The following is an 88,330-nucleotide window of genomic DNA, read 5'->3' as shown; positions in this document are numbered from 1 at the left end:
ATTGGGCAAAAGCAGCTTCTGCCGGCGATCACAGCCCTCAATGAAACGTCCCACTTCGGCGCCTCCTGCAACGCCAGAATCATAGCATATCAGGGCGTTTTCACACAGCCTCCACCACTCATTGCCATTCTACCTGCCGCCGATCGATCGAATCGCTCGAAAGCCGCCGTCGACACCCGGGAAGGAGCGCGCTCGAAGATTACCGATCAGCCCGCCAATGCCCCGGCCGGATCGCCCTACTTCGCCAGTCCCGCCAGCTTACCCGTATCGATCGCCGCCACCGCCTGTTTCAGGACATCGATGCTCTGCGCATTACCCGACGCGTCGACCGCGAAGCGGCTGGCGACCATCGTCGAATAGCTGCCGCGATGGTCGGCATTGTCCCATTTCTCGCTGACCATCGATCCGTCGACCATCGCGGTCTTTTCATAGCCATTGGCGGTGGTCTTGCTCGATTGCAGGTTCATCGCCCCGCCCAGCGTCGCCACCGCGCCCATCGCGCCGACATCGGCGACCGACAGGCTGAAGCTCTGCTCGCCCATCGTATAGCGCGCCTCGGCCTTGCTGCCGCTGATGCCCGCAGCACCACCGGCCTGCGTCTCGACATCGCCGCGCGTGAAGCCGGCGATCGTCGCCGGCAGCATCGCCTGCAGCGTATCTGCCGGCACCGCGGAGCTGTGCCCGCTCGCCGCATCGGCCTGCATCCGTTCGCTCGCCGCCGTCATCCGCTCGCTGGCGGCCTTCACCTTGTCGAGATCGACCGAGCCGAGCCCGGGCACCGACACCGTGCCGCTGACCGTGCCGGCATCGGCGGTGATCCCCGGTCGCATCAACCCGCCGGTCACCGTCCCGGCGATCGCCATGGCTACGGCGTACACCACCACGCACGCGACCAGCGACACGGCGAAATACGGCACAGCCTTGTCCGCCGGCGGCTTCATCAGCAGCGGCAGGCCGATCCACATCAGATAGAGCGAATAGCAGCTGAGCAGCCCGAGAAAGAACAGGCTGGGCATGATCTGGACGATCCCGACGACCAGCGCCGCGGTCGACGAGTAAGCCGCGACCTTCATCGCCGCGACGGCGTTCTTGGTGCCGCCGAAGCTCGGGGCGAGCGCATCGATCACCAGCGCGAGGATGAAGATTCCGGCCAGCATCGAGACATAGCCGATCACCGCCGTCTCGATCGATCCGATCAGCGACGGCCGGTAATGCACGCCGAGAAAACCGAAGCCGAATAACTGCGCGCCGATCAGCCCGGCGATCGGCCCGATCGCGGCGAGCGGCACGACCCAGCTGGTGAAGATGCCCATTGCGGTCATCGGTTCGGCGTCGATCGCCTGCCATTCGGCGGTCGGGCTCAATATCAGGCGCTTGATGCGCTCGATCATGCCCTTCGAACGGCCGCCTGGAAACTGCGTTGCCATGGTCGTGCTCCCCTTTCTGCATCGGATCCAATTGCGCCCATGATACACCCGATCGGGCGCGGTCGATAGGATCGAGACGACACCGCGGCGCGGCGGCCGATGCGAACGGCTTGCCGCGCGCCGCCGCCATGCTATCCCGACGCATCCCTTCTCCCGGAGCCTGTTCATGCGTTTGCGTTTCGCCGCCCTGTTGCTCGCCGCCACCGCCACCCCGGCGCTCGCCGCGCCGATCCATCAATATGGCGGGCTCGCGCTCGCGCCGAAGGGCGATGTGCTGGCGACGATCGAGGACAATGCCGCCGATCACGGCGTCGTCACGCTGCGTTCGGTCAAGGGCGGCAAGGTGCTGCGTACGATCGATCCGTGCGCCAAATGCGGTTATGCCGGGCTGAGCTTCGGCCCCGATGGCAGCCTTGCCTATCTCGCGCGCGATCGCGCCGCTGGCACCGTTACGCTGATGGTCGATGGAGGCAGGGCGCAGCGCCCGGTAGCGACGGTTGCCGGCATCGCGCAGACGCCGCGCTGGTCGCCAGATGGCACGCGCATCGCGCTGCTCGTCACGATCGGCGCCGCCAAGGAAGCCGGCGCGACCCAGGCCGGCGTGCGCCAGGTCGGCGAGATCGGCGAGCATAGCGACGAACAGCGCCTTGCCGTGTTCAACGCCACGGGCGCGCCGGTCGCGGCGGCGGCGGTCAAGCCGCTGTCGCCGGCCGATCGCTACGTCTACGAATATGACTGGACACCCGACGGCAAGGGCTTCGTCGCCACCACAGCGCTCGGCAATGGCGACAATAATTGGTGGGTCGCGACGCTCGACGCGATCGACGCGGCGACTGGCGATCTGCGGAACATCGCCAGGCCGACGACGCAAATGAATTTCCCGCGGGTTTCGCCCGACGGCAGGAGCGTGGCCTATATCGGCGGGCTGATGAGCGATTTCGGCTCGGTCGGCGGCGATTTGTGGACCGTGCCACTCGCCGGTGGCGAGCCGGTAAACATGTCGCGGGACGCGAAGTTCACGGCCACTTCACTGATCGCCACAAACAAGGGGTTGTGGTTGACCGTCCTCAAAGGCGACCGAGCAGGGTACATGACCCCGGTTTCCTCGAACGCGGACGGCGCAGGTATCTGGAGCCGCCCGGCCAGCTTCGCCGCCGGCGACGGCCGCGCCGCGTTCAGCGCCGATGGCCGTACCGTCGCGATGGTCGTGCAGGACTTCACCCATGCCCCCGCGATCTTCGCCGGCCCGGTCGGCAAACCGGTGCAGATCACGCATGACAATGACGCCGCCCCCGCGCTTGCCATTGCGCGCAGCATTGAGTGGAAGAATGACGGCTTCGACGTGCAGGGCTGGCTGCTCGCGCCGCTTGGTGCCGATCCGGCGGCCAGGCATCCGATGGTCACCATCGTCCATGGCGGCCCCTCCGCCGCCAACGTGCCCAGTTACGTCCAGCGCGGCGCGACCGCCGATCTGCTCGCTGCCGGATACTACGTCTTCCTGCCCAATCCGCGCGGCAGCTACGGCCAGGGCGAGGCGTTCACCGCTGCCAACAAGCGCGACTTCGGTGGCGGCGATTTGCGCGACATCCTTAGCGGCATCGACGCGGTCGAAAGGCAAGCGCCGATCGACGACGCGCGGCTCGGCCTGACCGGTGGCAGCTATGGCGGCTTCATGGCGATGTGGGCCAACACCCAGACCAACCGCTTCAAGGCGATCGTCGCGGGGGCGGGGCTATCCAACTGGGTCAGCTATTACGGCACCAATGGCATCGACCAGTGGATGCTGCCGTTCTTCGGCAAGACGATGTACGACGACCCCAAAGCCTATGAGGACGTCTCGGCGATCTACCACATGAAGAAGGCGAAGACGCCGACCTTCATCTATGTCGGCGAACGCGACATCGAGGTGCCGCCGACCCAGTCGATCGAATATTGGCACGCGCTGAAGGACATGGGCGTCGAGACCAGCCTGGTGATCTATCCCGAGGAAGGCCATGGCATCCGCGGCCCCGCCAACACCGCCGACCTGCGCAAGCGCACGGTGGCGTGGTTCGACAAATATCTGGGAAGGTAGCGATGGGGGTTCCTCCCCGTCGCGGGGAGGAATGATTATCGCAGCGGCTTGCCCGAATCCTTCCACTTGTCGAGGATCTGCGAGTCGTCGCTCTGGTAGCCCGGCGGCACGGCTGAGGCGGTCGCGCGCGACGTGGCCACCACCGCCGCCCCGCCGGCCAGCGGCCTGCCGCTCTGCGCATAGGCCGGCTGGATCGCGGCCGGCGCGGTCACGCGCGGCGCGACGACCGGCGGGGCGGGAATTGCCGCCAGCACCGGAACAGGGACATCGGCGCGCGGATGCGGGGCGGGCAGGGGCTCGCCGCCGGCATAGCCCTGGCTGAACGCCGCCGGCGTGCCCCACCAGCCCTGCCAGCGATGGAAGAAGTGCGCACCGATCGCCGCGGTCATCACGAGGCTGCGGTTCCAGCGCGGCGTCACGGCATAGGTATGGTAATGCGTCGCGAGGCCGACGGGGGCGAACACACGGCCGCCCAATGCCGCCGCCGCGACCTTCGCCGCGCGGATCCAATAGTCGCGACTTGGCGTGCGCGCCGCCGCGCCGTCACAGGCAAAGCTGAACTGGCAGCCGCTATGTTCGGATCCCTGATAGACCACGCCGCACACCGTCGCCGGAAAGGCCGGGTGGCGCACGCGGTTGAGCACGACCTGCGCCACTGCCTGCTGCCCGGCATCGGGCTCGGTCGCGGCCTCATAATAGACCGCGGCGGTCAGGCATTGCAGCGCGCGGCCCTTGTCGACTGCGCTGGCATTCTTCATCGAAAAAGGCTGGGCCGGATGGATGCTGGCATTGGCGGCATAATCGCCTGCACCGGGCGGCAGCGGGAGATCGGGCAGCGCGATGCTACCCGTTGCGCCGGCGATCGCGGTCTCGGCGGCAGGCGCCGCGGCGGCGACTGGCTCTGGATCGTCGGCATAGAGCGCGGCCGCGCCCGGAAAATGCTCGAGTGCCTCATAGCCGGTCGGCACGGGCGGCGCCTCGGCGACAGTCTCGGTTCGCGCGGCGATCGCGCGCAACGCGGCATGCGCCGAGACGCCGGCACAGATGACGAACGCGACGGCGAGTGCGCCGACCCGGCTCAGCCGACGCATGCGAAACCACTCCCTGATCGCGAACAAACTCATCGGCGCAGTGCGCTCCCACTGCCGGAACCCACCGGCGCTTCGCGCCATAGCGTAGATTCGTTAGCGAATCCGTCGCGAAATTTGCCGTGTATCGCCGCGAAACACTTGATGGTTAACGTAATTCTTTCGGCAAATCGAGCTCCGCCGCTACCCGCGCACCTTGCCGAGCCCCGGCACCAGCATGCCGACGCGACGACGATAATCGGCATAGGCCGGGCCGATATGGCGCAGCAGGTCGCGCTCCTCGAAACCGACCGCGATCAGCACATAGAGCGTCATACCGCCGGCCAGCAGCGCATGCCCGACGGTCATCGTCGGAATCGCCCAGAAGGAGATCAGGAAGCCGGTATAGAGCGGGTGCCGCACCCATTTGTAGAACAGCGGTTCGCGCAGTTCGGGGGCGGGCGCTTCATGCCCGCGCAGATGGCGCCAATGCTGGGCGAGGCCGAACAGTTCGAAATGGTCAAGCAGCCAGGTGCTGACGAACACCACGCCCCAGCCGAGAAAGAACAACCCTCACAGCGCGCCCGCAAGCCACGGCGCGCGGGCCTCCCAGACGATCGGCGCGATCGGCCGCCACAGCACGATCATCGCGAGCAGCGCGATGCTGCTCATCAGCACATAGAGGGTGCGTTCGAGCACCGGCGGCACGCTGCGCGTCAGCACCGCCTTGAACCCGGGGCGCGCCATCACGCTGTGCTGCACGCCGAACAGCACGATGGCGAAGATGTCGCAGGCGATTGCGACGGACAGCGACGCGGCCGGCCCGCGATCGACGCTGACCGGCACGTACAGATCGCCGACAAAGCCGATCAGATAGAGAAAGACGCCGAAGAAAACGAAATACGCCAAGACCCCGAAGACGAAATGCAGATATTTCATGGTCGCTGCTCCCCAAGCCGCGCGGCCATCATTAACACCGATCGACCCAACACGCGAGTACGGCGTCTTGCCGGTAGCGTATCAGCCTAGATTTCGAGCCAGGGGTTTTCGCTGATCATCGCGTAAAAGCCTTGCCACCCCGGCGGTTCCGGATTTGCGAGCGCAAAGGAAGCCCGCGCTTCCGCGGACATGACCAAAAAAGCTTTGTAAAAGGTGTCATAGGTTTCTTCGCCGCTGCCCATTCGCCAGCTGATCGATCCGCGCGGCTCATCGGGGAAGACAGACCAAGGCGGCTCCATGATGCGCTTGTACCATGCGGCGCACCTTTCGTAACGGTGCGATCGTCGAGCTTCTGGAGCGTCGCGTCCTCTCGTTCGCGGTCGGCCAGCGGCGTAGCCTATTTGCCGATCTTCACGCGCAACCCCAGTACCACCGCGTCGCGACGTCGCGCGTCGCCGCCGGGATTGGCGACATATTGCAGGTCGGGCTGGAAGCTCAGCCAATCCGCGATGGTCGCGCGGTAGCTAGCCTCGACGATCAGCTCGCGACGATCGGTCGGATTGCCCGCCAGCAGCTGGAACTGCCGATACCGCCGGCTGAAATTGGCCGAGGCGAAAGCAATGCCGGCCTCGTCTTCCGTGCGCCCACGGAACGGCCCGGCATAGACCATGCCGCCGCCGAGATAGCTGGCGATCATATTGTAGCGCGGGTCGGCCACGCCGAAGCGCAGCCAGCCCGACAGCCCCTTGGGCGGGTCGTCGCGCGTGCCCAAGAAACGATGTTCGGCAATGACATAACCGCCCTTGTTGCCGCGGCCCGTCGCCGTGCCGGGCGGGGAGGCGACGTCGTCGAACCGCGCGGTATAACCCCAGCCGCCGAGCGCGAGCTTGGTGCCGCCGCGCAGATAGTCGAGTTCGCCGACGAGCAACGCGCCGTCGCGCCCCGACAGATTGATCGCGGTGCGCCCAGGATGTTCGGGGTCGCCCGGCACGCCGTCGAGCACCGCGGCCCGCGCCAGCCAGTTGCTGCCGAACTTCATCTCGCCGCGCAGCGCGAGCGAGGTGACCGGGAAGATCGACGGTCCGTTGCGCCCCGATTGCGAGAAATCCGGGCCGATGCCGTGCGACGAGAGCAGGAACAGCCCGCCGCTGCGCGTCGTGTCGAATTCCGCATTGAGATTGTAGAGCCCGAGTTTGAGCGACCCGCGTTGCCCGATATCCTGCTCGATCCACGCCTCGAACAGGCGCAGCGCGCGGATGTCGGTCTCGACATTGGAGACGCTCTGCACGTCGCCGACCAGGTCGGCCGAGAGCGGCGTGCCATTATTGTAGAGGCCGTAGACGAACAGCCTCGCACCCTTCCAGCCGAGGAGGCGGTCGGCATCGACCGACAGCTGGAGGTCGACATTGTCGAGATATCGCGTGCCGGTCGCGATCCCGCCGCGCACATTGCCGCGCAGGTCGGCCGTATACACCACCGACAGCGTGACGGGCCCCGCCGGCCGCTCGTTGGCCGACGCCGGCGCGCCGCTCGGCCGCTCGTCCTGGGCAAGGGCCGGCGCGGCGAACAGCAGCGCCGCGAGGCCGGCGACCCGCCAGGTCACACGGCGTCTTCCAGCGAGAAGCGATCATCGGCCTCGTCATAGGCGAAGACCTCGGCATAGCGGCCCCAATGCGTCACCGTGCGCAGCGTCTCGTCGGCGTATTCCGGCGACATATGGTCCTCCAGCTCATCGCGGAAGCGGCGTGCCGGGGCGACATGACCGGCGCGCTCATCGAGCACACGGCGGATATGCTGCGCAAGCGGGACATGCGCGAGCAGCGCCTGCGCGAACATCGCCTTGCGCGTGTCGACATCGGCCTCGGCATAGCGCCGCGCCGCCGGGGTGAGCTGGATGTCGGCGCCGTGCAGCTCGGCGAAGCGCATCAGTTGCAGCGTCTCGGCCATCGGGAACAGCTCGTCGATCTCGAGCTGCAGCTGGTCGGCAAGGTCGGCCATCGCGGCGCGACCGTCGAACGGGCTGGCATCGACCTCCTCGATCAACCCGGCCAGCGCGTTGGTCGAGACGCGCGGCAGCATCGTCTGGATCGTCGCGCCGGGCAGCGTGCCGTCGCGGCTCGGCTCGGCCGGCGCGCGTGCGGTCATCCGTGCATAGATGTCGTCGACCAGCGCGCGGAATGCCGGGTCGAGCCGGTCGCGCGGCTGCGGCAGGTCGACCCTGATCTCGGCCGCGACGCGCCCGGGGTTGGACGAGAAGACCAGGATGCGGTCGCACATCAGCACCGCTTCCTCGATATTGTGCGTGACGATCAGGATCGACTTGATCGGCATCCGCCCTTCCGCCCACAGGTCGAGCAGGTCGGTACGCAGCGTCTCGGCGGTCAGCACGTCGAGCGCCGAGAAGGGCTCGTCCATCAAAAGCAGCGACGGGTTGACGACGATCGCGCGCGCCAGCCCGACGCGCTGGCGCATCCCGCCCGAAAGTTCCTTGGGATAGGCATTCTCGAACCCGTCGAGGCCGATCAGGTCGATCGCGGCGAGCGCGCGCGTGCGGCGCTCGTCGGGCGGCACGCGCAGCGCCTCGAGCCCGAGTTCGACATTCTCCAGCACGGTCAGCCACGGGAACAGCGCGAAGGTCTGGAACACCATGCTGACGGTCGGCGTCGCGCCGCCCTCGCCGGGGACGAAGCGGATCGCGCCCTCGTCGGGCGCCATCAGCCCGGCGATCGAGCGCAGCAGCGTCGACTTGCCCGAGCCCGAGCGGCCGAGCAGCCCGACCACTTCGTCCTCGTTGAGCGTCAGTTCGACATCGTCGAGCACCAGCAGCCCGCCGCCGCCGGCCTTGCCATAGCGGTGCGAGACATGTTCGACCGTGACGAGCGGCACGGTCGCGATCGCGCGATTGAGCACGGTGGCCATCTACCTTCTCCTTGGTCAGCCGAGCCGCAGGCGGCGGTCGGCATAGGCATAGAGCGGCCGCCACAGCAGCCGGTTGAATCCGATGACGAAGATCGACATCACCGCGATGCCCAGCGTCACGCGCGGATAGTCGCCGGCGGCGGTGGCGCGCGCGATATAGCTGCCGAGACCCGTGGCCTCGAGATGCTCGTGACCCCATGACACCGCTTCGGCGACGATGCTGGCGTTCCACGATCCGCCCGAGGCGGTCAGCGCGCCGGTGACGTAATAGGGAAAGATGCCGGGGATGATCAGCCGCCGCCACCATTGCCAGCGCTTGACGCCGAACATGCCGGCCGCCTCGCGCAAATCGTTGGGGATCGCGCTCGCCCCGGCGATGACGTTGAACAAGATGTACCACTGCGTGCCGAGCACCATCAGCGGCGACAGCCAGATGTCGACATTGAGGTGCCAGCGCACGATCGCGATCACCGCGAAGGGGAACAGCACATTGGCGGGGAACGCGGCGAGGAACTGCGCCACCGGCTGGAGCCGCTCGGCCCAGCGCGGCCTGAGGCCAATCCATACGCCGATCGGCACCCAGATCAGGCTGGCGACCGCGATCAGCAGCAGCACGCGCAGCATCGTCACCATGCCGGAACCGAAGGCGAGCAGCGCATCGCGCCAGGCGAGGTGGTGCGCGACATAACCCACCACCAGCCACGCCGCGGCAAGCGATGTGGCGGCGACCAGCACCAGCCACAGCCCGCGCCCGATCCGCCCGCGCCGCGGGTCGTCGCGCAGCGCCGGGCGCCGCGCCGCGCGCGTGTCGATCGCCATCAGCAGCCGGCCAAGCCCGGTCAGCGGCGCGAACAGTAGCGGCAGCAACCGCGTGCGGCGGAACAGGTCATAGGCCCAGCTGCGCGGCGCATCCTGCGACGCGGTCTGTTCGAAGCGGAAGCGATCGGCCCAGGCGACGACCGGGCGGAACACCAGCTGGTCGTAAAGCAGGATGACCACCGCCATCGCGCCGACCGCCCAGCCGACCGCACGGAAATCCTGCCGCTCGATCGCCAACGCCAGCCATGATCCGATCCCCGGCAGCATGATCTGCGTGTTGCCGACGCTGATCGCCTCCGACGCGACGACGAAGAACCAGCCGCCCGACATCGACATCATCGCGTTCCACACCAGGGCCGGCGTGGCGAAGGGCAGCTCGAGCCGCAGGAAACGCCGCCACGGCGACAGCCCGAAGCCGCGCGTCACTTCCTCCAGATCGGCCGGTACCGAGCGCAGCGACTGGTAGAAGCTGAACGCCATGTTCCACGCCTGGCTGGTGAAGATCGCGAAGATCGCCGCCAGCTCGACGCCGAACTGCTCGCCCGGAAACAGCCCCATGAAGAACGTCACGGTAAAGGTCAGGAAGCCGAGGATCGGCACCGATTGCAGGATGTCGAGCGCCGGCACGATGACCATCTCGGCGCGGCGGCTGCGCGCGGCGAGCGTCGCGACGATGAAGGTGAACACCAGCGACGCGCCGAGTGCCGCAAACATGCGCAGCGTCGTGCGCAGCGCATAACCCGGCAGGTTCCACGGATCGAGCGCCACCGGCGCGATGCGCAGCCGGGCGAGCGGCTCGCTCATCCCTTCCGCGCCGCGAATGACCAGCACCGCCGCGCCGGCCAGCAGCATAAAGGCGATCGCATCGGCCCAGCTCGGTGCGGGGGCGACGCGCAGCAGGCGCGAAAAGCTGCGCATACCGGTGGTGGGCGGTATCTTGCTCATGTCTCACCTCGTTCGGGCGCCATCGGCGGCAGCCCGGGGCGAGACTGACGGATCAGGCTCGGACGGGCGCCTCCGACGGCGCGGACAATCGACTGCTACTGTCGCTTGGCATGGGTCTGGTTGTTCCTGATCGTCGGCGAGTCGCCGACCGGCGGGCGATTGCTCCCGCACCGCAGCATTGTCAATTGCTCCGGGCGAGCGCGATGGCGATGGTCAGGCGTCGTCGCGATACAGCGCCCACACGCTCGCCAGATCCTGCACGACGTGCCCCAGCGACTTGTAGACGGTGACCTCGTCCGCCGAGCCCCGCCCGGCGATCGTGCCTGCCAGTACTTCACCGATCTCGGCGACGATGTGGTCGTCGCCGATCAGCCCGGCGTCGCGCGCACGGCGGAATTCGCCGCCCTGCGCCAGCACGCCCTCGCGGCTGTCGACGAAGAAGCGCGACCGTGCCACCAGCGCATTGTCGACCTCGGCCGGCCCGGCATGGCTCGATCCGACCAGGTTGAGATGCGTGCCCGGCCGCACCCAGGCGCTTTCGAGGATCGGGTCGTGCGCCGCGCTCACCGTGCAGATGATGTCGGCATCGACCACAGCACCGTGGACCGTCTCGCTCGCCGCGATGGCGAAATCGAATTCGTCTTCCATCTTCGCGACGAACGCTGCCGCGCGCTCGGACGAGCGTCCCCATACGCGCACCATTTCGAGCGGGCGGACCTGTGCGATCGCGCGGATGTGCGTCGCGGCCTGTTCGCCATATCCCAGGACCGCCATCCGGCAGGATTCGGGCCGCGCCAGCGCATCGGTTGCCACCGCGCTGGCCGCGGCGGTGCGGATCGCGGTGATCTCGCCGGCATGCGCGACGCACACCGGTGCGCCGCTCGCGGGGTCGAACAGCACGACCACGCCCTGATGCGACTGCCGCCCCTGCGCGAAATTGTCGGCATAGACGCTGATCAGCTTGGCCCCGAACGGCCCGTCGGCCGCCAGCGCGCCGGGCATGATGCCGAACAGCCGCCCCTCGCCCAGCGGGATGATCGAGCGCAGCAACTGCCGCGTCTCGCCGGTCGAGAAGGCGATCATCGCCTCGCGCACGATCGGGATGCAGCGTTCATAGCTCAGTCGCCGGCGGACTTCGTCGCGATCGATCATGCGCATGGGAAAGGCTCCGGAAGGGGTAAAGGGCGATCGGCGTAAACCGGCGTGCCGGTGCCTTGCGCCATGCCCGACAGGCCATCAAACGCAAAACGGACAATGCGCCGTGCGTCATCCGGATTCGGCTGCCCTGGGTCCGGCGTGCCGGCACAAACGATTCCACTATGGCGCGAAAGGGGTCGCGCCACGCCCCGCCGAACGCAGGAACATGCCATGGATACCCGCCACCTCGTCGATTCCGAAGTCGCCCCGATGCTCGATCTCTGGCCGACCATGACGATTGCCGCCGACACGCTCGACGCGATGCGCAACCGCGAGATGCCGGTGATGCCGTTCGACGCCTCGGGCAGCACGCTGGCGGTGCGTTCGGTGCCCGGCCCGGCGGGCGCGCCCGACATCGGGTTACACATCTACCTCCCCGACGATGCGGCGCGGCCGCTGCCGTGCATCTACCATATCCATGGCGGCGGCTATGTCGCCGGCAAGGCCGCCATGGGCGAGCCGCGCCACCGCCCGCTGGTCAAGGCGCTGGGCTGTGCGCTCGTCTCGGTCGACTATCGCCTCGCACCCGAGACGCCGCACCCCGGCCCGGTCGAGGATTGTTATGCCGGGCTCGCCTGGCTCGTCGCCAACGCCGCTGCGCTCGGCATCGACCCAGCGCGGATCGGGGTGATGGGCGAGAGCGCCGGTGGCGGCCTCGCCGCGGCGCTGGCGCTGCTCGTCCGCGATCGTGGCGAACATGCGCTGGCCTTCCAGCACCTGATCTATCCGATGCTCGACGACCGCACCTGCGTCACCGCCGACCCGCACCCTCATACCGGCGAGTTCATCTGGAGCGCCGCCAGCAACCATTTCGGCTGGTCGTCGCTGCTCGGCCACGAACCCGGCCGCGACGACGTTTCGCCCTACGCCGCACCGGCGCGCGCAACGGATCTCGCCGGCCTGCCGCCGACCTTCATCTCGACCGGCGCGCTCGATCTCTTCGTCGAGGAGGATCTCGATTATGCCCGCCGCCTGATCCGCGCCGGCGTGCCGACCGAACTGCACGTCTTCCCCGGCGGCTTCCACGGTTACGACATGATGCCCGGCGCGCGCATCAGCGCGGCCGCCGCGATGGCGACCCGCGAGGCCTTGCGGCGCTTCCTGCACGGCTGATCGCGGGCGCGCCCGCTTCGTGCTATGGCGCCGGACTGCCATTGGAATGTGGAGGCGATCATGCACATCCCGCCCGGTTTCACCACGCTGTTCCCCTATATCTTCGTCAGCGATGCGCCGGTCTATCTCGACTTCCTCGCCGACGGGCTGGGTGGGGAGATCATCGGCGTGCATCGCTCGCCCGACGACATCGTGCGCAACGCCCATATCCGCTTCGGCGACATCACGATCATGGTCAGCGAAGCGGTGGACGGCCGCGAGCCCTCGCGCGGTACCCACTATCTCTACGTCCCCGACGCCGACGCCGCGATGGCCCGCGCCGTCGCGGCGGGTGGCGTGCAGACGATGGCCGTCGCCGACATGCCCTATGGCGAGCGCCAGGGCGGCGTTACCGATCCGTCGGGCAACATCTGGTGGCTGTCGCAGCGGCTTGCGGCGGGTGCTTATTGAAAGCGCCGCTATTTGATGCTCGCCGCCATTTCATGCGGAGAAAAGCCGCCGGGCGCGAGCCCCCCGATTGCGGACATTTGAAGTGGAGGGCATTCAGCACGGTATGAAAACGATCGAACTGGATGCCTCGACGTGGTCGTCGCCAGATGATTTTTTCTCTGCGCTCTTGCCAGCACTGGGCTCGCCCGGCTGGCACGGATACAATCTCAACGCTCTGTGGGACAGCATAACCAGCAACATAAACGATATTGAGCCGCCATTCAGCGTCGTCGTGCAACACGCGAACCTATCAAGTAAGGATATAATGGTGCTGCTACAGGGGGTGTCTGCGGTGTTTGCCGACGCGAGAAGCGAGCGAGGACTCGACGTCCAGTTCTCGATCCGCTGAACGACCTCATTACACCAAGAAAAGCCGTTCTGGTCGCCCCTTAAATCGGGCCCCGAACGATTGGCCAAGCGAACCGGCAAGACACGGTTCAGCCCGTCTTGCCCGCCGCCAACAGCGGTAGCGGGCGCGCCATCCGTTCTTTCAGATCGTCGAGACCGTAGAGGTGATAGCTGGCAGCGTTGCCGTTCCACACGACGAAGCCGATCGTACCGTCATCGACAAGGTTCGGCACGTCCAGCGCGGTAACGCCGCGTGCCGCCCAGAGCTGCTTTCCCGTAGCGACGGTGCCGATCAGAACATCATATTTGGACGATCCGGCGTTGCCGACCAGCGCGACATAGGCGCGCCCGACGCTCTTGCCGTCGGGGCCGGCGGAGGAAAGCACGTCCCATTGCACCAGAGGTCGATCATTATTGGGCAGAACGTAGCGAGTATCGCCGTTTCTCAAGTCAAGGAGAAGCACGTTACGCTCGGCCTGATCGCCGGATCGGGAGCTCCCAACCATGGCGAGGCTACCATCGGGATTTTTCGCGCCGATCGTCATTGCCAGGAACGGCGTCCCTTCGACCCGCTCCTGCTTGGTAAAGGTCGGGACGTCACCGGATACGGCCTCTGACCGGGGCCGATCTCCGCGAAAAACGCCATGGGGTGCGAAACGGCTCTGGACATCGATCAAGACAGCGACAAGCACGGCCACAGCGGCGAGAATGCCGACGATCCCGAAGGCGGCGATGACCAGGGCGTTGAAACGCCAGACGCGCCGATAGAATGCTCTTTGCATCATCGTTCTCCCGATTGACGGATAGGAGGGTGGGGAACCGGGTCTGTCAATGTCCCGGCCGATCGCGCCCGGCCAACCCCAGCCCCTTGATGTTTCGCTGCAAATGCTGAAACCCCGGTTGTCGGCATCCGTTACGTGCCGGCGGGGGCTGCCGGGAAACGAGCGATGACGTACGTCCACGACGACAGTGCCCCGTTTCCCGAACGACCGCCGGCCGAAATGCCGGCGCTCGCTGCGGCGTTCGACTGGGCGGCGACGCCGCTCGGGCCGCGCGCCGCGTGGTCGCCCGCGTTGGCGCTGTCGGTCGATATCGTCATGGCGTCGGGCTTCCCGATGGCGCTGCGCTGGGGCGCGGATTTCGTGCTGATCTACAATGACGGCTATCGCCCGATCCTCGGTGGCAAGCACCCCGCGGGGTTCGGCCGGCCGATCCGCGACGTATGGCCCGAGGTGTGGCCGCGGATCGAACCGACGCACCGTGCGATCCTCGACGGCGCGAGCGAGGCGGTGTTCGTCGAGGACGCGGTGCTGCGCATCCAGCGCCATGGCGACCGTTGGGAGGATGCCAGCTTCACGCTGAGCTACAGCCCCGTGCCGGACGCAACCGCCGCGAACGGCATCGGTGGCGTGTTCGTTACCGCGGTCGAGACGACGCTGCGTGTCCAGGCCGAGCGCGAGATGGAAGAGACCGTCGCGGCGCGGACGCGCGAGCGCGACCGGCTGTGGCTGACCTCGCAGGATCTCCAGCTCGTGCTCGATGACAACGGGATCGTCCGCGCCGCCAGCCCGGCCTGGACGCGCATCCTCGGTTGGTTGCCCGAGGAGATCGTCGGGCGAAGCTGCCTCGATCTGGTCGAGCCCGAGTTTCGCGCCGTCACGCAGGGTGCGCTGGAGCGGGCGGTCAGCGACGTGCTGCCACCCGTCGAGGTCCGTTGCCTGCACCGCGACGGCGGCGCTCGCTGGATCTCGTGGGTCGCCGCGCCCGATGAGGGGCTGGTCTACGCCAGCGGGCGCGACATCGACGCCGAGAAGACCGCCGCCGACGAGCTCGCCGCCGCGCAGGAGGCGTTGCGCCAGGCGCAGAAGATGGAGGCGATCGGCCAGCTCACCGGCGGTATCGCGCATGATTTCAACAACCTGCTCGCCGGCATTACCGGCAATCTCGAACTGCTTGGCCGGCGCGTCGCGCAGGGACGGCTCGACGCGCTGCCGCGCCATGTCGATGCCGCGCAGGAGGGCGCGCGCCGCGCCGCCGCGCTGACCCAGCGCCTGCTCGCCTTTTCGCGCCGCCAGACGCTCGATCCGCGCCCGCTCGATATCAACCGGCTGGTGCGCAACATGGCCGAGCTGATCGGTCGCACCGTTGGGCCCACCATCGCGATGGAGGTGGTCGGCGCGGCCGGACTGTGGCCGACTTTGGCCGACCAGAACCAGCTCGAAAACGCGCTGCTCAACCTGTGCATCAACGCGCGCGACGCGATGCCCGATGGCGGTCGCCTGACGATCGAGACCGCCAACAAATGGCTCGACGACCGTGCGGCGCGCGATCGCGATCTGCCGCGCGGGCAATATGTCTCGCTGTGCGTCAGCGACACCGGCACGGGCATGGCGCCCGACGTGATCGACCGCGCCTTCGATCCGTTCTTCACCACCAAGCCGCTCGGCCAGGGCACCGGGCTCGGCCTGTCGATGATCTACGGCTTCGCGCGCCAATCGGGCGGGCAGGTGCGGATTTATTCGGAGGTCGGCGACGGGACGACGATGTGCCTCTACCTGCCGCGCTTCGCCGGCGAGGTCGACGTCGAGCATGGCGCTGCCGCCGTCGCGCAAGCCGATTTCGGCGGCCATGGTGAAACCGTGCTGGTGGTCGATGACGAGGAGGCGATCCGCACGCTCGTCGCCGATGTGCTGGGCGAGGCCGGCTATCATGTCATCACCGCCGAAGACGGTCCATCGGGGTTGCGCCGGCTGGAGAGCGACGTGCGCGTCGACCTGCTGATCACCGATGTCGGCCTGCCCGGCGGGATGAACGGTCGCCAGGTCGCCGACGCGGCGCGCGTGTCGCGCCCCGGGCTGAAAGTGCTGTTCATCACCGGTTATGCCGAAAACGCCGTGGTCGGTAGCGGTCGGCTCGATCCGGGCATGCAGATCATCACCAAGCCCTTCTCAATCGAGGCGCTCGGCGCGCGGGTGCGCGAGATGATCGACGGCTGAGGCGCACGAGGGCGGGGAGGCGGAATGGCTGACGGCTGGGCGGAATCAGCGGCGGCATGGATCGCCAGCCTCGGTGAGCGCGGCGATTTCGGGCGTGCGTATGTGCTCGACCGGCCGATGCTGGAGCGCGTCGCGCGCGGTGGCTTCGCCACGGCGCTCGATGTCGGCTGCGGGGAGGGGCGGTTCTGCCGCATGCTCGCCGAACGCGGGATCAAGGCGACGGGCATTGACCCGACCGAACCCTTGCTCGCCGAAGCGCGTCGGCGCGATCCGGCGGGGGACTATCGCCTCGGTCGTGCCGAGCAACTCGATTTCACCGACGCCTCGTTCGATCTGGTCGTCAGCTACCTGTCGCTGATCGACATCCCCGATCCCGCCGCGGCGATCGCCGAGATGGGGCGGGTGCTGCGGCCGGGCGGGTCGCTGTTGATCGCCAATCTCGCCAGCTTCAGCACCGCCGGCAGCTGGTCGGTCGATCTGCTCGGCCGCGTCCGCTTCGCGATCGACCATTACCTTGTCGAGCGCGCCGCCTGGGCGAGCTGGCGCGGCATCCGCGTGCGCAACTGGCACCGGCCGCTCGGCAGCTACATGGCGCTGCTGCTCGACGCCGGGCTCGTACTGCGCCACTTCGCCGAGCCGGCGCCCTATGGCGGCGATCCGCGCCGCGCCGCGCGGTTCCGTCGCGCGCCTTGGTTCGTGATCATGGAGTGGCAAAAGCCGTCTTCATGATGGTGACGCATCTCCGCCAGCATTGCCGACGTTTCGTCGCGATCCGCGCTTCAAGCTGCGCAGCCCATGGCGCGAAATGACACGTAACGTGCCGCAATCGTTCCAGCATAACCTTAGTTAAAGCTGCCCAACTACCATATAAGATCCATGTCATATCGGTGCTATTCGATGTCGCATTTGTATGATGCATCAGGCATCCGCGATAGACGGGGATAAATGTACGACGAGTTTGCCGGCCATATTAAGATGAATGCCTTTTTATTCTTGCCGCCTTTCGGTGCAGGGAACAGCATGGCGGCACCACGCGGCGCGAGTCGCGCGGGTACGGCGCGGTCGTCACGAGGCGATCGTCGGTCCGGGGGTCGCAATCCGTTCTATTCCCGGGGGGATTGCGTGGCGCGGTGGAAGCTGATGGTATTGGGTGTTGCTGCTGCCGCACGGGTCGGCGGTGCGCCCATTGCTGTCCCGCCCAATTGCTGGCCGCTGTTCGGCTACCTGCTCGCCACGCCGCGCCGCGAGGCGCCACGCGATGCGCTCGCCATGGCGTTATGGCCCGATCATGAGAGTGATGCTGCGCGCCATTCGCTGGCCAGCGCACTTTATCGCATCAGGAGCGCGTTCGGCGATCTCGCCTGCCCGATCGAGGCCAGTGGCGAGCGCGTCCGCTTGCGGCTCGATGACGCCTTGTGGGTCGATATGCTCGCTTTCGAACGCCGCGCCGCGCCGCTCGCCGCGATTGCGCGCACGGTGGTGCTCGATCCGCCGGCCCGGCGCCGGCTGCATCGCTCGCTGCACGGCTATGGCGGCGATTTCATGCCGATGGTCGACGCCGAATGGGCGCTGATCGAGCGCGAGCGGCTGCGCTGCCTGCGGCTCGATGCGCTCTATGCGCTGGCCGGCATTCATGCCGGCGCCGACGACTGGCGTGCCGTCGTCGCCACGACCCGCGCGCTGACCGCTGCCGAGCCGTTGCGCGAAGATGCCCACCGGCTGTTGATGACGGGCTATGCCCGCACCGGCAACCGCGCGCTGGCCTTGCGGCAATATCGCCACTGCGCCGCCGTGCTTGCGGCCGAACTCGGCGTCGAGCCGATGGACGAGACCAGCGCACTGTACCGCAGCCTCTGTGCGCCGGCCGGCCCTGCCGCTGTGCCGCCATCGTCGCCACCGCTCGCGGTCCCGGCACCGGGAAGCACCGACCTGCGCGAGGTGCTCGCCGCCACGCGCGACCAGATGCGTACCGCGATCGGCCTGATCGACCACGCGCTCGCCGGGCCGTGATGCGGCGGTGACGATGCCGTGATCGCGGCGTGACGGGCGCCGTTCACAACGCCTTCCGACTCGGGACTTCAGGTCCCTCGGACGAGCGCGATGAACGGAGCCGACAATGACGATCAGGTCCCAGCCGCTTCGCATTTCACCATCGGTGGCCGCGCCGCCACGCTGGTCGTGCGCGCCTGGCTCGAGCCGGTCGCCGGCGGCGCGCCGGTCCTGCGCGGCACCGTTGCCGAGCTTGGCGGGCGGATGCTCGGCGCGTTCGACAGCCTCGAAAGCCTTGCCGCGCTGGTCGACCGCCACGTCGCCCCGCCCCCTGATCCGCCCGAATGAGGAACCCCGCCATGTATGAGGATTACCCCCTGCTGCGTGCCAGCCTCGCCCCGGCCTATGCCGAGGCCGACGTCCACCAGCTCGATGCCATCGTCCGCCAGATCTATGGCGAGGGGGCCAGTGCCGAGGATGTCGAGGGGCTGTTCGACGATATCGGGCGTGGCCTGTCGCATGCTGCCGGTGCGGTCGGTCATTTCGCGCAACAGGCCGCGCCCGTCATCGGCCGCGCCCTGCCGGCGATGGCGCAGGGCGCGATGGCCGGCTCGGCGCTCGGCCCATGGGGTGCTCTTGCCGGGGCCGTGGCCGGCGGGGCTGGCGGCATCCTGTCGCAATCGAGCAACCCGACCGCGCGCGCCGTTGGCGGCGGCATTGGCAGCGTCAGCAATCTCGTCTCGACGGTACGCGGCGGTGGCGCCGGTGGCCCGCTCGCCGCGCTCAGTGCGATCGGTGGCGGCGCGCGCGGTGGCGGCGGTAATCCACTGGCCATGCTCAGCGGTGGCGGTGGCGGCGCCGCCAATGGGTTGTTCGGCATGCTCGCCCGGCCCGAAACGCTGCAGGCCCTGTCCTCCGCCGCGATGGGCAGCTTCGGGCGCCAGGCGATCCCCGTCGGCGGCCAGCAGATCCCGGTGCACATGCTGCTCAGCGCGCTCGGCACGCTGGCCAATCGCTCGGCGCACGAGGCCGCGGAATATGATGAATGGGCGGAGCACGTCCCCGGCTTCGTCGCCGAGGCCGGCGAGGCGCTCGGGGTCGACATCGAGGATGCCGAGGGGCGCACCGACACCTTGCTCACGCTGCTGGCGCTGTCGCCGTCGATCTGGGGCCCCAACGCCCAGGCGCGCCCGGTGACGGTCAACGTCGCCCCGCCCGAACCCGCCCCGCCACCCGCGCCGCCGCTTGTCGTCGCCGGTGAAGCCTATGCGATCGAGGACTGGGAGAATGACGAGAACTGGTCGGTCGGCGAGGCCGAATGGTATGAGGAGGAACCGGCTTATGGTTGATCCGGCCCTCGCGGCGGCCGATCCGGCCGCGCTCGCCCAGCAGATGATCGCCGATCTCCAGCGCAGCAACCCGCAACTCGCGATGCTCGCCCAGATGATGCAGGCGCGCGCCATCGTGCCCGAGCCCGTCGCCGACGATCTCGGCGACGAGGTGCTCGCGCTGGCCGAACGCCTCGCCGAGGCGGAAGCGCGGATCGAGGCGATGAAGCGCCAGGCGCGCCGCCTGTTCGAGGCGCATCGCGGCGCCAGCGAACGCCTCGCCGAACTCGCCGCCGCGCTCGGCGCCTGCGGGCTGTGCTGGGGCGAGGACGATTACTGCCCGAGCTGCCGCGGACGCGGCCGGCCCGGGATGGTCAGACCCGATCTCGAATTGCGCGCGCGGCTGCTCGGCCCGCCGCGCCCGCGACCTACGGTGCCCGAGCAGAACACCACTCACTGACGGCGAAAGGACAGCATCATGTATAGCGCGTTTGAAGATTTCGGCGAACTGCTCGAAGATATCGAGAGCGATGAGTCCTACGAGGCATTCGAGTCCGACGAGGCCGTGCGCGGCCGCAGCCGCGGCCGCGCGATGCCGCGGGTACCGACCGCCAGGCGTGGCAATCCCGTGCCGCAACCAGTTGCCGGCGGCTATGCCACCAAGGCCGAGCTGAACGCCACGGCACAGCGGCTCGACGCGCGCATCGCCACCAACAGCAAGGCGATCACCACCGTCGATGCCCGCACGCGTACGATCGAGAGCGAGAACCAGAAGCTGCGCGCCAGCCTCAAACACGAGATCGCCGAGCGCACCAAGGCGACCGACGCGCTCAAGAAAGGGCTCGATGAATCGCGCCAGCTCGCGATGATGCTGCCCCTGCTCAGCACGACCGAGACCAGGGTGGTCGACGGTGTGCCCAACGTCGTGATCGACAATGGCGATCAGATGTCGAAGCTTCTGCCGATCATGCTGCTCAGCGGCGGCTTTGGCGGCTCGTCGGGTTCCGGCGGCGGCATGTTTGGTGGCGATGGCGGGATCGGTCCGCTCGTCATGATGATGGCGCTGACCAAGTGATCCCGCGCAACCCAGGAGACGGAACATGAGGTTCGATCCAAGCGCCTTCGCGGTTGGCACGTTGATCGCGCGCAGGGAGAAAGTGACGGGCGCGGCGGCGACGACTGCCGGTATGCTGATGGGCATCGCCGGGATGACGCCGACCGGCGTTGTGCTCCTGCAAAGCTCGGTCGGGAGCGCACGGCGCCGGCAACGGGCAAGCGAGACGGACGAGGCGGCCGGCACGCCCCAGCCGACGCCCGGCGCCTCGGGCACCCCACCGCCGACGCCGAGCGCGTCGGGCACCCCACCGCCGACGCCGAGCGCGTCGGGCACGCCGCCGCCGACGCCGAGCGCGTCGGGCACGCCGCCGCCGACACCGGAGCCGACACCAACGCCGACACCTGTGCCGGTAGGCATCACCGCGGACGATCTGAAAGCCGGGCTGACCGATGGGTTCGCGCAGTTCGGCAAGCAGATGGAAGCGCAGAACGCCAAGCTGCTGGCGGCGATCGGATCACTTGCCGCCAAAATCGAAGCGCAGAACGCGGCCAACCCCGGAACCAAGAAGTAGCCCCAGCTGGCGCCGGTGCGTCGTATCCCTGGAGAAAGGTGAAACGCGATGGATCCCGCACTCCAGGAACTAATCGCCGAGGGTGAGCCGGACGACGAGGTAGCCGTCGTCGTCCGGCTTCACCATGGCGCCCGCGCGCCTGCGGCGCTGCGCATCGTCGCCGAATTCGGTGTCGTCGCGACCGCGCGGGCGCGGCGCGGCCTGCTCCGCGCACTCCATGCCGATCCGGCGATCGCCAGCCTCAAGGCGCCGCGCGATTATGCCCGCGAGCTCGAGACGATTCACGGTGCCGGCGAGGCCGACGGCCCGCCCGATGCCGCGCCCGACGATGTCCGCCGACCGCCCGGCCTGTCCGAAACCGGGCGTGGCACGGCGGTGTGCGTGATCGACTGGTCGCTCGACTATGCCCATCCGGATTTCCGCAATGCCGATGGCTCGACCCGCCTGCTCGGCCTGTGGGACCAGCGCGGTCCGGCGGCGCCAGCCAATCGTTATGGCTATGGCCGCATCCACGCCCCCGCCACCATCGATCGCGCGCTCGGGCAGCCCGATCCGTTCACGGCGCTCGGCTACACCCCTGCCGCCAATGCGCACGGCACGCATGTGCTCGGCATCGCCGCCGGCAACGGCCGCGCCGGCGGACCGCAAGGTATCGCGCCCGAGGCGGGCCTGATCTTCGTCCATCTCGGCAATGGCGGCGGCGATCTCGGCAACTCGATCGAGCTGCTCGAGGGGATCGACTTCGCCGTGCGCACCGCCGGTGAGCGCCCGCTGGTCATCAACCTCAGCCTCGGTCGTCATGCCGGGCCGCATGACGGCACCTTGCTCGTCGAGCGCGCGATCGACTGGCTGCTGATCAACCGCCCGGGCACTGCCGTGGTGCAGAGTGCGGGCAATTACTATTCGCGTGATGTCCATATGGCCGGGCGGATCAGCGAGACGCGCGCCGCGCTGTTGCCGTTCCGCATGACCCAGCGCGACGCCGTCCCGGTGTCGGTCGAGATCTGGTACAATGGCGCCGACGAATTCACCGCGCGGATGCGCGGCCCCGGCGGCGCGTCGGCCGCCGCCGCGCTTGGCCGCAACGCGCCGGTGCGGCACGCCGACGGGCGCGAGATCGGCTTTCTCTATCACCGCATCGCCGACCCCAATAATGGCGACAATCTGATCAACCTGATCCTGCGCCGCGAGGCGGCGGCGGGCGTGTGGGAGATCGAGATCGAGGGCGTCGATGTGGTCGATGGCCGCTGGCACGCCTGGATCGAGCGCAATGCGGCGTGCCGGCCGTGCCAGGCGCAGTTCCGCCACGACCTTGCCGAACCGCAATCGACCACCGGCAGCATCTGCAACGCGCTGCGCACCATCGCGGTCGGCGCCTATGACGCCCACGACCCGGCGCACCCGCTGCCTGATTTTTCCAGCGTCGGGCCCACCCGCGACGGTCGCCGCAAGCCGCTGCTCGCCGCGCCCGGCGTGCGCGTGCTCTCGGTCAGGTCGCGCAGCGACCCGTCGGCGGCACCCGGCTATCTGCGCATGAGCGGCACCAGCATGGCCGCGCCGCACGTTACCGGCACGCTCGCGCTGATGCTGCAGGCCGCCGGCCTGCAGCGCGTCACCGCGCTGCGCCGGACGTTGTTCGCCACGCTCGCCAATGCTGGCACCGACGAACCGCGCTGGGGCTATGGGCAACTCAACATCGTCGAGGCGGTGACGCGTGCGCGCACGCTCCCCGCGCCGCCCGCCACGCCCGCCGCGCCGCCGCGGCTGATTCCTCCCGCCTCGCATGCCAGTGAAGGAGGCACGATGCCGCCCGATTTGATCGATACCGCGACGCGCTTGGCGCGGGATGGTGTGTCCCCGACCGATTTTCCCCATGCGCTGGTCGGTGAACCGGCAGCGGCGCTGCTGCGCCGCGCGCTCGATCCGGCCGATCGTTCGGTCGGCGTCGTGGCATGGCACGGGCAGCGGCTGGTCGATGATCTACGGGCAGGCGACATGCTGCTCCGCCATGGCCCGACCCGCACGGCGAGAATGGCGGTGATCGCCGACCCGGTGCCGCTCGGCGGCGGCGCGATGCGCCGCCGCGGCGTGGTGACCGAGGGGGCGATGCCCGGCCGCTATGTCAGCGTGATCGAGCCTGGTGGCGGAACGATGGGCTTTGCCCGGCGCATTACCGGGCCGGACGGGCTGATGCTGCCCGATACTGTCGTGCTGCGCCACGCCGGCGAGGGCGGCGATGAGGCGGTTCCCCCGCCATCGGGGCCGCACCCGATGATCCGCCGAGGCTCGTCCGGCCCGGCGGTCGCCGAGGCGCAGACCAAGCTCAACCGCGTCCATGCCAGCCGCAACGCGCTGGACCGCTGCCCGCTCACCGTCGATGGCATCTTCGGTCCCAACACCAGCGCCGCGACCGTGTCGTTCCAGCGCTTCGCCTTCCCGGGCCAGCCCAGCGAATGGGACGGCGTGATCGGTCCCAAGACCTGGGCGATGCTCGACGCCTATGGCGCGGACGATACCCCGCCCGTGATGCCGCACGTCCTGCCCTGGGTCGACCGTGGCCCACCCGGCATCGTGCCGATCGTCTTCCCGCTGGGCCTGACGTGGCGCACGGACAATCGCGGGGGCGTCGAGCCGGTGCCTTCTTTTAACGCGTTCGGCGCGCGGTCCGCGTCGCTCGATTCGTCCGGCCCTTCCTCCGAGCCGATCGATTTCGACGATTTCGAGGTGCCAGACCTGCGCACCTTTCTTCTCGACGCGGGGCTGGACGTCACCCCGCGTTGGTTCGGTGTCGCAGTGTCGAATGGCCTGGATCGCTTCGACAATTTCAATGTCTTTTTCCATCCCCAACCAGACGCCAAAGATGTGGCGGAAAGAAATGACACCTATGAAAGATTTGGTGGATCGTGGCGCAAGGTGTTCGGCTACGTCCGTGCGCTCGGACGGCAGCTGGTAGGGTCGGGCAAGAAACAGATTCTGGTCGTGCCGTTCGTGCCGCCGTCCGATTATACGGCCAAGAACAGCTTTCTGCACCAGCGTTGGCAGGAAATTCTCTCTTCCATCGGTGATCATGTCCAGACGACATTGCTCGCGGAGCGTGAGGTGGCGGGACCGCAGCAAGCGAGCCGGGTGGCCAATCTGATCTTGTCCAGCTTCAGCATCGGGATTGCCCCGCTCGACAATTTCCGCAGTTTGGCAGCCGGCTCGGCGAGCGTTACCAGGGAAATCTGGGATTTTGACGGTCACTACGCGCAGCAGTTCAAGCACATCTCGCTTCGCCTGCGTAACCAGTCGATTCCCTTGGTCCAGTTCGACCAAGTGCCGGCGCCGACCCGTCGGCAAGCGATCCGGGTACATCGCATCTATCATGTGCCCGGGGCGAGCTGGTCGAATTTCCCTGCTCATAAAACCGCTACCAAGAAGCCGGTGATCGATCCGCATGGTGACGCCTTCACGACGTCACAGGAAGTCCATCGCCAGATGACCGACACGATGGCGCTACACGCCTTTCGCACCAGCTCCGTGGGGTAACGATTGGCCCAACGCGCAAAGGAGACGTCATGACCCAAGACCTTCTCGACGCTGCCTCGCGGCTGCTCCGTGACGGGGTAGCGCCCGCCGACTTCCCACTGGCGCTCGCCGGTGAACCGCCGCTGGCCATGCTGCGCCGCGCGCTCGATCCCGACGATCGCTCGATCGGCGTTGTCGCGTGGCACGGTCAGCGCCTCGCCGGGGAGCTGCGGCCCGGCGACGTGCTGGTGCGCCACGGGCCGGCGCGCGCGCCGCGCGTCGCGGTGATCGCCGATCCCGTGCCGCTCGGCGCGGGCGCAATGCGGCGGCTCGGCGTCGTCACCGAGGGGCCTTTGCCCGGCCGTTATGTCCGCGTGATCGAACCCGGCGGTGGTCCGATGGGCTTCGCACGGCGCATTACCGGACCGGACGGGATGATGCTGCACGACACCGTCATCCTGCGCCGCGCCGGCGCGGAGGCGGACGAGACCGTCATGCCCCCGCCGGGGCCGCACCCGCAGATCCGTCGCGGCTCGTCCGGTCCCGCCGTCGCCGAAGCACAGACCAAGCTCAACCGCGTCCATGCCCGGCGCCATCCGCTCGATCGCTGCCCGTTGACGGTCGATGGGCTGTTCGGTCCCAACACCGCCGCTGCGACGCTGTCGTTCCAGCGCTTCGCCTTTCCCGGCCAGCCCAATGAATGGGACAGCGTGATCGGCCCGCATACATGGGCGATGCTCGATCTCCACGCGCGCGCCGATGTGCCGCCCGACATCCCGCCGATCATCCCGCCCATCGTCCCGCCGATCATCCCGATCTCGACCGTGGTGCTGCAGCCCGACCGCTGGGCATCGATCCTGCGCGGCTCGCCCAATGCGCCGACCACGACGCAGAATGCCGTCAAGGCGCTGGTCGATGGCGATGCGACCTACCGCGCGATGGCCAACGATATCGCCGCCACGCGCGGCGACCGCGCGTTCATCTACCTGCTCGGCTGGGACATGTACGACAACTTCCCGCTGCGGCGGGGCGATTGCACCGCCACGCTCAACGCGTTGCTCACCGATGCCGTCGCGCGCGGGGTGCAGGTCCGCGCGATGGTGTGGGACAATCTCAGCAAGCCGCTGGTGATCCGCGAGCATATCGGGCGGATCAACGCCCTGTCGAACGGCGGCGGCATCGTCGATGGGCGCAATGGCGGAGCGACCCCGATCACCGCGGCCCAGGTCGAGGCGGTGATGGCGCTGGCGGCGGGCGCGGTCGTGGTCGCCGCGCGGCTCGACCCGGCGATCGGACGCGAATGGCGGCGGATCCGTGACGAGATCACGCGCAAACTGCAGGGCATCAAGGCCGCGCATCACCAAAAGGTGTTGCTGGTGTTCGACGGCGAGCGGCTCGTCGCCTATTGCGGCGGGCTCGATCTCAACCCCAACCGCGTGATGCCCGACATCACCACGTGCGGCACCGGCGCGCATGGCCCGGTCGGCGCCAGCGACCCGCAGCACGACACGCATTGCCGCATCGTCGGCCCGGCGACGCGCGAGCTGCTGCGTACCTTTGTCGAGCGCTGGCTCGACCATCCCGACGGTCGCGCGATCGACACCGCCAAGGGCGCGCTGCGCGGCGACCCGATCACCGGCATTCCCGCGCCGGCCATCCCCAATCCGTCGCTTGCCGACGCGCCGTTCGGCGGCAGCACCTCGGTGATCATCGCGCGGACCTTTACCCCGGTTGCCGGCGCGACGCGTCCGCCGCCCCGTCAGCGCGACATCGGCCGGCTGCTGATCACCGCGATCGCCAACGCGCAGCGCTTCATTTATATCGAAGACCAGTATCTGATCGACCTCGCCACTGCCCGCGCCCTTAACAGGGTTATCGACCGGTTGAATCACGTCACGATCCTGATCCCCGGCAACGAGATCAGCGGCGGGTTGATCTTCCCGCAATTCTACCGCCAGCAGTTCATCGACACGGTGACCGCCGGCAAGGGCCCCGACGTGGCGGCCAAGCTCAACGTCTTCCAGCTCAACAAGCCGCGCGGTTCCGCGCCCAACAGCTTCGGGCGCGAGAGTTATGTCCACTCGAAATGCTGGGTGTTCGACGACGAGCTGGCGGTGATCGGCTCGGCCAATTGCAACCGGCGCGGCTACCAGCATGACAGCGAGGTCGATGCCTTCATCTTCGACGACGCCAATGCGAGCCCGCCGATGATTGCGCTCGCCACGCGTGGCGAGAGTGCGGAGACCTCGGCGAGCGGACTGACCTTCGCGCAGCAGTTCCGCATGCAGCTATGGACCGAGCATCTCGGCGTGCCCGCCCCGACCGACGGCACCGACATATCGCAATGGCCCGGCTTCTCCTCGCCGATGGTGCCCAATCCCGCGCTCGGTGTGGTGCGCTTCGATCCGGTCCATCCGCCGCACCACCCGATCATCAACCGCGCGATCAGCATCGTGGCGCCGCGGCTGCTCGATCTGGTCGATCCGGCCTCGCCCTGATCGGGGCGAGGCCGGTGTCGGCTACTTCAACAATGCGCTGTCGAGGTTGAGCTTGTCGGCGGGAATGACCTCCAACTGGGGGTAGTCCTTACGCAGCGCATCGACGAACAGCTTAGCATCGCCGACCACGACGATGCTGGCGCGCGACGGGTCCATCAGCGCGGCGGCGGCGCGTTGCACGGCGGCGGGGTCGACCGCGCTGACGGCGGGGATGTAGCGCTGCAGCTCGGTGACCGGCACGCCCTGCTCGACATAGCCGGCGAGCGTGGCGGCGATGCCGCCGGTCGTCTCGGTGGCGCGGCCGAAGCCGCCGATCAGCACTGCCTTGCGCGTGTCGAGTTCGCTGGCGGTGACGGGCTCGGCACCCATGCGCTTCATCTCGGCGGCGATGATCGCCACCGTCTCGGGCGCGCTGGGATTCTTGGTCGAGGTGCGGCCTGACAGCGAGCCGCCGTCGCGTCGCGCCGACAGCGAACTGCCCGCGCCATAAGCGAGGCCGCGCTTGATGCGGATTTCCTGGTTGAGTCGCGACGAGAAGCCGCCGCCAAGGATCGTGTTGGCGACCGCGGCGGGGTAGTAACTGGAGTCACCGCGTCTGATCGCCTGGCGTGCCACGACGACGCCGGCTTGTCCCGCGCCTGGCATATCGACGACGACGATGCGCGGATTGATGAGTTCGGCGGGAAGCGTAACAACCCACCGCGTACCCAACTTGCCGGCGGGATCCCGCCAGGTACCGAAGTTTCGCTCGGCAAGAGCCCGGGCCGCAGCAGGCGTGATGTCACCAACCATCACCAGCGTCGCGTTTCTGGGTCGCCACGCCGCAGTATAGGCGCCGACCACATCGCGGCGCGTAATCGTCTGCAACGACCTTGGCGTGCCGGACAAGGCATGGCCATATGGACCTTCAGCGAACACCGTCCGCGCCGACACCAGCCCGGCCAGCCGCGACGGATCCTTGATCGTGACGTTGACGCCGTCGATCGCCTGGACGCGGGCGCGCTCGATCTCCTCGGCGGCGAATGCGGGGTGCTGCGCGACATCGGCGAGGATCGCCAGTGCCGGGCCGGCCTGGTCGGCCTTGACGTCGACCGACACGGTCGAGCCGTCCCAATCGGCATTGCTGCCGATGCTGCCGCCGAGCGTCTCGATCTGCTGCGCGATCTGGGTGGCCGATCGCGTCTTCGTGCCCTTGGTCATCAGGTCGGAGGTGAGGCTGTAGAGGCCCGCGCGATTATCGGGGTCGGCCGCGCCGCCGGTGGTGGTGACGAGCGCGGCGGTGAGCAGCGGCAGTTCGTGGCGCTCGACCACCAGCACGGTCAGGCCGTTGGCGAGTTTCATCGTTACCGGCGCCGGGATCGCGGCGGCGACCGGCGTACCCGCCGCCGGCGGGGCGACGCGCTGCGCCTCGCTGGCGGGGGTGAAGACCTCGACCTTGGGCGGCGCGACCAGCGCCTGCGTCACGACCGACGACGCGACGGCGATCGGCTCGTTCTTGCTGCCGGCCGGCGCCATTTCGGCCGGAAGGTAACGGATCGTCGCGGCGCGCTCGTCGCGGAGATACTTGCGCGCGACACGCTGCACGTCGGCGGCGGTGACGCGCGCGACGGCGGCGAGATCGCGGTCGGCGGCGCGCGGATCGCCATCGATGATCGTCGCCTGGGCGATGGTCGATGCCTTGCCCTCGGCGGTCTCGCGCGAGCGCAACACGGTGGTGAGGATCTGGTTGCGCGCCTTGGCCAGTTCGGCCGCCATCACCGGCGCGTCGCGCAGCCGGCCGATCTCGCGGCGCAGCGCCGCCTCGCCGGTCGCGACATCCTTGCCCGAGGCCATGATCGACAGCACGGCGAGGTTGCCTGGGCCCTGCTTCGAATCGACGAAGCTCTCGGCCGACTGGGCGAGCTGATCGCGGTAGACGAGGCTCTGATAGAGCCGCGAGCTCTCGCCGCCGGACAGGATGGTGTTGAGCACGGCGAGCGCGGGGCCGTCAGGATCGCGGTCGGGCGGGATCGGATAGGAGATCAGCACCGCGGGGAGCGGCGTGTTCGGTTCATAGACGGTGCGGCTGACCGGCGCAGTGCGCTCGGGCTCGGTCACGGTGACGCGCGGGATCGACCAGTCGGGTCGCTTGATGGGTGCGAAATACTGGTCGACCCAGGCATCGAGCTGCTTGGGGTCGAAATTGCCCGCCACGACCAGCACGGCATTGTCGGGGCGGTAATAGAGCGCATGGAAGGCGCGGACATCGTCGATCTGCGCGCTGTCGAGATTGTCGATGCTGCCGATCGTGCCGCGCGCATAGGGGTGCGCGCTGTACGAGATCGCCGGGAAATAGAGCGAGAACAGCTTGCCATAGGGCCGGGCATTGGTGTTCTGGCGCAGCTCCTCCTTCACCACGTCGCGTTCCGACGCGAAGCTCTTGGGCTCGACCACCAGGCTGGCCATACGATCGGCCTCGGCGAACAGCAGCCGCTGGAGGTGGTTGGCCGGGATGACCTCGTGATATTCGGTGTAATCGTCATTGGTCGAGGCGTTGTTGTTGCCGCCGACATCCTCGGTCAGCCGGTCCATCTGTTCCGACGCGAGGTTGCGCGACGCCTTGAACATGAGATGCTCGAACATGTGCGCGAAGCCCGAGCGGCCGACCGGATCATTCTTCGAGCCGACATCGTACCACACCTGGACCGAAACGTTCGCCGTGCCGGTGTCGCGAATGGCGTAGACGCGCAGGCCATTGGCGAGGCGACGCTCGGTAAAGGCGATCGGCTTGACCGCGGGTGCTGCGGCTGCCGCTGCGGCGGGACGCGGCGCGTGGCGGACAGGCTGCTTCGCCGTCGCGGCGAGGGGCAGCGCGGCGACGCTGAGCAACAAGGCAACACGGATCAAACGCATCGGGAACTCCGGGAACAGGGAGGGCAGGGGATGGCGGCATGTGTCGGCGGGGCGGGCGCGCGTGTCAATCGGCCGAGACACTTCGCGCTGTCCGCCGGCGCAGCGCCGCTCCCTGTTTTCGCGGGGTAACAGCGAGAAGAACAGGGAGCGTAACAGGGAGTCGCATTTTTTCGCGCGATAACAGGGAGCGGCGAGCGGTGGGCCGGCGCGGCGAAATTCCCTGCAGCAGGGACGCCGGCAGGGAATTTCGTCCATATTTTTTCGCGCGGCGGCAGGGAATGCGGTGGCAGGAACAGGGAGCGTCGCCCGCACGAAACAGGGAGCGAATGCGCCCGCGCGCGGGAACGGTGGGCGGCCGGGGCCGGAGGTGCGGGGCGCGGCGGAGCGAGGCATAGCCGCGCACCATGCCAGCGACGGCCGCACGGGTGAATCACGCGCGCCGCATCAGCCGAAACGCCGGGCGTGGAGGTAGAGCGACAGCTCGCGCAGATGCCGGCCCCAATGGAAATGGAGCAGTCGCAAATAGTGATGCGCGTCGTCGGCGCCGAGATGATCGAAGCGCCACACCGCCTCGGCCATATCGCCGGCGATATCGACGAGATCGTCGATCGCATCGGCGGTGCGCACCGTGCCCGTCGCGGGGCCGAGCGGATCGACGACGGCATAGCGGCCATAGGCGGGAAAGCGCGCGGCAATGATCGCGCGCAGCCCGGCACCGTCACGGCGCGGCGGCTCCTTTATGCCGGTCGCGGCGCGACCCTCGGGCACTTCGTGAAAGGCCAGCGCCAGCTCATCCAGCGCGAGGGCGAGCGCGGCGTCGGTCGGCGGCTCGTCCTGCAGGATGAGATCGAGCATCCGCCACGCGGTCTGGATGATGGGGGCGGCTTTCATGGCGGCGGTGGTGGCATGGGGTGGGGTGCGGGGCAACGGGGGGAGTGGGCGGTTTTTGTCTGCGGGGATTTGGCGATGTTCTTGTTAACTGGCAACGAACCCGCACCGCTTTACTTGCCGCTCAACCCGGCGCGCCGGGTCGCTCCAAGATCATGAAGCTTGCAGTGAGCGTTGCCCGTTTGCGCTGGAGCGGTGAGGCGTCACCATAGTCATAATAAACTTGGCCGCGCAGGCCGCTATCCCACCAAGTGCAGAGGAACGACGGCCCCTTGATGAAATTTGGCACGAATTCGTCGCATGTCGGAGCACTGGGGAAATGGGCAGTGACGGCAGCACGGAACGTTGCGGCCAGCGCGTCGCTGGTTGCAACATCCGCCGATGGCGAAATGCCGGTGAGTATCACGCCGAACAACCGGCCATTGTCGAAGTAGAATGAAGCGCATACCGGGACGCCGGCAAAACTCACCGAGCAATCCCGTAGCGACTCCTCGCCGATCGGCTTCTGCTTCACTGCTTTCAGATCAAGGGTATGGATCGCGATCGGATAGGCTGGCCGCTGCGCTTTGGGAAACAACGCGACGACGTCACTGGGTGCCATGCCGGCCACGGCGCGCTCCCACAGCGGTATGGCCCCCGTCGCGCCGGACGGTTGCGCCGCCGTCAGGGTAAGCGCCGTGATGGTCGCTGCTATCGCGAGCATCGTGTCTTCCCTTCATCATGCCATGTGGCCGCCCAACCTCTATGCCCGGAACGGCAAATATGCGAGTCACGCCATGGCTTGGCGATGCTTCGGAGATGACAGTGAAATACCTTTGGCCTGTCCTGGCCTTCGTTGCTTCATCGGGCGCGCCTGCCGCTGACCGCCCGATTGCGGGACTGAAGATCGGTCCGCTCGATCTCGGGATGACGATGGACGAGGCGAAAGCGGCGCTTCCTCATGCGACACGGAGCGAGAATGGGCCGGTCGCGGCGCCGTCGGCGTTTGAATTGGCCGGGCTACCCATGGACGTGTCCTTCGGAAGACGCACGGATGGCAGGGTGCGGGTGGAGTTGACGTCGCACTGGCCCGTGCAGCCGCGCGAATGCATGGCAAAACTGGATCAGGTGGTCGGTGTGCTCGAACCCATATTCGGCCATTTCCGCCCCGACGAAGTTGGCGGCTACGCGATACGCAAAGCGGGCATCCGATCGACAATGGGCTGGTTCGTCACTCGAGGCTATGGCGGTGGACAGGACGGGCTGGTTCGATCAAGCGCCTTTGTGCGGGGGCCGGGCGAGCCAATCACTGTCAATGTTCAGGCCAATGAGCAGCGCAACCTGAGTCCAGACGCCGATGGCCGACTGGAATGTGATTTGTTCGTCTATCTCGACTACCGGCTCGGAGGTGGGGGTGGGGAATGAGCCCATGGCGCCCGGTGCCTTTCGTGTTCAATAAGGTCGGTCAGGTTTCGTCCCACTAACAATGTCAGCACTATTGGATTTCAATATCCTGGTGATTTCGTCTTCCCTCGTCACCCGATGAAACATCGCCGAGGCCTATCTCGACGCTGGTTGCCGCGTAGAGCAGGCGCGTCTGGGCTGTCTTGATCGCTTCGCGGAAGGCGGCGATCGCAGGTTCACGATCGAGTATCGCAATCAGCGTCCCGCTTTCGACGACGATCAGGAAGGGAGGCCATCGCCGCCGTTGCGTGCGGCGGAGGGCGATGATCGTGCGTCATAAGGCGCGAATGAGCCTGAGCCGGTCATCACCCAGCCGTACGAAACCGTGATGGGCATAGAAGCGCGCCGCCGCTTCGTCCTTGGCATCGACGATCATGGCATAGGCCATGACCTCAGACCGGGTGGCGCGTAGCAGCGCGTCGGCGAGCAGAGCACCGCCGAGCCGCTTTCCTTGATGCGCGGTCGCCACGGCGAGCCGGCCGAGCAGCACGGCGGGGACGACGGGATAGCGCGGGAGCTTGGCGGCCTGATCGGGCGACAACTGATCGAGCACCAGCGACGTGGCGGCGATGGTGTAGAAGCCGGCCACGGCATCGCTATCATCCAGCGCCACGAAACAGGAAGCCACACGTCGTCGCACGTCCTGCGAGATACGCTCGCGAAAATAGCGGTCGAGCGCGGCCGACCCGCTGACGAAGGCGGCGCGATCCTGCTTGCCGAGGAGCGCGACCCGGTAGCTCATTCGCTCTCGCGGATCAGATCACGATGCGCGGCCATTGCACGCTCCAGCGCGGCCGAGACGGCGGGCGGGTTGCCGAGCAGCGCGGCGACACGCTCCTGATCGGCGAGCGACAAGCGGATGATCTGCGCCTCGGCGATGGTGCGCTCGGCTGCCTGACGCGCGGCATCGACCATGAAATCGCTGACGCTCCGGCCTTCGATCTCGGCGGCGCGCTTGACGGCGGCGAGGATGTCGGGGGCGATCCGTGCTTCGATGCGGGCCGTGCGGGGGGATGGATGTGGCATTGGTCGACTCTCATTTGCCAATTTTATGTACGGTGAATTGCCGGACATGGCAAGTATGATCCGATGGCGGAAAGCGCCTCGGACGCTATCAGAAGAAGATCGGTGCCTCGTCCAGGATGGTCAATTTTTCCTCAACGCGGCCAGGCCTGAAGCTTATCGGATCCGACTGTCCCGATAATGCAGCTTTATCGTGCAGGCGAGGATGCCGGGCTCCCGATGAAGCACGGCACACCGAGCGATTGACACGCGGGTGATACGACGCGGAATGATCAAGGTGAGCGGTGGATCACGATTGACTGCCTCATTGGCAGCCCACCCCTCGCTAAAGCGACGGTCTGTGATTGCTTGTTCGAGTTCTTTTCGCGTCGGGCAAAGGCTCTGATCGGCACAAAGCACCGCCAACAGCAGCATTGCCGAGAACATCGCTCACCTCCCTCGTTCCGCCCAGGTCAGCGACTGGCTGGTCAGCAGTGAACAAGCGTATCAAAATTTCGACGTGGTACCAGCTGGATCGGGGAGGAAGCGAGCTTGCGGTCCTATCTCTCCAGTGGTAACGGGCGCGACCATATTATTTCGGACGTGACACGATGACGATCGCAACGATCAAGGCAGCAGGACACGACGCACCGGCATTCGTCGGCGCGGCGTCGCTGCATGCGTCCATCATCTGACACGCCTCCGCACATGGGAGGCCTGGCCTCCCCCTACGTCCTGATGGACCCCGGATGGCCTGGCCTTCCGGGGTTTTTTCTTGGCCGCCTTCGGGTTGGCCGCCGGACGAAGGGAATGGGGCGATGGCCCGACTGACGAAGGCCATGACCGGACGCCATCCGCGCGCGCTGCTGCGTGGCGTCGGGTCATGGCGATTCCGCGACTAGCTACCCTCCAGGCGCATTTCGCCCGGAGGCTCCCTGATGGACCTCTGCGGGCGCGAATTCCTTCGGCTCGTCGGGTCCGCCCGGCGAGTTTTTTTTGTTTTTGCGGGTCCCGCGCTGCGGCGCCGGGCCCGACACCGAAATTGGCGCGCCAATGCCAATGGCCGCCGGGCCCGGCCTGATCAGCCGGGGTTCGGCGGCGCTTCAACGAAGAGAAAGACGATGACCAACAAACTGCATGTGAATGTCGGCACGATCGGACATGTCGACCATGGCAAGACCACGCTGACCGCCGCGATCACCCAGGTCCAGGCGGCACGGCTTGGCGGCATGGCGCTGTCGTTCGACCAGATCGACAAGGCGCCGGAGGAGAAAGCGCGCGGCATCACGATCAATACCAGCCATGTCGAGTATGAGTCGGAAGTCCGGCACTATGCTCACATCGATTGTCCGGGGCACGCCGATTATGTGAAGAACATGATCACCGGCGCGTCGCAGATGGACGGTGCGATCCTGCTCGTCGATGCCACCAAGGGCGCCGCGAAGCAGACGGTCGAGCACATCCTGCTCGCCCGCCAGGTCAATGTCCGGCACATGGTCGTGTTCGTCAACAAGATGGACATGCTCGCAGCCGGAGACCGGGACGACATGAAGGCGTTGATCGAGCTGGAGACCGGCGAGCTGCTGGCATCGCACGGTTACCACGACACCCCGTTCGTGTTCGGCAGCGCGCTTCGCGCGGTCGAGGCGGCGGCACGTGGTGACCTCGACGATCCGGCGGTGCAGGGCGTGGTCGAACTGGTCGCCGCGTTGGACGGGCACATTCCCGATCCGGTGCGCGACTACGACGCCCCGTTCCTGATGCCGATCGAAGGCGTTCACACCATTCCGGGTCGCGGCACGGTCGTTTCCGGCCGGGTCGAGCGCGGCGTGGTGAAGATCGGCGATGCGGTCGAGATCGTCGGACTGGAGCAGCAGGGCACGGTGATCGTGACCGGCACGCAGGCCTTCCGCAAGGATGTGCCCGACGCGCGTGCCGGCATGAATGTCGGGTTGTTGCTGCGCGGCCTGAAGCGTGACGACGTTGCGCGTGGCCAGGTGCTGAGCGCGCCTGGTGCGATCAGCGCGCATGCCTCGGGCCGTGCGCAGATCTTCGTGCTCACGGCGGAGGAGGGCGGCCGTCACACGCCGTTTGCGAGCGGTTACCGCCCGCAATTCTTCTTCGGTGTGACCGACGTGACCGGAGTCATCAATCTCGCCGATGGCGAGGATTTGGTCGCACCGGGCGCGCAGGCCGATATCGGCTTCACGCTGAACCGGCCGGTCGGCATCGAGCCCGGCGTTCGCTTCGCCATCCGCGAGGGTGGCAAGACCGTCGGTGCCGGGCTGGTCACCGAAGTGACCGGCTGAAAGGACCTGCCACGCTCCCGGCCTCCGCCTCGGCGGGGGTCGGGATTTGTGGTGTCAGGCGGACAATGGGGAGTTTCAGACGGGGTGGCTCTTGCCGCCTTTCGTGGTGAATCGTTTCATGTGGCCCCTTCCGTTATAGGGCGTGGCTGGAAAAGGCGGGAAGCGGGCTCCTCGCTCAATATTGTGACCAAGTGAGCGTGGCCGGCCGCGCGCGACGGCGCGGCGGTCGGGCCGTCGATGCGATGCGGTGCAGATCTCGGGGTGCAACCGATTAACCGTCACAGAAATTCGATAGCGTTCACAAGCGCTTTACCCATATCCGCTATTTCCGGCGCACCGTCGGGAGGAATGGGGATGCGCGAAGATTCAGTCTCGATGGTAGAGCGCGGGCGCCAGTGGCGTCGTGCCGCCCGGCCGCTGCTCGCGCTCTGCCTGCTGTTGTCCAGCTCGTGCTCAGCCGCAAATGCGCACACATGGCAATGCCATGCGCGGGAAGGGAGCTTTGCCGATCATGACAGCGCCGTGCCCGAGACCGCGACGCAGTTCACTGGCTCGATGATGATCCGCAAGGCCAATGGGCTCAGCAAATGGCATCCGACGGCGCAGGTCGGCTTTACCGACCTCGGTTTCACCGAGGACGGATGCCATTGCAATGGCATCGTCGCCACCTGGTATCCGGAATATCCCGATTCCTTCCTGGTGTCGCTGTTGGCGGACGGCAAGGAAATCGAGCTCGGCCTCGTGCCCTATGACAAGCCGGTGACGTTCAAGCTCACCTTCGCCCGCGACGGCGCGCTGAAGCTCGAGGTGGGGAGCGGGGTGGCGACCGGGCGATCGGCCATCACCAAACGCAATAATCTGCACATGAGCTGTTCGACCGCCGACGTCGATTTCGACGTCACCTTCGCAACGCCCGTGGAGCAGCGCTCACCCGATCGGTGCCCCTTTGCCGCGCAGGAACAATGGACCGCGGCGGATGTCGATCGGTACTGCAAGGTCCGCCGTTAGTCTGCGTAGGTGCGGCCGGCGCCGGGCGCTTGCCATCCGGCGTGCGATCTGGCTCCTTCAGGGCGTCCCCGTCACGGATAGTGACGATAGCCGGAACGAGTTACGAAATGGGCGTCATAAATTTGCGCAAGGCAACGCGCAGCGACGCCGCTGCCCTCGGCGCCTTGCACGTCGCTTCGTGGCGCGAGGCCTATAGCGACATCATGCCTGATGCGATGCTGGCCGGGATATCGGTCGAGGCACGAACCGCCATGTGGGACGAGGTTCTGGGCGATCCTGAAGCATTTGGCGGGACGAGCGTTTTCGTCGCAGAGGATTCCGGCCGGATGGTCGGTTTCGGTTCGTGCGGCGGGCAGCGCGATCCGGCGCTGGCGCGTGCGGGGTTCGATGGCGAGATCACCGCGCTCTACGTTCTGCGCTCCCATCAAAAGCGCGGCGTCGGTCGCTCGATCATGTCGGCGATGGCGGAACGCCTGTCGGCGCTCGGATATTCGGGCCTTAGCCTGTGGGTGCTGCGCGACAACGTTCCTGCGCGCGCCTTTTACGAGGGGCTGGGCGGAACGATTGTCGATGAGAAGAGCGACAAGCGGTTCGCCGGCGCGCTGGTCGAAGTCGCGCTTGGTTGGTCGGATCTGCCCAGCCTGCGCGGCTGACATAAAGCGGTCATCGCCGGGCGCGCCGGAGGACGTGCGCCCGCGCGCTACACCACCTTCACTGTGCTCATCGCGCAAAAATATATAATTTGATCAATAGATTAGTACGTGTGATCCGTATTGTCACATAAGCGCAATTTTTCTGTCGTCAAATCGTAACAAATGTGTCACCTTTCTGTCTCAAATCACGAAGGAGATGGATGATGATCACGAAATACGCCTCGATCCTTGTCTTGGCGGCCACGCTGGCCACGCCGGTATTGGCCGCACCCAAGTCTGATCCGGCCGCTATGGTCAGCGGCAAGGAGTCGGTCGTCCGGCTCAGCCCCGCTGATGGCGGCGCCTTCATCGAACTCGCCGCCGCTTATCAGCGCGCCGGCCGCACCGCGGACGCCAACAACGCGTTCCGCAAGGCATTGGCGCTCGACAATGTGATGCTCGAAACCCCCACCGGCGCTGCGATCTGGTCGCACGAGGTGGCGCGCGGCGCGCTCGCCCGCACGGTTTCGCTCACGGCACGCTGATCCGGTTCCGGCAGGACGAGCCGTTCGCGGCTCTTCCTGCCCCTCCGGCGCTTCACCGCGCGCTGGCTTGCCTGTTCACGAATAACGTTCCTCGGCCCAGGGATCGCCGCGCAGGTGATAACCGCTGCTTTCCCAGAAGCCGGGCTTGTCGGCGCCGAGCAGGTCGATGCCGTTCAGCCATTTGGCGCTCTTCCAGAAATAGAGGTGGGGGACGACCAGCCGGACCGGGCCGCCATGCGCCTTGGTCAGCGGCTGGCCCTGCCAGCTATGCGCGAGCAGCACGCCGGCGGCGGCGAAATCGGCGAGCGTGACGTTGGTGGTGTAGCCGTCATAGCCGTGGAGCATCAGCGCGGCGGCCTCGTCGCGCGGCTGCACGAGATCGAGCAGATCGTGCGCGGCGACGCCCTGCCAGTCATTGTCGTAGCGCGACCAGCTCGTCACGCAGTGGATGTCGGAGCGTAGATCGGTCTGCGGCAGCGCCATGAACGCGGCCCAGTCGAGCGTCACCGGGCGCTCGACCATGCCGCCGATCTTCAACCGCCAGCGCTCGCGCGACACCTCGGGCTGGCGCCCGAGATCGAGCACCGGCCAGTCGCGGACGATGTGCTGACCCGGGGGCAGGCGTTGATCTTCGGGGCGGGCATGTTGGCCGGTGAGGAACTTGCCCTCGCTTGCCCAGCGGCGCTTCGACGTTGTGAGCTTGGAGGGTTCGACAGGGGGTTCGTCGGGCATGGGCGGGAGTCCTGATCGGCAGCGCGCGGGCGAGCAGACTGGCAGATCGCTGACGCTTCGTCACCGGGGGCGGCGGGCCCGGACACAGTCCCGGCCCGCCCCGGTGTGGCCCGCGCTTCAGCTTTCGATGAAAGCGAGCAGGTCGGCGTTGATGATGTCGGCGTGCGTGGTGCACATGCCGTGCGGAAAGCCGTCATAGGTCTTGAGCGTACCGTGCTCGAGCAGCTTGACCGTCAGCGGGGCGGAATCGGCATAGGGCACGATCTGGTCGTCCGAGCCGTGCATCACCAGCACTGGCACCTCGATCGCCTTGAGATCTTCGGTGAAGTCGGTTTCCGAAAAGGCCTTGATGCAATCATAATGCGCCTTGGCGCCGCCCATCATGCCTTGCCGCCACCAATTGTCGATCACGCCGGGGATTGGTGTGACGCCGGGGCGGTTGAAGCCGTAGAAGGGGCCGGAGGGAACATCGCGGTAGAATTGCGCGCGGTTGGCGACGAGAGCCGCACGAAAGCCGTCGAACACCTCGATCGGCAGCCCGCCGGGATTGGCCTCGGTCTTGAGCATCAGCGGGGGCACCGCGCCGATCAGCACCGCCTTGGCGACGCGGCCGGGCTCGGCGCGCGCGACATAGCGTGCGACCTCGCCGCCGCCGGTCGAATGGCCGATATGCACCGCGCCTTCGAGGTCGAGTGCCTCGGCCAGCTCGATCATGTCGTCGGCATAGCTGTCCATCTCGTTGCCGGTATCGGTCTGGCTCGACCGGCCATGGCCGCGGCGATCATGCGCGACGACGCGAAAGCCCTCTTCGAGGAAGAACAGCATCTGATTGTCCCAGTCGTCCGCACTGAGCGGCCAGCCGTGATGGAAGACGATCGGCGGGGCGTCCCTGGGGCCCCAGTCCTTGAAGAAGATGTCGGTGCCGTCATCGGTGGTGAACATGGTCATCGCGCGATCTCCGGTTGATCGGTTGGGCCCCCGCCCGGCGTCGAACCTATCGCGCGAATCTGACAGGGTGAAGTCGGTGGCGGCCGATCGCGGCCGCCGCGCGAAGGCCGCGGCGACATCTGCAATCAATGCTTGAAACAGTTCTCGCGATGCCACTGCACGAAATGGTGGTGCGGGCGATCCGCAGGCCGGGGCGGTAGCAGCGCGTGCCGGGTCGGATTGACGATAGCGCGAATACTGTCGGGATCGTTTACCTGCCTCGATACCATGATCGACATGTCGTCGGCGAGGCTGATCAGCCCGCGATCGAACATCCAGTGCGCGGTACCCGACAAAGCGAGGCCGTTGCTGACGATGTCTGGTCCGTTTGCCTCGACCGGGCGGATATGTGCCGCCTCGACTTCCGCCCGGCCGCCTCCGTTGATCAATTTCAGGCCGGTAATTGCGCAACGCTCGTCATAGGCGCGCAGGACCACGCGGCGGAACACCCGGTCGCGAACGATGCGCGAGGTCAGGTAGCTTATCCGATCGCGCTCCTGCTCATGCTCGAAGGGGGCGATGTCTTCACGCAGCATGTCGGCGCGGGGCAGTTCGTCGACCCGCGGCAGGAGCGGCGCATCCTGATCGAGGCCAAGGGTAATGATCCGGTTGAAGTCCGCTGGCGAGAGTGTCCGCACCGCCGCCTGGGCGCGTCCTGAGATACGGCCCTGTTCGTTCAGGAGGCCACGCTCGACGACGCCGTCTGCGCCGTTGAACGACACGGGGGTGGCGAAATCGCAATAGCTACCGGGTTCGATCAGCGCGAGGTACATGCCGTTCGCGGTGGGATCGGGGACAATCCGCTCGACCTTGGCGACGGCGAAATAACCGCGGCTGTTGGGCACCCTGCGCGGCTCGAGATAGACGATCCAGTCGCCGACACACGGCGTCGCGCGGCCGAGATACTGGTTCGGGAACTGGTAACGCTCCGACGGACTGTCATCGTAGATCGAGTCGCTACGGTGCATGAAGACGCAGAATGCCATGGTGTGAACTATCATGCTGCATTTTGCGGGTGATGCCAGCAGCATTCGCGCCGCTGGTTCTGCGCGCTATGCCCAGACGGGAGCTTGTGACATGACACAGGGCTGATGACCGTTCCCACATTCGACGCAACGCGCCGCCCATGACCCTCATGGACCGCGCCCGACTGATCCTGCGCTGGCTGTTGGCGGCGATCTATCTGCTCGCCGGCGTGCTGCACGTCTGGGCGCCGCGGCCGTTTCTCGGCATCGTGCCGGGTTGGGTGCCGTTCCCCGATATGGTCGTGCTGCTCACCGGGCTGTGTGAGATTGCCGGGGCGATCGGGCTGATGACGCAGCGTTGGCGCTGGCTCGCGGCGGTGATGCTGGCGTTCTATGCGGTGTTCGTGTTCCCGGCGAACATCAAGCATGCGATCGACGGGCTGGTCTATCACCGCAATACGCTCGGCTGGGGCTATCACGCGCTGCGGCTGCTGCTTCAGCCGGTAATCGTGTGGTGGAGCCTGTTCGCCGGCGGGGTGATCGACTGGCCGTTCGGGCGCAAACGGCAAGCCTGAGCTAGACCCACACCGACGAGCAAGCGCGGCGCGGGTCGCGCGCGGTGCGGCGCCAGCGTTCGATCTTCTGCGCGGTGCGATCGTCGGGGTGCAGCGTGGCGACGAGCGCGGCGGCGGCGCCCTGGCGCTCGAGGATGATCCACAGCATCTCGTAGCGGCCGCCGTCGCGCCGGTCGGCCGGCGTGACAGCGATTTCCGCGGCGATGCGCGGTGCTGCGGCGCTTCCGTCGGCGCCGAGCGTGCACAAGGCGATGAGGCCGCCGACGCGCTGTTCACCGCGGTTTTTGTCGGCCCAGGCCGGAATGCCGGCGATGGCGAGGATACGGTCGAGCGCGGCGGGGCCGGCATCGGCGAGGCGGGTCAGCGCCGCCCAGGCCTTTTCGTGGCGCGCCGGATCGTCCGCCAGCGCGGCGAGGCGGGGGTAGAGTGGCTTCGCCGCACCGGGCGGCAGCGCCTGGATGCCGCGCGCCATGACCTGCACGATGTCGCCGCCGGCGGGCATCGGCGCGTCGCCCAGCCGATCGAGCAGCGGCGCGCCGAGCGGCGCGGCGGCCTCGCCGAGCCGACGGATTGCGCGGCTGAGGTAGAAGAGCTGCGCCGCGTCGAGCCGCGGATCGGCGATGATTTTGGCAAGCGCGGTCACGTCGTCGCCGTCGGCCGGGCCGGATTCGGCGACAGCACGGAGATATTGGTCGGTCAGCGCGAGGCCGGGATCGTCCTTTGGCGCCGTGGGATCGGCGAGCCCGCGCAGCAACGCGTCGGGCAGCGGCCAGCGGCTGCCCGATGGCGGCGCGGCCACGGACAGCGCATAGCCGAACGTGCCGCTCATCACCTCGGGCAGGGTGTAGCGCGCGACCACGCGGGTGGTGCGCAGGAATCCGACATCCTTGAGCCATTCGCCGTCGCGCGAATAGATCCAGGGCACGATCAACGGGCGCGTCGTGGTCATGGTCTGGCGGAATATCGGCGCCAGGCCCCGCGCGGTGCGACGCCATGCCGCGACACGTTGCGCCTGCAGCATGGGGCGCGGCGCGCGCCCTGCATCGGGGAGGGCGATCGGCTGCTCTGCGATCACCAGTTCGGCCGCGTCGAGCGTGGCGGGCGAACGGATCAGGCATTCGCCCGCCGCGATGCGCAGCCGGATCGTGTCGAGCGCGGACGCGGCGCGGGGTTGACCTTGGTCGATCTCGTCGCCGAGCTGCTGCCAGCCATCGGGCTTCGGCAGGTTCGCCGCGGGGCAGCGGTCGTGCTGCTCGATGCGATATGCCACGACCGTCATGTTGCGAAGCGGGTCGGCGGGGTCGCCGGGTCGCCCGACCAGCACCGTCGCGGCCGCCTTGCCGTAGAGCAGGCGCAGGCAATATTGGTGGCAGTCGAGCCGATCGACATCGCGCGCGCGCCAGGCGGGAGCGGCAAAGAGCAGGGCGATGCTGTGTGGCCGGTCGACGACGGGAGGAGCGGCGATGTCGCCGCCGCGCAGCGCAGCGGCGCTCGCCACGAGCGGCTGGTTGACGAACCAGGGCGGAATCACCCCCACGGCGACGGTCAGCATGAGCGCGGCAGCCCAGCGCCACCGTCCCGGCCAGAGCAGCCCGAGCGCGAAGACGAGGCTGTAGCCGAGCAGGCTGGGCGCGGCGAGCAGCATCAGCCCGGGCACGATCAGGAAAAGTGCGATGACCGTCAGTGTCTGCGACGCAAGGCAGATTGCCGAGAGAATCGCCAGGAAGACGATATAGCCGGTGAAGGTCCAGTTGCGTACGCCCATGGCGCGGCCCTAGCCGATCTGGATTAAGGGCGTATTGCGAAAGGGTTGGCGCGCGACCTGTCGCCGCGCGCCACGCCCCGATTCAATCCATCAGCTTGCGTTGCAGATAGGTCATGGTCAGCGCGGTGGTGCGCGCGCTCTGCTTCAGGTCGGCGCCCGAGCCGTGGCCGCCCTCGGTATTCTCGTAATAGAGGAAGGGCAGTTTCAGCTCCTCCATCCGCGCGGCGAACTTGCGGGCGTGCTGCGGGCCGACGCGGTCGTCCTTGGTGGTGGTGAAGATGAACGGCTCGGGATAGGCGCCGCCCGCCTTGAGGTTGTGATAGGGCGAGGTCTTCTGCCAGAAGGCCATCACCGCCGGGTCGGCGTTGACGTCGCCATATTCGCCCTGCCACGAGGCGCCGGCGGCGATCTTCGAGATGCGGATCATGTCGAGCAGCGGCACCTGGATGACCACCGCGTTCCACAATTCGGGGTGCTGGGTGAACTGCACGCCCATCAGCAGGCCGCCGTTCGAGCCGCCCTGGATACCGAGCCGGCGCGGGCTGGTGATGTGCCGCGCGATCAGGTCGCGCGCCACGGCGGCGAAATCGTCATAGATGATCTGGCGCTTGGTCCCGAGCCCGGCCTCGTGCCATTTCGGCCCGAACTCGCCGCCGCCGCGGATATTGGCGAGCACAAAGGCGCCGCCGCGTTCGAGCCACAGCTTGCCGTTGGTGGCGGAATAGTTCGGTGTCTCGCTCACCTGGAAGCCGCCATAGGCGGTCATCAGCGTCGGTGTGGTGCCGTCATATGTGATGTCCTTGCGATGGACGACGAAATACGGGATCTTCGTGCCGTCGCTCGATGTCGCCTCGAGCTGCTCGACGACATCGTTCGAGGCGTCGAACTTGGCCGGCAGCGTCTTGACCGGAGCGAGCGTGCCCGCCGCGGTGTCCGCGAGATAAAGCGTCGAGGGCGTCAGGAAACCCGCGACATTGACGAAGGCGAGGTCCGAAGTGTCGTCGGTGGCGCCATAGCCGATGTCGAGATTGTCGGGCAGCGCGAGCCGCCGGCTGGTCCAGCCGCCGCCGGCTTTGGGGGTGTAGACCCAGGCGCGACCGCGGACATTTTCGAGCGTCGAGATCAGCAGCTTGCTTTTGGTGGTGCGCACGCCGTCGAGCGAATCGCGCGGGCCCGGCGCCCAGATCAGCTTCGGTTTGAGCGCGCCGGGCGCGGCCTTCAGCGCGGCGAGATCGAGTTCGGCGACCGCACCCGCCGGCAGGCTGATGCCGCCCGCCGTCCACGCCTCGTCGAGCTGGACGATGACGCGGCCGGCGACCAGCCCGACCAGGCTGACCTTGTCGGGGATCGCGACCTTCTTCGTGCCGGCGCCGGTAACGATGAAGGTCTGGTGGTGGAAGGTGTCGAGCGGGCGCTCGATAAAAGCGAGTTGGCGACCTTGCGCGTCGCGCAGCACGTCGGGGCTGACGCCGTAACCGCCATCGGCCTTGTTGCCGCGATAGACCTCGACCGCTGCCGCCAGCGTCGCGCCGCGCGTCAGGCGCTTGACGACATAGGGATAGCCCGACTGGGTCAGTTCGCCGGGCGAAAAGTCGGTCGAAACTAGCAGATGGTCGGCATCCTCCCAGGCGACGCGGTGCTTGCCGCGCGGCAGGTGGAAGCCGCCCGGGACGAAGCTGGCGGTGTCGAGGTCGAACTCGCGCACCTCGACCGCGTCCTCGCCGCCGTCGGACAGCGAGACGAGGCAACGTTTCTCGTCGGGGCGCAGGCATTGCAGGCCCTTCATCACCCAGCTCTTGCCCTCGGCCTTGCCGAGCGCGTCAATGTCCAGGACGGTGGTCCAGTGCGGCGTGGCGCTGCGGTAATCGGCCAGCGTGGTCTTGCGCCAGATGCCGCGCAGATGCTCGGGGTCCTGCCAGAAATTGTAGATCGCGCCGTGCACGAAGCTTGGCGCGGGGATGCGATCCTTGGCGCCGGCGATGGTCAGCGCCTGGTCGTAGAAGCCCGCATAATGCGGGTCGGCCTGGAGCAGCGTGGTGCTCGTCGCATTGTGCGCATTGACCCATTCCATCGCGCGCGGCGACGATACCTCTTCCAGCCAGACATAGGGGTCGTCGGGTGCGGCTTGGGCGATAGCGGCGAGGGGCAGGGTGGCGGCGGCAAGCAGGGCGATCGGCAAGAGGCGCATCGGATAATCCTGTGGTGAAGCGGGCAGCTTAGCGTTTCCGGTCGGGGTGGCAACGTGCCCGAATAGGAGAGGTTCAGCGCGGCGGCGTCGCGGTGCGCGCGAGCAGGTCGGCGAGGTCGGCCCGCCAGTTGACCGCCCATGTGTGCGTGCCATGGCCATGCGTGTCGGCGGTCTCGGGGATCAGGCGAAAACGCGCGTCCTTCATGCGCTTCACCGCCTGCGCGGGATAATCGAGATTGCGCGGGTTGATGAAATCGTCGGCGGAATTTATCCAGCTGACGGGCGCGGTAATCGCGTCGAGCCGCGGCCATGGGTTATAGGTTCGCGAGGCATCGACCTGGTAGATCAGGTCATTGGCATCGAGCGTGGCGATGGCGCGGGTGACACGGTCGCTGGCGAAGGCGGAAGCAGCATCGCGTGTCGGGTAGAGCTGCTGGAAGTTAAGCGGCGCGGCGCCGGCGACGAACAGCAGCGATTCCGCGGTGCGCAGCCCCTGCAATGGCTGTGTCTTGTACTCGCCGCCGGCCCAGGCCGGGTCGCTTTCGATGCCGTCGATCAGCAGCTGGCGCCACATCCGGTTGAGGCCGGCGAGCGCGACCGGCTCGCACGCCAGCGGCATCAGCGCGCGCATGTAACCGGGGTGGGCCTCGCCCCACACCAGGCTGTGCATGCAGCCCATCGAGGTGCCCATGATCAGCCGCATCCGCTTGATGCCAAGGCCATCATGGAGCAGCCGATACTGGCCCTCGACCATGTCGGCATAGTCGTATTTGGGGAAGCGCATGTGCAGCCCGTCGGACGGCTTGGACGAGCCGCCATGGCCGATGCCGTCGGGCAGGATGATCCAGTAGCGCGTGATGTCGAGCGGCTGGCCGGGGCCGTAGAGCAGGTCGGCGAATTGCGGGGCGAGGAACTGGCGGCCGGTGCCGCCGGTGCCGTGGAGGATCATCACGGCGTTGTCGATCTCGCCCGCCGCGTTGCGGTGCGGCTGGCCGAGCATGGCGTAATGGAGTTTAAGCTGCGCCAGCGTCTCGCCCGAGGCGAAGCGGAAGTCCGGCACCACGAAATCGCCGTCGCGCGTCGGCCAGGTCCTGGCGGCGGCGGGGGCTGATGCCGGGGTGGCGGTTGGCGGGGATGGCGCGGCGGCTGGGGTAGCGGCCTGGGCGGCGAGGAGCAGGAACAGCGACAGCATCGCGCGATTGTGCGCGTTTGTCGCGGGGGTGCCAAGGGGTGTCGGCCCGCGCTATGACGGGAATCGGCCGGATCGCGCGATCGTCGGCCAGGGAGATGAGGGGGAGAGATCGATGCGCGTTTCGCTGTTATCGCTTGCCATGATGTCCGCGCTGTTCGCCAGCCCGGTTGCCGCCGCGCCGGGCAATCGCTGCGCGGCGCTGCGCCCGGCCATGACGGCCACCCAACGCGCCGCCGATGCCGCGCTGGTTACGCGGGTCGGCAAGCAGAAGGTCACCGCTGCCCAGGTCAGCCATGTCCTCGCCGAGGGCGACTGGCGGCTGATATGGGCGACGCCCGCCGATGCCGAGCGCGGGGTGTTCTTCTTCCACCGCGTCGGGCGCAAAGGTTACCGGCTGGTCGACACCTGGGGTGGGGTGATCGCGCCCGACGATCGCAGCGGCTCGGTTGCCTGGGCGCAGGCGCGCGCCGGGCACCCGTCGCGGCGGCTGGCGACATGCTTCGTCGATGCGGTGATGGCGGGGAAGTAACGGCGAAAGGCCCTTTGGTCGGTCTGCGGGAATACTGTGCCGGGAAGCAGGCTAGCGGCGTTCTCTTGTTGGCTTCCCCGGCGAAGGCCGGGGTCCAGTTGGGGGACGCTGCGACCGGCGTTGCCGCTCATCATATCCATCATCCCGACTGGGCCCCGGCCTTCGCCGGGGAAGGAAGGATAGACACGGCATGTAATCAGAATTCTTGCCCGATGCTCTAGCCGGTCGACAACTCCGCAGCCCTGCGCGTCAGGCGCTCGGCCTCGTCGATCAGCTGCGCGGCATGCAGTTCGACCTTTTCGCCGACCGCAATGGTCAGGCAATTGAGCGCTTCACGGTGCAGGCGGGCGGCGCGATCGCGGGCGCGATCGGCCTTGGCCAGGGTGTTCACGCTCGCCTAATGCGTACCGGATCAATCGGTTCCGCAATGATGTTGGCAGTTTTGCCGGCTCCGGCCGAGCGGCCCTAGATTGCCGCCGGACTGTTCGAAAAGACGAAGGTCGAGCCGACATAGGAGCGCACGACCTTTTGCGGCATCAGCCGCAGCGCCTCGGCGATGAACACCTCGCCGGTGCAGTGCATCGGGATGATCCAGGTCGGGTCGATGCGCGCGAACTCGGCGACGGTGCGGCGCGCCTCGTCGGCGGTGCGCGGGCGGACGAGGTGGAAGCCGCCGATCACGGCATGGACCTTGTCGATCCCCGACACCGCCTGCGCGCGGCGCACCGAATTGATCACGCCGCGATGGCTGCACGAGGCGATGACGACGAGGCCGAGCCCCTTGACCGCATAGCAGGTTGCCAGTTCGTGCTCGCCATCATCGGCCAGTTCGGCCTGGTTGCGCTTGGCCGGATCGAGCAGCGTGCGATCGCAGCCGATGCCGGGGCGCATCCGCGTCGGGATCGCGGCGCGTTCGAAGCTGTCGAGCGGGATGACGCCGGTGGTGAAGGCATGGTCGGCGACGATCCGCGGTGCCGGGTCGATCCGCACGTCGAAGCCGGCGCGGGCCAGCGCGACGCGGTCGAGCGCGCCCATCACCGGGGGCGGATCGCCGACCATCGCGATACGCTCGCAAAAGGTCTCCTCGCCGCCGACGGTCAGCGGGAGATGGCGGCTTCGCGTGGGATGCGCGCCGAACAGGCCGGCGAACCCGCCATAATGATCGAGATGGCCGTGGCTGAGCACTGCGGCGTCGATGCGCGCCGGATCGATGCCGAGCAGCCCGAGATTGTTGGCCAGCACTTCGCGCGAATAGCCGAAATCGACCATTACTTCGCGGCTTTGCGCACCACGCCGGGAGGCGGCGAGCAGCGACAGGCCGAATTCGCCGAGCAGCGCGTGCGGCAGCATCCGCGGCATGTGCTGCGTCCCGCCATTGCCGGCGCGCAGCACCTTCATTCCCGGCAGATCGAGATTTTCGAGGAACGGGCCGAAGGTCGCACTGTCGGTGACGACCTGGACGCTGAGGCTGTCGACCTCGGGAACGGCGAGCAGCGCCGGCGCGGGCACGGCGCGGGCGACGGTCGCGCCGAGGCCAAGCGCGGCGGCGGCGATCGCCGCGCGCCGCGTGATGCTGCCATGAAGAAGATCTTCCATCTTTTTCCGACTCCTCGGTGCCCATGTTAGCAGGTCTGCCGGCCGGCGAAAGGCGAGGTCGCGCGCCCTGATTGTGAGGTTGCCGCTGCGCCGGGCGCCGCCTAAGGGCTCGCCCGGTGTCCATGCCCCCCCAAACCCGCCCGATCGACGCTCGGCTGACCTTAGTCTTTGCCGTCGCGTGCGGCCTGATGGTCGCCAATCTCTATTACGCCCAGGCGCTGGTCGGCGAAATCGCGCCCGCGCTGCGGCTGCCGCCGGGCATCGCCGGGCTGGTCGTGACGCTGACCCAGATCGGTTACGGCGCCGGGCTGATGCTGATCGTGTCGCTCGCCGACCTGGTCGAGAATCGCCGGCTGATCCTCGTCATGGTCGCGGGCGCCGCGCTTGGCCTGACGGGGGTGTTCCTGTCGCGCGACGCGGTAAGCTTCCTGCTGTTCTCGTTCGTCACCGGCTTCTGTTCGGTCGGCGCACAGGTGATGGTGCCGCTCGCCGCGCATCTCGCGCCTGATGCCAAACGCGGGCAGGTGGTCGGCAATATCATGGCGGGGCTGATTACCGGGATCATGCTCGCACGCCCCGCAGCAAACGCGTTGGCGGCGGTCGCGGGGTGGCGCGCAATCTTCGCTGTTTCCGCCGTTTTGATGGTGGTGCTCGGCCTGGTGCTGGCGCGGCTGTTGCCGACGCGCAAGCCGCGGCCCGGCATGCATTATGGTGCGATCCTCGCTTCTAGCCTGTCGTTGCTGGTGCGCACCCCAACGATCCGCCGCCGCGCCGCCTATCAGGTGCTGCTGTTCGCGACCTTCAACCTGTTCTGGACGGCGATTCCGCTGCTGCTCGGCGACCGCTTCGGGCTCGGCCAGATCGGCATCGCGCTGTTCGCGCTGGCCGGTGCGGGCGGTGCGCTGGCCGCGCCGATCGCCGGGCGGTTGGGCGACCGGGGCTATATCCGCGCGGGCACGGCGGTGGCGCTGGTCAGCGCGGTGCTGGCGATGTTCGGTGCGGACTGGGCGGCGGCGGCGCACGGCCTGATCCTGCTCGCCGCGATGGCGGTGCTGCTCGATGCCGCGGTCCAGTTCAACCAGGTGCTCAGCCAGCGCGTCATCTATGGGGTTGCGCCCGAGGCGCGGGGACGGGTCAATGCCAGCTACATGACCTGCATGTTCATCGGCGGCGCGGCGGGGTCGACGCTCGCGTCGCTCACCTATGCCCATGGCGGCTGGACGACGACCGCGCTGAGCGGGGCGGCGCTCGCGGCGCTGGCGTTGGCACTGTTCGTGACCGAAGGGCGGCCCGGCGCCCGCGCCACCGCTTAGGCGCGGCCATTGCCGAAGCGCACGGGCCGCGCCTGGATGCGTCGCCCTTGCACTTACTGTATTATATAAGTAACACGCATCGGATGAACATTCTCGCGCTCGATTCCGTCCGCAAATCCTATGGCCGCACGCTGGTGCTGGACGATGTCAGCATCGGCTTTCCGGTTGGGCTCACGCTGCTGACCGGGCCGAGCGGTGCCGGCAAGTCGACCTTGCTGCGCCTGCTCGCCACCGCCGAACGACCGACCAAGGGCCGCATCCTTTGGGACGGCGTGGCCTTGCCGGCGGGCCGCGCCGCGCTGCGCCGGTCGCTGGGTTATGCGCCGCAGGCGGTCGACCTGCCCGATGATCTCAGCGCGCGCGGCTTCGCGCTGCACATGGCGGCGTTGAAAGGGCTCGATCTCGCTGCCGCCGACGGCCAGTTCGGCGCGATCACCGCCGCGATCGGGCTGCACGGCGATATCGACAACCGCATCGCCACTTTCTCCGGTGGGATGCGGCGGCGGCTGATCTTCGCCCAGGCGCTGCTCGGCGCGCCGCGCCTGCTGGCGCTCGACGAGCCGACCGCCGAGCTGGACGGCGAGACCGCACGCAAGGTCGGCGCGCTGATCCTCGAAGCGGCGAAGTCGGCGGCGGTGGTGATGACCACGCATCTCGCTGAGGAACTCGCGCCGCACGCCGTGGCGGTGCTGCGCGTCGAGGGCGGACGGGTGCTGCCGGCATGAGCGCGGTCGCCGTCGTGCGGTCATCCCTTGGCACCAGCCTGACGCGCTATCGGCGCAGCTGGGGGCTGTGGCTGTTGCTGATCCTCGGACCGGTCGGGGCGCGCTTCATGGTCGCGCGCGACGATGGATCGGGCGTACAGATCGCGCTCGGCAACCATCTGCCCGTGATGACATCGGCGGTGCTCGGGGTGTCGCTTGGCATCGTCGTGTCGACGTTGCTGCTGCCGATCGGCTTTCTCTACCTCCGCGCCAACGTCACGCGGCGGCAGCCATGGCAGATCGAGGAGGTCACGCCCGCGTCGCGCGTCGCGATCGCGCTCGGGCGGTTCGGCGCCGATGTCGCCATATTGTTCGCGATGCTCGCGACGCTGACCCTCGCGGGCTGGTTGCTCGGTTGGCTGATCGTCACCGGCCCGCTCGACATCGTGCAACTGAGCCTCACGCTGTGGCTGGTCGCGGCGCCGGCGGTGATGGGGATCGCCGCGTTGCGCATCTTGTTCGATGCCGTGGCGCTGACGCGGCGCGGCCTGGGTGAGTTGCTCTATCTCATCCTGTGGATCACGTCGCTCGCTGGGCCCGCCGCGGTGGAAGGGGCGCGATCGAGTTTCGCGACCAATTTCGCCGATTTTCCCGGCTTCTATCGTCCGCTGGTCGGCCCCGTCCCGACGGCGCACGACAATATCGCGATCGGCGGCAGCGACCGGCTCGCGCCGGGCCGGGTGCCGCTCGACGTGATGGCCGGGATTACGGCCCCAGGCTATATCGCCTCGCGCCTCGCCTGGGCGCTGATGTCGGTGGTCGTCACGGTGTTCGCCGGGCTGATCTACCGCCCGCATCGGCCGCGCCGCAAGGCCGCGCGACGCGGGATCGTCGCGCGCCTGCTCGCCGCGCCGCCACCGAAGCCGGCCGATCCCAATGCGGCGCAGGCCGGACGGGCAGCATTCGCGTTCGGCAATCTGGCATGGGCGGAATTCCGGCTGATTGGCTGGGGGCGCCCGTTCCTGCTGCTGGCGGTATCCGCTGCCCTTGCGGGGCTGGCCGGCGACTATCGCCATATCGGCAGCCCGGCGGCGGCACTGCTGCTGATCTTCGCGATTGCCGGCCATGCCGGCCGGAGCGAGGCGAGCGGCTTGCTCGCGTTGACGCGCACGGCATCGCAATCGCCGCTCGCCCGGCGGGTCGCGTTCGTGATGGCGGGCGTTGCCTGGGCTGTCTTGTTTGCCGCACCCGCAGCACTGCTCAACCTGTCAGCTCGACCGCTAACGCTCGCGGTTTTCACCGGTGCGACGACGGCGCTGGCCGCGAGCGTGTTGGCGGCGATCAGCCGCTCGGCGTTCGCGCCCCGGCTGGTGTTGCTGATCCTGTGGTATGGCTATTTGTCGTCGTAACGCCGGTAACGTGGCGCTATTTCTTGCGTTGCTGCGCGTAGAGCAACGCGGCGGCGAGTGCGGCGGAGCCGATCGCGACGCCGGCGGCGGCAATCGGCCAGACGCGGTTGCGCGCCGGCTCGGGGGTGCCGGCGGCGGCATCCTGGTGGCGCTTGGCGGCACGCGTCGCGGCGATGATCTCGTTGCTGTCCTTACTGTCTTCCTTATCGGGCACGCTTACTCTCCTCTGGTTCCGCGGTAACGCGCCCTGAACGCATCGGCAAACGCGGTGATCCGTGTTTCGGCGATGGCGGCGCGCAGATCGGCCATCAGCGCCTGATAGAACCACAGATTATGCTCGGTCATTAACATCGCACCGAGAATTTCGCCTGAGCGAACGAGATGGTGGCAATAGGCGCGGCTCCATGTCGCGCAGGTCGGGCAGGCGCATTCGGGGTCGAGTGGTCCCCGGTCCTCGGCGAACTTCGCGTTGCGGATGTTGATCGGGCCGGTGCGGGTAAACGCCTGCCCGGTGCGGCCCGAGCGCGTCGGCATGACGCAGTCGAACATGTCGATGCCGCGCTCGACCGCGCCGACGATGTCGTCCGGCTTGCCGACGCCCATCAAATAGCGCGGCTTGTCGGCGGGAAGCTGGCCGGGCGCGAAATCGAGGCAGCCGAACATTGCCTCCTGCCCCTCGCCCACGGCGAGGCCGCCGACGGCATAACCGTCGAAACCGATGTCGATCAGTGCATCGGCCGATTGCCGGCGCAATCCCTCGTCGAGCGCGCCCTGCTGGATGCCGAACAGCGCCGCGCCGGCGGCATGCTCCTCGCCGCCGTCGAAGGCGGCACGACTGCGCTTCGCCCAGCGCATCGAGCGTGCCATCGCCGCTTCCTGTACTTCGGGCGTCGAGGTGGTGGGGACGAGTTCGTCGAACGCCATGACGATGTCCGAGCCGAGCAGCCGCTGGATCTCGATCGAGCGTTCCGGGCTGAGCAGGTGACGCGAGCCGTCGAGATGCGACCTGAACGCTACGCCCTCTTCGGAGCGCTTGGTCAGGTCGGCGAGGCTCATCACCTGATAACCGCCGCTGTCGGTGAGGATCGGTCGGTCCCAACCCATGAAGCCATGCAGCCCGCCGAGCCGCGCGACACGCTCGGCGCCGGGGCGCAGCATCAGGTGATAGGTGTTGCCGAGGATGATGTCGGCACCGGCGGCGCGGACATCGGCCGGCTTGACCGCCTTGACCGTCGCGGCGGTGCCGACCGGCATGAAGGCCGGCGTGCGGATCTCGCCACGCCGCATCGCGATGGCGCCGGTGCGGGCTTTGCCGTCGGTGGTGGTGATGGAGAAGGCGAAACGGGGGGGCATTGTCACGAAGGTGCCATGCCGTTTGGGGTGGGGATTGTCGAGGGTTTCGGGTGTTGGGGTCGCGGAGGTGTCAGTCGGCTGTCACCCCGGTTGCGACCGAATGGCGATTGCGTTAGCCCGTCGCATGATCGGACCATTTGAACAGGGCCATTGGACCGCGCTGAATGGCAAAAGTTCCTTCCAAGGGCTGATCGCCGGCGGCCAGAGCGTCGTCGCCGCTCCTTTCACCGATTTCGACGGCGACACTCATCCCGCGGGAGAGGCCTGGACCTTTTTGGGATCAGCTTTCCAGCCGCACGATGATGGGCTGTCGCTGTTTGTGTCACTCGACGGCAGGCAGGAGTGGCAGATCCGTTTGCAGTGGCGGGCAGAAGCCCAGGCTGAAATTCTCGATGACTTGGGCCGATATATTCAGTCGGCGAGTGGCAGCTAAGCACCACGTTTGCCCGCATCTGCCCCCGCCCCCGCCCTCCATCGCGCGTACCAGGCCGACGGGTTGGGATTGCCGGGAGTTCGAGTGTTTGGGTCGAAGTGGCAGCCCGGCCACCCGCACCATTGGCGAAGATAGGCCAGGATGCTAAATCGTCACCATGTGGGCAATCCTGCTTATGTCGGCCTCGATGGCCTCGGGTGAATCGACGCTACACATCAAGGTTGATCCGACCGTGGGCGGTCTGATCTTGCCTTATGTGCAATGTGTTACAGCCCATGACTATGGCCTGCCGCCTGGTAGCGTCAGAGTTGCGTTCGCAGCCTGCCGCGCCGATCGGAATGGCGTTGTGAGGCGGTCGCGCGGCGCCGGGAGCCGAATGCGCATCAAGGCGGCGCTCGCGGACTTCGAAACGCAGTATCTGCGGCTTAAGCTCGCCAGCGTAGATCGTCGAGACTAGCTATCCTTGCTCGGGCGCCGGGTTGCATTGAAGCGGATGCGCGAATTTCCCGATGTCACATTGCTGTGGCGCCGGTGCGGCCAGCGCTAAAGATCTGACCCCGTCCCATCGTACTGTGATATGCCATCTTCCATGTCGGCGGCGGCCGACCCGCTGGACGTCAGTTCGGAAATGAATTTCCACACCGACCAGACCATCAGCCCAGCCACAGGAAGAAGCAGCAGCATTTTCACAGGACGAATGTAGTACATGTTCGCGTGGCCACAACGCCGCCCCTATTCATCGGGTGGCCGTGTAGGCGCCTGCGCGAACCAGGCGCGCGCGCGTGGATCACCGACTACTTCACGCGTCAGTCGCCTGGCGCGAAGCGATCGAGCAACTCCAGAAACATCGCCTGCGCGGCGTCGCGCGCGACATCGTCGGGTAGCGGGCCACGGTCGGCGGCCTGGGCGAGATCATATTCGCTCGTGATGAAGCTGGCGATCGCCGGCGGGATCGGCGCCGTGCCTAGCTCGCGTGTGCGCGCCTTGCGCTCGATCAGGTCCGCGACGATCGCGGCGACCTCGCCCGGCGGTGCGCTCTCGGCGAGCAACTGGGCGAAGTTCATCGGCGGCAGGCGCCCCGCATGGTGCCGCATCCAGCGCAGCGCGGCGGCCGGCCGCAGCGCATAGAAGAGCTTCTTGCCCGGCATCTCGCCGCCATCGGCATGGCGTGTCCATTGCCGCTCGCCGAGGTGGAGATAATGGCGCGCGATCAGGCCGCGCGGCGCGATCCTTTCGGCAAAGGCATCGAGCGTGTCGCGAAAGGCCGCGTCGCCGCGATAGGCGATCGGCGAACGCAGCCATTCGATCACAACCGCATTGCCCTTGACGATCAATCGCAACGCCTTGGCGACGTCCCAGCCATTGACGTCGAGCAACCCATCGAGCGGCGTCTCGATCACGTCGCGCGGCGCCCATAAAGCGAGATAGTCGCTGCGCCGCCGGAGGTAGAGGAAGCGGCAGTCATAGTCGCTGTCGGGCGAGGCAAAGCCCCAGGCGCGGCTGCCGCTTTCGATGGCGAGCGGGATGGCGACGCGCTCGTCGCGCACCACGGCATCGAGCCGCGCGTCGATCGCCGCGACCTCGTCGGTGGCGAAACTTTCGGGAATGGAGCGCAGCGCGGACATGGCGCTCCGCTTTGCCGCGCACGCCCTGCCTTGTCGAGCGCCTACCACACCGGCGGCAGCAGCGCCCAGCTGCGCGCGCGATACGCCGTCCAGGCCGCGCCGAAGCGCCGGGCGAGCGCGGCTTCCTCGATGCGGATGCGGTGGGCGAAGGCGAGGCCGGGGACGAGCAGGATCGTCGCCAGCGACGCCGCATTGTCGAGCGCGAGGCCGAAGCCGAGGCACGTCACCATGGCCCCGGCATAGGATGGGTTGCGCAGCCGGGCATAGGGGCCGTGCGCGATCAGCCGGTGATCGTCGAGCATCGTCACCTCGGTGCGGAAGAAACGCCCGAGCGTGCGCACCGACCACAGCCGCAGCGCGATGCCGCTCCACATGATGACCATGCCGACGACGAGCGCGACGTGGCGCGACAGCGGCAGGCGCGCGGCGGGCAGGTGCAGCGCGAAGTTGACCGCCGCGACGATCGCCGCAACCATCGCGACGATGATCACCACACGGCTGCCGTGATCGGCCGCCACACCGCCCGTCGCGCCGGGATCACGCCGGAAGATGACCAGTTCGCTCAGCGCCCAGCCAACGTAACTCATCCAGAACAACGCCATCAGCACGGCCCATTCGCTCTCCCAGTGTATTGTTATAATAACACGCGTGCTGCCGGCACGCAATGACGGGGACGTGATGGTGTCAGGTGTTGGCCGTCGGTGCGCGTTGATCGAAGCGATATTCGCGGGCGATCTCGGTCGCGCGCTGTACCGCTGCCTCCATGGCGCTGCGGTCCATGTCCTTGCCGGCAATCAGCAGGTAGCCTTGCGCGACGACATCGCCGGCGGTCGCGGCGATGATGAACCAGGCGACTGCCTCATGCGCATCGGCGGCGACGCCTTCACCGTGCAGATAGACCACGCCGATCTCGTTGAAGGCAGGGACGTTGCCGCGCCGCGCCGCGCCGCCTCCTGATAGGCGAGCAGCGCGCCGGCGTAGCTTTGCGGCACGCCGCGACCGGTAGAATACATCACGCCGAGGCTGACATAGGCATTGGTGAAGCCCTGCGCGGCCGATTTGCGAAACCACGCGACGGCCTGCGCGGGGTCGCTCGCGACGCCATCACCTGTGTCGAGCATCACGCCGAGCCGCCATTGCGCGTGCTTTTGTCCGGCCTCGGCGGCGCGGCGATAGATCGTCGCGGCGCGGGCCTTGTCGACGGCAACCCCGCGCCCCTCGTCATAGAACCAGCCGAGAAAATCGAGCGCCTCGGGGTCGTTGGTCGCGGCGCTCTTATCGACTGCGGCGAGGGCTTCTGCCGTCTTGCCATGAGCGAGCAGATCGCGCCAGGTCGCGACCTCGGCGGCAGAACCAAGCGATGCGAGCATGGCGAGCGCGAACAGCAACCGCATAGTCTCCTCCCGTCGCCGACCGCGCGGCTCGGTACATCGCTATGCCATGCAAGCCGGCTCCGGCGTCAGCGCCGCTTCTTTCCGCCGCGCTCCGGCCCTCCGCCGCCGGTGCTGGCGCGGATCGTCAGCAGTTCGGCGCGGGTCAGCACGCCGTCATGGTTCTTGTCGAGCCGGTCGAAGGTGCGGGCCAGTTCGGCCTGCAATTCGGCCAGCGTGATGCGGTTGTCGCCATTGGCGTCGACGCTGAACGGGCTGGGCAGGGCGTTGGCGTCGCCGAGCCATTTCAGCGCCCAGTCGCTGTACCCGATATAGCCGATCGACCCGCTGTGCGTCTCGTCGACCGCAGCGAAGCTGCGCGTCACGCAGGTGGTGAGCTCGGCACGGGTGACGTGGCCGTCGCCATCCATATCGCAGGCGGCGATCATCATCGCGACCGGCTCGACCACCATCGTTGGCGGGGTGGAGGGCTGGGGGGCGCCGGCGGCGGTGGGCGGGGCGGGCGGCGGTGGCGCGGTTTGCGCGGTAGCGGGGGCGGCGAGCAGCAGGGCGATCGGGAAGAGAAGGGGCATCGGTCGTCCTTGCGTTCGGAGGGCTTGCCCCTTCTCTACATCGCCCGCGCCTGACAAGACCATGAATGATCGATGCGACCCGGATCGGTAGCGGCGAAGCCGGTTGCACGGTCGCGCCATCGCGGTAGGCTGACGCGATGACGCTGCCGACCAGAGACCTGCTTGCCGGCGCGGCGGTCGCGGGGATCATGCTGCCCGAGGCTGTCGCTTATGCCGGGATCGCCGGGCTCGCGCCGGCGCATGCTATCGCCGCGGCGGTGGCGGGCGGGCTGGCCTATGCCGCGCTCGGGCGCAGCCGTTATGCGATCGTCGCGCCGACCTCGTCCTCCGCCGCGATCCTCGCAGCGGCGCTCGCCGCGCTGCCGGTGGCGGGCGGGGCGCTGGTCATCGCGGTCGTCGCGCTGGTTGGGGTGATGTTCGGTGTGGCGGCGCTGTTCCGGCTCGGTGGGCTGGCCGGCTTCGTCTCGCGGCCGGTGCTGCGCGGTTTCGCCTTCGGCCTCGCGGTGACGATCATCGTCCGCCAGTTGCCGGCGATCGCGGGGGTCAAGGTGCCGGGCGGCAACATCGCGCTGGTGCTGCTCGGCCTCGCCGAACGCATCGGCACGGTGCATGTCGCGAGCCTGCTGGTCGGGGCCGGCGCGCTGCTCGCGCTGTTGCTGCTGCGCCGCGTCAAGGCGTTGCCCGGGCCGCTGATCGTGCTTGCCGCCGGCGTCGCGCTCGCCTCGCTGGTCGATCTGCCGGCGGCCGGTGTCGCGCTGACCGGGCCGATCCCGCTCGCGCTGTCCTGGCCGACATTGCCCGCGCTGAGCTTCGGCGGCTGGGCGCGCGTCGCGCAGCTCGCGCTGCCGATCGCGCTGATCCTGTTCGCCGAAAGCTGGGGGACGATGCGCTCGATGGCGCTGCGCCACGGCGACACGCTCGACGCGAACCGCGAGCTCGGCGCGCTGGCCGGGGCCAATCTCGCCGCCGCGCTGGTCGCCGGCATGCCGGTCGGCGCGGGGTTTTCGGTCGGCTCGGCCAATGACAGCGCCGGGGCGACCTCGCGGCTGTCGGCGGTGGTCGCCGCGCTCGGCCTCGCCGCGTTGATCCTGTTCGCCGCGCCGCTCGTCGCGCGCATCCCCGAGCCGCTGCTCGCCGCGATCGTCATCGCCGCGCTGACCCATGCGCTCGCGCCGGCGCCGTTCGTGCGGCTGTTCCGGCTCGATCGCGACCAAGGCGTGGCGATTGCCGCCGCGCTCGGCGTGCTCGCCTTCGGGGTGCTCAACGGCATGCTCGCCGCGATCCTGCTGTCGCTCGGCACGCTGCTGCGGCGCTTCTCGCAGCCGACGATCAGCGAACTGGGCCGCGTCGGCACCAGCCATGATTTCGTCGATATCGCGCGCCACCCCGAGGCGCGCGGGTTGCCGGGCGTGGCGCTGTTCCGCCCCAATGCGCCGCTATTCTTCGCCAATGCCGAGAGCGCGCTCGGTGCGATCGTGGCCCGCGCGCTGGCACGGCCCGACGCGCGGCTGATCGTGCTCAGTCTCGAGGAAAGCAGCGATCTCGACAGCAGCGCGGTCGAGGCGCTGGGCGAGTGCGTCGCGACGCTCACCGCCAATGGCCGCCGCGTCGTGCTGGCGCGCGCGCATGATGCGGTGCGCGACGTGCTGATGGCGGCGGGGTTGGAGGAACTGGCGCGCGGCGCTACCTTCAGCGTCGCCGACGCGGTCGCGCAGCAGGAGGAGACAGCCTGAGATGCTCAACCATCCGACCCAGCCCGTGCTTCACCCCGTGCCGATCGCGCGGTTGCGCCCGACCCAGATGACGGTCGGCTATCGCGAAGTGGCGCGCAAACGCCACGAATGGCGCGAGCGGCTCGATCGCGACGGGCCGGATTTTCTCGGCCGCCACATGATCCCGGTGGTGGTCGGGCCGGGCGGCACGATGTGGCTGATCGACAACCATCACCTGGCACGCGCGCTGCACGACGAGGGGGTGGAGGAGGTGCTGGTGCAGATCGTCGCGACGCTCGATCATCTCGGCAAGCGCCGCTTCCTGACCTTCATGGACAATCGCAACTGGCTGCATCCCTATGACGGGGAAGGGCGCCGCCGCCCCTATGACGATGTGCCGCGCAGCGTCGCCAAGCTGATCGACGACCCCTATCGCTCGCTCGCCGGCGAGATCCGCCGCGCCGGTGGCTATGCCAAGGTCGACACGCCCTATGCCGAGTTTCTGTGGGCCGATTTCCTGCGCCCGCGCATCTCGCCCAAACTGCTGGCGCGCGATTTCGACAAGGCGGTGATGAAGGCGCTCCACGCCGCGCATGGCGAGGAGGCGATCTATCTGCCGGGCTATTGCGGCACGCATTGAGCGGTTCGCGGCACGGCGGGCGGAGCGCCTGGTAACCGCGCCCGCCTATAATGGAGGTGATACCGAGGATCCAGGTCATGGTCGTCAGCGCCGCCAACTATCCCGCACCCGTTCAGGTCAACGGCTTTTCGTGCGCCAACTGCACCGATGTCGACCGCGCGGCGAAGCATATCGACCCGGTGCATCCGCGCTCGGGCCCGTTCGATCGCGACGCCGCGACCGATCCCTCACGCACGTCCGCTGACCCGATCAAGGTCAGCCGATCGGCTATGAGGCCGGCGGCCATCGCTTCGCGACCGTCGCACCGGGGATGGTCTTCTCGCTGACGGTGTGATCCGGATCACCGGTGCGCGGCGGGTGCCAGCAGACTCCCCGGCTTCCACGCCGGCGCGGCCGGGGCATTGGCGACGCGCGCGACGAGCCGCAGGAAGAAGCGGTTGAAGTCGGACGCCGCCTGCCAGTCGATCGCTTGCTGCGGGTCGTCCTGCGGGCGGTGATAGCCGGTGCGGTACCATTGCCGGTAGATGCGCTCGCTCTCGCTGCCGGGGCGATAACCGAACACGAACGCCGTCGCCGGGATGCCCGCCTGGAGGAACGGCCACTGGTCGGCGCGGCGCAGCAGGTTGCGTTCGGGCTCGGGGTCGCGCTGCACGGCGATCTTCATCGCCGCCGCCACCGCCCGGACATGGTCGCCCAGCGTCGTGTCGTCGAGCGCATGGACCGTCAGCAGATCGAGCGGGAAGATCGGGCGCAGCTGGTCGAGATTGATGTCGGCGGCGATGCGGCTCAGCGGCACGGTCGGGTTGGCGACGAACCAGCGCGCGCCGAGCAGCCCCTTTTCCTCGCCGGTGAAGGCGGCGAAGATCACCGGGCGGCGAAAACCCTTGCCGTGGCGCTGCTGCGCCAGCCGTATGAGCAGCGCGACATAGGCAGCATCGTCGAGCGTGCCGTTATAGAGCGCGTCGCCGGCCACCGGCTCGCCCGGCCCATAGCCATCGAGATGTGCCGAGAGCACGATCGCCTGGTCGGCCAGCGCCGGGTCGGTGCCGGGCAGCATGAACAGCACATTGGGAGAGCTCAGCGTCTTCTGCGCGAGCGTGAAGCGGGCATCGAAGCGCCCGGGCAAATCGAACGCCGGCAGCGGCGCGCCGCTGCTCCCCGCCGCGATCAGCGCGGTCGCATCCTGCCCGCTGCCGGCGAGCAATGTCGCCAGCGCGTCGGCATTCAGCGTGAAGCGCGGCAGTGCGTCGGGCGCCGGCGGCGATCCCGTAATCCACACGCTGCGCGCATAGGCATAGGGCCAGCGTGGCGGCTCGACGGTGAAGCCGGGGTCGGCGATCGTGATCATCCCCATGGCATGGCCGGCCTTGGCCGCGGCGAGCCGGTCGGCATCAGAGGGCAGGCCGGCGCGGCGCGTGCCGTGGCAGATGACGATCTTGTCCTTCACCTCGCTCATCGCCGCGGCGCCGCAATAGCCGCGATAGGTCAGCGGCGCGCTGAGCAGTGTCACCATGCCCGGCGCCGGGTTGGTCATGATGTCGTGGAGCAGCCGCAACGGGCGGCCGTCGACCGTGATCGTCGCGGCGGTGATCGCCACCTGTTCCATCGGCACCGCCTGGCGCCAGCCGCCCTGCTCGCCGATCGGCTTCAGCCCGGCGGCGGCAAAGCGCGCCGCGACCATCCGCGCGGCGCGTTCATAACCGGGCGAACCGGTGTCGCGGCCCTGCATCGCGTCGTCCGACAGCAGTGTCGAAAGCGTCCACCAGCGCTGCGTCGCCGCGTCGGGTTTCGCGGCATCGGGAGCCGCCACGCTCGCCGCGGCGGCGGCCGCGAGCGCAATAGCCTTGCGGATCATTTCGTTGTGCCGCGATAGCGTTCGAACCAAGCGAGGATCGCGGCATTCTCGCCGACCAGTTGCGACGGCCGGTCGGCGAGACCGCCATGGCTGGCGCCGGGCACACGGATCAGCACGCTCGGCACCGAGCGCAGCTGCAGCGCGGCATAATATTGCTCGGCCTCGCTCGGCGGGGTGCGATGGTCCTCCTCGCCGACCATCACTGCGGTCGGCGTCTTGACGTTGCCGACCAGGCTGAGCGGCGAGCGGCGCCAATATTGCTCGGGGTCCTCCCACGGCATCTTGCCGAACCAGTAGCGCGCCATCGAGGAATAGCCGTCTGTGGTCAGCACCTCGCTGGTCCAGTTGATCACCGGCTTCTGCGTCACCGCCGCCTTGAAGCGGTCGGTCTTGCCGACGATCCACGCGGTCAGCACCCCGCCGCCCGACCCGCCGGTGACGAACAGATTGGCCGGGTCGACATGGCCCGTGGCGATCGCCGCATCGACCACGCTCATCAGATCGTCATAATCCTGGCTGGGATAATCGTGATGGATACGGTTGGCGAAGGTCTCACCATAGGACGTGGAGCCGCGCGGATTGGCATAGACCACGACATAACCCGCCGCGGCATAGAGCTGGTCGTCGGTCGACCACACCGGGCCATAGCTGGCGAACGGCCCGCCATGGATTTCGAGGATCAGCGGATATTTGCGCGCCGGGTCGAAATCGGGCGGCGTCACCATCCACGCATCGATCGCCAGTCCGCCGGCCGAGGAAGTGACGGGCAGCGGCGCAACCGTACCCAGCGCCTTGCCGGCGAACAGCTCGCGGTTGAGGTCGGTCAGCCGCCGCGTCGCCGCACCGCGCGTCACCGCCACCTCTGGCGGGCGGGTCGGGTCGCCGGCGGTGAAAGCCACGGTCCCGTCACGCGCCACCGAATAACTGCCGCCCGAATAGGGCCGGTCGAGCTCGCCGCCGGCCAAGCCCTGCGCGACCGGCAGCACGCGCCCGTCGAGCGCGATGCGCGCCACCTTGGTAACGCCGTGATCGGCATAGCTGACGAACACCGAACGCCCATCGGCGGCCCAGTGCGGATCGCCGACATCGCGGTCGAGCCCGGCGGCGACGACATTCGTGCCCGTGCCGTCGGCGTTCATGATCGACAGCTGATGGTTCTGGTAACCGAGCAGCTTGTCGTCGAAGCCGACATAGGCGACCAGCCTGCCGTCGGGCGAGACGGCGGGTTGCTCGTCGGGGCCTTGCCGCGTGGTCAGCTGGCGCAGCGCGCCGCTGGCGACATCGACGCTGAAGATGTCGCTGTTGTTGGGGTCGCGCTCCCAGTCCTTGCCGCGATTGCTGCCGATCAGCAGGTGGCGGCTGTCGGCCGCCCAGGCGAGGCTGCCGCCATCGTCGAACGCGCCGAAGGTCAGCTGGCGCGCCGCGCCGCCGTCCGCCGACACGACGAACAGATGGTTGTAGCCCGGGCGGAGATACCCCGCGCCGTCGGCGCGGAAATTGACCCGGCCGATGACCTTGATCGGCTCGGCCCATTGCGCGCCCTCGGGCTTGGCCAGCGCGACATGGCCCAGCGACGCGCCATTGCCGGGGACGAACATGGTGAAGCCGATGCTCGCCTGGTCGGGCGACCAGGCGATGTCGGACGGCGCCTCGGGCACCGCGGTCAGCGCCGCATTGGCGCCCGACGCCATCCAGTGGACGAAGATCTGCGGCCGCCCGCCCGCGCCGCTCGCGACGAACGCCAGCCGCGTGCCGTCGGGCGACCAGCGCGGCCGCGAACTGCCCGCCACGCCGAGCGGCTGTTGCTTGCCGGTCGCCGTGTCGACCAGCCAGATGTCGCGCCGATCGCCATCGATCATGATGTCGCCGGTCGCGCGGGTATAGGCGATGCGCTTGCCGTCGGGGCTGATCTGCACGTCGCCCGCCTGCGCCAGCGCGAACACGTCGCGCGGGGAGAAGCTGCGCGATGGTGCATCGGCCTCGGGCGCCGGCCGCGCCGACGACAAAGAGGCGACCGACGCGCCGCACAACAGGAGAGGGAGGAGCAGAACGCGACGCTTCATGAAGGAGCCCCTTGATGGTGATGCGGGGGACTATAGGCGGTCTGGGAGGGGGCTCAATGGGGGGAGGGCGCGCGTTGATGTCATTGGAAGACTACCAACGGCGACTTGCCCGGCTCGCCCGCAATGGTAATAGTCACAGAAACCGATGGGAAGAGAGATGACGCTGACCGAGGCCGAGCGCGAGATGTGGGAAGTCTCTGTGCGCGCAAAACGTACAACTCTAACCGATGCAGAAATCAACGAAAAATATGAGCGTGGCGAAGGCCGGATTGTTGTCGAGAGTAATCGCGAAAAACTCCCTGGCTTCGCTGCTCAACTAAAAAACACCAAGTATATGGATGTCCGACCGTTCTACCAACGGCGACCACGTTGGGACGTTACGCGCCAAAGTCGCCTCATTGAATCGTTCCTCATAAATCTTCCAGTACCTCCAGTTTTTTTATACGAAAAAGAGTTTAACTCATATGAGGTAATGGACGGCCAGCAAAGAATAAGTGCAATAAGAGACTTCTATGAGAATAAATTTCCATTAACGGATCTTCAACATTGGCCGGAACTTGAAGGTCGATACTACCACAATCTTCCTAGTATGGTTAAAGCGGGAATTGATAGACGTTCAATCTCGTCAATAGTGATGCTTAAGGAGTCTGCCCCGCAAGATGAAGAAGCTTTATTGCTTAGACAGATCGTATTTGAGCGATTGAATACGGGTGGAGTGGAGTTAGAGCGGCAAGAGATAAGAAATGCGTTATTTCCTGGGGTTTTTAACGAGCTATTGTTAGAATTGTCGAGAAACTCTATAATACGACGAGCTTGGAAATTGCCTGAGTATCACCCAGATGAATTAACTGCGCGTGATAAGATATTAGTTAGTTCAAATTTCTTCCAGAAGATGGAAGACGCTGAGTTGGTCTTGCGGTTTTTTGCCCTCCGCAACGCTGAGCATTATACACGCGGAATGCAGGGGTTTTTAGACATATATATGATGAGAGCTGCATCATTTAGTGAAGAAACCATCAGCGCGCTGAAGGTCGAATTTAATGATGCCATCAGCTTAGCTTCTGAAATTTACGGCGAGCACGTTTTCTCGCAGTTTGACGTTCAATCTGGGCATTGGTCTGATCGGCCTCAGAAGGCTGTCTTTGACGCCGTAATGGTGGCCCTGTCAGAAAATGCGCGCCATCGTGGCCGATTGGTAGAGCGCCGAGAGGACATTATTGTGGCAACTGCCAACCTATTTCGTGCACACGAGGAAGGGACGTTCACGGGGAGACAAAATTCAAAGCGCGATGTGCAAAACAGAATATCGCTGATGTCGAACATGTTTAATAATTTCGCTGTATAATAATAATGTTTTCTCAATCTTACAATCGCGCAATAGCAGGCATCGATAGTGCGCTGGCTTATCTTTTTGTAAATGGCCTGTCGCGCAATATGATATCAACTTATCGACTTCCAATGGAGCCGACAAATTGTGAGGTTGATATTGATCACATGAGGTCGAGCGGCCCCACTTCCATGCAGTGGAGGGTGCAAGATCATTGTGCGGCAGTAAGTAGGATTTACGCACTATTTGAGCAGTTTTGTGAGAATTTGCTAGCGGATTGGATAGAATTTCGAGCAAAAGGTTGCTTATATAATTTGCTGCCTGACAAGATTAAGGAGGGATATGCGTCGGGAATTGTTTTTGTCCTGGGTAATATTTCGCGAGTAAAATACAGTCACCTGGTCGAAGGTACACTGATATCAGAATATAATACTGCGCTCTCTGGCGAAATAGGATACGTTCTATCGGCTGAGTGCTTGCCTCATCATAAAAATAATTTACGTTGGGACGACTTGCTCGAAATATTTAGCAGGTGCGGAATTCCTGACTTGGTGTCGTCGGTGTCTCGTCACCCCGTTCTGACGAGTCATTTTCAGACAGAGAAAAAGATAGTCGAGCAAACATCTTCTAAACTCACTAGTTTTATCCAGTATAGAAATGACGCCGCCCATGGATTAGTGGAAGTAGAGCAAATTTTGGGGTTCGAGGAATTAAGGGACTATGCGGATTTTATACGCTGTTTATGCTTTGTAGTTGATCAACTACTTAAAAGACATGGGCTTGAGCATCTAGAGGCTCAGGAAAAGGCTTCATTTGTTGGAACGGTCGCAGAAGTTTTCCAGAACTGCCGAACGGTATGCGTTATGGATGGTGTAAGTATAAGTAAGAATGATACATTTATTATTGTCACGGAGCGGGTGTGTTCTGAGCGCGTAGTTGTTAGTTTGATGATGGACGATGTTGCTCAGCAGCGCGTCGTAGTGTCAGCCCCTACTGAGGTCGGGATACTTTTCGACGCGCCAGTCCCAAAGCGAGCAAAGTTGTACAAGTTAGCTGCCCTGCCTGAGCCGCAATCGATTGTTCGAAATGAAGATATCTGACCAAGAGCGCGGTGCCTGTTGGGAGCTGGCTTGAACTAGAGTCATGGCCATGGGCCTACTCTAAACTGTGAAGCTCGCTCCCTATGGCAGCAGCAACGACGGATCCCCATAGGAATAAAACCGATACCCCTCGGCAATCGCATGCGCGTACGCCACCTGAATCCGCTCGGCCCCTATCAGCGCGCCGACCAGCACGAACAGCGTCGAGCGCGGCAGATGGAAGTTGGTTACCAGCCCGTCCACGCGCCTGAAGCGATAGCCGGGCGTGATGAAGATCGCGGTTTGGCCCTCGAACGGCTGCACCTCGCCGGCGGCGTCGATTGCGCTTTCGCTCGTTGTGTCGACTGCGATACCTGCCCGCCAATTCCGCGCACCGCGTTTAGCCGTGCGGCGGTCTCCGCGTCGATCCGGCCCCATTCCGCGTGCGTGCGACTATAGGCGGTCTGGGGGCTCAATGCATGACCGGCAGGTACCGGTAGCGCCACTCGCGGATTCCCCGCGCGACGACGCGGCAGCGGCGCCCGGTGCCAAGTCAGTCGGCGCGGACAGGCGCCATCCCGTGATTCAACGCGCAGCGATCCATGCCATCGTCCCCCCCGCGCGCCCGGCGCAGCTCATTCTCATTGTCGACAAAAACATGGCGCGCCCGCGATCCGGGACTCCTGTCAGCAGGTCCTGCTTCGCCCCGAAGCAGGCCCTGCTGCCGCCTGCCACCGTCCTGCTCGGCACCTGTTATGTTGGATCGCGGACACCAACATCTTTTTCCGCAAGTCATTGCGCCAGCACGCGATCGCCGCGCGCGCGGTCCAACACCGCGCTCGGCAAAAAAATGATAGCAGGGTTAGCAGGTCGAGCAGGTGCGGCAGGGCGCCTGCCGGGAATCGGGCAAGCTACGGCAGCAGCAACGACGCATCCCCATAGGAATAGAACCGATACCCCTCGGCAATCGCATGCGCATACGCCGCCTGCATCCGCTCGGTGCCCATCAGCGCGCTGACCAGCATGAACAGCGTCGATCGCGGCAGATGGAAGTTGGTCACCAGCCCGTCCACGCCCTTGAAGCGATAACCCGGCGTGATGAAGATCGCGGTGTCGCCCTCGAACGGCTGCACCTGGCCGGCGGCGTCGGTCGCGCTTTCGATCAGCCTCAGGCTCGTCGTGCCGACCGCGATCACGCGGCCGCCGGCGGCGCGCACCGCGTTGAGCCGCGTGGCGGTCGCCGCGTCGATCCGGCCCCATTCGGCGTGCATGCGGTGGTCGTCGGTGTCGTCGGCCTTCATCGGCAGGAAGGTGCCCGCGCCGACATGCAGCGTCAGCATGGCATGGCCGATGCCGGCCGCATCGAGCGCCGCGATCAGCGCGGGGGTGAAATGCAGTGCGGCGGTCGGTGCCGCCACGGCGCCTTCCTCGCGTGCGAACATCGTCTGATAGTCCTCGGCGTCGCGCGCATCGGCCGGGCGGCGCGCGGCGATATAGGGCGGCAGCGGCATCCGCCCGGCGCGCTCGAGCAGCAGCTCGACCGGCTCCTCGCCGGCAAAGGTGAAGGCGATGCTGCCATCGGCCTCGCGGTCGCTGGCGACGGCGCTGACGCCGTGGCCGAAATCGACCACATCGCCGTCGCGCAGCCGCCGCGCGTTGCGCACAAAGGCGCGCCAGCGCCGTAGCCCCTCGCGCTTGTGCAGCGTCGCGCCGATCGTGGCGTCCCCGCGTGTGCCGGTCAGCTGGGCGGGCAGCACGCGCGTGTCGTTGAACACCAGCAGGTCGCCCGCGCGCAGTTCGCCGGGCAGGTCGCCGACCTGGGCGTCACGCGTCGCCGCGCCGTCGAGCACCAGCAGCCGCGCCGCATCACGCGGCTCGGCCGGGCGCAGCGCGATCCGCTCGGGCGGCAGCGCGAAATCGAACAGATCGACCTTCATGGCGTCGGCGCCCGTCGCTGACGGACGACAGGCGTCGGCCTTATTTCTTCGCCGCCGGCTTGCGCACGGCCGGCTTCGGCGCGGGCTTGGCCAGCTTCGGCGCGGCCGGCGTCAGCGACACGGTCGCCGATTGTGCCGGCGACAGCGAGGGCAGGGGGGCGGGCGGCGGGGGCGGCGCATAGGCCGGCGGATGGTCCGCCGCGATATAGGCGTGAAGGATCTTCGACGGGTTCGCCGGCGGCTCGCCGCGCGTGATCGCGTCGACATATTGCATCCCGTCGATCACCCGCGCGAACACGGTATATTTCTTGTCGAGGCTGAGCCGCGGCTGGAAAACGATGAAGAACTGGCTGTTGGCGCTGTTGACGTCCTCGGCGCGCGCCGCCGACACCGCGCCGCGGACATGCGGCAGCCAGTTGAACTCCGCCGGCACATTGGGCAGCGTCGATCCGCCGGTGCCGTCGCCCTTGGGGTCGCCGCCCTGCGCCATGAAGCCATCGATCACGCGGTGAAAGGCGAGGCCGTCATAGAAATGCTGGCGGGTCAGCAGCTTGACGCGCTCGACCATCTTCGGCGCGGCATCGGGGCGCAGCCAGAGCGTCACCCGTCCGCCGGTCGACAGGTCGAGATACATCAGATTCTCGGGGTCGGTCGGCGACGCGATCGGCACCTTGCTGGAGGAGGAGGGCAGCAGCTGGGCCGTCGCGGGCAGCGCGATGAGCAGGCAGGCAAAGGCAGTCAACCGAGCGAAAAAGCGCATCATGTCCCCGTGGCAACGCGGTGGTGGTGGCGCGGCTTAGAGCAAATCCCGCCTTGCGCCAAACTGAACATGCGCCGCGACGCGAAGCGCGTCCATAATACCGCAAGAGTTCGGTACGGCCTTTGACCAAAAGGCTCCGCGTCGTTGCGCCTTCGCGTGAGCAAGCCGGATTCACGCGAAGGCGCAAAGGCGCGAAGTGCGACCGGTATCTCCGCGTCTCCGCGTGAAAAATTGGGTTCACGCGGAGCCGCGGAGACGCTGAGGGAAAATCGCGGCGCGGGCCTGATTCAATCTTCAGCGCAATCGTGCTTGGCTCGCCCGATGCGTATCATCGCCCTTCCGCACCTGCACCGCGCGCCGGCGGAATTCCCTGCGGGCGCACCGGAAAAATGTGAAAATTCCCTGCCAAATTCCCTGCCAGCCCAAGCGTGGCAGGGAATTCACCGTACATTGCGCTCAGGCGCCCTCGGCCGCGACCTGGGCCTGCGCCGCGCGCCCGATCCATGGCCGCGCGACCGCCTCGAAGCGCTCATGATAGCGCGGGTGCTGCGTGCCCATGATCCGGTCCCACCAGGTGAAGTAGAGCCCGAAATCGTAGCGCCCCTCGCTATGGTGCAGGTCGTGGTGCGTCGTGGTGGTCAGCCAGCCGGTCCAGCGCGAGCGGGTGAAGCCCGGCCAAGCCAGCTCATGCCCCGAATGGCCGATCGCATTGCGCGCAATCTGGTGGCCGAGGAAGACGAAGATCGCCAGCGGATAGACCGGGGTGACCAGCGAGATGCCGAACAGCAGGATCGGCACATAAAGCGATTCGAACACCGATTCGATCGGCGCAAAGGCATAGGACGCCCAGGATGTCGGGGTACGCGACTTGTGATGCGCGGCGTGCGCCTTGAGGAACAGCGCCTTCAAGTGCAGCCCGCGGTGCATCCAGTAGAACCAGGTGTCGTGCGCGACGATCATCACCACCAGCTGCACGGCGAAGATCGCCCAGTTGGGCGGCCCGCGATGGATCGCGATGATCCCCGCGCCAATCGCGGCAAAGGCGATCAGGTCGACCACGCCGAACACCGCGATTGTCTGCACCGACAGCAGGAATTCACGCCGTCGGTCGGCGAAGCTTGCGAGGCGCCGCTGGATACGGCGCGGCGCGGTCCAGCGCCGCAGCGCCCAATAGGTCAGCGCGACGCCGGCGGCGGCGATCAGATAGCGGATCATCTCGATCTGGAAGCTGTGCACCCAGTGCAGGGCAAAGCGGGAAAGTGTGTCGATCATCATACGGCTCCGTCGGGCATTGCTGTCCCGCCATCCGCTATCCTGCCCGCCGCCGCCCGGCTGCGCGCGCCCGGAAAACTACGATCGTTTTCGGAATTGATCGACATTTTTCGTTTTTCGGCAAAGGCCGCGCGGCGATATTCGCTCGGGCTCTGCCCCGTATCCTCGCGGAATGCGCGGTTGAACGGCGCCAGCGAGCCATATCCCAGGTCCATCGCGATCGTCAGCACCGGCAGGTCGACCTTCGCCGGATCGGCCAGCCATGCTCTGGCATCGGCGATGCGATGATGGTTCAGGAACGCCGAGAAATTGCGGTAGCCGAGCCGCTGGTTGATCAGGCTGCGCAGCCGGTGCTCGGGCACGCCGAGTCGCTCGGCCAGCACGCCGATCGTCAGCCCCGCCTCGCGGTGCACCGCCTCCGCCATTGCCGCGGCCACCTTGCCGCTGAGCACCTGTTCGGCCGGGCTCAGGCTGGGTGCCGGGGCAGGGCGGCCGGGGTCGAACAGCAGGTCCGGGTCGCTCTCGAGCAGGGCGATTCCCATCGCACTGGTCGCGATGAGGATCGCCAGCGCCTGGCCGAAGGCGATTTCCGGCCCAGCACGGCGAAAGCCGAGCAGTATTTCGATCACGATGACGATGAATGCCAACGCGCCGACAATGACGACGAAGCCGACGCGCAGCCGGCGTCGCTTTTCGATCAGGTCGTCGCCGCGCTCGCCAATGGCGATGGCGATGGCGTGGCCGAGCAGCAGCAGCGAGGTCAGGCGCTGCACCGCCTCGACCACGAAGCCACCCTGCCAGCCGGTGACGAAGGCGACATAGTTGCCGATCCAGCAGCCGAACAGCGCGGCGAGTCCGGCGATCGCCGCACCGCGCGCGATCGGGCGTTCGAACAGCAGATGGGCGAATACCCACAACATCAGCGGCACCGATTGCGCGAACAGCTGGATCAACGCCCAGAACGGGCCGTCGAGCGGGCGGAACATCGGCGTCGCGATCGTCAGATAGGACGCGACGCCGAGCAACAGCACCGCCGTCACCAGCCGGATCGCCAGCGGCGCGCGGCCCCTGCCGATCACGACCGCGATCAACAGCAGCTGCCCGATCGCCAGCATGCGCAGCATTGCGTCGAAGAGCGTCAGCCGGTCCACGGCTTCCTTATGCCGTTACGCGCGCGTAGCGTCCATCGCGCGCCACCGGCGCTGTGTTCCTGCGAACGCAGGAACACAGAGTCTAGAACGCAGCGCCTGCGGCTCCGGGCTCCTGCCTGCGCAGGAGCACATGACGGTTCAATGCGGGCGTTGCTGGCGCTCCGGCGCGATTGCGCGCTGTTGCGGTGGGCCAGCGGCGGTCCGCGTGTCGCTCACAGTGCAGTTCGGGCTGTCCTGGCACGCGCTGACCGCCAGCGTATTGAGATCGTCCGCTGCGCAGCCGCCGAGCAGCGCAACGACGAGGACCAAAAAGGCTTTTTGCATTGCGACGCTCCCAAAAGGCTGACCGAACGGCTAGGGCTTAACCCATCGCCGTTTCGGCCGATTGGATGGATCAGACTGATGGCTTTTTCCGGCTCCGGTGCGAGTCCCTCGGCATGAGCCGGCTCCGCGCCTTTCTCATCCTCGCGCTGGCGGCGGGGCTGACCTGGATCGCGGTCGATCCCTTCGGTCGCGACTCGCGCGGGCCGACGCACCGCGAGAAGAAGATCGCGCTGACCTTCGACGACGTGCCGCGCGGCCCCGGTGCCTTCTACGCCCCGCCGGAGCGCACGCGGTTGCTGATCGCGGCATTGCGCGCGGCCGACGTGAAGCAGGCGGCGTTTTTCGCCAATCCGGGTCGCATTGCGCCGACCAACGATGGCGCCGCACGGATCGACGCCTATGTCGCCGCGGGGCACGTCATCGCCGATCACACCTTCTCGCACCGCACCGTGGCCTCGCTGTCGGCGGCCGATTTCCTCGCCGATGTCGACAAGGCGGAAGGCTGGCTCAAGGGACGACCGGGTTATCGCCCATGGCTGCGCTTTCCCGGGCTCAACCAGGGTGGCCGCGATGTCGCGAAGCGCCACGCCGTGCTCGACGGGCTCAGGGCGCGGGGGCTGCAGATCGCCTGGGTCACCGCCGACGGTTCGGACTGGAACATGGAGCGGCTGACCGCCGACGCGAAAAAGGCCGGTAAGCCGATCGACGAGGCGGCGTTGCGCGACCTTTACGTCGAGACGATGGTCCAGGCCGCCAACCTTTCCGACAAGGTCATGCGCCGCGCGATCGGTCGCTCGCCGCCACACGTCATGCTGCTCCACGAAACCGACCTTGCCGCGCGCTATATCGGCGATCTGGTGACCGCGCTGCGCAACGACGGGTGGGAAATCATCACCGCCGACCAGGCGATGGCCGATCCGGTCTATCAACCCTGGCCCGAGCTGGTCGCGGCCAACGCGACACTGCCCGAGGCGCTGGCCTGGGCGAAACATGTCCCCGGCCCGATCTATTACGACCGCAACGACATGCCTGTCGCCGACCGGCTGTTTGCCGACCGCGTCCTGCATGCCGGTGCCGCGCCTGCTCCGGCCGCGTCACCGACCCCACTGGCCGCGCAGCACAACCGCTGTGCCGCGCGCTATGGCGCCAGCCATCGCCCGACTCCGTCCGCGCCGCTAGGCTGCGGCGAACTTCTCCGCTCAGGGACCCCAGCATGACCACCCAGTTCGACCTCACCGACGATCAGCGCGAAATCCAGGATCTGGCGCGCAAGTTCACCGCCGATCGCATCACGCCCTTCGCCGCCGAATGGGACGAGAAGCACATCTTCCCGCGCGACACGATCAAGGCCGCTGCCGAACTCGGCTTCGCGGCGATCTACGTCTCGGAAGAGAGCGGCGGGATCAATCTCGGCCGGCTCGAGGCGGCGCTGATCATGGAAGCAATGGCTTATGGCTGCCCCGCCACCTCTGCCTTCATCTCGATCCACAATATGGCGTCGTGGATGATCGACCGCTTCGGGTCGCAGACGGTGAAGGACAAGTATCTCCCCGATCTCGTGACGATGGAGCGCATCGCCAGCTACTGCCTGACCGAGCCGGGTTCCGGGTCGGACGCCGCCGCGCTGAAGACCAAGGCGGTCCGCGATGGCGACCATTATATCGTCACCGGCTCGAAACAGTTCATCTCCGGCGCCGGTGAGAACGAGGTCTATGTCACCATGGTCCGCACCGGGGTGGAGGGGCCGAAGGGCATTTCGTGCCTCGTGATCGAGAAGGACATGCCCGGCGTCAGCTTCGGCGCCAATGAGCGCAAGCTTGGCTGGCACGCCCAGCCGACCCGCCAGGTGATCTTCGACGGCGTGCGCGTGCCTGCCGAGAATCTCGTCGGCGGCGAGGGGGAGGGCTTCCGCATCGCGATGATGGGCCTTGACGGCGGCCGCCTCAACATCGGCGCCTGTTCGCTCGGCGGCGCACAGCGCTGCATCGACGAGACGCTCGCTTATACCAGGGACCGCAAGCAGTTCGGCACCGCGATAGCCGATTTCCAGAACACCCAGTTCACCCTCGCCGACATGGCGACCGAGCTCGAGGCCGCGCGCATCCTGCTCTACGCCGCCGCCGCCAAGGTCACTGCCAACGCGCCCGACAAGACCAAGTTCGCGGCGATGGCCAAGCGCCTCGCCACCGACACCGGATCGTCGGTGGTCGACCGCGCGCTCCAGCTTCATGGCGGTTACGGCTATCTCATGGACTATCCAATCGAACGCTTCTGGCGCGACCTGCGTGTCCATTCGATCCTCGAAGGCACCAACCAGGTCATGCGCATGATCATCGGTCGCGAGCTGACAAGGCAGTGAGGGTGGGTGCGCCCCTTTCTCCCTCGCCCCTATTTAGGGGAGTGATCGAACGCGGTCGGGCCGGTCATTCCCCCGGAATGACCTACGGAATGCCGGGGGCATTCCGTACCCGACCGCGTTCGATCACTGGTTGCGCAGACTTAGGTCGGCTTCTTCAGCCGGCCTTAGTCGGAGCTGGGAGAGGGGTGTGCGGCGCATCGCGCCGCGCGGGCCGCAGGCTCGCTTCGACCCCTCTCCAACCTCCGCTAGGCAGCAAGCTGCCAAGCTCCGGTACCCTCTCCCCTGTCCAGGGGAGAGGGAAAGTAGGAACCATATGACCGACCTCATCACCCGGATCGACGGCAAGGCCGGCCGCCTCCGCCTCAACCGCCCGGCGGCGATCCACGCGCTCAACACCGCGATGTGCGACGCCATCCTCGACGCGCTCGAAGCATGGCGCGCCGACCCGGCGGTCGAGGCCGTCATCATCGACCATGCCGAGGGCCGCGGTTTCTGCGCTGGCGGCGACATCCGCATGCTCGCCGACAGCGGCGCGAAGGACGGGGTTGAGGCACGCGCCTTCTTTCACACCGAATACCGGATGAACCACCGGCTGTTCACCTATGCCAAGCCAGTGGTTGCCTTCATGCACGGCATTACCATGGGCGGCGGTGTCGGCATATCGCAGCCGGCGCGCTTCCGCGTCGCGACCGAGGCGACGCGCCTCGCCATGCCCGAGACCGGCATCGGCCTGTTCCCCGATGTCGGCGGCGGCTGGTACCTGTCGCGGCTGCCGGGGCGGATCGGGCAATATCTCGCGCTGACCGGGCACCGCCTCGACGGTGCCGAATGCCTCGCGCTAGGGCTCGCTACCCATTATCTGCCGGGCGATAGTCTCGATGAGGCCAAGGTCCGCATCGCCGCCGCACCGCAGGTAATCGCGGCAACGCTCGACGCGCTTTCCGTACCGGCGCCCGAAGCGAAGATCCTCGCCCACCAGCCCGAGATCGATCGCCTCTTCGCGGCGGACACGCTCGAAACCATCTATGCCGCGCTGGCCGCCGATCCGGGCGCCTGGGCCGCGACCACGCTGGCAATGCTGCACACCAAGTCGCCGCAGACGATGAAGGTGTCGCTGCGCCTGCTCCATGATGGTGCCGGCATGGCTAACTTCGCCGATGAGATGCGCCAGGAATATGCCGTCGGCAGCCGCGTCGTGCAGCGCCACGACTTTCTCGAAGGCGTGCGCGCGGTGATCGTCGACAAGGACAATGCACCACGCTGGGACCCGGCGACGCCCGAGGGCGTGACCGACCATGTGATCGAACAGATTTTCGCGCCTTTGCCCGATAACGAGGCATGGACGCCGCAATGACGGAGAACAACCAGATGACGACCTACGAGACCCTGCTTGTCGAGCAACGCGGCGCGGTGACGCTCGTGACGCTCAACCGGCCCCAGGCGCTCAACGCGCTCAACAACCAGACGCTGACTGAGCTCACCGCCGCGATGGCTGCCTATGACGCCGATCCCGGCCAGGGCTGCGCGGTGCTGACCGGCAGCGAAAAGGCCTTTGCTGCCGGCGCCGACATCAAGGAGATGGCGGACCAGTCCTTCGCCGACATGTACGCGGCCAACTATTTCAGCGGGTGGGAACGCTTCACCGCGACACGCAAGCCCGTAATCGCTGCCGTCGCCGGCTTCGCGCTCGGCGGCGGCTGCGAGCTGGCGATGATGTGCGACTTCATCCTTGCCGCCGACACCGCGAAGTTCGGCCAGCCCGAGATCAAGCTCGGTGTCGCGCCCGGCATGGGCGGCTCGCAGCGCCTGACCCGCGCCGTCGGCAAGGCCAAGGCGATGGAGATGTGCCTCACCGGCCGCGTGATGGACGCGGTCGAGGCCGAGCGCGCCGGCCTGGTCAGCCGGATTATCCCCGCCGCCGACCTGCTCGACGAAGCGCTGAAGGTCGCAGGCGTGATCGCCGGCATGGCGCCGCTCGCGGTCAAGGCCAACAAGGAGATGGTCAACGCCGCCTTTGAGAATGGTCTGGCGCAGGGCGTGCTGTTCGAACGCCGCCTGTTCCACGGCCTGTTCGGCACCGCCGACCAGAAAGAAGGCATGGCCGCCTTCGTCGCGAAACGCCCGGGGAACTGGACGGGGAAGTAATCAACTCCCTCTCCCCTTGTGGGAGAGGGAAGGGGCCCATCGCTACGCGATGGGAAGGGTGAGGGGGAGTTGCGGACGGGTCGGGTGGGCTAGTCCCCCTCACCCTTCCGCCGCTTCGCGGCTCCCTCCCTCTCCCACAAGGGGAGAGGGAAAGAACAAGAAGGATCAAAAACATGGCACGCGTCGCATTTATCGGTCTGGGCAATATGGGCGGCGGCATGGCCGCGAATCTGGCGAAGAACGGGCATGACGTCCGCGCCTTCGACCTGTCGGCTGAAGCGCTCGACAAGGCCGAGGCAGCGGGCTGCCTGCCGGTCGAAAGCGCCGCTGCCGCCTGTGACGGCGCCGAGGCGGTGGTGACGATGCTGCCTGCCGGGACGCATGTCGAGACGGTCTATAATGACAGCGTGTTCGGCGTCGCGCCGCCCTCGGCGATCCTGATCGATTGCTCGACGATCGACGTCGCGACCGCCAAGCGCGTCGGCGAAGCGGCGCTCGTCAAGGGGCTGACGATGGTCGACGCGCCCGTCTCGGGCGGGATTGCCGCCGCCAATGCCGGCACGCTGACCTTCATGGTCGGCGGCAGCGCCGAGGCGTTCGCTCGCGCCGAGCCGTTCCTGTCGGACATGGGCAAGGCGGTGATCCATGCCGGCGGCAGCGGGGCGGGGCAGGCGGCCAAGATCTGCAACAACATGCTGCTCGGCGCGGAGATGATCGCGACCTGCGAGGCCTTTGCGCTGGCCGGGAAGCTCGGCCTCGACCTGCAGAAATTCTACGACATCGCCAGCGTCTCGTCAGGCCAGAGCTGGTCGATGACGAGTTATTGCCCGGTCCCCGGCGTCGGCCCGGAAACCCCGGCCGATCGCGACTATCAGGGCGGCTTCGCCACCGCGCTGATGCTCAAGGACCTGCGGCTGGCGATGGGCGCGGCGAAGGATGCCGGTGCCGATACGCCGATGGGGGCGCGGGCGGCCGAACTCTATGAGGCGTTCGCGGCGGCGGGCCATGGCGGGCTCGACTTCTCCGCCATCATCCGCACCTTCGCTCAGGACCAGATGCGGTCGTAGCGGCGTCCCATGCCGGTCAGCAGCTCATATTGCGACATGCCGCTGACCGCCGAGGCCTCGGGCAGGGCATAGTCGAGCGCGACCCAGTCGCCCTCGGCCAGGTCCGGAGCGGCGGTCACGTCGACCGCCGTCAGGTCCATCGACACCCTGCCGATCACCGGCAGCGCGCGTCCGCGGGCCCGGGCGACCCCCTTGTTGGAGAAGCCGCGCCAATAGCCGTCGGCATAGCCGATGTTGAGGATCGCCACCTCGGTCGCAGCGGGGGCACTCCATGTCGCGTTGTAGCCGACCACGTCGCCGGCCACGACGCGACGCCGCTGGATGATCTGCGCCTCGGGGGTGACGACCGGGCGGATGCGGCCGGCGAACTCGGACCGCGGGATGCCGCCGTAGAGCGCGAGCCCCGGCCGCGTCAGGTCGAAGGCGTAGTCGCTGCCGAGCGCGATGCCGGCCGAGTTGGCGAGGCTCATCCGCCGCGCGCCCGTCTTGCCGGCGAGCGCGACGAAGGCCACGCGCTGCACGGCGTTCATCGCCACGTCCTCGTCGGCGCAGGCGAGGTGGCTCATCAGCGTGTCGATCGCGAGGCCGTCGAGCAGCCCGGCGGCGATCTCGTCGGGCGAGACGCCGAGCCGGTTCATGCCGGTGTCGACCATCACGTCGCACCCCACGCCGCCCGCCGCCTTCCACAGCGCGACCTGTGCCGCCGTGTTGAGCACCGGCCGCGCCACGCCGGACAGCGCCGCCGGCAGGTCGTCGGCGCGGAGACCGTGCAGAACCGACAGCGCCATGCCGGATGGGGTGAGCGCGACGACCTCGGCCCAGGTCGCGACGAAGAAGTCGCGGCAGCCGACCGCCGCCAGTCGCCGCACGACCTCGTTCGCGCCCAGGCCATAGCCGTCGGCCTTGATTGCCGCGCCGCACGCCGCCGGTCCGCTCATGGTGGCAAGCGTACGCCAGTTGTCGGTCAGGGCGGTGCCATCGAGGCGGAGGCGCAAGGGAGCGGGCATCCGCCGCGGTTAGCGGCGACGGTCGGCGTGCGCTAGTCCGCGCTGGCCGTGCCGGGCTTGCTTTCGTGCAGGCCGAAGGCGGTCACCACCAGCGCCATCGCCACCACGGCGAAGGTGTACCATAGCCCGGCATAGGGATCGCCGGTCTTGGCGACGATGTACTGGCCGATCACCGGCAGGAAGCCGCCGAAGTAACCCGTGCCGATGTGATAAGGGATCGACATCGAGCTGTAGCGGATGCGCGGCGGGAACATCTCGGCGAGCAGCGCCGCGACCGGGCCGTAGGTCATCCCCGACAGTGCGCTGAGCCCGAGGATCGCGAGCAGGATCAGCAGGATGTTGCCGGGCGTCGGGATGACCTTGTCGAGCTTGTAGCCGGCACGGGCGAGGGCGGCATCGAGGCCGGCGTCGCTCATGTCGGCGACCGGCACCTGGCCGATCGTGATCACCGTCACCGGTGTGCGCGCCTTGGTGTAGGTGATGCCCTTTTTGGAGAAGTAGTCAAGCAGGTGGCCGCACTCGCTGGTCTGTTTGGCGACGAACGGATCATAGGTGCAATCGGGGCCCGACACGACGACCGGTGCCCGTTTGGCGGCATGGGCCAGCCCGGGATTGGCCGCGCCGCCCATTATCCAGAAGAGCGGGAAGAGCAGCGCGAGCGTCATGGCATAGCCGAGGACGATCGGGGTCTTGCGGCCGACACTGTCGGAGAGCTTGCCGAACAGCACGAAGAAACCCAGCCCCATCAGCGCGCCGGCGCCGACGATCAGCTGCGCGGTGGTTTCCTGTACGCGCATCGTCGTCTGGAGGAAGGACAGCACGGTGAACATCGCGGTGTACCAGATGACGGTCAGGCCGGCGGCGATGCCGAACAGCGCGACGAACAGGCGCTTGAGGTTGCCCTGATAGGTGAAGCACTCGATGAACGGGTTCTTCGCCGTCTCGCCCGCCGCCTTCATCGCCTTGAACACCGGGCTTTCCGACAGCTTGAGGCGCATCCACAGCGACACGGCGAGCAGCAGCAGCGAGAAGAGGAAGGGGAAGCGCCAGCCCCATGCGTCCCACACCGCCTTGGGCAGCACGAATTTTGTCAGCAGGACGACGACGAGGCTGAGAATGAACCCGCCCGCGACGCTGGCCTGGATGAAGCTGGTGTAGAAGCCGCTCTTGCCGCGCGGCGAATGCTCGGCGACATAGATTGCCGCCCCGCCATATTCGCCGCCCAGCGCCAGCCCCTGCAGGATGCGCAGCGTGATGACCAGGAAGGGCGCTACGAGGCCGATCGATGCCGCCGACGGGATCACGCCGACCCCGGCGGTGGCGATGCCCATCAGCGTGATGGTGACGAGGAAGGTGTATTTGCGCCCCAGCCGGTCGCCGAGATAACCGAACAGCACCGCGCCGAGCGGGCGGAAACCGAAACCGACCGCGAACACCGCCCAGGCGGCGAGCGTCTGCGCCAGCTCGTTACCGGCGGGAAAGAACACACGCCCGATGATGCCCGAGGCGACCAGCGTGCCGTAGATGAAGAAATCGTACCATTCGAAGATCGTGCCGAGCGACGAGGCGGTGATGATCAGGCGGATGTCCTGCAGCGCCGGCTCGGACAAGGTCCGTTCCGCTGCGTCGTCGATTGCCATATCATGCCCCCAAAATTCGGCGCCACGATAGGGTTTCCACGCCAAGAGGCAAGCGACGGAACCGATACGCCGCCCGGGGCTTGCGAACGGCGTTGCCGAAGCATGCGTGCCGACGATATATGATTGCGAGGAATGGCGGCCTTTGCCCGGTCAAATCCGGCCCGCCTGCTGAAGATGCGCGATCGGCCGGCTCCAGATGCCCGCTGGCGCTATATTGTCGGTAAAAGCATCCCGTCGATGGCGCGACGTCCGACTATTACCTTTCCTTTGGTCGCGCAATTTGGCTAGCGTGGTCTGTAGCCCTGCCATGGAATCAGCATCGTGACGCCTTCAAACACCTATGCGACCAATGGCTCACTGATGCTCGCCGGCCTGTTTCCCGTGGAGGTATTACAGGCCTTTTACGGACAGATGCAGTCCGATATCCAGTCAGGCGGGCGTTCGATGCAGGCATTTACGGCGCAGGGCCCGCTGCTTCGCCGCCCGGCGATCGAAATTTATGCCTATCAGTATCCGCCTATGCTGGCGTTCCTGTGGGGCCTGACGCCGCGGATTTCCCTTGAAACCGGGTGCGACCTGTTGCCGACCTATGCTTATTTTCGCCTCTATCAGCGCGACGATATCTGCCGGGTCCATGCCGATCGCGCGGCCTGCGAGCACAGCCTGTCGCTGACTATCGCCTATGCTGAGGATCGGCCATGGCCACTTTCGGTTGCGACCCAGCGAAGCGAGACGCCGCAACCGATCAGCGATGACTTTGGTGAGAGTCCCTATGAAACTATGGCAATGCGGCCAGGCGACGGCGTGTTGTATAAAGGCGTTCATCACCGGCACGGACGGTTGAACGCGAACCCCAACAGCTGGTCCGCGCACATTTTCCTCCACTGGGTGGATCGCAACGGCGCCTTTCGCGATCAGGCTTTCGACCGGCCGACGATAGAGGCGGCGAAGCGTGCGGCGCGTCGAACGTAGGGGTTTGTCGAGGCATTTCGCGCGACTGCCGGCACGGCGCCAGCGTCCCCGCCCGAAACAGGCTCCGGATTTGACCTGGGGAGACGTAGAGTCCTTCAACCTTCGGCAAGGGGGCCCTTAAAGCCCCACCGGTCGTCACAAGAGGCGCAAAACAGACCGAAGTCAGACCCGGCCTGAACCGCGCCGCGCGCGATACCCGGTCGGCTGATCTTGCAGCCCCGGCGACGATTTCGCTCGGTTCAGAGACTGGTCAGCGGTCATGCCACGGATCGTGCGCGCGTTCGCGAATCCAGCGCGTCGCAATCCACTTTGCGCCTTGCCGCACGGGCAACCCCGCATGATCGGAACGACGATCGACCGATCCATCCGGCAAAATGTTCGAAAACAGAATGGCGTCGCCGCCTTGCGGCTCAACCGTGAGGCTGGCCGAAATGAAGCGTGTCTCGCCGCCTTTGTAGCCGTGGTTCAGGTAGACGATCACCGTCTTGGTCCGCTGGTTTTTTGCGTCGCCGATCCAATCCAGATGCGGCCGGTACTCCTGGCCCGGGGAATAGCGTAATATCGACAGCGGCTCACCCTGCGTCACCAGCGTGTCGCTGATCACCGCAAGACGTTGGTTGATCGCCCGTATCACGAGATTCTCGCGCCCCGGCCCGATCACGGCGCCGTCGGACGTCCTGATGGGGTGGACGATCATTCGCCCGGTTCGTGGATCGACCACGGTTGCCGGCGCGAGCATGTCGCGCGCGGCCATCGCCAGATGGGCGCATTCTTCGGGAGACAACAGGTTTCTGAAACGGCGCACATCGGGCGCGTCGCTCAACATCTCGGCTGCAGGCAAGCTGAGCGGTCGGCCTTCGTCGTCTATCGCCATCGCGTTGAGCAGGGCGAGTTGCTCCCGTGCCGCCGGAATGCGGTCTGTCGCCTGATCGAGCAGCCGTCGCGCTGCCTGCCAGTCGGCGGGTGCGCCCGACCCATTTGCGGTGAGGGCGATTTCCAGCATGAGGGCGTCTGGATGCCCGGCGACAACGGCGCGATGCAGGATGTCGCGCGCTCGGGCAACGTCGCGTTGGACGAAGTCGCCGCTCATTACGTGGAGCGCCTGCAAATAGAGCGCGGCGGCGTCACCGCTCGCCGCGTGGCGGCCAATCAGCGCAAATGCTTCGGCCGGTCGGTTTGCGGCGAAGAGTGAGTCGCTTTGTGCCGCCAGATCGAAAGTCGTCATGAATGATGTTAACAAAAAAAAGGGGCGGCGAAAATCGCCGCCCCGGAAAAGTTACGCAAGAAGCGTTCAGAACTTCGCGGTAACACCCGCGTAGAACCGACGACCGATCGGGTCGTAAATCGCCGAACCTGCACCAGTCGCGGTCGCGCCGAGCGGCGGCAACCGGTCGGTCAGGTTGTCGATACCGAAGTAGAAGTTCGACCCCTTGGCGAGATTGATGCCGAACCGCACGTCCATGTAGACGACTTCGGGATAGTAGGGGATGTCGAAATCATCGGCGTTCTGCGGGGGACGGCCCTGGAACGTGATGTGGTTCTCGATCGCCCCAACCGACATCTTCGACAGGTAGCGAAGCTGATAGTCGACGAACACCCGGCCGAAATCGGCATTGATGTTCCAGTTGAACGAATCCCGCGGGCTGCCGAGTTCACCGACGGTCGTGTCGGCAAAGCCTGGCTGGGTCGGATCGAGGAACGAGTCCTTCTGCAGCTGATGCGTATAGATCAGATGCGTGCTCAGCTTCGTCCCGCCAAAGCGGTGCTGATAGGAAAGGTCGACGTCGATACCGCGAACTTGCAGCTTAGCGTAGTTGAGCAAGGTCTGCTGCAGGCTTCCCTCAAAAATCTGGTACTGAACTTCCTGCTTCGGCCCTATTGCGGCCGCAAGGTTGCGCTTGAACAGCGCGCAGAACTGATTGTTGGTGGTCGGCGAGTCATAGCAGCTGTTGACGATACCCTGCGCGCTCGGCGCCGTGATAACGTTGTTCACCTTGATGTTGTAATAGTCGACCGACAGACTCAGGCCGGGGACGAAGCGCGGCTGAAGTACGACGCCATAGGTATAGGAGTCGGACTTTTCGACCTTGAGCGACGGGTTGCCGCCGCTGAGGATCTGCAGCGACTGGGCATAGACGAAGTCATAGGTCGTCGGAATGCCTGCCGCGGCGCAGTTCGCCGCACGATACTGTGTGCCGCCCGCAATATTGCGCGCCGAGCACGGATCGGAAAAGCCTGGCGCAAAGTTCTGCGACTGCGGCGAATAGAGATCCGAGAGGTTCGGTGCGCGGATAGCGCGCGAGTAGTTGGCACGGAAGCGGATATCCGGGATCGGCGCGAAATCGACACCGGCGTTGTAGGTGTACACCGTGCCGGCCGAGCCGTTATAGTCGGAGACACGGCCGGCGCCCGAAACGGTCAGTTCATGAATGAACTGATCCTTCAGGATCGGCAGACGAAGCTCGGCGAAAGCTTCCTTCACGACGAAGGCCGGCGGCGCAAACTTGGAGATCGCGTTGTAGAAGGTGTAACCCTTCTCGACCAGCGGGTCTTCCTGGAAGAAGGCCGTTTCACGACGATATTCGGCACCGAGAGCAAAGCCGACCGGGCCACCCGGCAGGCTGAAGAACTTGCTGCTGTTGCCCGAGACGAAGCCGGTCAGGTCAAGCTGGGTGATCTTGCCCGTCGAGACCGTGTTTTGAAGGACGTAATCCTTCGCGGCCTGGGAAATGCTGCCGACGCCAAAGGGGTTCAGCGGCTTACAGGCAGCGATATCGGCAGCCAAATTCGCGGCGTTGCCGCCGAAGTCGTCATATGCACGGGTCGCATCAATCTGTGAACCGCAGACAATCTGACCAGAAGAATTCTTCACGGCGTCGAGCGCGAGCAGTTCGCGCTGCACGTTCACGTTGCCGAGCACGCGGGTCTTCTCATTGAACTGACCATAGTTCGCCGAGAGTTCGTACTTCCAGTCGTCATTGAAGGTGCCGCGGAGGCCGCCGACGATCCGGAACGTTTCGCGCTTCGATTGCTCAGAGCGGGTACCCAGATCGGTCAGATTCTTGCGAAGGGTGAACCGGGTTGCGTCGGTAATGCTCGCAGGGTTGGTACCGCCCGCGATCAACTGCGCCGTGATCACCGAGCGAGCCTGAGCAGACAGGTACGGGTTGTCCAGGCGAGGACGCTCGTAGAAGCCGTCGATGGTCGAACCGGTGAAGAACGCCGGGCCAGAACCGCCCTGACCAAAGGTGTCGGTGCGAACATATTTCGCTTCGACGAAAGGTACCAATGCATCTGAGATGTCGAAATGGCCGATCAGGTTCGCCGAATAGCGGTCCTGCTGCGGGAGGATCTGCAGGAGCGTGCCGTTGCGACGCGTGTTACCATTGCCGCCGATATAGGAACCGGTCGGCGTAGCACTGTTCGAACCCAAGCCGACCCGGGTACCGGTTTCCTGAACCAGCGAACCATCGGGCTGGAACAGATAGGTGCACGAGAAACGCTGGCCAAGTGGGGCGGTTGGCGTCGGACCGCCCGTGCCGCACGCTCCAGTCGGGCTGTTGAACGAGATCAGGCCGCCGTCGGAGAATGTCGCAACGCGGACGTCACGGTAGAACACCGCGTCGGGCTGGCCATTGTTGTTTGGCGTCGTGAAGCCCGTGGTCAGGCCCGACGCGTCGCTCTGCACCGTCAGGAACGTATCGTTGCGCGCAAGATAATCGCGATCCGCAGCGTAAAGGCTGTTCTGGCGCGCATATTCCAGATCGATCGCGATATTGCCGCGGCCATCGGCGAAGTTCTTGCCGGCAAGAACGCTCGCATAATAGGTGCCGGCATCGGCGCGGCTGCTGACGCCACCCTGGGCGTGGAACTGCAGGCCCTGGAAGTGGTCCTTGAGGACGAAGTTGACGACGCCTGCCAGCGCGTCCGAGCCGTAAACCGCCGAATCGCCGCCGGTGACGACGTCGACGCGCTCGATAAGATCAGTCGGGAAGGTGTTGACGTCAGGCGAAACCGCGTTGTTCAGGATGTCGGCGCCGACATGACGACGGCCGTTGACGAGCACCAGCGTGCGCTGCGTGCCGAGGCCGCGAAGGTCGAGCAGGTTGAGGCCCGCCGTGCCGAGGAAGCGAGTCGAGTTCGACTGGCTGAAGGTGCTCTGCAGTGCCGGGAGATCGTTGAGCACGTCGCCGATCGAAAGCTTGGCGTGCGAGGTCAGTTCTGCCGCGGATACGGTGGTCACCGGAACGGTCGAGCTGTCGTTAGGCCGCGCGATGCGCGAACCCGTAACGACGACGTCCTTGCCGGCGTCTGCGTCGCTATCGGTGGTATCTGCCGTAGCAGGCGCAGGCGGTGTCGCTGGCGCAGTCTGTGCTGCTGCAATCGAAGGAAGGCCGGCGAGCACGCCGACGAGCGCGGTGGCGCCCAGAAGCCGCTTTATAGTCATTGATGTGCCCCTTTCGGACGGGAATGTCCGATTGGTGCACATAAAGGCCGATTCAACGGCCGCGCGCAAGGCGGCGATGAACGTCAGATGACCAGACTTTTAGGATTCACTTCAACGGTGTTGCACTATTGCAACGTTATGACAGTTCGCCGCGAATCCAAAGACACTGTGCGGCGAACCTCACCGCTCGACACACAGCGCGATCCCCATGCCGCCGCCGATGCACAGGGTCGCCAGCCCCTTTTTCGCGTCGCGCCGGGCCATTTCGTAGAGCAATGTCGTCAGCACGCGTGCGCCGCTGGCGCCGATCGGGTGGCCGATGGCGATCGCGCCGCCATTGACGTTGACGCGGTCGGCATCCCAGCCGAGCTCCTTGCCGACCGACAGCGCCTGCGCCGCGAACGCCTCGTTCGCCTCGATCAGGTCGAGGTCGGCGATGCTCCAGCCGGCCTTTTCGAGCGCGCGTCGCGTTGCCGGCACCGGGCCGATGCCCATGATCGACGGGTCGACCCCGGCCGAGGCCCAGCTGGCGATGCGCGCGAGGATCGGGCTGCCGCGCTTTTCGGCCTCGGCGCGGCTCATCACCACCAGCGCGGCGGCGCCATCATTGAGGCCCGAGGCGTTGGCGGCGGTGACGGTGCCGTCCTTCTTGAAGGCGGGACGCAGGCCCGATACGCCGTCGAGCGTCGCGCCGGCGCGGATATATTCGTCGTCGGCGACTGTCACATCGCCCTTGCGGCCCTTGATCGTTACCGCCGCGATCTCGTCCTTGAAACGCCCGGCGCTACGTGCCGCTTCGGCGAGGTTCTGCGAGCGCACCGCGAACACGTCCTGCATCTCGCGCGTGATCTGATATTGCTCGGCAACGTTTTCGGCGGTGATGCCCATATGATAATTGTTGAACACGTCGGTCAGGCCGTCGCTGATCATCGTATCGACCAGGCTGAGATTGCCCATCTTGGTGCCGCCACGAAGATTCTGCGCGTGCATACTCATCGACATCGATTCCTGCCCGCCGGCGACAACGATCCGCGCGTCGCCCGTCGCCACCGCCTGCGCTGCCAGCGCGACCGCGCGCAGGCCCGAGCCGCAAACCTGGTTGACGCCCCAGGCAGGGATCTCCTTGGGCACGCCGGCCGCCATCGACGCCTGGCGCGCCGGGTTCTGGCCCTGGCCCGCGGTCAGCACCTGTCCGAGGATCACCTCGGACACGTCCTCGCCCGTCACGCCGGCCTGGGCGAGCGCCGCTTCGATCGCGATCCGGCCGAGTTCATGCGCCGGCGTCGAGGCGAAGGCGCCGAGAAAACTGCCGACCGGCGTGCGCTTTGCGGCGGTGATGACGATGTCCTGCATGGCTCGGCTCCGGATGAATGTTGCGGTGCACTATCTAGGGATCGGGAGCGCGGTTAGCCAGTCCATCAATGGATTCCATAACTGGCTGCGCGCGCCGCGCCCGACGATCATGCCGACATGTCCGGCGCCGAGATCGTGGCGATCGGGCAGGTCGGCAGCGCTCGCGGCTGGGACGATGCGGTCGTTGAGCGAGACGAATTCAATCGCGGGGCAAGACAGTGCCTGCGGCGTCACAAGCGTACCGGCGACGCGCCATGCGCCACGTCCGGTCAGGTCCGCGCCGACGAAATCCTCGAACAGCTGGCGGCCTGCGGCATAGGGCAGGGGGGCGCCGGCATTGGCCCAGTCCTCGAGCGCAACGAACGACGCGGCGGCGGGGCTGTCGGGCGCCATGCGGCCGAACGCCTCATATTTGGCGATCGTCTTGGCCGGGTCGAGTCGCCAGAAGCCGGCCTGCAGCACTTCCATCGGCACCAGCCCGAGCTTTTCGCAGGTTGGTTGTGCGGTGCGCCATAACTCGGCGATCGCCGTGCGCGCCGCGTCGCCGAAGCCGCCAAAATGCCATGGCGCGGCGATCAGCGCGACACCTGCGACGCGCGCCGCGCAGGCGGCGGCGAGCGCCATCGTTCCGCCGAGGCAATAGCCGATCAGGATCGGCGGCTGATCGAATTTGGCGATCAGCGGCAGCAGGCGGCGAGCGACATGCGCGGTGATGTCCAGCTCGCGATCCGCCGGCAGCGGGCTTCCCCAGTCGAGCAGAAACGGACGAACCCCCTGCGTCGCGAGCCACTTAACGAGGGAAACCTCGGGCGCGAGGTCGAGGATGAAGGGCGGGTTGATCAGCGACGGCACGAGGATGACCGGCCGACCGCCGTCATCGCGCCGCCCATAATCGCGCAGTCGTGCGCAGCCCTTGCGATAACGCGCGGGTGCCAGTCGACCGCGCGGCGCGCGTGGTGCCTGCTGGAAGGTGGCAAGGCCGGCAAGCGCGGCGGCGCGGCGCTCGGGCGATGTTGCGGTTTCGCTGCGCAACATGTCGAGAAACAGCGGCAACGGCCGTGGCCCGTGTTGCGGTGCGGTATCGCTTGGTGTTAGATGCAGATCAAACACGGCTCGGGCGGAGGCCTTCTCTATGAAGAAGCATAATGCGGGCGAAGGCCCGGTGACGATCAAGAAGTACGCCAATCGCCGGCTCTACAACACCGAAACCTCGTCTTACATCACGCTCGACCATCTCGCCGCGATGACGCGCGAGGGCCGCGACTTCAAGGTCGTCGATGCCAAGACCGAAGAAGATATTACCCATAACATTCTCACCCAGATCATCATGGAGGAGGAATCGCGCGGCCAGACGATGCTTCCGGTCAATTTCCTGCGCCAGCTGATCTCGATGTACGGCGATTCGATGCAGGCGATGGTGCCGGGCTATCTCGACGCGTCGATGGACAGTTTTCGTCGCAATCAGGAGCAGTTCAAGTCGGCAGTCGAGGGCGCGTTCGCCAGCTCGCCCTTCGCCAACACCCCCTTTGCCGAACTCGCCAAGCGCAACATGGCGATGTTCGAGGCAGCGGCGCAGGCGTTCAAGCCCGGCGCGAAGCCGGGCGAGGCCACGTTTACCGCAACGGCGGCGAGCAAGGATGATGAGATCGCCGCGCTCAAGGCCGAGCTCGGCCGGCTCAACGACAAGATCGAGAAGCTCGGCAAGTAAGCGCTCGCGCGCGGCATTTCCAAAGCCCATTCAATTCGGCAATTCGCCAATTCGGGGACACAATTATTGTGTTGTCTAATTGATTTTACATACATTTGATTTTCCTTGGTAATTCTGACCTTGGTCTATGGTTGTCTTCGTGGTCATGGACGAGCGTTGGCGCTGTGATGTCCATGCCGCA

General features: G+C 66.7%; 79 protein-coding genes and 1 pseudogene. 37 read left to right on the top strand and 43 right to left on the bottom strand.

Annotated elements, in window-relative coordinates; all coding sequences use genetic code 11:
- Positions 1 to 236: 236 nt before the first annotated feature.
- Positions 237 to 1,427: a Yip1 family protein gene (locus U1839_RS17300; protein WP_332804835.1), complete on the bottom strand. Its 1,191-nt coding sequence runs from the start codon at positions 1,425 to 1,427 to the stop codon at positions 237 to 239.
- Positions 1,428 to 1,593: 166 nt separating this feature from the next.
- Here U1839_RS17300 and U1839_RS17295 point away from each other — a divergent pair, with 166 nt between their 5' ends.
- Positions 1,594 to 3,501 (top strand): S9 family peptidase, encoded by a 1,908-nt coding sequence (locus U1839_RS17295; protein ID WP_332804834.1) that lies wholly within the window; start codon positions 1,594 to 1,596, stop codon positions 3,499 to 3,501.
- A gap of 35 nt (positions 3,502 to 3,536) precedes the next feature.
- Here the strand turns inward: U1839_RS17295 and U1839_RS17290 are convergent, their stop codons facing one another.
- The 8 genes from U1839_RS17290 to U1839_RS17255 all read right to left on the bottom strand — a co-directional run bounded on the left by U1839_RS17290 (position 3,537) and on the right by U1839_RS17255 (position 11,342).
- Positions 3,537 to 4,592: a cell wall hydrolase gene (locus tag U1839_RS17290; protein WP_332804833.1), complete on the bottom strand. Its 1,056-nt coding sequence runs from the start codon at positions 4,590 to 4,592 to the stop codon at positions 3,537 to 3,539.
- A gap of 180 nt (positions 4,593 to 4,772) precedes the next feature.
- A complete protein-coding gene (locus U1839_RS17285) occupies positions 4,773 to 5,138 on the bottom strand; it encodes a methyltransferase family protein (RefSeq protein ID WP_332804832.1) in 366 nt (121 codons plus the stop codon).
- Between the two features lie 3 nt (positions 5,139 to 5,141).
- Complete coding sequence (locus U1839_RS17280; protein ID WP_332804831.1) at positions 5,142 to 5,507, bottom strand: hypothetical protein; 366 nt, start codon at positions 5,505 to 5,507, stop codon at positions 5,142 to 5,144.
- An 86-nt stretch (positions 5,508 to 5,593) separates the two neighbouring features.
- Positions 5,594 to 5,806, bottom strand: coding sequence for a hypothetical protein (locus U1839_RS17275; protein ID WP_332804830.1), 213 nt, complete (start codon positions 5,804 to 5,806; stop codon positions 5,594 to 5,596).
- A gap of 98 nt (positions 5,807 to 5,904) precedes the next feature.
- Complete coding sequence (locus U1839_RS17270; RefSeq protein WP_332804829.1) at positions 5,905 to 7,110, bottom strand: carbohydrate porin; 1,206 nt, start codon at positions 7,108 to 7,110, stop codon at positions 5,905 to 5,907.
- Complete coding sequence (locus U1839_RS17265) at positions 7,107 to 8,426, bottom strand: ABC transporter ATP-binding protein (RefSeq protein WP_332804828.1); 1,320 nt, start codon at positions 8,424 to 8,426, stop codon at positions 7,107 to 7,109. The genes U1839_RS17270 and U1839_RS17265 overlap by 4 nt, the downstream gene beginning before the upstream one ends.
- Before the next feature lie 15 nt (positions 8,427 to 8,441).
- The gene (locus U1839_RS17260) at positions 8,442 to 10,190 is read right to left on the bottom strand and encodes an ABC transporter permease (protein WP_332804827.1); all 1,749 of its coding nucleotides are present in this window, start codon (positions 10,188 to 10,190) and stop codon (positions 8,442 to 8,444) included.
- Between the two features lie 213 nt (positions 10,191 to 10,403).
- Positions 10,404 to 11,342: an ornithine cyclodeaminase family protein gene (locus U1839_RS17255; protein WP_332804826.1), complete on the bottom strand. Its 939-nt coding sequence runs from the start codon at positions 11,340 to 11,342 to the stop codon at positions 10,404 to 10,406.
- A gap of 216 nt (positions 11,343 to 11,558) precedes the next feature.
- Between U1839_RS17255 and U1839_RS17250 the strand changes: the two genes are divergently transcribed.
- From U1839_RS17250 to U1839_RS17240, 3 genes are all read left to right on the top strand, one after another.
- A complete protein-coding gene (locus U1839_RS17250) occupies positions 11,559 to 12,500 on the top strand; it encodes an alpha/beta hydrolase (RefSeq protein WP_332804825.1) in 942 nt (313 codons plus the stop codon).
- A gap of 60 nt (positions 12,501 to 12,560) precedes the next feature.
- Positions 12,561 to 12,950: a VOC family protein gene (locus U1839_RS17245; protein ID WP_332804824.1), complete on the top strand. Its 390-nt coding sequence runs from the start codon at positions 12,561 to 12,563 to the stop codon at positions 12,948 to 12,950.
- Between the two features lie 103 nt (positions 12,951 to 13,053).
- Complete coding sequence (locus tag U1839_RS17240; protein ID WP_332804823.1) at positions 13,054 to 13,338, top strand: barstar family protein; 285 nt, start codon at positions 13,054 to 13,056, stop codon at positions 13,336 to 13,338.
- A gap of 88 nt (positions 13,339 to 13,426) precedes the next feature.
- Here U1839_RS17240 and U1839_RS17235 read toward each other — a convergent pair whose 3' ends face one another.
- Positions 13,427 to 14,299, bottom strand: a complete 873-nt coding sequence (locus U1839_RS17235; protein WP_332804822.1) for a hypothetical protein — start codon at positions 14,297 to 14,299, stop codon at positions 13,427 to 13,429.
- Between U1839_RS17235 and U1839_RS17230 the strand changes: the two genes are divergently transcribed.
- The 10 genes from U1839_RS17230 (at position 14,285) to U1839_RS17185 (ending at position 27,283) form a co-directional block, all read left to right on the top strand.
- Entirely contained in the window at positions 14,285 to 16,333 is a 2,049-nt protein-coding gene (locus U1839_RS17230) for an ATP-binding protein (protein ID WP_332804821.1), read from the top strand. The genes U1839_RS17235 and U1839_RS17230 overlap by 15 nt on opposite strands.
- Before the next feature lie 24 nt (positions 16,334 to 16,357).
- Complete coding sequence (locus tag U1839_RS17225) at positions 16,358 to 17,062, top strand: class I SAM-dependent methyltransferase (protein ID WP_332804820.1); 705 nt, start codon at positions 16,358 to 16,360, stop codon at positions 17,060 to 17,062.
- A 411-nt stretch (positions 17,063 to 17,473) separates the two neighbouring features.
- Positions 17,474 to 18,343: an AfsR/SARP family transcriptional regulator gene (locus tag U1839_RS17220; protein WP_332804819.1), complete on the top strand. Its 870-nt coding sequence runs from the start codon at positions 17,474 to 17,476 to the stop codon at positions 18,341 to 18,343.
- A gap of 90 nt (positions 18,344 to 18,433) precedes the next feature.
- A complete protein-coding gene (locus U1839_RS17215) occupies positions 18,434 to 18,670 on the top strand; it encodes a hypothetical protein (RefSeq protein ID WP_332804818.1) in 237 nt (78 codons plus the stop codon).
- An 11-nt stretch (positions 18,671 to 18,681) separates the two neighbouring features.
- Complete coding sequence (locus U1839_RS17210; protein ID WP_332804817.1) at positions 18,682 to 19,671, top strand: hypothetical protein; 990 nt, start codon at positions 18,682 to 18,684, stop codon at positions 19,669 to 19,671.
- Positions 19,664 to 20,110 carry a hypothetical protein gene (locus tag U1839_RS17205; protein WP_332804816.1) on the top strand — a complete coding sequence of 149 codons (447 nt, stop codon included), beginning with the start codon at positions 19,664 to 19,666 and terminating at the stop codon, positions 20,108 to 20,110. Before U1839_RS17210 ends, U1839_RS17205 begins: the two co-directional genes overlap by 8 nt.
- A gap of 18 nt (positions 20,111 to 20,128) precedes the next feature.
- Positions 20,129 to 20,725, top strand: coding sequence for a hypothetical protein (locus tag U1839_RS17200; RefSeq protein WP_332804815.1), 597 nt, complete (start codon positions 20,129 to 20,131; stop codon positions 20,723 to 20,725).
- Between the two features lie 25 nt (positions 20,726 to 20,750).
- Complete coding sequence (locus U1839_RS17195) at positions 20,751 to 21,278, top strand: hypothetical protein (RefSeq protein ID WP_332804814.1); 528 nt, start codon at positions 20,751 to 20,753, stop codon at positions 21,276 to 21,278.
- Between the two features lie 48 nt (positions 21,279 to 21,326).
- Entirely contained in the window at positions 21,327 to 24,806 is a 3,480-nt protein-coding gene (locus tag U1839_RS17190) for a S8 family serine peptidase (RefSeq protein ID WP_332804813.1), read from the top strand.
- 29 nt (positions 24,807 to 24,835) lie between these two features.
- The gene (locus U1839_RS17185; RefSeq protein ID WP_332804812.1) at positions 24,836 to 27,283 is read left to right on the top strand and encodes a phospholipase D-like domain-containing protein; all 2,448 of its coding nucleotides are present in this window, start codon (positions 24,836 to 24,838) and stop codon (positions 27,281 to 27,283) included.
- A 21-nt stretch (positions 27,284 to 27,304) separates the two neighbouring features.
- Here U1839_RS17185 and U1839_RS17180 read toward each other — a convergent pair whose 3' ends face one another.
- The 3 genes from U1839_RS17180 to U1839_RS17170 all read right to left on the bottom strand — a co-directional run bounded on the left by U1839_RS17180 (position 27,305) and on the right by U1839_RS17170 (position 31,766).
- Complete coding sequence (locus tag U1839_RS17180) at positions 27,305 to 30,175, bottom strand: M16 family metallopeptidase (protein WP_332804811.1); 2,871 nt, start codon at positions 30,173 to 30,175, stop codon at positions 27,305 to 27,307.
- A gap of 444 nt (positions 30,176 to 30,619) precedes the next feature.
- Positions 30,620 to 31,066, bottom strand: a complete 447-nt coding sequence (locus U1839_RS17175) for a hypothetical protein (RefSeq protein WP_332804810.1) — start codon at positions 31,064 to 31,066, stop codon at positions 30,620 to 30,622.
- Positions 31,067 to 31,187: 121 nt separating this feature from the next.
- Positions 31,188 to 31,766 carry a hypothetical protein gene (locus tag U1839_RS17170; protein WP_332804809.1) on the bottom strand — a complete coding sequence of 193 codons (579 nt, stop codon included), beginning with the start codon at positions 31,764 to 31,766 and terminating at the stop codon, positions 31,188 to 31,190.
- A gap of 41 nt (positions 31,767 to 31,807) precedes the next feature.
- Here U1839_RS17170 and U1839_RS17165 point away from each other — a divergent pair, with 41 nt between their 5' ends.
- Complete coding sequence (locus U1839_RS17165) at positions 31,808 to 32,467, top strand: hypothetical protein (protein WP_332804808.1); 660 nt, start codon at positions 31,808 to 31,810, stop codon at positions 32,465 to 32,467.
- Between the two features lie 313 nt (positions 32,468 to 32,780).
- Here U1839_RS17165 and U1839_RS17160 read toward each other — a convergent pair whose 3' ends face one another.
- Both U1839_RS17160 and U1839_RS17155 read right to left on the bottom strand, forming a co-directional pair.
- Positions 32,781 to 33,248, bottom strand: coding sequence for a GNAT family N-acetyltransferase (locus tag U1839_RS17160; RefSeq protein WP_332804807.1), 468 nt, complete (start codon positions 33,246 to 33,248; stop codon positions 32,781 to 32,783).
- The gene (locus U1839_RS17155; protein WP_332804806.1) at positions 33,245 to 33,532 is read right to left on the bottom strand and encodes a type II toxin-antitoxin system TacA family antitoxin; all 288 of its coding nucleotides are present in this window, start codon (positions 33,530 to 33,532) and stop codon (positions 33,245 to 33,247) included. Before U1839_RS17155 ends, U1839_RS17160 begins: the two co-directional genes overlap by 4 nt.
- Before the next feature lie 1,097 nt (positions 33,533 to 34,629).
- On the opposite strand from U1839_RS17155, the gene tuf reads away from it, so the two are divergent.
- From tuf to U1839_RS17135, 4 genes are all read left to right on the top strand, one after another.
- Positions 34,630 to 35,817, top strand: coding sequence for an elongation factor Tu (tuf, locus tag U1839_RS17150; protein WP_332804805.1), 1,188 nt, complete (start codon positions 34,630 to 34,632; stop codon positions 35,815 to 35,817).
- A 354-nt stretch (positions 35,818 to 36,171) separates the two neighbouring features.
- The gene (locus U1839_RS17145) at positions 36,172 to 36,825 is read left to right on the top strand and encodes a hypothetical protein (RefSeq protein WP_332804804.1); all 654 of its coding nucleotides are present in this window, start codon (positions 36,172 to 36,174) and stop codon (positions 36,823 to 36,825) included.
- 107 nt (positions 36,826 to 36,932) lie between these two features.
- A complete protein-coding gene (locus tag U1839_RS17140; protein ID WP_332804803.1) occupies positions 36,933 to 37,478 on the top strand; it encodes a GNAT family N-acetyltransferase in 546 nt (181 codons plus the stop codon).
- Positions 37,479 to 37,681: 203 nt separating this feature from the next.
- Positions 37,682 to 38,002, top strand: a complete 321-nt coding sequence (locus U1839_RS17135) for a hypothetical protein (RefSeq protein ID WP_332804802.1) — start codon at positions 37,682 to 37,684, stop codon at positions 38,000 to 38,002.
- 75 nt (positions 38,003 to 38,077) lie between these two features.
- Here U1839_RS17135 and U1839_RS17130 read toward each other — a convergent pair whose 3' ends face one another.
- The 3 genes from U1839_RS17130 to U1839_RS17120 all read right to left on the bottom strand — a co-directional run bounded on the left by U1839_RS17130 (position 38,078) and on the right by U1839_RS17120 (position 40,707).
- The gene (locus U1839_RS17130; RefSeq protein WP_332804801.1) at positions 38,078 to 38,734 is read right to left on the bottom strand and encodes a sulfite oxidase-like oxidoreductase; all 657 of its coding nucleotides are present in this window, start codon (positions 38,732 to 38,734) and stop codon (positions 38,078 to 38,080) included.
- Positions 38,735 to 38,851: 117 nt separating this feature from the next.
- Entirely contained in the window at positions 38,852 to 39,682 is an 831-nt protein-coding gene (locus U1839_RS17125) for an alpha/beta fold hydrolase (protein ID WP_332804800.1), read from the bottom strand.
- Positions 39,683 to 39,807: 125 nt separating this feature from the next.
- A complete protein-coding gene (locus U1839_RS17120; protein WP_332804799.1) occupies positions 39,808 to 40,707 on the bottom strand; it encodes an HNH endonuclease in 900 nt (299 codons plus the stop codon).
- Between the two features lie 140 nt (positions 40,708 to 40,847).
- Here U1839_RS17120 and U1839_RS17115 point away from each other — a divergent pair, with 140 nt between their 5' ends.
- A complete protein-coding gene (locus U1839_RS17115) occupies positions 40,848 to 41,261 on the top strand; it encodes a DoxX family protein (RefSeq protein ID WP_332804798.1) in 414 nt (137 codons plus the stop codon).
- 1 nt (position 41,262) lies between these two features.
- Here the strand turns inward: U1839_RS17115 and U1839_RS17110 are convergent, their stop codons facing one another.
- The 3 genes from U1839_RS17110 to U1839_RS17100 all read right to left on the bottom strand — a co-directional run bounded on the left by U1839_RS17110 (position 41,263) and on the right by U1839_RS17100 (position 46,406).
- Positions 41,263 to 43,026: a hypothetical protein gene (locus U1839_RS17110; protein ID WP_332804797.1), complete on the bottom strand. Its 1,764-nt coding sequence runs from the start codon at positions 43,024 to 43,026 to the stop codon at positions 41,263 to 41,265.
- An 82-nt stretch (positions 43,027 to 43,108) separates the two neighbouring features.
- Entirely contained in the window at positions 43,109 to 45,214 is a 2,106-nt protein-coding gene (locus tag U1839_RS17105) for a prolyl oligopeptidase family serine peptidase (RefSeq protein ID WP_332804796.1), read from the bottom strand.
- Positions 45,215 to 45,287: 73 nt separating this feature from the next.
- The gene (locus tag U1839_RS17100) at positions 45,288 to 46,406 is read right to left on the bottom strand and encodes an alpha/beta fold hydrolase (protein ID WP_332804795.1); all 1,119 of its coding nucleotides are present in this window, start codon (positions 46,404 to 46,406) and stop codon (positions 45,288 to 45,290) included.
- Between the two features lie 112 nt (positions 46,407 to 46,518).
- Here U1839_RS17100 and U1839_RS17095 point away from each other — a divergent pair, with 112 nt between their 5' ends.
- The gene (locus tag U1839_RS17095; protein WP_332804794.1) at positions 46,519 to 46,935 is read left to right on the top strand and encodes a hypothetical protein; all 417 of its coding nucleotides are present in this window, start codon (positions 46,519 to 46,521) and stop codon (positions 46,933 to 46,935) included.
- A gap of 217 nt (positions 46,936 to 47,152) precedes the next feature.
- On the opposite strand, the gene U1839_RS17090 is transcribed toward U1839_RS17095, so the two are convergent.
- Entirely contained in the window at positions 47,153 to 47,326 is a 174-nt protein-coding gene (locus U1839_RS17090) for a hypothetical protein (protein ID WP_332804793.1), read from the bottom strand.
- 74 nt (positions 47,327 to 47,400) lie between these two features.
- Positions 47,401 to 48,531 carry an MBL fold metallo-hydrolase gene (locus U1839_RS17085; RefSeq protein WP_332804792.1) on the bottom strand — a complete coding sequence of 377 codons (1,131 nt, stop codon included), beginning with the start codon at positions 48,529 to 48,531 and terminating at the stop codon, positions 47,401 to 47,403.
- Positions 48,532 to 48,653: 122 nt separating this feature from the next.
- Here U1839_RS17085 and U1839_RS17080 point away from each other — a divergent pair, with 122 nt between their 5' ends.
- From U1839_RS17080 to U1839_RS17070, 3 genes are all read left to right on the top strand, one after another.
- Entirely contained in the window at positions 48,654 to 49,844 is a 1,191-nt protein-coding gene (locus U1839_RS17080; RefSeq protein WP_332804838.1) for an MFS transporter, read from the top strand.
- 83 nt (positions 49,845 to 49,927) lie between these two features.
- Positions 49,928 to 50,569, top strand: coding sequence for an ATP-binding cassette domain-containing protein (locus U1839_RS17075; protein WP_332804791.1), 642 nt, complete (start codon positions 49,928 to 49,930; stop codon positions 50,567 to 50,569).
- Entirely contained in the window at positions 50,566 to 51,957 is a 1,392-nt protein-coding gene (locus U1839_RS17070) for a hypothetical protein (protein ID WP_332804790.1), read from the top strand. The genes U1839_RS17075 and U1839_RS17070 overlap by 4 nt, the downstream gene beginning before the upstream one ends.
- Positions 51,958 to 51,973: 16 nt before the next feature.
- On the opposite strand, the gene U1839_RS17065 is transcribed toward U1839_RS17070, so the two are convergent.
- Entirely contained in the window at positions 51,974 to 52,171 is a 198-nt protein-coding gene (locus U1839_RS17065) for a hypothetical protein (RefSeq protein WP_332804789.1), read from the bottom strand.
- Positions 52,172 to 52,173: 2 nt separating this feature from the next.
- Positions 52,174 to 53,310, bottom strand: coding sequence for a tRNA guanosine(34) transglycosylase Tgt (tgt, locus tag U1839_RS17060; protein WP_332804837.1), 1,137 nt, complete (start codon positions 53,308 to 53,310; stop codon positions 52,174 to 52,176).
- 124 nt (positions 53,311 to 53,434) lie between these two features.
- Between tgt and U1839_RS17055 the strand changes: the two genes are divergently transcribed.
- Positions 53,435 to 53,743 carry a DUF3601 domain-containing protein gene (locus U1839_RS17055; protein WP_332804788.1) on the top strand — a complete coding sequence of 103 codons (309 nt, stop codon included), beginning with the start codon at positions 53,435 to 53,437 and terminating at the stop codon, positions 53,741 to 53,743.
- A gap of 806 nt (positions 53,744 to 54,549) precedes the next feature.
- On the opposite strand, the gene U1839_RS17050 is transcribed toward U1839_RS17055, so the two are convergent.
- The 4 genes from U1839_RS17050 to U1839_RS17035 all read right to left on the bottom strand — a co-directional run bounded on the left by U1839_RS17050 (position 54,550) and on the right by U1839_RS17035 (position 57,331).
- Positions 54,550 to 55,368: a nucleotidyltransferase domain-containing protein gene (locus tag U1839_RS17050; RefSeq protein ID WP_332804787.1), complete on the bottom strand. Its 819-nt coding sequence runs from the start codon at positions 55,366 to 55,368 to the stop codon at positions 54,550 to 54,552.
- Between the two features lie 41 nt (positions 55,369 to 55,409).
- Complete coding sequence (locus tag U1839_RS17045) at positions 55,410 to 55,970, bottom strand: methyltransferase family protein (RefSeq protein WP_332804786.1); 561 nt, start codon at positions 55,968 to 55,970, stop codon at positions 55,410 to 55,412.
- A gap of 192 nt (positions 55,971 to 56,162) precedes the next feature.
- On the bottom strand, positions 56,163 to 56,762 hold the full coding sequence (locus U1839_RS17040) for a tetratricopeptide repeat protein (protein ID WP_332804785.1): 600 nt from the start codon (positions 56,760 to 56,762) through the stop codon (positions 56,163 to 56,165).
- 65 nt (positions 56,763 to 56,827) lie between these two features.
- Positions 56,828 to 57,331 carry an EF-hand domain-containing protein gene (locus U1839_RS17035; protein WP_332804784.1) on the bottom strand — a complete coding sequence of 168 codons (504 nt, stop codon included), beginning with the start codon at positions 57,329 to 57,331 and terminating at the stop codon, positions 56,828 to 56,830.
- 137 nt (positions 57,332 to 57,468) lie between these two features.
- Here U1839_RS17035 and U1839_RS17030 point away from each other — a divergent pair, with 137 nt between their 5' ends.
- From U1839_RS17030 to U1839_RS17020, 3 genes are all read left to right on the top strand, one after another.
- Positions 57,469 to 59,064, top strand: a complete 1,596-nt coding sequence (locus tag U1839_RS17030) for a SulP family inorganic anion transporter (RefSeq protein WP_332804783.1) — start codon at positions 57,469 to 57,471, stop codon at positions 59,062 to 59,064.
- 1 nt (position 59,065) lies between these two features.
- Positions 59,066 to 59,683: a ParB-like protein gene (locus tag U1839_RS17025; RefSeq protein WP_332804782.1), complete on the top strand. Its 618-nt coding sequence runs from the start codon at positions 59,066 to 59,068 to the stop codon at positions 59,681 to 59,683.
- Positions 59,684 to 59,760: 77 nt separating this feature from the next.
- Positions 59,761 to 60,009 carry a hypothetical protein gene (locus U1839_RS17020; protein ID WP_332804781.1) on the top strand — a complete coding sequence of 83 codons (249 nt, stop codon included), beginning with the start codon at positions 59,761 to 59,763 and terminating at the stop codon, positions 60,007 to 60,009.
- A gap of 14 nt (positions 60,010 to 60,023) precedes the next feature.
- Here U1839_RS17020 and U1839_RS17015 read toward each other — a convergent pair whose 3' ends face one another.
- On the bottom strand, positions 60,024 to 61,538 hold the full coding sequence (locus U1839_RS17015) for a M28 family peptidase (protein ID WP_332804780.1): 1,515 nt from the start codon (positions 61,536 to 61,538) through the stop codon (positions 60,024 to 60,026).
- Positions 61,535 to 63,601 carry a S9 family peptidase gene (locus U1839_RS17010; RefSeq protein WP_332804779.1) on the bottom strand — a complete coding sequence of 689 codons (2,067 nt, stop codon included), beginning with the start codon at positions 63,599 to 63,601 and terminating at the stop codon, positions 61,535 to 61,537. Before U1839_RS17010 ends, U1839_RS17015 begins: the two co-directional genes overlap by 4 nt.
- Before the next feature lie 157 nt (positions 63,602 to 63,758).
- On the opposite strand from U1839_RS17010, the gene U1839_RS17005 reads away from it, so the two are divergent.
- Positions 63,759 to 64,946, top strand: coding sequence for a GmrSD restriction endonuclease domain-containing protein (locus U1839_RS17005; RefSeq protein ID WP_332804778.1), 1,188 nt, complete (start codon positions 63,759 to 63,761; stop codon positions 64,944 to 64,946).
- Positions 64,947 to 64,951: 5 nt separating this feature from the next.
- Positions 64,952 to 66,028, top strand: coding sequence for an MAE_28990/MAE_18760 family HEPN-like nuclease (locus U1839_RS17000; RefSeq protein WP_332804777.1), 1,077 nt, complete (start codon positions 64,952 to 64,954; stop codon positions 66,026 to 66,028).
- Between the two features lie 81 nt (positions 66,029 to 66,109).
- On the opposite strand, the pseudogene U1839_RS16995 reads toward U1839_RS17000, so the two are convergent.
- The 6 genes and pseudogenes from U1839_RS16995 to U1839_RS16970 form a co-directional block, all read right to left on the bottom strand.
- A pseudogene (locus U1839_RS16995) lies at positions 66,110 to 66,507 on the bottom strand (S-adenosylmethionine:tRNA ribosyltransferase-isomerase); the annotation flags it as partial.
- A gap of 411 nt (positions 66,508 to 66,918) precedes the next feature.
- Positions 66,919 to 67,944, bottom strand: coding sequence for a tRNA preQ1(34) S-adenosylmethionine ribosyltransferase-isomerase QueA (gene queA / locus U1839_RS16990; protein ID WP_332804776.1), 1,026 nt, complete (start codon positions 67,942 to 67,944; stop codon positions 66,919 to 66,921).
- 40 nt (positions 67,945 to 67,984) lie between these two features.
- A complete protein-coding gene (locus U1839_RS16985; RefSeq protein WP_443030632.1) occupies positions 67,985 to 68,704 on the bottom strand; it encodes a peptidylprolyl isomerase in 720 nt (239 codons plus the stop codon).
- 456 nt (positions 68,705 to 69,160) lie between these two features.
- Positions 69,161 to 69,976: a sterol desaturase family protein gene (locus U1839_RS16980; RefSeq protein ID WP_332804774.1), complete on the bottom strand. Its 816-nt coding sequence runs from the start codon at positions 69,974 to 69,976 to the stop codon at positions 69,161 to 69,163.
- Complete coding sequence (locus tag U1839_RS16975) at positions 69,976 to 71,127, bottom strand: AraC family transcriptional regulator (protein WP_332804773.1); 1,152 nt, start codon at positions 71,125 to 71,127, stop codon at positions 69,976 to 69,978. The genes U1839_RS16980 and U1839_RS16975 overlap by 1 nt, the downstream gene beginning before the upstream one ends.
- A gap of 138 nt (positions 71,128 to 71,265) precedes the next feature.
- Positions 71,266 to 71,451, bottom strand: coding sequence for a hypothetical protein (locus tag U1839_RS16970; protein WP_332804772.1), 186 nt, complete (start codon positions 71,449 to 71,451; stop codon positions 71,266 to 71,268).
- A 113-nt stretch (positions 71,452 to 71,564) separates the two neighbouring features.
- Between U1839_RS16970 and U1839_RS16965 the strand changes: the two genes are divergently transcribed.
- From U1839_RS16965 to mmsB, 5 genes are all read left to right on the top strand, one after another.
- Positions 71,565 to 72,668 (top strand): polysaccharide deacetylase family protein, encoded by a 1,104-nt coding sequence (locus U1839_RS16965; protein WP_332804771.1) that lies wholly within the window; start codon positions 71,565 to 71,567, stop codon positions 72,666 to 72,668.
- A complete protein-coding gene (locus U1839_RS16960; protein ID WP_332804770.1) occupies positions 72,665 to 73,810 on the top strand; it encodes an acyl-CoA dehydrogenase family protein in 1,146 nt (381 codons plus the stop codon). The genes U1839_RS16965 and U1839_RS16960 overlap by 4 nt, the downstream gene beginning before the upstream one ends.
- A gap of 313 nt (positions 73,811 to 74,123) precedes the next feature.
- Positions 74,124 to 75,164: an enoyl-CoA hydratase/isomerase family protein gene (locus U1839_RS16955; protein WP_332804769.1), complete on the top strand. Its 1,041-nt coding sequence runs from the start codon at positions 74,124 to 74,126 to the stop codon at positions 75,162 to 75,164.
- 14 nt (positions 75,165 to 75,178) lie between these two features.
- Entirely contained in the window at positions 75,179 to 75,955 is a 777-nt protein-coding gene (locus U1839_RS16950) for an enoyl-CoA hydratase (RefSeq protein ID WP_332804836.1), read from the top strand.
- Between the two features lie 173 nt (positions 75,956 to 76,128).
- Positions 76,129 to 77,022 (top strand): 3-hydroxyisobutyrate dehydrogenase, encoded by an 894-nt coding sequence (gene mmsB, locus U1839_RS16945; protein ID WP_332804768.1) that lies wholly within the window; start codon positions 76,129 to 76,131, stop codon positions 77,020 to 77,022.
- Here the strand turns inward: mmsB and alr are convergent.
- Positions 77,001 to 78,029: an alanine racemase gene (gene alr / locus U1839_RS16940; protein WP_332804767.1), complete on the bottom strand. Its 1,029-nt coding sequence runs from the start codon at positions 78,027 to 78,029 to the stop codon at positions 77,001 to 77,003. The genes mmsB and alr overlap by 22 nt on opposite strands.
- A 32-nt stretch (positions 78,030 to 78,061) precedes the next feature.
- Entirely contained in the window at positions 78,062 to 79,669 is a 1,608-nt protein-coding gene (locus tag U1839_RS16935; RefSeq protein WP_332804766.1) for an MFS transporter, read from the bottom strand.
- Positions 79,670 to 80,029: 360 nt separating this feature from the next.
- Here U1839_RS16935 and U1839_RS16930 point away from each other — a divergent pair, with 360 nt between their 5' ends.
- Positions 80,030 to 80,641, top strand: a complete 612-nt coding sequence (locus U1839_RS16930; RefSeq protein ID WP_332804765.1) for a hypothetical protein — start codon at positions 80,030 to 80,032, stop codon at positions 80,639 to 80,641.
- 250 nt (positions 80,642 to 80,891) lie between these two features.
- Here the strand turns inward: U1839_RS16930 and U1839_RS16925 are convergent, their stop codons facing one another.
- The 4 genes from U1839_RS16925 to U1839_RS16910 form a co-directional block, all read right to left on the bottom strand.
- Entirely contained in the window at positions 80,892 to 81,866 is a 975-nt protein-coding gene (locus U1839_RS16925; protein WP_332804764.1) for a 2OG-Fe(II) oxygenase, read from the bottom strand.
- 66 nt (positions 81,867 to 81,932) lie between these two features.
- A complete protein-coding gene (locus U1839_RS16920; RefSeq protein WP_332804763.1) occupies positions 81,933 to 85,088 on the bottom strand; it encodes a TonB-dependent receptor domain-containing protein in 3,156 nt (1,051 codons plus the stop codon).
- Between the two features lie 180 nt (positions 85,089 to 85,268).
- Positions 85,269 to 86,441, bottom strand: a complete 1,173-nt coding sequence (locus U1839_RS16915) for an acetyl-CoA C-acetyltransferase (protein WP_332804762.1) — start codon at positions 86,439 to 86,441, stop codon at positions 85,269 to 85,271.
- 30 nt (positions 86,442 to 86,471) lie between these two features.
- Positions 86,472 to 87,476, bottom strand: a complete 1,005-nt coding sequence (locus U1839_RS16910) for an alpha/beta fold hydrolase (protein ID WP_332804761.1) — start codon at positions 87,474 to 87,476, stop codon at positions 86,472 to 86,474.
- A gap of 97 nt (positions 87,477 to 87,573) precedes the next feature.
- On the opposite strand from U1839_RS16910, the gene phaR reads away from it, so the two are divergent.
- Entirely contained in the window at positions 87,574 to 88,149 is a 576-nt protein-coding gene (gene phaR, locus U1839_RS16905; protein WP_332804760.1) for a polyhydroxyalkanoate synthesis repressor PhaR, read from the top strand.
- The last annotated feature ends 181 nt before the right edge of the window (positions 88,150 to 88,330 follow it).

The sequence above is a fragment of the Parasphingomonas halimpatiens genome (genome assembly GCF_036663795.1).
In the GTDB taxonomy this organism is placed as follows: Bacteria; Pseudomonadota; Alphaproteobacteria; order Sphingomonadales; family Sphingomonadaceae; genus Sphingomonas.
Note: the sequence above shows the minus strand (reverse complement) of the source record. Positions and strands in the feature narration are given on the sequence as shown.

Bases quoted from the DNA above. Each gene is read 5' to 3' on its own strand.
- U1839_RS17300 (WP_332804835.1), bottom strand. From the start codon at position 1,427: ATGGCAACGCAGTTTCCAGGCGGCCGTTCGAAGGGCATGATCGAGCGC.
- U1839_RS17295 (WP_332804834.1), top strand. From the start codon at position 1,594: ATGCGTTTGCGTTTCGCCGCCCTGTTGCTCGCCGCCACCGCCACCCCG.
- U1839_RS17290 (WP_332804833.1), bottom strand. From the start codon at position 4,592: ATGCGTCGGCTGAGCCGGGTCGGCGCACTCGCCGTCGCGTTCGTCATC.
- U1839_RS17280 (WP_332804831.1), bottom strand. From the start codon at position 5,507: ATGAAATATCTGCATTTCGTCTTCGGGGTCTTGGCGTATTTCGTTTTC.
- U1839_RS17275 (WP_332804830.1), bottom strand. From the start codon at position 5,806: ATGGAGCCGCCTTGGTCTGTCTTCCCCGATGAGCCGCGCGGATCGATC.
- U1839_RS17265 (WP_332804828.1), bottom strand. From the start codon at position 8,426: ATGGCCACCGTGCTCAATCGCGCGATCGCGACCGTGCCGCTCGTCACG.
- U1839_RS17260 (WP_332804827.1), bottom strand. From the start codon at position 10,190: ATGAGCAAGATACCGCCCACCACCGGTATGCGCAGCTTTTCGCGCCTG.
- U1839_RS17255 (WP_332804826.1), bottom strand. From the start codon at position 11,342: ATGATCGATCGCGACGAAGTCCGCCGGCGACTGAGCTATGAACGCTGC.
- U1839_RS17250 (WP_332804825.1), top strand. From the start codon at position 11,559: ATGGATACCCGCCACCTCGTCGATTCCGAAGTCGCCCCGATGCTCGAT.
- U1839_RS17245 (WP_332804824.1), top strand. From the start codon at position 12,561: ATGCACATCCCGCCCGGTTTCACCACGCTGTTCCCCTATATCTTCGTC.
- U1839_RS17240 (WP_332804823.1), top strand. From the start codon at position 13,054: ATGAAAACGATCGAACTGGATGCCTCGACGTGGTCGTCGCCAGATGAT.
- U1839_RS17230 (WP_332804821.1), top strand. From the start codon at position 14,285: ATGACGTACGTCCACGACGACAGTGCCCCGTTTCCCGAACGACCGCCG.
- U1839_RS17225 (WP_332804820.1), top strand. From the start codon at position 16,358: ATGGCTGACGGCTGGGCGGAATCAGCGGCGGCATGGATCGCCAGCCTC.
- U1839_RS17220 (WP_332804819.1), top strand. From the start codon at position 17,474: ATGGTATTGGGTGTTGCTGCTGCCGCACGGGTCGGCGGTGCGCCCATT.
- U1839_RS17215 (WP_332804818.1), top strand. From the start codon at position 18,434: ATGAACGGAGCCGACAATGACGATCAGGTCCCAGCCGCTTCGCATTTC.
- U1839_RS17210 (WP_332804817.1), top strand. From the start codon at position 18,682: ATGTATGAGGATTACCCCCTGCTGCGTGCCAGCCTCGCCCCGGCCTAT.
- U1839_RS17205 (WP_332804816.1), top strand. From the start codon at position 19,664: ATGGTTGATCCGGCCCTCGCGGCGGCCGATCCGGCCGCGCTCGCCCAG.
- U1839_RS17200 (WP_332804815.1), top strand. From the start codon at position 20,129: ATGTATAGCGCGTTTGAAGATTTCGGCGAACTGCTCGAAGATATCGAG.
- U1839_RS17195 (WP_332804814.1), top strand. From the start codon at position 20,751: ATGAGGTTCGATCCAAGCGCCTTCGCGGTTGGCACGTTGATCGCGCGC.
- U1839_RS17190 (WP_332804813.1), top strand. From the start codon at position 21,327: ATGGATCCCGCACTCCAGGAACTAATCGCCGAGGGTGAGCCGGACGAC.
- U1839_RS17185 (WP_332804812.1), top strand. From the start codon at position 24,836: ATGACCCAAGACCTTCTCGACGCTGCCTCGCGGCTGCTCCGTGACGGG.
- U1839_RS17180 (WP_332804811.1), bottom strand. From the start codon at position 30,175: ATGCGTTTGATCCGTGTTGCCTTGTTGCTCAGCGTCGCCGCGCTGCCC.
- U1839_RS17175 (WP_332804810.1), bottom strand. From the start codon at position 31,066: ATGAAAGCCGCCCCCATCATCCAGACCGCGTGGCGGATGCTCGATCTC.
- U1839_RS17170 (WP_332804809.1), bottom strand. From the start codon at position 31,766: ATGCTCGCGATAGCAGCGACCATCACGGCGCTTACCCTGACGGCGGCG.
- U1839_RS17165 (WP_332804808.1), top strand. From the start codon at position 31,808: ATGCCCGGAACGGCAAATATGCGAGTCACGCCATGGCTTGGCGATGCT.
- U1839_RS17160 (WP_332804807.1), bottom strand. From the start codon at position 33,248: ATGAGCTACCGGGTCGCGCTCCTCGGCAAGCAGGATCGCGCCGCCTTC.
- U1839_RS17155 (WP_332804806.1), bottom strand. From the start codon at position 33,532: ATGCCACATCCATCCCCCCGCACGGCCCGCATCGAAGCACGGATCGCC.
- tuf (WP_332804805.1), top strand. From the start codon at position 34,630: ATGACCAACAAACTGCATGTGAATGTCGGCACGATCGGACATGTCGAC.
- U1839_RS17145 (WP_332804804.1), top strand. From the start codon at position 36,172: ATGCGCGAAGATTCAGTCTCGATGGTAGAGCGCGGGCGCCAGTGGCGT.
- U1839_RS17140 (WP_332804803.1), top strand. From the start codon at position 36,933: ATGGGCGTCATAAATTTGCGCAAGGCAACGCGCAGCGACGCCGCTGCC.
- U1839_RS17135 (WP_332804802.1), top strand. From the start codon at position 37,682: ATGATCACGAAATACGCCTCGATCCTTGTCTTGGCGGCCACGCTGGCC.
- U1839_RS17130 (WP_332804801.1), bottom strand. From the start codon at position 38,734: ATGCCCGACGAACCCCCTGTCGAACCCTCCAAGCTCACAACGTCGAAG.
- U1839_RS17125 (WP_332804800.1), bottom strand. From the start codon at position 39,682: ATGACCATGTTCACCACCGATGACGGCACCGACATCTTCTTCAAGGAC.
- U1839_RS17120 (WP_332804799.1), bottom strand. From the start codon at position 40,707: ATGGCATTCTGCGTCTTCATGCACCGTAGCGACTCGATCTACGATGAC.
- U1839_RS17115 (WP_332804798.1), top strand. From the start codon at position 40,848: ATGACCCTCATGGACCGCGCCCGACTGATCCTGCGCTGGCTGTTGGCG.
- U1839_RS17110 (WP_332804797.1), bottom strand. From the start codon at position 43,026: ATGGGCGTACGCAACTGGACCTTCACCGGCTATATCGTCTTCCTGGCG.
- U1839_RS17105 (WP_332804796.1), bottom strand. From the start codon at position 45,214: ATGCGCCTCTTGCCGATCGCCCTGCTTGCCGCCGCCACCCTGCCCCTC.
- U1839_RS17100 (WP_332804795.1), bottom strand. From the start codon at position 46,406: ATGCTGTCGCTGTTCCTGCTCCTCGCCGCCCAGGCCGCTACCCCAGCC.
- U1839_RS17095 (WP_332804794.1), top strand. From the start codon at position 46,519: ATGCGCGTTTCGCTGTTATCGCTTGCCATGATGTCCGCGCTGTTCGCC.
- U1839_RS17085 (WP_332804792.1), bottom strand. From the start codon at position 48,531: ATGGAAGATCTTCTTCATGGCAGCATCACGCGGCGCGCGGCGATCGCC.
- U1839_RS17080 (WP_332804838.1), top strand. From the start codon at position 48,654: ATGCCCCCCCAAACCCGCCCGATCGACGCTCGGCTGACCTTAGTCTTT.
- U1839_RS17075 (WP_332804791.1), top strand. From the start codon at position 49,928: ATGAACATTCTCGCGCTCGATTCCGTCCGCAAATCCTATGGCCGCACG.
- U1839_RS17070 (WP_332804790.1), top strand. From the start codon at position 50,566: ATGAGCGCGGTCGCCGTCGTGCGGTCATCCCTTGGCACCAGCCTGACG.
- tgt (WP_332804837.1), bottom strand. From the start codon at position 53,310: ATGCCCCCCCGTTTCGCCTTCTCCATCACCACCACCGACGGCAAAGCC.
- U1839_RS17055 (WP_332804788.1), top strand. From the start codon at position 53,435: ATGATCGGACCATTTGAACAGGGCCATTGGACCGCGCTGAATGGCAAA.
- U1839_RS17050 (WP_332804787.1), bottom strand. From the start codon at position 55,368: ATGTCCGCGCTGCGCTCCATTCCCGAAAGTTTCGCCACCGACGAGGTC.
- U1839_RS17045 (WP_332804786.1), bottom strand. From the start codon at position 55,970: ATGGCGTTGTTCTGGATGAGTTACGTTGGCTGGGCGCTGAGCGAACTG.
- U1839_RS17040 (WP_332804785.1), bottom strand. From the start codon at position 56,762: ATGCGGTTGCTGTTCGCGCTCGCCATGCTCGCATCGCTTGGTTCTGCC.
- U1839_RS17035 (WP_332804784.1), bottom strand. From the start codon at position 57,331: ATGCCCCTTCTCTTCCCGATCGCCCTGCTGCTCGCCGCCCCCGCTACC.
- U1839_RS17030 (WP_332804783.1), top strand. From the start codon at position 57,469: ATGACGCTGCCGACCAGAGACCTGCTTGCCGGCGCGGCGGTCGCGGGG.
- U1839_RS17025 (WP_332804782.1), top strand. From the start codon at position 59,066: ATGCTCAACCATCCGACCCAGCCCGTGCTTCACCCCGTGCCGATCGCG.
- U1839_RS17020 (WP_332804781.1), top strand. From the start codon at position 59,761: ATGGTCGTCAGCGCCGCCAACTATCCCGCACCCGTTCAGGTCAACGGC.
- U1839_RS17015 (WP_332804780.1), bottom strand. From the start codon at position 61,538: ATGATCCGCAAGGCTATTGCGCTCGCGGCCGCCGCCGCGGCGAGCGTG.
- U1839_RS17010 (WP_332804779.1), bottom strand. From the start codon at position 63,601: ATGAAGCGTCGCGTTCTGCTCCTCCCTCTCCTGTTGTGCGGCGCGTCG.
- U1839_RS17005 (WP_332804778.1), top strand. From the start codon at position 63,759: ATGACGCTGACCGAGGCCGAGCGCGAGATGTGGGAAGTCTCTGTGCGC.
- U1839_RS17000 (WP_332804777.1), top strand. From the start codon at position 64,952: ATGTTTTCTCAATCTTACAATCGCGCAATAGCAGGCATCGATAGTGCG.
- queA (WP_332804776.1), bottom strand. From the start codon at position 67,944: ATGAAGGTCGATCTGTTCGATTTCGCGCTGCCGCCCGAGCGGATCGCG.
- U1839_RS16985 (WP_443030632.1), bottom strand. From the start codon at position 68,704: ATGCGCTTTTTCGCTCGGTTGACTGCCTTTGCCTGCCTGCTCATCGCG.
- U1839_RS16980 (WP_332804774.1), bottom strand. From the start codon at position 69,976: ATGATCGACACACTTTCCCGCTTTGCCCTGCACTGGGTGCACAGCTTC.
- U1839_RS16970 (WP_332804772.1), bottom strand. From the start codon at position 71,451: ATGCAAAAAGCCTTTTTGGTCCTCGTCGTTGCGCTGCTCGGCGGCTGC.
- U1839_RS16965 (WP_332804771.1), top strand. From the start codon at position 71,565: ATGAGCCGGCTCCGCGCCTTTCTCATCCTCGCGCTGGCGGCGGGGCTG.
- U1839_RS16960 (WP_332804770.1), top strand. From the start codon at position 72,665: ATGACCACCCAGTTCGACCTCACCGACGATCAGCGCGAAATCCAGGAT.
- U1839_RS16955 (WP_332804769.1), top strand. From the start codon at position 74,124: ATGACCGACCTCATCACCCGGATCGACGGCAAGGCCGGCCGCCTCCGC.
- U1839_RS16950 (WP_332804836.1), top strand. From the start codon at position 75,179: ATGACGACCTACGAGACCCTGCTTGTCGAGCAACGCGGCGCGGTGACG.
- mmsB (WP_332804768.1), top strand. From the start codon at position 76,129: ATGGCACGCGTCGCATTTATCGGTCTGGGCAATATGGGCGGCGGCATG.
- alr (WP_332804767.1), bottom strand. From the start codon at position 78,029: ATGCCCGCTCCCTTGCGCCTCCGCCTCGATGGCACCGCCCTGACCGAC.
- U1839_RS16935 (WP_332804766.1), bottom strand. From the start codon at position 79,669: ATGGCAATCGACGACGCAGCGGAACGGACCTTGTCCGAGCCGGCGCTG.
- U1839_RS16930 (WP_332804765.1), top strand. From the start codon at position 80,030: ATGCTCGCCGGCCTGTTTCCCGTGGAGGTATTACAGGCCTTTTACGGA.
- U1839_RS16925 (WP_332804764.1), bottom strand. From the start codon at position 81,866: ATGACGACTTTCGATCTGGCGGCACAAAGCGACTCACTCTTCGCCGCA.
- U1839_RS16920 (WP_332804763.1), bottom strand. From the start codon at position 85,088: ATGACTATAAAGCGGCTTCTGGGCGCCACCGCGCTCGTCGGCGTGCTC.
- U1839_RS16915 (WP_332804762.1), bottom strand. From the start codon at position 86,441: ATGCAGGACATCGTCATCACCGCCGCAAAGCGCACGCCGGTCGGCAGT.
- U1839_RS16910 (WP_332804761.1), bottom strand. From the start codon at position 87,476: ATGTTGCGCAGCGAAACCGCAACATCGCCCGAGCGCCGCGCCGCCGCG.
- phaR (WP_332804760.1), top strand. From the start codon at position 87,574: ATGAAGAAGCATAATGCGGGCGAAGGCCCGGTGACGATCAAGAAGTAC.